Annotated in this window: 67 protein-coding genes and 6 tRNA genes; 59 read left to right on the forward strand and 14 right to left on the reverse strand. The window is 59.7% G+C overall.

Annotated features, from left to right (window positions below):
- The first annotated feature begins 155 nt into the window (after positions 1 to 155).
- The 10 genes from DWV20_RS05300 to DWV20_RS05345 all read left to right on the forward strand — a co-directional run bounded on the left by DWV20_RS05300 (position 156) and on the right by DWV20_RS05345 (position 11,566).
- Positions 156 to 232, forward strand: a tRNA-Ile gene (locus DWV20_RS05300).
- A gap of 67 nt (positions 233 to 299) precedes the next feature.
- A tRNA-Ala gene (locus DWV20_RS05305) sits at positions 300 to 375 on the forward strand.
- A 4-nt stretch (positions 376 to 379) separates the two neighbouring features.
- Positions 380 to 456: transfer RNA gene (locus tag DWV20_RS05310), tRNA-Ile, on the forward strand.
- A gap of 158 nt (positions 457 to 614) precedes the next feature.
- Positions 615 to 1,115 (forward strand): bifunctional nuclease family protein, encoded by a 501-nt coding sequence (locus DWV20_RS05315; RefSeq protein ID WP_118256541.1) that lies wholly within the window; start codon positions 615 to 617, stop codon positions 1,113 to 1,115.
- A gap of 30 nt (positions 1,116 to 1,145) precedes the next feature.
- Entirely contained in the window at positions 1,146 to 1,502 is a 357-nt protein-coding gene (locus DWV20_RS05320; RefSeq protein ID WP_118256542.1) for a hypothetical protein, read from the forward strand.
- Between the two features lie 30 nt (positions 1,503 to 1,532).
- The gene (locus DWV20_RS05325) at positions 1,533 to 1,982 is read left to right on the forward strand and encodes a hypothetical protein (RefSeq protein ID WP_089572580.1); all 450 of its coding nucleotides are present in this window, start codon (positions 1,533 to 1,535) and stop codon (positions 1,980 to 1,982) included.
- A 117-nt stretch (positions 1,983 to 2,099) separates the two neighbouring features.
- A complete protein-coding gene (gene typA, locus DWV20_RS05330) occupies positions 2,100 to 3,938 on the forward strand; it encodes a translational GTPase TypA (protein WP_117584035.1) in 1,839 nt (612 codons plus the stop codon).
- A gap of 425 nt (positions 3,939 to 4,363) precedes the next feature.
- Positions 4,364 to 8,098, forward strand: coding sequence for a Spy0128 family protein (locus DWV20_RS05335; protein ID WP_118256543.1), 3,735 nt, complete (start codon positions 4,364 to 4,366; stop codon positions 8,096 to 8,098).
- Positions 8,091 to 9,734, forward strand: a complete 1,644-nt coding sequence (locus DWV20_RS05340; RefSeq protein ID WP_158566320.1) for a SpaA isopeptide-forming pilin-related protein — start codon at positions 8,091 to 8,093, stop codon at positions 9,732 to 9,734. The genes DWV20_RS05335 and DWV20_RS05340 overlap by 8 nt, the downstream gene beginning before the upstream one ends.
- A 122-nt stretch (positions 9,735 to 9,856) precedes the next feature.
- Positions 9,857 to 11,566, forward strand: coding sequence for an isopeptide-forming domain-containing fimbrial protein (locus DWV20_RS05345; protein ID WP_118256545.1), 1,710 nt, complete (start codon positions 9,857 to 9,859; stop codon positions 11,564 to 11,566).
- 123 nt (positions 11,567 to 11,689) lie between these two features.
- Here the strand turns inward: DWV20_RS05345 and DWV20_RS05350 are convergent, their stop codons facing one another.
- Positions 11,690 to 12,835, reverse strand: coding sequence for a polymer-forming cytoskeletal protein (locus DWV20_RS05350; protein WP_118256546.1), 1,146 nt, complete (start codon positions 12,833 to 12,835; stop codon positions 11,690 to 11,692).
- 107 nt (positions 12,836 to 12,942) lie between these two features.
- Positions 12,943 to 13,632 (reverse strand): trimeric intracellular cation channel family protein, encoded by a 690-nt coding sequence (locus tag DWV20_RS05355; protein WP_233539781.1) that lies wholly within the window; start codon positions 13,630 to 13,632, stop codon positions 12,943 to 12,945.
- A gap of 304 nt (positions 13,633 to 13,936) precedes the next feature.
- On the opposite strand from DWV20_RS05355, the gene DWV20_RS05360 reads away from it, so the two are divergent.
- Positions 13,937 to 14,944 (forward strand): hypothetical protein, encoded by a 1,008-nt coding sequence (locus tag DWV20_RS05360; RefSeq protein ID WP_117786844.1) that lies wholly within the window; start codon positions 13,937 to 13,939, stop codon positions 14,942 to 14,944.
- Positions 14,945 to 15,107: 163 nt separating this feature from the next.
- Here the strand turns inward: DWV20_RS05360 and DWV20_RS05365 are convergent.
- Positions 15,108 to 15,198: transfer RNA gene (locus DWV20_RS05365), tRNA-Ser, on the reverse strand.
- 48 nt (positions 15,199 to 15,246) lie between these two features.
- Positions 15,247 to 15,337: transfer RNA gene (locus DWV20_RS05370), tRNA-Ser, on the reverse strand.
- A gap of 494 nt (positions 15,338 to 15,831) precedes the next feature.
- Here DWV20_RS05370 and rpsF point away from each other — a divergent pair.
- From rpsF to carB, 12 genes are all read left to right on the forward strand, one after another.
- Positions 15,832 to 16,125 carry a 30S ribosomal protein S6 gene (gene rpsF, locus DWV20_RS05375; protein ID WP_118256547.1) on the forward strand — a complete coding sequence of 98 codons (294 nt, stop codon included), beginning with the start codon at positions 15,832 to 15,834 and terminating at the stop codon, positions 16,123 to 16,125.
- Between the two features lie 48 nt (positions 16,126 to 16,173).
- A complete protein-coding gene (locus DWV20_RS05380) occupies positions 16,174 to 16,626 on the forward strand; it encodes a single-stranded DNA-binding protein (RefSeq protein WP_055310294.1) in 453 nt (150 codons plus the stop codon).
- A 72-nt stretch (positions 16,627 to 16,698) separates the two neighbouring features.
- On the forward strand, positions 16,699 to 16,965 hold the full coding sequence (gene rpsR, locus DWV20_RS05385; protein ID WP_006235829.1) for a 30S ribosomal protein S18: 267 nt from the start codon (positions 16,699 to 16,701) through the stop codon (positions 16,963 to 16,965).
- 15 nt (positions 16,966 to 16,980) lie between these two features.
- Positions 16,981 to 17,520, forward strand: a complete 540-nt coding sequence (gene rplI / locus DWV20_RS05390; RefSeq protein WP_055310293.1) for a 50S ribosomal protein L9 — start codon at positions 16,981 to 16,983, stop codon at positions 17,518 to 17,520.
- A gap of 218 nt (positions 17,521 to 17,738) precedes the next feature.
- A complete protein-coding gene (gene dnaB / locus DWV20_RS05395) occupies positions 17,739 to 19,136 on the forward strand; it encodes a replicative DNA helicase (RefSeq protein WP_118256572.1) in 1,398 nt (465 codons plus the stop codon).
- Between the two features lie 93 nt (positions 19,137 to 19,229).
- A complete protein-coding gene (locus tag DWV20_RS05400; RefSeq protein ID WP_055251352.1) occupies positions 19,230 to 20,516 on the forward strand; it encodes an adenylosuccinate synthase in 1,287 nt (428 codons plus the stop codon).
- 118 nt (positions 20,517 to 20,634) lie between these two features.
- Positions 20,635 to 21,939 (forward strand): phosphoribosylamine--glycine ligase, encoded by a 1,305-nt coding sequence (gene purD, locus DWV20_RS05405; RefSeq protein WP_118256548.1) that lies wholly within the window; start codon positions 20,635 to 20,637, stop codon positions 21,937 to 21,939.
- A gap of 21 nt (positions 21,940 to 21,960) precedes the next feature.
- Positions 21,961 to 22,656: an NUDIX domain-containing protein gene (locus DWV20_RS05410; RefSeq protein ID WP_199581794.1), complete on the forward strand. Its 696-nt coding sequence runs from the start codon at positions 21,961 to 21,963 to the stop codon at positions 22,654 to 22,656.
- A gap of 184 nt (positions 22,657 to 22,840) precedes the next feature.
- A complete protein-coding gene (locus DWV20_RS05415) occupies positions 22,841 to 24,613 on the forward strand; it encodes an ABC transporter ATP-binding protein (protein WP_118256549.1) in 1,773 nt (590 codons plus the stop codon).
- Between the two features lie 19 nt (positions 24,614 to 24,632).
- Positions 24,633 to 25,598, forward strand: a complete 966-nt coding sequence (locus DWV20_RS05420; protein ID WP_118256550.1) for a hypothetical protein — start codon at positions 24,633 to 24,635, stop codon at positions 25,596 to 25,598.
- A gap of 207 nt (positions 25,599 to 25,805) precedes the next feature.
- A complete protein-coding gene (carA, locus tag DWV20_RS05425; protein ID WP_118256551.1) occupies positions 25,806 to 27,251 on the forward strand; it encodes a glutamine-hydrolyzing carbamoyl-phosphate synthase small subunit in 1,446 nt (481 codons plus the stop codon).
- A gap of 1 nt (position 27,252) precedes the next feature.
- A complete protein-coding gene (gene carB, locus DWV20_RS05430) occupies positions 27,253 to 30,567 on the forward strand; it encodes a carbamoyl-phosphate synthase large subunit (protein ID WP_117776881.1) in 3,315 nt (1,104 codons plus the stop codon).
- 216 nt (positions 30,568 to 30,783) lie between these two features.
- Here the strand turns inward: carB and DWV20_RS05435 are convergent, their stop codons facing one another.
- A complete protein-coding gene (locus DWV20_RS05435) occupies positions 30,784 to 31,566 on the reverse strand; it encodes a GntR family transcriptional regulator (protein ID WP_158551165.1) in 783 nt (260 codons plus the stop codon).
- A 308-nt stretch (positions 31,567 to 31,874) separates the two neighbouring features.
- Between DWV20_RS05435 and DWV20_RS05440 the strand changes: the two genes are divergently transcribed.
- From DWV20_RS05440 to DWV20_RS05485, 10 genes are all read left to right on the forward strand, one after another.
- A complete protein-coding gene (locus DWV20_RS05440; protein WP_117769736.1) occupies positions 31,875 to 32,309 on the forward strand; it encodes a PTS sugar transporter subunit IIA in 435 nt (144 codons plus the stop codon).
- Between the two features lie 83 nt (positions 32,310 to 32,392).
- A complete protein-coding gene (locus tag DWV20_RS05445; RefSeq protein WP_117716198.1) occupies positions 32,393 to 32,881 on the forward strand; it encodes a PTS sugar transporter subunit IIB in 489 nt (162 codons plus the stop codon).
- A 71-nt stretch (positions 32,882 to 32,952) separates the two neighbouring features.
- The gene (locus tag DWV20_RS05450) at positions 32,953 to 33,810 is read left to right on the forward strand and encodes a PTS sugar transporter subunit IIC (protein ID WP_089572605.1); all 858 of its coding nucleotides are present in this window, start codon (positions 32,953 to 32,955) and stop codon (positions 33,808 to 33,810) included.
- Entirely contained in the window at positions 33,810 to 34,637 is an 828-nt protein-coding gene (locus DWV20_RS05455; RefSeq protein WP_117646152.1) for a PTS system mannose/fructose/sorbose family transporter subunit IID, read from the forward strand. Before DWV20_RS05450 ends, DWV20_RS05455 begins: the two co-directional genes overlap by 1 nt.
- A 196-nt stretch (positions 34,638 to 34,833) precedes the next feature.
- Complete coding sequence (locus DWV20_RS05460) at positions 34,834 to 35,160, forward strand: hypothetical protein (RefSeq protein WP_089572607.1); 327 nt, start codon at positions 34,834 to 34,836, stop codon at positions 35,158 to 35,160.
- Between the two features lie 104 nt (positions 35,161 to 35,264).
- The gene (locus DWV20_RS05465; RefSeq protein ID WP_158566322.1) at positions 35,265 to 35,705 is read left to right on the forward strand and encodes a MarR family winged helix-turn-helix transcriptional regulator; all 441 of its coding nucleotides are present in this window, start codon (positions 35,265 to 35,267) and stop codon (positions 35,703 to 35,705) included.
- 505 nt (positions 35,706 to 36,210) lie between these two features.
- Positions 36,211 to 42,624: a discoidin domain-containing protein gene (locus DWV20_RS05470; RefSeq protein WP_118256554.1), complete on the forward strand. Its 6,414-nt coding sequence runs from the start codon at positions 36,211 to 36,213 to the stop codon at positions 42,622 to 42,624.
- Between the two features lie 217 nt (positions 42,625 to 42,841).
- Positions 42,842 to 43,306 (forward strand): 5-(carboxyamino)imidazole ribonucleotide mutase, encoded by a 465-nt coding sequence (gene purE, locus DWV20_RS05475; protein ID WP_006235810.1) that lies wholly within the window; start codon positions 42,842 to 42,844, stop codon positions 43,304 to 43,306.
- Between the two features lie 35 nt (positions 43,307 to 43,341).
- Positions 43,342 to 44,340 (forward strand): class B sortase, encoded by a 999-nt coding sequence (locus DWV20_RS05480; RefSeq protein WP_117640749.1) that lies wholly within the window; start codon positions 43,342 to 43,344, stop codon positions 44,338 to 44,340.
- Between the two features lie 55 nt (positions 44,341 to 44,395).
- On the forward strand, positions 44,396 to 44,812 hold the full coding sequence (locus tag DWV20_RS05485; RefSeq protein ID WP_233508925.1) for a molybdenum cofactor biosynthesis protein MoaE: 417 nt from the start codon (positions 44,396 to 44,398) through the stop codon (positions 44,810 to 44,812).
- Positions 44,813 to 44,902: 90 nt separating this feature from the next.
- Here the strand turns inward: DWV20_RS05485 and DWV20_RS05490 are convergent, their stop codons facing one another.
- Positions 44,903 to 46,132 carry a putative ABC transporter permease gene (locus DWV20_RS05490; protein WP_118256555.1) on the reverse strand — a complete coding sequence of 410 codons (1,230 nt, stop codon included), beginning with the start codon at positions 46,130 to 46,132 and terminating at the stop codon, positions 44,903 to 44,905.
- 287 nt (positions 46,133 to 46,419) lie between these two features.
- Here DWV20_RS05490 and DWV20_RS05495 point away from each other — a divergent pair, with 287 nt between their 5' ends.
- From DWV20_RS05495 to DWV20_RS05555, 13 genes are all read left to right on the forward strand, one after another.
- Positions 46,420 to 48,090, forward strand: coding sequence for an amidophosphoribosyltransferase (locus DWV20_RS05495; protein WP_118256556.1), 1,671 nt, complete (start codon positions 46,420 to 46,422; stop codon positions 48,088 to 48,090).
- Positions 48,091 to 48,245: 155 nt separating this feature from the next.
- Entirely contained in the window at positions 48,246 to 49,349 is a 1,104-nt protein-coding gene (gene purM, locus DWV20_RS05500; protein WP_117790689.1) for a phosphoribosylformylglycinamidine cyclo-ligase, read from the forward strand.
- Positions 49,339 to 50,037 carry a phosphoribosylglycinamide formyltransferase gene (gene purN, locus DWV20_RS05505; RefSeq protein WP_117790690.1) on the forward strand — a complete coding sequence of 233 codons (699 nt, stop codon included), beginning with the start codon at positions 49,339 to 49,341 and terminating at the stop codon, positions 50,035 to 50,037. Before purM ends, purN begins: the two co-directional genes overlap by 11 nt.
- A 144-nt stretch (positions 50,038 to 50,181) precedes the next feature.
- The gene (locus DWV20_RS05510) at positions 50,182 to 50,526 is read left to right on the forward strand and encodes a type II toxin-antitoxin system RelB/DinJ family antitoxin (protein ID WP_118256557.1); all 345 of its coding nucleotides are present in this window, start codon (positions 50,182 to 50,184) and stop codon (positions 50,524 to 50,526) included.
- Positions 50,523 to 50,990, forward strand: coding sequence for a PIN domain-containing protein (locus DWV20_RS05515; RefSeq protein WP_199574312.1), 468 nt, complete (start codon positions 50,523 to 50,525; stop codon positions 50,988 to 50,990). Before DWV20_RS05510 ends, DWV20_RS05515 begins: the two co-directional genes overlap by 4 nt.
- A 65-nt stretch (positions 50,991 to 51,055) precedes the next feature.
- A complete protein-coding gene (locus DWV20_RS05520; RefSeq protein ID WP_118256558.1) occupies positions 51,056 to 51,520 on the forward strand; it encodes a PTS sugar transporter subunit IIA in 465 nt (154 codons plus the stop codon).
- Positions 51,521 to 51,608: 88 nt separating this feature from the next.
- Entirely contained in the window at positions 51,609 to 52,829 is a 1,221-nt protein-coding gene (locus DWV20_RS05525) for a peptidylprolyl isomerase (RefSeq protein WP_118256559.1), read from the forward strand.
- A gap of 54 nt (positions 52,830 to 52,883) precedes the next feature.
- Entirely contained in the window at positions 52,884 to 53,327 is a 444-nt protein-coding gene (locus tag DWV20_RS05530; RefSeq protein ID WP_006235801.1) for a GatB/YqeY domain-containing protein, read from the forward strand.
- 272 nt (positions 53,328 to 53,599) lie between these two features.
- The gene (locus DWV20_RS05535) at positions 53,600 to 54,331 is read left to right on the forward strand and encodes an amino acid ABC transporter ATP-binding protein (RefSeq protein ID WP_022094215.1); all 732 of its coding nucleotides are present in this window, start codon (positions 53,600 to 53,602) and stop codon (positions 54,329 to 54,331) included.
- Between the two features lie 8 nt (positions 54,332 to 54,339).
- Positions 54,340 to 55,215: a transporter substrate-binding domain-containing protein gene (locus DWV20_RS05540; protein WP_082435536.1), complete on the forward strand. Its 876-nt coding sequence runs from the start codon at positions 54,340 to 54,342 to the stop codon at positions 55,213 to 55,215.
- 25 nt (positions 55,216 to 55,240) lie between these two features.
- On the forward strand, positions 55,241 to 55,987 hold the full coding sequence (locus DWV20_RS05545) for an amino acid ABC transporter permease (protein WP_035136546.1): 747 nt from the start codon (positions 55,241 to 55,243) through the stop codon (positions 55,985 to 55,987).
- Between the two features lie 3 nt (positions 55,988 to 55,990).
- Entirely contained in the window at positions 55,991 to 56,629 is a 639-nt protein-coding gene (locus DWV20_RS05550) for an amino acid ABC transporter permease (protein ID WP_055285379.1), read from the forward strand.
- 167 nt (positions 56,630 to 56,796) lie between these two features.
- Positions 56,797 to 57,420, forward strand: coding sequence for an AAA family ATPase (locus tag DWV20_RS05555; RefSeq protein WP_118256560.1), 624 nt, complete (start codon positions 56,797 to 56,799; stop codon positions 57,418 to 57,420).
- 379 nt (positions 57,421 to 57,799) lie between these two features.
- Here the strand turns inward: DWV20_RS05555 and gltA are convergent, their stop codons facing one another.
- From gltA to glmU, 6 genes are all read right to left on the reverse strand, one after another.
- Positions 57,800 to 59,209 (reverse strand): NADPH-dependent glutamate synthase, encoded by a 1,410-nt coding sequence (gene gltA / locus DWV20_RS05560; protein WP_022094914.1) that lies wholly within the window; start codon positions 59,207 to 59,209, stop codon positions 57,800 to 57,802.
- Positions 59,200 to 60,039, reverse strand: a complete 840-nt coding sequence (locus DWV20_RS05565; RefSeq protein WP_006235793.1) for a sulfide/dihydroorotate dehydrogenase-like FAD/NAD-binding protein — start codon at positions 60,037 to 60,039, stop codon at positions 59,200 to 59,202. Before DWV20_RS05565 ends, gltA begins: the two co-directional genes overlap by 10 nt.
- Before the next feature lie 359 nt (positions 60,040 to 60,398).
- Positions 60,399 to 61,028, reverse strand: coding sequence for an aminoacyl-tRNA hydrolase (gene pth / locus DWV20_RS05570; RefSeq protein WP_199411478.1), 630 nt, complete (start codon positions 61,026 to 61,028; stop codon positions 60,399 to 60,401).
- Between the two features lie 351 nt (positions 61,029 to 61,379).
- The gene (locus DWV20_RS05575) at positions 61,380 to 62,507 is read right to left on the reverse strand and encodes a hypothetical protein (RefSeq protein WP_117759335.1); all 1,128 of its coding nucleotides are present in this window, start codon (positions 62,505 to 62,507) and stop codon (positions 61,380 to 61,382) included.
- Between the two features lie 454 nt (positions 62,508 to 62,961).
- Positions 62,962 to 63,948 carry a ribose-phosphate pyrophosphokinase gene (locus DWV20_RS05580; RefSeq protein WP_117800059.1) on the reverse strand — a complete coding sequence of 329 codons (987 nt, stop codon included), beginning with the start codon at positions 63,946 to 63,948 and terminating at the stop codon, positions 62,962 to 62,964.
- A gap of 191 nt (positions 63,949 to 64,139) precedes the next feature.
- The gene (gene glmU, locus DWV20_RS05585; RefSeq protein WP_118256561.1) at positions 64,140 to 65,552 is read right to left on the reverse strand and encodes a bifunctional UDP-N-acetylglucosamine diphosphorylase/glucosamine-1-phosphate N-acetyltransferase GlmU; all 1,413 of its coding nucleotides are present in this window, start codon (positions 65,550 to 65,552) and stop codon (positions 64,140 to 64,142) included.
- 204 nt (positions 65,553 to 65,756) lie between these two features.
- Here glmU and DWV20_RS05590 point away from each other — a divergent pair, with 204 nt between their 5' ends.
- Genes DWV20_RS05590 through DWV20_RS05600 form a run of 3 tightly spaced genes read left to right on the forward strand, consistent with a single transcriptional unit; the run spans position 65,757 to position 68,996 of the window.
- A complete protein-coding gene (locus tag DWV20_RS05590) occupies positions 65,757 to 66,635 on the forward strand; it encodes an energy-coupling factor transporter transmembrane component T (RefSeq protein WP_118256574.1) in 879 nt (292 codons plus the stop codon).
- On the forward strand, positions 66,635 to 68,278 hold the full coding sequence (locus DWV20_RS05595; protein WP_118256562.1) for an ABC transporter ATP-binding protein: 1,644 nt from the start codon (positions 66,635 to 66,637) through the stop codon (positions 68,276 to 68,278). Before DWV20_RS05590 ends, DWV20_RS05595 begins: the two co-directional genes overlap by 1 nt.
- Positions 68,279 to 68,282: 4 nt before the next feature.
- Entirely contained in the window at positions 68,283 to 68,996 is a 714-nt protein-coding gene (locus tag DWV20_RS05600; protein WP_118256563.1) for a DUF6580 family putative transport protein, read from the forward strand.
- Between the two features lie 522 nt (positions 68,997 to 69,518).
- On the opposite strand, the gene DWV20_RS05605 is transcribed toward DWV20_RS05600, so the two are convergent.
- Positions 69,519 to 70,337 carry an exodeoxyribonuclease III gene (locus DWV20_RS05605; RefSeq protein WP_118256564.1) on the reverse strand — a complete coding sequence of 273 codons (819 nt, stop codon included), beginning with the start codon at positions 70,335 to 70,337 and terminating at the stop codon, positions 69,519 to 69,521.
- Between the two features lie 135 nt (positions 70,338 to 70,472).
- Between DWV20_RS05605 and DWV20_RS05610 the strand changes: the two genes are divergently transcribed.
- From DWV20_RS05610 to DWV20_RS05620, 3 genes are all read left to right on the forward strand, one after another.
- Positions 70,473 to 71,225, forward strand: a complete 753-nt coding sequence (locus DWV20_RS05610) for an NAD-dependent protein deacylase (RefSeq protein ID WP_118256565.1) — start codon at positions 70,473 to 70,475, stop codon at positions 71,223 to 71,225.
- Positions 71,226 to 71,320: 95 nt separating this feature from the next.
- On the forward strand, positions 71,321 to 73,069 hold the full coding sequence (gene folP, locus DWV20_RS05615; RefSeq protein WP_118256566.1) for a dihydropteroate synthase: 1,749 nt from the start codon (positions 71,321 to 71,323) through the stop codon (positions 73,067 to 73,069).
- Entirely contained in the window at positions 73,070 to 73,771 is a 702-nt protein-coding gene (locus DWV20_RS05620) for a hypothetical protein (protein WP_117759348.1), read from the forward strand.
- 123 nt (positions 73,772 to 73,894) lie between these two features.
- Here the strand turns inward: DWV20_RS05620 and DWV20_RS05625 are convergent, their stop codons facing one another.
- The gene (locus DWV20_RS05625; protein WP_158566324.1) at positions 73,895 to 74,743 is read right to left on the reverse strand and encodes a type III pantothenate kinase; all 849 of its coding nucleotides are present in this window, start codon (positions 74,741 to 74,743) and stop codon (positions 73,895 to 73,897) included.
- 196 nt (positions 74,744 to 74,939) lie between these two features.
- On the opposite strand from DWV20_RS05625, the gene DWV20_RS05630 reads away from it, so the two are divergent.
- From DWV20_RS05630 to DWV20_RS05660, 7 genes are all read left to right on the forward strand, one after another.
- Positions 74,940 to 75,016: transfer RNA gene (locus DWV20_RS05630), tRNA-Met, on the forward strand.
- A 447-nt stretch (positions 75,017 to 75,463) separates the two neighbouring features.
- The gene (bilR, locus tag DWV20_RS05635; RefSeq protein WP_233539782.1) at positions 75,464 to 77,494 is read left to right on the forward strand and encodes a bilirubin reductase, long form; all 2,031 of its coding nucleotides are present in this window, start codon (positions 75,464 to 75,466) and stop codon (positions 77,492 to 77,494) included.
- A gap of 259 nt (positions 77,495 to 77,753) precedes the next feature.
- On the forward strand, positions 77,754 to 79,058 hold the full coding sequence (locus DWV20_RS05640) for an ATP-binding protein (protein WP_118256569.1): 1,305 nt from the start codon (positions 77,754 to 77,756) through the stop codon (positions 79,056 to 79,058).
- 284 nt (positions 79,059 to 79,342) lie between these two features.
- A complete protein-coding gene (locus DWV20_RS05645) occupies positions 79,343 to 80,392 on the forward strand; it encodes a hypothetical protein (protein ID WP_117637158.1) in 1,050 nt (349 codons plus the stop codon).
- On the forward strand, positions 80,393 to 81,232 hold the full coding sequence (locus DWV20_RS05650) for a hypothetical protein (protein WP_117803498.1): 840 nt from the start codon (positions 80,393 to 80,395) through the stop codon (positions 81,230 to 81,232).
- 14 nt (positions 81,233 to 81,246) lie between these two features.
- The gene (locus DWV20_RS05655; RefSeq protein WP_117803499.1) at positions 81,247 to 82,191 is read left to right on the forward strand and encodes a hypothetical protein; all 945 of its coding nucleotides are present in this window, start codon (positions 81,247 to 81,249) and stop codon (positions 82,189 to 82,191) included.
- Positions 82,192 to 82,231: 40 nt separating this feature from the next.
- Positions 82,232 to 92,965, forward strand: coding sequence for a hypothetical protein (locus tag DWV20_RS05660; protein WP_118256570.1), 10,734 nt, complete (start codon positions 82,232 to 82,234; stop codon positions 92,963 to 92,965).
- Positions 92,966 to 93,067: the final 102 nt, after the last annotated feature.

A 93,067-nucleotide genomic window follows, 5' to 3' on the forward strand; every position in this document is an offset into this window, starting at 1 on the left:
AAGAAGGCCACTTAATGTGGCCTTCGTCTTGCGCAGGACTGTCCGAGCAGCAAACCAAAACCATCTCGCCGGCCCAGCGACCATCCCTCCCAAAGATTTTCAAAAAAGTTGTTGACGCGCGCGTAACGACTCGTCTAATATATCCCTTGCGCGATGGACCTGTAGCTCAGTTGGTTAGAGCGTCCGGCTGATAACCGGGAGGTCACAAGTTCGAATCTTGTCAGGTCCACCACTTTCTTTCGCAATAAACACCCCAGCGAGAGCCGAGTCGCCGCTGGGGTGTTTATTACTGTCTCCGTGGGGGTTTAGCTCAGCTGGGAGAGCGCGGGCTTTGCAAGCCTGAGGTCAGGGGTTCGATCCCCCTAACCTCCACCATGATGGACCTGTAGCTCAGTTGGTTAGAGCGTCCGGCTGATAACCGGGAGGTCACAAGTTCGAATCTTGTCAGGTCCACCATCAAAACTGTGAAGAGCCCTGGGGCGTTGCCTCGGGGCTTTTTTCTTGTCTGTGATAAATCTCATTTTGGTTTTGTGTTCTGTGCGAAAGATTGGGTAGTATAGCTATTCGATGCGGCGCGCTGCCGCGTGTTAACCGCTACGTACCGGAGGTGTTCCATGGTTCGTGTCGACATAGAGACCATCGTCATGGCCGCCGGTCCCGTGCCATCGCTTATCGTGCTTCGTGAGCGCAGCAGCAAATCGGACTCGCCCGCGCCGCTGCGTTCCCTTTCCATTCAGACTGGTTCGTTTGAGGCTGCGGCAATCAGCCGTGGCATCGATAGCGGCCGAGCCGAGCGCCCGATTACCCATGACCTGCTGCTCGATGCCGTTGACGCCCTGGGCGCCAAGCTCGAGCGTATAGAGATCGTTCGCGCCGAGCCGCCGGTGTTCTACGCGACGATCGTCGTGCTGGCCGATGGCGAGGAGCGCAAGATCGATGCCCGCCCCAGCGATGCCATCGCCCTTGCCGTACGCAGCAATGCTCCCATGTTTGTGGAGGATGACATCATGAATCGCCTGGGCACTGTTTCTACCCACGCCGAGGAAGTCGACGACGAGCAGGAGTTCGAGAAGTTCGACGAGTTCGTCCATACGCTCTCCCCCGATGATTTCTAAATGTCTGGCACGCGAGCGGAGAGGTCGCTGATGGGCACCCGCGTATCGGCTGAAGCGGTCGCCATCGCGCGTGAAGCCCAGATGCGCTCCGAGGCGTCCGAGGCGGCTCGCATTGCCTATGTGACGCAGGCCCGCACGCTTCGCGAACGCCGCGGCTCGTTTATCAAGATGGTTGTCATCTCCGCCCTTGTCGCGGCAATCTGCTCGCGCCTTCGTGGTACAGTTGGTGCGCTTGGGTTTTCGATCTCTACGGGCCTCGTGATCTGGGGCGTGGTCGATGCGGTAATGCTGACCAGTCAGATCAAGGTGCTCGACAAGCGCGCGATGGATATGATGCGCGCCCGCGACGCTGCCGCCAAGATCGCTGCCGAGGCACAAGAACTGTAACGACGCCGGACTCGATGGGAAGGTCTAAAGATGGCACAGGATATGCAGGACGCCGGTAACGTCTCCGCCGAGCTCGACGCCATGGTGTGCGATCTGATTGGCGCCTTCTTGGACGACCTGGCCGCGGGCGAGAACCCGGGCGTGGTTGTGGCAATTGAGGACGCCGCTTCCAACCGCTATCTGGCCGCGCTCGACGAAGATGGCGAGGAGGCATGCCTGGAGGCTGCCACCAACTTTATCTCCGAGCACAAGATGGGTCTTAAGGACGAGGGCCTGGGCCGTATCGCCCGCTATGCCATCGGCTACACCGGCTGCGTCGAGATTGACGGCGGCTATCACGATGCTCTGCTCGTGAGCTTCTTCGAAACCACGCTCGAGAGCGGTTTTTCGGCATACGTGCTGTATGAGGGCATGGGTGCCGGCGATGGTTTTATGTGGAGCGACCCTGAACCTGCAGGTGAGGAAACCCCTCTTATCTAAAATCGCTAAAATAAACGAGTTTTCGGTAAAAGGCTCAATATTCCCGCTGAGCGTTGTATCGCTGGGCGGGCCGCATACGCGTGCCGTTTGTATATGGATAGAAGATAGGGGAACTACATGCGCGTAGACAATCTGAGGAACATCGCCATCATCGCTCACGTCGACCACGGCAAGACGACGATGGTCGACAAGCTCCTGCGTGCCACGGACGCCTTCCGTGCTAACCAGCAGGTCGAGGACCGCGTCCTGGACTCTAACGACCAGGAGCGCGAGCGCGGCATTACGATTCTCGCCAAGAACATCTCTATCGAGTACAAGGACGTTAAGATCAACGTCATCGACACCCCGGGCCACGCCGACTTCGGCGGGGAGGTCGAGCGCGTGCTGCGTATGGCCGACGGCGCCCTGCTGCTGGTCGACGCTTTTGAGGGTCCCATGCCCCAGACCCGCTTCGTGCTGCGTCACGCTATCGACACCGGCCTTAAGATCATGATCGTCATCAACAAGATCGATCGTCCGGGCGCTAACCCCGAGAAGGCCTACAACGACTGCCTCGACCTTATGGCCGACCTGGGCGCTACCGACGACCAGCTTGAGTTTGCCATGGAGCATGTCATCTACGCCAGCGGCGTCAACGGCTTTGCCCGTCATGATCCCGAGGACGGCAACATGGACATGTACCCGCTGCTCGACATGATCATCGACGACATGCCCGCACCCGAGGTTGACGAGACCGCTCCGCTGGCCATGCAGTGCGTGACCATCGATCACTCCAACTTCGTCGGCCGTATCGGCATCGGCCGCGTGTACTCCGGCACCATCCACCAGGGCGACCAGATCTTGGTCGTCAAGAACGACGGCTCCAGCGCCACCGCTACCGTCAAGCAACTCTTTACCTTCGACTACCTGGGCCGTACCGAGTGCCAGGAAGTCGGCGCCGGCGACATTGCCGCCGTTGTGGGCATCGACCGCACCGATATCGGCGATGTCTACACCGATCCCGAGAATCCCGTCGAGCTCGAGCCCATCGAGATCGACCCGCCGACCCTGTCCATCGTCTTTGAGGCTTCGACCTCCCCGCTCGTCGGCCGCGACGGCGATATCGTTGGCGCCCGTCAGCTCAAGGAGCGCCTGTTCAACGAGGCCGAGAACAACGTGACCATGAAGATCGAGGAGCTCGAGGACAAGAGCGGCGTCGAGGTCTCGGGCCGCGGCATTCTGCACCTGTCCGTTCTGATGGAGTCCATGCGCCGCGAGGGCTTTGAGTTCCAGGTCGGTCGTCCGCGCGTTCTGTTTAAGAAGGACGAGAACGGCAACAAGATGGAGCCTGTCGAGCAGGCCGTCGTCGAGTGCCCGGACGAGTACTCGGGCAAGGTCGTTGAGGTCTTCGGCACCTCCGGTGGCATCATGACGAGCATGGATACCTCGGGCATCGTGACGCACCTTGAGTTTAAGATCCCGACGCGTGGCATCATGGGCCTTAAGAACCGCATCATGAACGTCACCCACGGCGAGGGCGTGTTCTACCACACCTTCCTGGAGTATGGCCCCTACGCCGGCGAGATCGGCAACCGCCAGAACGGCGCCATGATCTCCATGACCACCGAGAAGGCCGTTGCCTACGCCCTGGGTACGCTGCAGGAGCGCGGTCAGCTGTTTGTTGAGCCGGGTACCGAGTGCTACGAGGGCATGATCGTGGGCGAGCGCAGCAAGGCCGGCGACATGGTCGTCAACATCGCCCGCACCAAGAACCTGGGTAACCAGCGTTCCTCGACCTCCGACATCTCCGTGCAGCTGGTGCCGCCTCGCACCTTCTCTCTGGAGGAGGCGCTGGAGTACATCGCCGACGACGAGCTGGTGGAGATTACTCCCAAGAACATCCGCCTGCGCAAGCGTCTGCTCAACGCCACCGACCGTAAGAAGGCAGCCGTCCGCGCCGGCCAGGTCAACAAATAAGCGCTGGGGCTTATAACTGCCAATAAGAAAGGGCGTCGACCGCAATGGTCGGCGCCCTTTTTGGTGCAATGGGATCAGGTTCGTTTGCACCACAGCTGGGGCGACTATCCCTCCGATCGGCCTTCCAGTCAAAGTTAAATTGTTTAAACATATACATAATTTCACTGAATATAGCCGGTATGATACAAAACTGTTAACAGGTAAATATCAACTGGTATTAAATTAAAAGACCTCTTTACCTGCGGTTTACATGACTGGTATCTATATTGTATTTTATGCATTGTGGCATAGACGAACCGTCTTAGAAGTTGCTCCCCAGTGGGTTCTTGCAATGCGCTAGGTAGGTTCTCGTTGATGTTGGGGTTTGTGTTCGGTCCGACGATTCGCCGTATTCCACAACGTGTTGTAGGAATTAGGGGACAACTATGGACGCACACCGCTCACGGTCGCTGGGTATGGCGGCCCTGATCTTCATTTTGATTAGCCTCACCGCCGCAGTTTTTCACGGTGCAGCCCCAGTGCGCGCCGAGGATGCGACGACGCCGGCGCCGATTGAGATCAACGGCGATACGGCAGCGGTTGAGGTCAAGCTGTATACCGATGAGAACCATAATAAGCCTTTGGGTGATACTGCCGTAACGTCTACTTCGAAGCTCTACGGAGCTTTCTCGGCACGGTTCATAAGTGATAAGGCGCCTACGCCTCGGAACTACATCGCTGTCTACGAGCTCCCCGATACCATAGTCATTGACAAAAACGCCGGTGGCGACCTCATGGAGGGTCCGGAGGCTACTGCCGAAAAGGCTGGTACGTGGGAGATCAAGGACAATAAGGTCATTTTTACGTTTGACAAGAGCTGGCTCGACAAAAACCCTGCGGAAATTTTTGTCGGAGCCAATTTTTCATTTGAGTTAGCAAATAAGAACGCTGGCTCGGACAGCAGTACACCTATCAAGTTCCCCGGTGCGGGATCAATCAATATTCCAACTACGGATGGCGCCGTCAAAGGGGAGAAATCAGGAGCCTTCTCCCAGGGCGCCGATGGCGTGGCCAAAGTTACGTGGACCGTCAAGCTTACCGTCGAATCGTATGCAACGAATGTCAAGTTGACCGATACGCTGGGCGCTAACTTCGACTTTGTGGATGGCAGCTTCACGCTCGATGGCAAGAAGCTCGGTCCGCAGCCGACGGTCGACGGTCAGACTGTGACCATCGACAATCTGGGCAACCTTTCCCAGGGGAAGCACACGATTACGTATGAGACGGTGCTGAAGAGCGGTGTTTCCGCGGGTAACGGCGAGTTTGTCGACGAGCAGGACGCATCCAAGAACACGGCAACGTGGGAGTGGGGCAGCTCGAGCGATCGCCAGAGCGGCTCCGTGACTGCTGCTCCCAGCAAGTTTCGCTATGACATGATCAAGAAGTCTGACGGTTCGGGCTCGCCCTCCGATATCTCGTGGACTGTCGCACTCAATCAAGGCGAACTCAAAGTTGATATGAGCGGCTATATGTTCACTGACCGTCTGGATGATAAGCAAACGTATACAGGGGGCTACACGGTTTACAAGGGCAGCTCCGGGTCGGAGGTTCTTGCGACCGGCGCGCTCGATCCGTCGCAGAGCTCGTTTTCTTACACGTTCCCGACCGACCTTGCCGACAAGCACGCCACCTATCGTATCGTCTATCACACCAAGATGAACGACACGAGCTCGTACGACACCGTGCGCAATAACGCGACTATCGAGCGCGAGGGTTCCGTTTCCGGCGCCAGCGAAGGCCAGTTCACGCCGCAGCTGGTCGGTACGCCGATCACTAAGAGGCTCGTGAGCTCCGATGAAGCCGCGACGACGGGTAGAGCGACGTGGGAGACGCGTGTCGCGCTTAAGGCCATTGTTAATGCGGTCAATCCTGGTTTGGTGACGGTGAAGGATACGTTTCAGTCGGCCTGGTCGCAGAATCTCGGTGTCGACGAAGGGGCCATTACCATCAAAATCGGCAAGACCGTGCTGGTGCGGGATGCCGACTGGAAACTGACGGCAAGCTGGCCGGTCGGCGGAACAAAGAGAAATTTCAATCTTGATATATATGTTAACGACAAAGTGAAAGCCGCCCTCGAGAACGAGGACTACGCCGTTATCACCTATGCCACCACATCAGATGCGCTGTCGGGCTGGTACTCAAACTTCGCGTCGGTCAGCGCGACGGGCCTGAATCTTCAGTGGCCGTACACCGACCTCGTCATGTACGTTGTCAACCAAGAAACGACGCCTGCGGTCGAGAAGCCGGAGGCGGAGTCGAAAGTGTCTTGGGACGAGGACTTCGACTGGGGTGCCGTCGACGGCTCGGACGAGAAGGGGGCCTGGGTCGTCGACTGGACGGTGTACGCGAATCGCCAGAAGGGTAATAAAGACGCAAATGGCGAATTCGAGTACTACGGTGCCGGAAAGCTTAACGGCGCGCCGCTGAACATAGTCGATACCCTCCCGGACGGCATGAGCTATGTTTCGGGCTTCGCAAAGTACACGCTCGTGCGGAATCCCTACGATCAGCATACGGGGCTTCATCGCGGAAGCGAGGCCGAGACGGTCGTTGATGATTGGCAGCTTGCCACCGACAACGTCAGCAGCGATGGCAACACTGTCGCCTTTTCTATTCCCACGACTGAACTTGGAAGTTATGCCGGCTACGCAAAGCTAACGTATCGAACGGCGGTCAAACGCGGCGAGCTCGATACCTCCAAGAATGAGGTGAAGTTCATCAACTCGGCAAGCGCAGTGTCGGGAAATAAGGAGTTCAAACCCGGTAGCGGTACCGTCACCATCAAGAACAACGTCATCAAAAAGACCGGTGAGCAGGTCAGTAGTAGCAATCGAATAAAGTACACCATTCTTGTTAACGAATCTGCTGTTGCCCTTAAGAGTGGCACTGACTTCCTTGAGCTCGTCGATACCATGGATGCCAAGTGCACGCTGGTGCCGTCGATGCTTAAGGTCTATGAGCGGGTGAATGGCGCCTGGTCACCGCTGACTGATAAGGACTATTCGTCGAAGATGGAGCAAGTCAATGATGAATCTGGCTCGCGTACGAAGTTGACTCTTGAGGTGCCCGACGAGAAATACCTCAAGGTCGAGTACGAGGTTATCCCGACCGGAAACCCCGGTGAAGAGGTGTCTCTTTCCAATACCGCCAAGCTTACGGGTGTGACGGAAGGCACAGCGATTGACGAGCGAATATGGACCATCCAGAACGCTTCCGCTAGTGCGGGTGGCAATGGTTACGGCATCACGATGACCAAGTACGACGCCCAGCAGGTCGGTGCTACGCTCAAAGGGGCGGAGTTCACGCTCTACAGCGTGAATATGGACCAGGTTGCAACGGCGGGTATCGAAAACGCAAGGACTGAGTTTGAAACCGCCACGACCGACGACAACGGTAGGATCTCGTTTGGCGAAGAAAAGAAGGCGATGGCCAATTGCGAGCTCTACCAGCTTGTGGAGTCGAGGGCACCCGATGGCTACGCTACGGCAAACCCCATTTGGATTATGCTCAAGGGCAATGCGGGTACGGAGGAATATCAGAACAAGCTTGAAAAGGCGAGGAGCGTTGTCAAAGACGCGGAGATTGTCGGCGATGCCAAGAAGGACGAGATCTGGGTCTACGACAATCGTTTGACGGGATCAGCGGTTATCCAGGCAAAGAAAAGACTTGAAGGCGGGACGTTCAAGAAAGGACAGTTCTCGTTTGCGCTTAAGGACGGCGACGGTAAGGTGCTCCAGACGGTGACCAATGATGCCGCGGGCAACGTCTCCTTCAACGTCGACTACAACAAGGCAGGAACCTATACCTACACCATTTCCGAGGTCGAGCCCAAGGGTGCCGTCGACCATGTTAAAGATCACATCACCTATGACACGACCCCGCGCAAAGTCACGGTTAAGGTAACTAATGGCGCGGACCAGCTCAACGCCGTAGTTACCTATAACGATAGCTCTCAGGACCCACCGACCTTTACCAACACGTATTCGACCACGCTTCCCGAGGCAGGCGGTGCTGGCCTGACTATGACATATCTGGCTGGCGCTTCGCTGCTGTGCTTTGCCGCGACATGGATGCATGCTCGTCGCCATCGCGATCAAGGTCGAGGTGGTAGCCGTGAGTAGGCTTAACCGCCGCTTGTTGGCTGCCGCGACGATAATCATGGTTGCTATTCTGTCTTTCGCGATTGCCCCTGGGATGGCTCATGCTGCCGATACCGGTGCCATTACGGTGGACGGTACGGTTGCGACGCGGTATGACGCGTACCAGCTCTTTTCGGCGACCGTTGTCGACGACGCCGATACTGACCAAAAAATTGCAACTGACGTAACGTGGGCGAATGATGCCGTTCGCCAGGCCGTTCTTCCGGTGCTTCATGATGCGGGGCTTGATGGCTCGGCATCGACGGCGCAAGCGGCTGCCGAATGGATGAATGCTGACGGGCATATGACGACCGCGCTGACGGCAAAGCTTGCCCGCGCGATTTGCAATGTCGGCGCAACTTCCGTGGGCCTTAACGCGAGCACGGCGGCCGAGCTGCCCTGCGGCTACTGGCTCATCGTCGCCGACGACGACGCCATCGCCCAGGGCGAGGCCGGCACCGCGCCGATCATGGCCCTGGTCGGCGGCAGCGCCGTCACCGTCAAGCCCAAGGCGGCGACCCCCAAGGTTGCCAAGAATGTGCTGGAGGACAGCACCGCCGCATGGCAGAAGGCCGCCGACGCCACCGTGGGTGACGACCTGTACTGGCGCCTCTCGGCCGCGGTCCCGGCGGGGCTCACGGCCTACGACACCTATGCGGTGCGGTTCGTCGACACCATGAGCGCGGGGCTCGACCCCTCCAAGGCGGCCGCGAGCGTGCGCGTGTACGTGGCGGCGGGCGCGGACGGCGGCTTTGATGCGGTCGCATGTGAGGGCGGCAACGCCAACTCGACGCCGGCTAAAGGGTGGACAGACATTACTTCACAGTGCAGGGTCTCGGTCGAGGGCAATGCCTTCACCGTGCGCACCGGCGACCTGGTCGCCGCGCTCGGCGGGGCCGACGCCTTCGCCACGGGCGCCCGCGTGGTTGCTGTCTACAATGCGCCGTTGGGGGCCAACTGCAATCGAGGTGCCACCAAGGGCAACCCCAACGAGGTCTACCTGCGCTACCCGCGCTCTCCCCTCGCCGGCCAGTCCGGCGACGCCGGATTCACCCGCACGCCGAGCGACGATGCGTGCGCCTACACCTGGGGACTCAGTCTGATCAAGCGCTCAAGCTCGGACGATAAACCGCTCGCGGGCGCCAAGCTGCGCATCATCGATGACCGCGGGCGCATTCTAACGACTGACGGCTCGTGGTCGACGGATGCCGCCGCGCACGTCACCACGGGCGCGGACGGCCACGTGGAATTGACCAGTGTGGACGCGGGTGTCTACACCGTCGAAGAGGTCGCGGCTCCCAAGGGATACGCCGCCTTTGAAGGCAAACGTACGGTGACGGTTACGGCCGAGGGCCTGGACGTTAAACAGGTGGCGGCCGGGAAGCCCAGGGTGACCGTATCGATCGAAAGCCCCCTACGGGTTGATACCGCCGATGCCGGGACGGGTTCGATTGAGCTGTCGGTGCTCAACACCCCAAGCAAAGAAGCAAGTCGAGGCTTTATGCCCTCGACGGGAGATAGAGCGTTGGTGCTGGTGGCGGCTTTGGCTGCCATCGGAGTGGCGGCTATTGTTGTCGCGCTCGTCATCAAACGGGGAGGAGGTCGCCGTGAAAAATAATTGTCCCCCCCCTTGCTCAATGGCGTACTGCCTCCGTAGCGAGTGACGCGCAGGTCTACCGACCTGATGATCATTGGTTTTGAAAAAGTTACTAGAGAACCCTCCAAGAAAGAGGACCAAACATGAAGATAACCAAGAGCATCGCCCACCTGGCAGTAACCGCCGGACTTACCGCAGTGTTGAGCTTCGGCGGCGTCATGGCCCCGGTGAGTATGGCGTTTGCAGCTGAGGGTGCTGCGACTGCGAATGGCTCGGTGACCATCACGAACGTTAAGGGCAACACTACCGAGTTCGAGGGCAATCAGATTTTCAAGGCCGATGTTGCTACGGTTGAAGGCAAGACGGTCGCGAGCAACATCACTTGGGCAAACGGTAGCGTGAAGACGGCTGTCGAGGAAGTTATCAGGGAAAAGGAGCCGAATTACAAGGGTAAGACTGCTCAGGATGCTGCAGACTGGATCACGAATGAGGTGACAGGTACCGATGAGACAACCCGTGTTGACTCTAATCACATTGCTTATAAGATTGCCGCTGCCGTAGACAATCTTACTGAAAAGACGACAACGACAAACGGCGCTGCCTCCGGTCTCGCGCACGGTTACTGGCTCTTTGTGACCAAAGCCGACACCATTAATGAGGGCGAGGCGGGTACGTCCCCCATCTTCACTGTCGTGGGAAGCACTCCCGTTAACGTCAGCGAGAAAACCGGCATCCCCACCGTCGAGAAAAAGATCGTGAGTGATGCCGACAACACAGAACACGATGCCGCTGACTCCCAGATCGGCCAGGACGTGACGTACAACCTCTACGGCACCGTCGCCGAGAACTTCGATAAGTACGATACGTATTTCTATCAGTTCTCCGACCAGATCTCCAAGGGCCTGACGCTGCAGTCGGGCGCTGAGGTCTATCTATACGATAGCGTGAGCGATGCAAAAGGCGATCTGACCCACAAGACCGGTCGGAAAATTACGAACAACTTTAAACAGAGTGCTGAAACTGTCGATAGTTCAACTGGTGCTAAGACGACAAAGTGGACCTGTGAAAACCTGAAGGACGTCAGCGGAATCACTAAACAATCCTGTGTCGTCGTCTCCTATAAGGCGCGGATTAACACGGACGCTATTGTTGCCGGCACTGAGGGTAACGACAACACCGTGATACTTAACTACTCCAACGATCCCATGAACAAGGATGGCAAGGGCCAGACTCCGCCTGACAAGGTCAAGGACTACACCTACGGCCTCAAGATCAACAAGGTCGACCTGGGCACCGAGGCGGCCCTCGACGGTGCCGAGTTCACCATCCAGGCCACCGGAGCGGACGACGGTGCATCCACGAATTTGTACGTCCAGCAGGATGGCTCCCTTGGCAAAACCCCCTGGAAATTCAAGACCGCCAATGGCGGCATCATCAAAGTCGTCGGTCTCGACGCCGGTGTCTATACCGTCACGGAAACTTCTGCTCCCGACGGTTATACCACGGTCGAGCCTTTCACCTTCGAGATCAAGCCGACCATGAAGGCCGATGATCCGGGTGCCGGTCTTACTCTGCTCGGAAGCACGCTTGATCCTAAGAACCAGAACGACAAGATTATCGCCGGCCTCACCGACGGAAATTCTGGCGACAACAAGCTGACGGCGAAGTCTGACTCGGAGAAGGACTCCGACGGCACCTTTAACATTACCGTCGGCAATACCAAACAGATTAACCTCCCGCTGACCGGTCTTAATGGCGTGACCTTTACTTGGATCGCTGGTGGCGCGGTACTGTGCATCGGTGTGGCGCATCTCATCCGTAGTCGTAGGCGCGACGACGGCTCTGAGGAGTAGTTGTTCGCCTCGACTATCAATACGAGACATGAAAAAGCGGGGCACCCGGTCGATGCGATCGGATGCCCCGCTACGTTTGTGTACCACCACAAAGGTGCCTGTCCCCTTTGTGGTGGTTGGCGGCTAGGCGGTGGGGGGTTCCGGCGTATTAGCCGGCTGTTGCGACTTGAGGTGGGCGTTGCGCCAGATGATCTGGATAACGTAGCCGAGCATAAAGACGAAGGCTGCGCCGCTGATGAAATCGCCTACGAGGGGGATTGCCGTAAGCGCGCCTGCGATCACGCCGCCGGCGGCTGCCATGGCGTAGCGGTTCTGGTTGTGTCCGACCATGCGGGCAATCGCGCACCCCGCAAAGGCGCTCGACACCAACGCGATGCCGATAACGCCGCACAAGAGGGTTCCGGCAAGCGGCAGGCCAGCGATTGAGATAATTAGCAGTAGGACGGCGGGGACGATAGCAATCGTGCCCAGAAGGCCGCTCACCCACAGGGGCGTGGGGCGCTGGTGGAGCATTCCGGCGGCGCTGGCGGTCGCGCGCGGAAAGACGAGCTCGAGCAGCAGAGCGACAAAGCAGGTCGAGAGCGCCGCGGCGACGATGCCGCCGATGACATCGTTAACAGTGGAAGTATCCTCGTTCTCGGTGCGGTCGATCTTGAGCGCGCCGACCTCGGCTCCCGCAGCGCGCTCGGGGTCCTCGGAGACGTGCGCGTTCACGGTGCCGGTGATGTGGGCGTTTTTGCCCAGGATGAGCTTGTCGGCCCAAACCTCAACATCGCCCTCGACGGTGCCATCGATGGTCACCGTATCGCCCGCAAGCGCTGCCGACTTGGTAGAGCCGCGCAGGGCAACCGTCTCGCCTATCGCATAGAAACAGTTGGCAGTGCTGTCGGAATTGAGCACGACATGCTGACCGGCTACCGTCACACTGCCATCAACCGTGGTCTTGGCAACGTCGATGGTGCGTGCCGCCAGACGGACGGCGCCGCCCACCGTGCAGTCGCGAATTGAGAGGGTATCGCCCGCGGCGATGATATCGCGGTCGATGGACGTATCGTCCAAGTTGAGGGCCTGACCTGCCCAGTACAGGTCACCTTCGACGCCGGACGAATTGGCGTCATTGTCGGTCGCAAGTACGTTGCCTGCGGTGTCCGTGCCGGCGAACGACGCCGTGGGAAGTGCAGTGAGCGCGAGCGCGATGAGCGCGAATGCCATAAGCAGGCAGCGACGCATCTTGTGTGACGGCGCCGCCGCGGTTTGATTGAAAGCCATAGTTGATCCTTTTGTTAGGTGTTCGGCATATACCTAACAGGGTACCCAACGCGAGGGCGCTCTAAAAGAACCTCTCGGTTGCATTTCGAAGGATGAGCCCGCGCCACCTACTTTTTGCGATGCAAGAAGCGCGCGATGTCTTCTTCGGTGGGGCTTTTGATGTCAAAGCGCAGTGAGAGCCAGCGCAGGCCCATGGTCACGACAACGCATACGACCAGCGCGGCGACATTGCTCACGATGCCGCTCATAACGAGACACACGTAGCTTGTCGATCCGGCGATGGCGGCGATGGCATAAAAGTTAGTACGTTGGAAAATGCCCGGAACCACGCCCATAAAGCCGTCGCGCAACATGCCGCCGCCCACCGCGGTGAAAAAGCCCATCATGACGCACACCGCCGGCGCAAAGCCGTAGACCAGCGCCTTGTCTGCTCCAGTGGCGGCGTAGATGCCGACCGAGATGATGTCGAGCAGGGGAATGAGTTTTTCGGGCTTGTCGACGATTGCCGGGAAGATGTAGATGATTGCCGCCGTGGCGATGGAGAGCGGCAGCGCCATCGGCTGGTTGAGGATGTAGACGTTGCCCACCTGCAGCGTCATATCGCGCAAAAGACCGCCGCCCAGTCCACAGACCACGGCGAGCGCGACGGCGCCCACCAGGTCGAGCTTGTGCTCGCGCGCGACCAACACACCCGAGATCGATGCAGCGACAACAGCGAACATCTCGAGCCAAAACGGAATGGCGACCATGGCATCCGAGGCATGTGAGGTAACGGTTACGGCGGCGATGACGGGCAAGATGGGGTCCTTTGGATCGTGGGTTTAGACAATGCCCGTACATAGTACATGGTTGGCGGGCGTGGCGACCCTATTGCTCGGTAAACGGTCGGGACCGGGTGGGGGCGTGGCGTTACTGGAATGCCAGGGATCCAAAACATGTACGTCACCCTCCAAAAACGACATTTTCCGACATCTTTGAAGGCTGACGTACATGTTTGGATTGAGCTCACAGCATGAGTGAGTTGATTTACTCACATCCGGTATATTTCCCCACTTCAACGGACATAAGAGTTGGATACCGGCTCAGAGCGAGAGGCCCTCAATGGATACCCCTGTTCTCATTTCGCATAAAACTGCATGGCTTGTCCATCATGCACCCCAGAATTTGGTTCAGTCTCTTGCGCGGCACGACTACCAGATAGGCGCACAAGGCATTTCCACCCAACAACGCGTTGTGCGCATACGACAGGCGCTTACCGACTGCGGCATTCCGTCCGATATGCTCAAGACTATCGATATCTCGGTTGTATTCGAGTTCGAGCGAATTCGCACCAAAGGCGTCATTTGCCACATGCTTGGACAAAATCTTCCCTACGAGCATATTAACGAGTTGACGCCCGGAGTCTTTATCACCGACGAAGCCTTCACCTTCGTGCTCGCTGCCGAGTGGATGGATAGGATCGAATATCTCGAATATGGCTATGAAGTTTGCGGCGATTATCGCATGAGGCTCAATCCCGCCGACCCTTATACCGAGCAACCAGCCACCACCTCCAAGGATGAAATAACCGAACTGCTCGATCGGCACCCCGGCAAACCCGGTGCCACACGTGCACGGCTCGCGCTCAGGCACATCTACGATCACTCGGCCTCGCCTATGGAGACCGCTTCGGCAATTGCCCTCTCGCTCCCAACAAGCGAAGGCGGCGTTGGCATTAGAGGTATCGAACTCAACAAACCGCTCGAGATCCCTCAACGTCTCTGGCATTGCGCCAAAGCTCGAACACTCAAAATCGATGCGCTCGTGACCTATAAGCGCAGGGAGCTCGGTATCGAATATAAGGGCGGTTTTCACGATGAGCTCGAGCGCAAGGGAGCAGATGCGGAGCGAGAGGCCGTTCTCTCCCAAATGGGATATCGAATCGTTACGCTCACTTCGGCTCAGTTCGGCAGCCAGCTCGCCTTTCACCGCGCCATGAACAACATTCGCGAAGCACTCGGCATGCCTCGCTGTACCGACACCGGGTACCAGAGAAAACAAAACGAACTACGCAAGGCACTTATCCGCAACTGGAAAAGCATGCGAGACGAAGAGGCACCTTCCGAATAGTGCCGCTCCCGTGAGCTCAATCCAAACGTGTACGTCAGCCTCCAGAGATGTCGAAAAATGTCGGTTTTGGAGGGTGACGTACATGTTTTTGAGGGAAAGGCGGGATCGAGACGTATCTCGATAACAAAAAAGCCCCCGTTGCCGGGAGCTTTCTCAACCAAAATGGCGGAGGAGGAGGGATTCGAACCCTCGTGACCTTATACAGGCCAAACGGTTTTCGAGACCGCCGCATTCAACCACTCTGCCACCCCTCCGCGTGGGGTAAAAACAAAGCAGGCTCGAAGGCCTGCTTTGGAATTAACTGGCGGAGAGTCAGGGATTTGAACCCTGGAGACGCTTTTGACGCCTACACGATTTCCAATCGTGCTCCTTCGGCCACTCGGACAACTCTCCGTTAAATGCGAAAATCAGTATACACGAGGAATCGCAAAGTGCAAACAGAAAAGTTGGCATTTTTTGAAACGCTTGGCTTCGTGACGGGATCTAGGAGGCCAAAAACGGGCTCTGACCAGCATGACTGCATGCGGCAAATTGTTCAAAATGGGTATTTATAAACGACGCCGCACCAATTTTAAAAATAATTGAACGGTGTTGTGAACCACTGGTATGCATTTCGCGACCACAGCCTTGCAATTGCTGACCTGCGGTTTGATTTGGTTTGTATCCGCAGCGCCGTATCTTGTCCACAGTTCCGTCAAGCATTTGGTCAGCATTTGGTTGGAAGACGCATGAAGTGCCGTGTGAGTATGGACATATGTGGAGGTCATGAGGTTGTAGCTGCATATTCTTGCAGCCTGGGAGGTTGAAAGATATTATTACCAAGTCTTTTCCTGCTTCAGGCGCACCTTCACGACCTGAAGCCACATTTGCCCAGAGGAGGTGACAATATGAAGGCTTATGAACTGCTGTTCTTTGATGACCCGTCGCACGACCCCGAGACTCGTCTCGCTGTTATGAAGCGTATCGATACCACGATCGCTGAGGGCGCTGGCAAGGTCGACTCCGTTGACGAGTGGGGCAAGCGCAAGCTCGCCTACGAGATCAACGACCTCACCGATGGTGACTACACCCTCATCAACTTCCACGCAGATCCTACCCAGATCGCCGAGCTTGATCGCGTCCTGCGCATCACCGACGCTGTGGTCCGCCACATGATCGTCCGTCGCGACGACCAGGAGTAAGACTGTCGTTTTGGACTGGGCTTGTGCCCCAAGAGGAAGTAGTGAGTTATGAGCATCAATCGAGTGAACATCACCGGTAACCTCACGCGTGATCCCGAGCTGCGCGCCACCGCCGGCGGAACCCAGGTTCTGTCCTTTGGCGTCGCCGTGAACGATCGTCGCCGCAACCCGCAGACTGGCGAGTGGGAGGACTATCCCAACTTTGTCGACTGCACTATGTTCGGCACGCGCGCCGAGGCCGTGAGCCGTTTCCTGGCAAAGGGAAACAAGGTCGCGATCGAGGGCAAGCTGCGCTACAGCTCTTGGGAGCGCGATGGTCAGCGCCGGAGCAAGCTTGAGGTCATCGTCGATGAGATCGAGTTTATGAGCTCCCGTGGTGGCCAGGGTGGCTACGATCAGGGCGGTTACGCCCCCGCAGCTCCCGCGCCCGCAGCACGTCCTGCCGCACCGGTGGCTACGCCGCCCGCGGTCGACGTCTACGATGAGGACATCCCGTTCTAAGGGCTGTTCACCTATTTTTGAGTGAGAGGCGGCTTCGGTTCGCCGAAGTTGCCAAACGAAAGGTATTTTGACATGGCTAATGATTTTTCTGCACGTCAGCCGCGTCGTAAGTACTGCCAGTTCTGCAAGGAGAACACTGAGTTCATCGACTATAAGGACACTCAGCTTCTCCGTAAGTACATGACCGACCGTGGCAAGATCAAGCCCCGTCGCGTCACTGGCGCTTGCACGCAGCATCAGCATGACATCGCCAACGCCATCAAGCGCGCCCGCGAGATGGCTCTCCTGCCGTACACCGTCCCCGTGGTTTCCTCTCGTGGCAACCGCGACCGCGGCTAAGAAGGGAGACGCATCATGAAGGTTATTCTTCTCGATGAGATCAAGGGCAAGGGCGGCGAGGGTGACGTCGTAGAGGTCGCTCAGGGTTACGCTGAGAACTTCCTGTTCCCCAAGAAGCTCGCTGTTGCCGCCACCAAGGGCAACCTCAAGCAGCTTGACGAGCGTCGCAACAACATCGCCAAGCGCGAGGCCGTCCGTCTGGCTACCGCCAACGAGACCAAGGCTGCCTTCGAGGGCAAGACGGTCACCGTTGACGTCAAGGTCGGCGACGAGGGCATCCTCTTTGGCTCCGTTACCGCCGCTATGATCGCTGACGCCATCAAGGCTCAGCTCGGTATGGACATCGACCGCAAGCGCGTCGAGCTCGGTAAGCCCATCAAGGTTGCCGGTGCCCACACCGTTGCCATCTCGCTGTACCGCGAGATCAAGGCCGAGGTTGTCGTTCTCGTCGGCGTTACCGCCGAGGAGCTCGCTGCCGAGGCTGAGGCTGAGGAGGCCGCTGAGGTCGCCGAGGCCGAGACCGCCGAGGTCGAGACTGAGGCTGCTGCCGAGTAGCATTTGCTGCAACGCAACAATCTTGTTCTAAGAAGGGCGCTCTGGGAAACCGGGGCGCCCTTTTGTTTTTTGCGCTGAGTGAGTGTCATGGTGAATGTTGCGTCGAAGTCCTATATACGGGACCGTTCATCCGTTTCGTTCGGTGATGATTGGCGGCGCGTGGCGCGTTTTGGGACCGTGGCTGATACTATGGATGCTCGCAAGCGATATGAATGAGGATGCTCATGGCATATGACGATAGGGAGACCGGGCTGACGGTTGAGGACCGCGGCTCCAAGTTGGGTCTTCCCCAAAACCAAGATGCAGAGGCCAATGTACTGGCCGCTATGCTGCTATCGCCCGAGGTGGTCGAAGAGGCCCAGGTCGAGCTGCAGCCCGATGACTTCTACCGGCCCATTCATAAGACCATCTATACCGCGATGGTCGATATGTACAACAGCCGCATTCCCATCGACTCCATCTCGCTGATCGATTACCTGCGAAGCGTCAACAAGCTTGATGCCGTGGGCGGCGAGGCCTACATTTTGGAGTTGATGGGTCAGACCCTGTCGCTCGTCAACTGGCAGCACCATGCCGCTATCGTTCGCCGCGATTCGATGCTGCGTGAGCTGATCGGCGCCACCAACGAGATCAACGCGCTGGCCTATAACGCTCCCACCGATACCAAAGAGGTCGTGGAGCTGGCCGAGAGCAAGTTGCTCAAGGTCACGGCGCGCGAGGTCAAGTCGAGCTACAAGACGCTGACCGAGTTTATGGTCGAGGCCTATAACGAGGCCGAGGAAGTGTGCCAGGCAGGCGGCCAGGCTGCGGGCGTGCCCACGGGCTTCCCGTCGCTCGACCGCATGCTCATGGGTTTTCGCGAGGGCCAGCTCATCATCATCGGCGCCCGCCCTGCTGTGGGTAAGACGTCGTTCGCCCTGAATCTGGCGCTCAACGCTGCCGCGGCCGGTTATACCGTCGGCTTCTTCTCGCTGGAGATGTCGGGCAAGGAAATTGCCCAGCGTCTGATTTGCGCCTACGCCATGATTTCGATCAGTGACTTCCGCATGGGCCGCATTAGCCCCGAGCAGTGGGCCAATATCAACGAGGCCACGCAGACCTTGTCCAAGCTCGATATTCTGATTGACGATACGCCCGGCACCACAGTGACCGAGATTCGCGCCAAGAGCCGCCGCATGCTCCACAACAAGGAGAAGGCCATCATCATCCTGGACTACCTGCAGCTGGTGAGTCCTCCGCCGGGACGCCGCTCCGAGAGCCGTACCGTCGAGGTCTCCGAGATGTCGCGTGGTCTGAAGATCATGGCCAAGGAACTCAAGATCCCGCTCATCGCGCTGTCGCAGCTCTCGCGTCAGGTCGAATCCCGTACCGGCAAGCGCCCGCAGCTTTCCGACCTTCGTGAATCGGGCTCCATCGAGCAGGACGCCGATATCGTTATGTTCTTGGACCGCTCCGCCGACGAGGCCGAAGCCTCGCGCGACGATCGACCCGACGAGGGCGTTACGCGTATCGTCGTGGCCAAGAACCGTTCGGGCCCGATCGGCGACGTCGACCTGATGTTCCTGCCGGCATCCACCAAGTTCTATGAGCTTGATGGGGCACATGCCGAGGAGTAGGACAGGCGCCCGTTGCACGGGTATACTGGGAATGTTTTGTGCTTCTGCGTGCCGGCGTGGCGCGTAGACAGTCCATGAATGTAAGGAGTAAACATGCCGTCAACCGTTTTGGTCGGTGCCCAGTGGGGCGATGAGGGCAAGGGTAAGATCTGCGACCTGGTCGCCGGCGACTTCGATGCCGTCGTGCGCTACTCGGGCGGCAACAACGCCGGCCACACCATCGTCGTCAACGGCAAGAAGTACGGCCTGCATCAGGTGCCCTCCGGCATCATGTATTCCGACCATGTGTCGGTGATCGGTAACGGCTGCGTCGTCAACCCCAAGGTTGTCCTTGAGGAGATCGACATGTTTGAGGCCGACGGCATCACCACCAAGAACCTCAAGATTAGCGGCAACGCGCATGTCATCATGCCGTACCACATCGACCTGGATGGCGCCTTTGAGCAGAAGCTCGGCAAGAAGAACATCGGTACCACCAAGCGCGGTATCGGTCCGTGCTATCAGGACAAGATGGCCCGCATTGGCCTGCGCATGCAGGATATGCTGGACGAGGCGCTGTTCCGCGACAAGCTGGAGACCGCTCTCGCCCGCGTGAACCCCGAGCTTGAGCTCATCTACAACCTGCCCACCTACACCGTGGACCAGATTTGCGACGAGTACCTGCCCATGGCCGAGCGCCTGCGTCCCTACATCACCGAGACGAGCCTGCTGCTCAACAACATGATCGATGAGGGCAAGGACCTGCTGTTTGAGGGCGCCCAGGCGACGTTGCTCGACATCGACCACGGCACCTATCCGTACGTGACGTCTTCCAACTGCACCGCCGGCGGCGCCATCACCGGCTCCGGCGTGGGCATGAAGAACGTCGACCGCGTGCTGGGCGTCATGAAGGCCTATATCACCCGCGTCGGTTCGGGCCCCATGCCCACCGAGCTTTCCTATGAGTCCGAGGCCGGTCACACGCTGACCGAGGAGGGCTATGAGTACGGTGTGACCACCGGTCGCCGTCGTCGCTGCGGCTGGTTCGACGGCCCCATCGCCAACTACGCCTCGCGCGTCAACGGCCTCACCGATATCGCCCTGACTAAGCTCGACGTGCTTTCGGCCTTCGACACCATCAAGGTGTGCGTGGCCTACGACGTCGATGGCGAGCGCTACACCAGCGTGCCCGAGCATCAGGTGCGCTTTGAGCATGCCAAGCCCATCTACGAGGAGCTCCCCGGCTGGAAGTGCGACATCACCGGTTGCCGCAGCTTTGATGAGCTGCCGCAGGAGGCTCAGGACTACGTGGCGTTTATCGAGGATCTGGCACACACCCGCGTGACGTTTATTGGCGTTGGCGCTGGTCGCGAGCAGATCATCAACCGATTCTGGAAGTAATCGGGACTATTTGGTTATTGCGATATACCCCTTTGCAGCCCAAGCGGGCGGCCGAGGGGTATATTTGCTTGCAAAGGGCTCGCGCGGAGCGGGCCATTCATCCATAGAGGAGGCACCCTTGAAGGCGGACACTCAAACCATCGACATCCTGTTGTTGGGCAGCGGCGGCCGTGAGCATGCTTTGGCAGCTAAGCTCGCAGCATCACCGCGCGCCGGCAAGCTCTACATCGCGCCGGGCAACGGCGGCACCGCGAGCTGCGGCGAGAACGTTGTTCTCGACGACTGCGATCCTGCGGCCGTGGCGGCGTTTGCGCAGAGCCACGGATGCGGACTCGTGGTAATTGGCCCCGAGGCTCCGCTCGTGGCGGGCGTGGCCGACGCCGTGCGCGCGGTGGGTATTCCCTGCTTTGGCCCGGGTGCCGAGGGCGCCCAGATGGAGGGCTCTAAGCTGTTCTCCAAGCAGCTCATGGAGCGCGCGGGCATTCCGACGGCAGCCTACGGCTCGTTTACCGACGAGGCTTCGGCTCTTGCTTATGTGCGTGAGCAGGGCGCTCCGCTGGTCGTCAAGGCCGACGGCCTTGCCGCGGGCAAGGGCGTTATCGTGGCGACCGAACTTGAGCAGGCCGAGGAGGCCGTGCGCGAGTGCTTTGGCGGCACCTTTGGCGATGCCGGCAACACCGTGGTTATCGAGGAGATGCTGACCGGCCCCGAGTGCTCGCTTTTGGCCTTTACCGACGGCAAGACCGTGCGCCCCATGGCCACCTCGCAGGACCACAAGCGCGCGCTCGAGGGCGACAAGGGCCCCAACACCGGCGGCATGGGTGTCTACAGCCCGGTGCCCATCGTGACCGACGAGGAGCACGCCACCATGGTGAAGGTCATGGAGCAGACCGTTGCCGAGCTTGCTGCCGAGGGCATCGACTACCGCGGCTGCCTGTACGGCGGCTTTATGCTCACGCCCGCCGGCCCCAAGGTGCTGGAGTTCAATGCCCGCTTTGGCGACCCCGAGACGCAGGTCGTGCTGCCGCGCCTTAAGAACGACCTGGTCGAGGTCATGCTCGCCTGCGCCAACTGCGAGCTCGATCAGATTGAGCTCGACTGGCGTGACGAGTGGGCCGTGGCCGTTGTCCTGACGAGCGCGGGCTATCCCGGCAGCTACGAGAAGGGCAAGGTCATCACTGGTATTGAGGATGCCGAGGCCATGGAGAACGTGACCGTGTACCACGCGGGCACTGCCGTGGTGGACGGCCAGCTCGTGACCAATGGTGGCCGCGTGCTTGCCGTGACCGCTCTGGGTGACACGTTCGAGAACGCTCGCAACCTTGCCTACGAGGCCTGCGAGAAGATTGATTTTGAAGGCAAGACCCTGCGCCACGACATCGGCCTGCGCGCGCTGCGCGGCCGCGACGCCTGGGATGCCTAAAATCCGAGAGGAATGAGACGGATGGACGAGAAGAACGAAGAGCTCGTGGATGCGCAGATCGTTGAAGAGGACAGCCGCATGTATGGGCACGCCGAGGGCGAGCCTGGTGGCGAGGTCGCTGACGAGCCGGCGCTGGTGTTGGGCGACGACGACCCGCACGATGTCGAGCTGCACGAGAAGATTCTTTCGGAGGAGTGCGCCTGGAAGGGCAAGATCCTCGACGTCCACCGTCTTGAGGTTGAGCTGCCCAACGGTCGCCGCAGCGCCCGCGATATCGTTCGCCATCCGGGTGCGGCGGCCGTTGTGGCGCTGACCGAGAGTGGCAAGATCGTACTGGTGCGTCAGTACCGCACCGCCATCGACCGCGTGACGGTCGAGATTCCCGCCGGCAAGCTCGATTCAGGTGAGGACCCGCTCGATTGCGCCAAGCGCGAACTGCATGAGGAGACGGGCTTTAGGGCCGGTCGTATTCGCTTTTTGACGTCGATTGTCACGTCATGCGGTTTTTGCGATGAGATCATCCACATCTACTTGGCTACCAAGCTCGAGTTTGATGCGCCCAACCCCGATGATGACGAATTCGTCAACGTTGACCTGGTACCACTGCACGAGCTGATCGACGCCGTGCTCGACGGCAAGATCGAAGACGCCAAGACCGTCGTGGGCGCCTTGGCCTGCGATAGCATCGCGCATCGCCTGGGTGGTTCTGAGCTGTAACGAGCGGGGATGATCCCGCAGGTTTGTATAAGTCAGCGAAAGTGCTCCATTTGAGACAAGGTGGCCTAAAAGAGGAGGGAAGCGTATGGATATACGCGACCGACGATTGAAGGCCAGATTGTCCAAATGGAGCACTTGCAGCGTCGAGACGAAACGCGGTTTGGTAAAACCGCGTAAGGTGATTATGTTTAAGAGGTTTCTTTCTTACTACAAGCCCCAGATGGGGCTTTTTGTTGCTGATACTGTTTGCGCTTTGGTGCTCGCCGCCATTGACCTGGCGTTTCCCATTATCTTGCGCAATCTGACCGGAGGGTTGTTTACCCAGGGCCAAGCTGCCATTATGCAGGCGCTCGGTATGATCGCGGTGGGTTTGGTGCTGATGTATATCATCCGTTGCGCCTGCCGCTACTTTGTGAGCTACTGGGGCCACGTGATGGGCGCGCGCATGGAGTCCAAGATGCGCGAGGACCTGTTTGACCAGTACGAGCGCTTTAGCTTTGCGTACTTCGACCGTAACAGCTCGGGCGACATGATGAGCCGCGTGGTCAACGACCTGTTCGATATCTGCGAGGCGGTGCATCACGTGCCCGAGTGGATCATCATCTGCGGCATCGAGATTATCGGCTCGTTTGTGATCCTCTTTACCATCGCCCCGGTGCTGGCGCTTGCCATGGCTGTGGTGACAGCAGCGTTTGCGGTCATCATGTTTTGGCAGAACATGCGCATGCGCGAGGTCTTTAGCGACAATCGCAAAAAAATCAGCGGCATCAATGCGCAGCTGCAGGATTCGCTGGCGGGCATGCGCGTGGTCAAGAGCTTTGCCAATGAGGAGACCGAGCGCTCTAAGTTCCGCGCCTCCAACAATCGCTACCTTTCGTCCAAGGAGAACATGTATCACGCCATGGGCGTCTATACTGCGACGTATGGCCTGCTCTCGGGCGTGCTGTACGTGATCGTGGTGCTGCTGGGTGGTTGGCTCGTTGCCCAGGGTCAGCTGCAGGCGGTCGATATGGCAACCTTCGCGCTCTACATTTCGCTGTTCTGCACGCCGCTCGAGACACTCGTCAATTCGGCCGAAATGTATCAGAAGGCCATCGCTGGCTTTAAGCGTATGGACGAGGTGCTCTCGACCGCGCCGGATATCCAGGACAAGCCGGGCGCCACGGATCTGCAGGTGACCGCCGGCGCCGTGGATTATCACGACGTGTGCTTTAACTACGAGGACGTTGAGCTGGGCGAGGGCGATGCCGAAGAGCGTCCCGTTATCGACCATATGAATCTGTCCATCAAGCCCGGGCAGACCATCGCTTTGGTTGGCCCTTCGGGCGGTGGCAAGTCCACGACCTGTTCGCTGCTGCCGCGCTTTTATGACGTGGCTGCCGGATCCATTAGCATCGACGGCCAGGACGTGCGCGATGTGACGCAGCAGAGCCTGCGCCGCGCCATCGGCCTGGTGCAGCAGGATGTCTATCTATTTGACGGTACGATTGGCGAGAACATCGCCTATGGCAAGCCGGGCGCTACGGCTGAAGAGATCGCCGAGGCCGCCCGTCGCGCCAACATCGATGCCTTTATCGAGTCGCTTCCACAGGGCTATGACACGGTCGTGGGCGAGCGCGGCAGCCGTCTTTCGGGCGGACAGAAGCAGCGTGTTGCCATCGCGCGAGTGTTTCTCAAGAACCCCAAGATCCTGATTTTGGACGAGGCGACGAGTGCTTTGGATAACGAGAGCGAGGAGGCGGTGCAGGAGTCGCTCGAAGAGCTGGCACGCGGCCGCACCACGATTATCATCGCCCACCGTCTTTCGACCATTAAGCATGCCGATGAGATTGCGACCGTTGAGCATGGTCGCGTTGTGGAGCGTGGCACGCACGAGGTGCTTCTCGCCCGTGGCGGCACTTATGCCCGTTACTATCGAATGCAGTTCGAAGGTGCGCGTGCGCACGAGCTCGACTGATTGATATGACAGGAAGTTTATGGCTGACAAGAACCCTTTGACTCCGGAAGAAGTGACGGAGTTATTCTCCGAAATCGATGCATCCGGTGTCTTGGATCCCACGCTTGCCAAAAAGCGAACCGAGCGCATGCGTGAGAAGGAGGCTGCGGCCAAGCGCGGTGACAAAGCGGCGCTAGCGCAGCTGCGCAGCGAGGACCGCGCGAGCCAGGCAAAACATATCGACCCGCTGTCCGAGGACGACCCTTCGGGCTCGCAGGTGAGCCATACCATTACGAAGACCGCCATGGCCGTGGTCATTGGCATCTTGGTGCTGATTGTGGGCATGCAGATTGGCTACGGCGTGATGCGACGCCTGAACACCGCCAACCTGTCCGAGAGCGTTTCGGTGGATACCGTTTCGACGGCGCTGAAGGGCGGCCTTGAGTGGGGCAACGGCTTTACGCAGTTTCCGCTCGATTTTTCTGTCGATGAGGCCGATGAGCGTACGGGCACGGTCGAGGTAACGGTGCTGGATACGTCGTCTGCCAATGAGCTCGAACTGCTGTCCAATGGTCAGATCCAGGCCGCGGCGCTTGCGACCAACGCGCTGCTCAACGATAAGATCGACCGCGTGGTGTATAACGTGCATGCCTATATCGACGAGGATAGCAACATTCAACACGATTCCTTCTTTGGCATGTTTCCCGCGCGGGGTCATCAGAGCGCCATTTTGACGTTTGTGTGGACCAAGAGCTCATCGACTGCCACGAACATCGACTGGAAGATGCATATCGTGAGCATGGACGACACCATTGCCGAGCGCATTCAAAAACAGGTGAACTCGGTTTCGTCGCTGATCGAGGACCCGGTGGTGAGCCAGACCAAGATTGACGAGGAAAAGGCCGAACGTGACCTGGAGCATCGTCTGCATAGCCGCGAGATTTTCCGCGGCGGCAAGCCCGACCGAACGCCGTCCGATCTGCTGGAACAGGACAAGAAAAAATAAGACGCCATCATCCCGTGTGAGCCACAAGCCCCGCGGGATGATTTTTCTGGGACGGGGATTAAATAATCATTATGCATAGAAAGTCATAATTATCATTTCGTAAACAATTTGATGAAATTAACGCCATGAGGCATGCTTGCGGTTACAATACCGCGAGGCCTAACTACACACCTTTAAGCCGGTCCTGTGAGACCGGGAAGGAGAATTATGGCGAACAACCATACCGCGGGCGCTGCCGCCCGCACCTTCGCGCCCAGCGAGCTTTGCCAGCGTATGCTGGCCAAAACCAGCAAGGGCACCTGCGGTCCCTGTATCCTGTATCTTGAGGATGGGACCATTTTTTATGGACGTGCATGCGGCGCCGAGGGCACCGCGACCGGCGAAGTCTGCTTCAACACCTCGCTTGAGGGCTACTTTGAGGTCATGACCGACCCGAGTTATGCCGGCCAAATTGTAACCATGACCTATCCGCAGATCGGCAATTACGGTATCGACGAGACCGATGTCCAGTCGGCCTTCCCCGGCGACGCCGTGCGCCCTGCGAGCGCTCCGGCTATGCGCGGCATGATCGTTCGCGACATGTGCGCCACGCCTTCTAACTGGCGCTCGGCCGTCAGCGTGCCGGAGTACCTGCGCGCTCACGGCATCGTCGCTATCGAGGGTGTCGACACCCGCGCTCTGGTGCGCCATCTGCGCGACAATGGTTCCAAGATGGGCATTATCTCGACAGAGATCTTCGACGTCGACGAGCTCGCCGAGCGTCTGGACGCAGCGCCCACGCTGGTGGGCGAGAACCTGGTCAAGACCGTGAGCTGTCCCGCGCCTCACGAGTTTGTGGCCGCCGACCTGCCTGCCACGCATGGCTTTGCGCTTGTGGCTGCCGCTTCTGCCCGTCACAAAGTGGTCGCCTACGACTGCGGTGTGAAGCGCGGTATTCTGGAGGGCCTGGTCCGTGCCGGCTGCGACCTCACCGTCGTGCCGTGGGATACGCCCGCGAGTGAGGTGCTCGACATGAATCCTGATGGCGTCTTTTTGTCCAACGGCCCCGGCGACCCCGATGCCGTGGTGGAGACCTACGAGCAGGTGCAGCAGCTGATCGGCAAGGTGCCGGTCTTTGGTATTTGCCTGGGTCACCAGATGATCAGCTTGGCCTGCGGCGCCCAAATGGAAAAGCTTAAGTTCGGTCACCGCGGTGGCAACCAGCCGGTCATGAACCTGGTAAGCCGTCGCGTGGAGATCACCGCGCAAAACCATGGCTTTGGCCTGCTGTTCCCCAGCTTGGGCAAGCTTGTCCCCGAGCTTTCCGGCGGCGAGACCGAGCATGCGGCCGATGGAGATCTGCGCGTCTGGGTGCGCCGCGGCATCGCGCCGGTCGTGATGAACGAGCGCTTTGGCCGCATTCGCCTGACGCATGTGAACCTTAACGACGGCACCGCCGAGGGTATCCAGCTGCTCGACGCCCCGTGCTTCTCGGTCCAGTACCACCCCGAGGCCTCGCCTGGCCCCACCGATGCCCACTATCTCTTTACCGCCTTTACGCGACTCATGGACGGCGAGGAGAACTACCTGGACATCGACACCGCGAAGGACCGCCTCGCCGGCTGGAATTTCGCCGACGATGGTTCCGCTGAAACCGAGACCGAGGAGAACTAACATGCCGAAACGTACTGACATCAAGCGTATCCTCGTTATTGGTTCGGGCCCTATCGTCATTGGCCAGGCCTGCGAGTTCGACTACTCCGGCGCCCAAGCCTGCAAGGTGCTCAAGGAGGATGGCTTTGAGGTCATCCTGGTCAACTCCAATCCGGCGACCATCATGACTGATCCGGGCTTGGCCGACCGCACCTATGTCGAGCCCATCACCGCCGAATTTATCGAGCGCGTGATCAAAAAGGAGCGCCCGGACGCGCTGCTGCCCACGCTGGGCGGCCAGACCGGTCTGAATGCCGCCGTCGAGCTGGCAAAGGACGGTACGCTCGACAAGTACGGTGTCGAGATGATCGGCTGCGACCTGGCCGCCATCGAGCGTGGCGAGGACCGTAAGCTCTTTAACGAGGCCATGGCCGAGATCGGCCTGGAGGTCGCGCGCTCGGGCTATGCCTACAGCGTGGCTGACGCCGAGGCCATCGCCGAGCGCGTGGGATATCCCTGCGTGCTGCGCCCGAGCTTTACCCTCGGCGGTGCCGGTGGCGGCATCGCGCACACCCACGAGGAGCTCGTCTCCATTGTGAGCCAGGGCCTTGAGCTCTCGCCCGCCCACGAGGTGCTGGTCGAGGAGTCCATCGAGGGTTGGAAAGAGTACGAGATGGAGGTCATGCGTGACCATGCCGGCAACGGCATCATCGTGTGCTCCATCGAGAACCTCGACCCCATGGGAGTGCATACCGGCGACTCCATCACCGTGGCCCCGGCGCAGACCCTGAGTGACCTTGAGTACCAGCGCATGCGTGTCGCCTCGCTTGCCATCTTGGAGAAGATCGGCGTCGAGACCGGCGGCTCTAACGTGCAGTTTGCCGTGAACCCCCAGACCGGCCGCCTGATCGTCATCGAGATGAACCCGCGCGTGAGCCGCTCGTCCGCATTGGCCTCCAAGGCCACGGGCTTCCCCATCGCCAAGGCTGCTGCTCGCCTGGCCGTTGGCTATACGCTCGACGAGATCGTCAATGACATCACCAAGGCCACGCCTGCCTGCTTTGAGCCCACGATCGACTACTGCGTGGTCAAGGTGCCGCGTTTTGCCTTCGAGAAGTTCAAGGGCACCGACCCCACACTCACCACGCGCATGAAGGCCGTGGGCGAGATCATGGCGATCGGCCGCACCTTTGAGGAGGCCTTCGGCAAGGCCATGCGCTCGCTGGAGGACGGTCACCAGGGCATCTGCGCCGGTGGCAAGGAGGGTGCCGACAAGCTGAGCGACGACGAGCTCGCTCAGGCCGTGGCAACCCCGACCGAGCACCGCATCTTCTTTGTGGTCGAGGCCCTGCGCCGTGGCTGGGACATCGCCCACATCCATGCCATCTGCGGTATCGATCCGTGGTACCTCAACCGTATCAACGACATGGTGCAGGTCCAGGAGAGCATCCGCGGCCTGCGTGTGGAGGATATCGACGCCGACGCGATGCGCCTGCTCAAGCAGTACGGCACGAGCGACGCCGAGATTGCCGCGCTGACCGGCTCGGACGAGCGCTTTGTGCGCGCCTATCGCAAGGGTCTGGGCGTGGTTCCCAGCATGAAGACGGTCGATACCTGCGCTGCGGAGTTTTCGAGCGCCACGGAGTACCACTACAAGACGTACGAGAACATCTACCGCACGAGCCCGGATGCCAAGAAGTGCGTGGCTCCCGACGAGACCACGCCGGCGGACAAGCCCAAGGCGATGATCCTGGGCGCCGGCCCCAACCGCATTGGCCAAGGTATCGAGTTCGATTACTGCTGCGTGCACGCGAGCTACGCACTGGCGGCTCGCGGCTTCGAGACCATCATGGTCAACTGCAACCCCGAGACCGTTTCGACTGACTACGACACCTCGGACCGCTTGTACTTTGAGCCGCTCACCTACGAGGACGTCATGGACGTTATCGATGTCGAGCGCCCCGACGGCGTCGTGGTGACGCTCGGCGGCCAGACTCCGCTTAAGCTGGCGCGCATGCTCGAGGAGAGCGGCGTGAACATTATGGGCACCAAGCCCGATGCCATCGACTTTGCCGAGGACCGCGAGCGCTTCGCCGCTCTGCTCGACAAGCTGGGCATCATGTACCCGCCGGCGGGCCAGGCCACCTCGTTTGAGGAGGCCGAGGCCGTGGCCGCGCACATCGGCTATCCGCTGCTGGTGCGCCCGAGCTATGTGCTGGGCGGCCGCGGCATGATGATCGCCTACGATGCCGAGCATCTGCGCGATTACATGGCCGAGGCTGCGCGCATTAGCCCCGACTACCCGGTGTACCTGGACCGCTTCCTGGAGGGTGCGATCGAGTCCGACGTCGACGCCCTGTGCGATGGCGAAGAGGTATACATCGGCGGCATCCTGGAGCATATCGAGGAAGCCGGTATTCACTCCGGCGACTCCGCGACCTGCATCCCGCCGTTCAGCTTTAGCGAGAGCCTGCAGGCGAAGCTCCGCGAGACCACGCGCCGCATCGCGATGGCGCTGGGAGTCCGCGGTCTGGTCAACGTGCAATATGCCATCAAGGGCGAGACCGTCTACGTGATCGAGGCCAACCCGCGCGCCAGCCGTACCGTGCCGTTTATCTCCAAGGCCACCGGCGTGCCGCTGGCCAAATGCGCGGCGCGCATCATGGCAGGCGATTCCATCGCGAGCTTGGGCCTGCCGAGCGACGAACGTCAGCTGGACTGGTTCTGCATGAAGGAAGCCGTCATGCCCTGGGGTCGTTTCCCGGGCGCCGACGTCATCCTGGGGCCCGAGATGAAGTCGACGGGCGAGGTCATGGGTATCGCTAAGAGCTATCCCGAGGCATACGCCAAGACGCAGCTGGCGATCGACTACAAGCTGCCCGACCCGAGCGCCGGCAAGGTATTCATCAGCGTGTGCGACCGCGACAAGCGCCACATCCTTTCGGTCGCGCGTATCCTGCGTTACCTGGGCTTTGACATCTGCTCCACCGAGGGTACGGCGCGCGTGCTGCGTGGAGGCAACGTGACGTGCGAGATCGTGGAGAAGATTAGCGGCCCGCACGACGGCGAGCGCCCCAACATCGGCGACCTCATCGCCGATGGCAAGATCGCGGTGATCATCAACACGCCGTACGGTCCGGGCTCGCGCGGCGACGGCTATCTGCTGCGCACCGAGGCGGTGCGACGCGGTGTGACCTGCGTGACCGCGATGTCTGCCGCCAACACGTACGTGAGTGCCATCGAGGCGGTGCGCGAGGACCAGCAGGGTCACGGCAGCGCCAACGACATGGGCATGGACGTCATCGCCCTGCAGGACCTGCCGCAGCACACGGTGTAGTGTGACCTGGTCGGCCGGGGCGGCAGCCGGACACTTCCTCTCGGAAACTGGGCTTCGCGAAGTTTTCCGAGAGAAAGGTCCGCCTCCCGCCCCGGCCTACGGTGACTCGGCTGCACCGTGTGCTGCCGAAGGGGCTTTGCGCGATGACTAGGGATGAAAAAGAAAGTGAGTGTGGGCTCCGCCGTTCGTTCGAACGGCGGAGCCCACGTTTTGGATTTATTGGGCTGTGGCGGTGAAGGTTGTTTTGTCGGCGGCGATGTGCACGTGCAGCTTTGCCTGACCGTCGCAGCTGATGAGCACGCCTACCTCGAACGGGGTTCCCGTCTTGTCGTAGGTCGAACGCACGATGCGCATCGCCGCCTTACCGGTGTTCTGTCCCAAAAGGCGCGCCTCATGCTTGTCGAGGTTGACCGTCTCGTAGACGGCATCGACGCTTGCGGGCAGGATGCCGGTCTTTTCCGCGATATAGGCGTAGAGCGAGCCATCCACGTCTTTGCGTGTGAGCTCGGGGCAAAGTGACACGGGGATATAGACGTAGTTGAGCTCCATGGGTTTGTCGTTGGCGAGACGCAGGCGGCGAATCTCCCAGACGGGTGTCCCCTCGGGCACTTTGAGCCCAGAGGCGATGCCGCGGACGGCCGGTATGCTTGAAAAGGCGAGAATCTGCGAGCTCGGAACCCGTCCCGCTTCGCGCATCCGCGCGCTGAAATTCAGGGCCAGGTCGATGCCGGGTGCTGAGGTTTGGGGTTTGATGAACGTTCCCTGCCCACGTTTGCGCACCACGCGCCCCTCGATGACGAGATCTTGGAAGCAACGGCGCACGGTCGCGCGCGATAACTCTAGCCGCTCACAGATTTCGAGCTCGCGTGGCAGCGGCGTCTTGGTGTCGAACGCCTGGCTGGCGATAAGCAGGGCGATTCGATGTTTAAGTTGGACATAGAGCGGCGTATCACCGCTGCGGTCGAAGGGTTCGGAGGCGAGAAACGAGATCATATCCATGGGGTACCTCCATATCGTGGGCGTACGTGACATGGTCTGACACTGCGGGGCAAACCGGAGATGCCAGGCCCGATTCTTGCTGGTATGTATGGTGCATAAGGAACATAAAACATTTATCAGACAATCTACCTGCTATTTTAAAAATAATTAGAAGAAAAAATAATTTAGGCACAAAAATAGTTGCTACCGTTAACCGATGAATAGTTGCCGTTCGCAACTATTTTCTTGTACCGAACATGCCCCGGCGCAACAATAATCTCAGCAAAAAGCAAAGCCGTGCGACACACGGCAGGTCGAGAGGAGACCGCATGCGGTATCTGGTAATGGTCAGTCACGGAACGCTCGCTCCCGGACTGCACAGTGTCCTCAAGATGCTCGGCAATGACGCCCCGAACATCTTGTCGACGAGTCTCGTGGACGGCATGGGCGCTGACGAATATGTCGAGAACGTCAAGGCGATGGTCGCTCCCGTTACCGCCGATGACGAGGTTGTCCTGCTCGGTGACATCCTGGGCGGATCGCCGCTCACCAATGCTATGAACACGATGGCCGAGAAGGGCTTGCTCGCCCACACCATTGCCTTCGGCGGTATGAATCTGCCCATGGCTATGACCGCCATGATGGGGCTTGCCACCATGGACCTGGATTCTCTCAAGCAGATGATGCTGCAGGAGGGCAAGAACGGTATGTCCGAGCTTGTGGTCCCGACCGATGACGCCGACGACGAGGACGACGACATCTAGGCCGCACCAAGGTTTCATCTAGCTGCAAACGTTAGGAAGAAGAGGCCGCGACCGCGGGCCTCATGAAGGAAAGGGGAGAACGTATGATTTCGTTCATCCGTATTGACGACCGTATGATCCATGGACAGACCGTTACCCGTTGGGCCCTCGAGTATCCCTGCGACGGTCTTATCGCCGTCAACGACGCCGCGGCGTCCAACCCCGTGCTCAAGGAGGCCTACAAGAGTGCCTCGGGCAAGAAGACGTTCGTGTGGACCAAGGAGCACTTCAAGGAGGTCTCCGAGAAGGTTCTCAAGTCCAACACCAAGTACTTCCTGATCACCAAGAACCCGCTCGACATGAAGGAACTTCTCGTCGATTTTGGCTTTAAGCCCGGCATGGACCGCATCATCGTCGGTCCCTGCAACGATCGTCCCGGCACCACCAAGCTCGGCAACAACCAGTCGATCACGCAGGAAGAGGCCCAGGCGCTCGAGGATCTCACCAACGCCGGCTACACGGTCGAGTTCGCCCTTATCAAGGAGAAGTCCATCGGTGAGTGGCCCAAGTTCCGCGGTCAGTTTGGCTTCTAGTTAGGCGCCAGCCGCATTTTGGTACCTACAGCCCTGGGGAAAGGGGCTGAGGAATAAAGAAAGGGGAAAGCATGGCAATCAATGCATTCCAAGCCGCGCTGTTCGGCCTGTTCGCCTGCCTGGCATCACTGCCTGGCATGGGCGGCACGACGATCGGCAACTACACTCTGGGTCGTCCTCTGGTCGCCGGCCTCATCGTCGGCATCATCATGGGCGATATGCAGACGGGCATCCTCGTCGGCGCTGCCATCCAGGTTGTCTACATCGCTCTCGTGACCCCCGGCGGAACCGTCTCCGCCGACGTCCGCGCCGTGTCCTATATCGGCATCCCGCTGGCGATCCTCGCCATCAAGAACTCGGGCATCGATCCCGCCTCCGCTGAGGCTGCCGGCATGGCCGCATCCCTCGGTGCCGCCGTCGGCACGCTCGGCACTGTGCTCTTCTATGGCACCGCCACCATCAACCTGGTGTGGCAGGGCATGGGGTGGAAGTGGCTCGAGAAGGGCGATCTCCACAAGCTCTACCTGGTCAACAACGTTCTGCCTTGGATTGGTCACATCGTCTGCTCGTTCCTCCCGACGTTCATCATCACCATGGGCGGCACCGCCATGGTCGACCTCATGAAGACCTACATGCCCATGGACGGCATCGCGATGAAGACGCTGTTCACCGTCGGCTCGCTGCTGCCTACCGTCGGTATCGCCATCCTGCTCAAGCAGGTCATCTCCAAGCCGACGGACTTCCTCACGTTCTTCTTCGGCTTCACCCTGTCCGCTGTCATGGGGTGCAACCTGATTGCCGCTGCCGGCATCGGCTGCTTCTTCGCCCTGATCAACTATGAGATCGCTTCGCTCAAGATCGACCTCGCAAACGCTCCCAAGGCAGCTATCGCCTCGGGCTCCGATGATGAGGAAGAGGAGGACATCTAATGGCAGAGAAGAAGAAACTCTCTAAGAAAACGCTTGCCAAGTCGTTCCGCAACTGGTCCTACGGCAACCTGACTTGCTTCTCGCAGGAGCACATGCAGACCTTCGGTTACCTGTGCGCCATGCTTCCGATCGTCGAGGAGCTCTACGACACGCCCGAGGAGCAGAAGCAGGCCCTCCAGACCTACTCCGCGTTCTTCAACACCGAGCCGCAGATCGGCACCATGATTGTCGGCGTCACCGCCGGCCTCGAGGAGGCTCGCGCAAACGGCGAGGCCATCGATGACGACGCCATCAACGGCATCCGCGCCGGCCTCATGGGCCCGCTCGCCGGCCTTGGCGACTCGCTGATCGTCGGTACCCTGATCCCGATCCTGCTCGGTATCGCCCTAGGTCTCTCGACCGGCGGCTCTCCGCTCGGTGCCATCTTCTATATTGTCGTGTGGAACCTGCTCATGTTCCTTGGCATGCGCTTTGCCTACAACCAGGGCTATGAGCTCGGCGGCAAGGCGGTCGAGGCCCTCGTTGGCCCCAAGGCAAAGGCTCTTCGCGATTCCATCGTGATGGTCGGTACCATGGTCATCGGTGCCGTGGGCGCAACTTGGGTCTCCATCACCTGCAGCCCCAACCTGGTGCTGCCCGGTGGCGGTAAGTTCCAGGACACGCTCGATGGCATCTATCCGCACCTGCTGCCGATGATCTTCATCATCTTCTGCTGGTACATGATGACCAAGAAGAAGGTCAACCCCATCGTTATGATGCTGATCCTCGTTGTGATCGCATTTGTGGGCGTTCTCATTGGCTTCTTCGACCCGGCACTGAGCTACTAGTCATCATCCCCTGGCCCCCTGTAAGGCCGTGCGGCCTCAACCGCACGGCCTTCTGATTTTGCGCCGCCCTTCGAGGGCAATATGGCCAGCGACTTCCATCGCCTACACGACACCCGCTATATTGCTCTTGAAAGATGACGTATTCGACAAACGATGCACTTGCACATGATGCACGCTTTGCACGAGGAGGACCCATATGCACGAGAAACACGGACACGACCTTTCGCGCGACGACTTGATCCGCGAGGCAAAGATGCAGACCGATGCTATTCAGCGGCTCAACGTTTGGCTGCGCCTGGGCTATTCGCTCGTGGCGATTGGCTTTTTGATGGGGATGTGGGGTATGCAGGGAGGCCCCGGCTGGGGTGTCCCCGTGGGCATCGTGTGCCTAGTGGTGGGCACTCCGCTTTCGATCGTGCTTAAGGTTGGCACGACCAACGCCAAAAAGAATGTCGAGCGCATGCTCGAGGCCGCGGGTATCGACGTTGAGGAGCTTATGCGACGCAAGAAGGACGAGCAATAGACTTCCGCGTTGGGGTATCATAAATAATTGTTGCGAATGTTAACTAATGTACGGCAAATGACGGTTTTATGGCCCTTCTAGAGTTGCAAAGGACAATATCCCCAGTGGATTACGATGACGTCGCTCGAAAACTGATCGTGTACTCACGTTCCCTTGCCAAGGGATCCTTGAGTGCTGCCGGCGGCGCCAGTGTGGGCGAGGCACCGGTTTTACAGTATCTATCGGGTATTGACGGTGACGTCATTCCCTCCGAGATTGCCAAGAAGCTGAAATTCTCCCGTGCGCGCATGTCGCATATCTTGGATTCACTCGAGAGCAAGGGTTACGTTCAGCGCGGGACCGATCCAAACGATCGTCGGCGTGTGCTGGTGAGCATCACCGAGGAAGGCCGTGATTTCGCGGCGAAAAAAAATGCCGAGAGTGTGGCATCGCTCTCGAAACAACTCTCAGCGCTCGGCGAGCACGATGCCCAGGAGCTCGTGCGCATTCTGAATAAAGCCTATAGCCTTACCTATGATGCCGACGACTACCTGGACAATCTATAAGGATAAAGGCAGACATTTAGGTGCATCTTGAAATGCACCCGGGACAGTTGCGCCCATTGACTACCGTCAGCATCTCATTCCAAACCAAATCAGCCAACGTACGCCATGGCAACCCCCGGTAGGTCGCAGGGTGGCGGCTGAGCCTTTCCCTCGGGAAACTTCGCGAAGCCCAGTTCCCGAGGGAAAGGTATGGTCTGTGTAATACCAGATAAACAGTACATTTTTGCTAGATTGGTATTTGACTGAAGAACCAATTGGTATGGCTTATTAAGCCTACCTTGCCGTTGACGCTCATTTTACTGCCGTTGGTGGACTTCCGAACTTGGTTGCGCAAGTGCTCCCATATATTGATATGACCTAGTAGGTGGCTATCTGGTTACTACCAGTTGGCCCCTTGGTAACGGGTGGCCCCATTGTGCGGAATGTACCGAACATCCCCGTTTGATACGTTTTCCCATGCTGCCGGGGGGGGGCGTCCTCGGCATGTCGGAAGAAAGGAGCCCAGGTGCGCAGGAATTCCATTTTTACGAAACGGTGGGTGAAGGGAAGCGCGGTCCTCGTTGCCACTGCAGCGACGCTCGTGTTTGCCAATCCCCAGCAGGCGATTGCCACGCCACTCAAGGGCGTCGACTCAGCGACCGTGTCCCAGTCTGCCTCGAATGTCGTCGACATCGATTTCGCTGACGGCATCAAGGGCCGTATTACGTTCCTCGAGGACGGTATTTTCCGTTATAACGTCGACCCCAAGGGTGAGTTTTCCGATTACGCCACACCGCGCAGTAAGTCCCACACGGCTAAAATCCAGGCTCAGCCCGATACCTCGGACACCTACAGCAAGCCGAGCGCGACGGTTGCCGACAAGGGCGACACTATCGAGATCACCGGCGGAAAGGCGACCGTGATCCTGGACAAGGCGACTGGCAAGATGAGTATCAAGTCAGGCGACCGTGTCGTGGTTTCCGAGTCCGCGTCCCTCGACCTTGATAAGAAGGGTACCGTCCAGACGCTCGCCAAGGAGAAGTCCGAGAACTTCTTTGGCGGCGGCACCCAGAACGGACGCTTCCTGCACACCAACCAGACCATCGCCATCTCCAACACGAACAACTGGACTGATGGCGGCGTTGCCTCGCCCAACCCGTTTTATTGGACGAGTGACGGCTACGGCGTACTCCGAAACACGTTTGCAGAGGGTTCCTACGACTTCGGTTCCACGGACTCATCGACGGTCACGACTTTGCACAGCGAGAATGAGTTTGATGCCTACTACTTCGTGGCGACCAACGAGGGCGCTTCGAACGTGGCAACCGAGATGCTGCAGGACTACTACAAGGTGACCGGTAACCCGGTACTGCTGCCCGAGTACGGGTTCTACCTTGGTCATCTTAATGCCTATAACCGTGATGGCTGGTCAACGACCTCGGGTCAAAAGAAGTGGGAGACCAAGGGCAGCAAGTCCTCGAGCGAGAAGGGCGACGTTAAGTACGAGTCTGGCATGTCGACGGGCTACAAGCTCGACGGCACACTTGCGGCCGAGACGCTCAACGGTGAGGGCCCTTCGGTTGATACCGAGAACATGAAAGCGACCGATTTCGACCGCCAGTTCTCTGCTCGGCAGGTTATCGATGACTACGAGGACAACGACATGCCGCTCGGTTGGTTCCTGCCGAACGACGGCTACGGCGCCGGCTATGGCCAGAACGGTTACTACAAGACCGGCGGCGTCAACTCCGACGGAACGAGCTCGGCCGACCGTCTTAACGCTGTGCGTGCCAATGTCGACAACCTTAAGAAGTTCACCGAGTATGCCAACTCCAAGGGTGTGAGCACGGGCTTGTGGACCCAGTCCAACCTTGAGCCCGACAGCAACTCCGAGACCCCGTGGCACCTGCTTCGCGACTTCGACGCCGAGGTCAAGACGGGAGGCATCTCTACCCTTAAGACCGACGTTGCCTGGGTTGGATCTGGCTACTCCTTTGGTCTTAATGGCATCAAGACAGCTTATGACACGGTGACGACCGGCGCTAACAAGCGCCCCAACATCATCACGCTCGATGGTTGGGCCGGCACGCAGCGCTTTGGTGGCATTTGGACCGGCGACCAGTATGGCGGTAACTGGGAGTACATTCGCTTCCATATCCCCACGTATATCGGTCAGAGTCTTTCGGGCAACCCCAACATCGGCTCCGACATGGATGGCATCTTTGGCGGCGACCCCATCATCTCTGCGCGTGACTACCAGTGGAAGACGTTCACGCCCTCTATGCTTGACATGGACGGTTGGGGCACCTACCGTAAATCGCCCATGACGCACGGCGATCCCTACACAGGCATCTCGCGCTTCTACCTCAAGCTCAAGGCGCAGCTCATGCCCTATATCTACACGAGCGCGGCCTCGGCGGCCAACATCGACACGGGTAACGGCGATGCCGGCCTGCCCATGATCCGCGCCATGCTGCTTTCCGACAACTCCGAGTACGCCGCAAGCACTTCGACGCAGTACCAGTATATGTTCGGTGAGAACTTCCTAGTGGCACCGGTGTATCAGGATACCCAGGCAGACGAGAACGGCAACGACATTCGCAATGGGATTTACCTCCCCAACTACGGCACCGACGAGAATCCCACCATCTGGATCGATTACTTCTCGGGTAAGCAGTATCGCGGCGGCCAGGTTCTCAACAACTACGAGGCTCCGCTTTGGAAGCTGCCGCTGTTTGTGAAGGCCAACGCTATCGTGCCGATGTACGCCGAGAACAACAACCCCGAGGCAGTGAGCGACACCAACACCAAGGGTACCGACCGCAGTCAGCGTATCGTCGAGTTCTTCGCCACCGAGGGCGACGGCACCTTTACGCAGTACGAGGACGACGGCTCCTCCATCGAAAACAACACGACTGAGGACGATTCCTACGGCACGATCGACAATATCTCCTACGGTGAGCATGTGAGCACCGTCTACAGCTCCAAGGCCGCAGGCGGCACCGCGACCTTTACCGCCGAGGCCTCGAAGGGCGGCTACAACGGCTACGACTCCAACCGCACCACGACCTTCGTGGCCAATGTGTCCGCCAAGCCCACGAGCGTTGTCGCCAAGAACGGCGGATCCGCACTCAACGTGGTTGAGGTCGACTCGCAGGAGACCTTTGACGCCGCGACCCCCGAGGCCGGCCAGGCGGTCTACTTCTACAGCGAGACCCCCAACCTCAACCACTACGGCAGCGATGCGGACGGCACCGAGGCCGAGCAGGGCGAGAGCTTTAACAACACCAAGATCACCACGAACCCCAAGGTCTACGTCAAGTTCGCGAAGACCGATGTTGCTGCAGCGGCGCAGACGCTTGAGCTGGGCGGTTTCGTGAATGCCGACGCCACGCTCACAGCCGATCGCCTCAACGAGAACCTCTCCGCACCCACGAACCTTGCTGCCCCCGAGGACGTCACGACCCCAACGAGCATAAAGCTCACCTGGGGAAAGGTCGATGGTGCTACCTCCTACGACCTTAAGGTCGACGGCACTGTGTTTGCCGTGGGTGATGCGGCCGAGTTCACGCACACCGACCTCGCCTACAATAGCAAGCACACCTACCAGATTCGTTCGCGCAACGCCGAGGGTTACTCCGCCTGGAGCGATGTGCTCGAGGCGAACTCCGCACTCGATCCGTGGCGGAACGTCCCCGACGCCGAGGAAATCACCTGGGAGGGCTCACTTTACGGCAGCCATAAGGCCGAGCTTGCCTTCGACCATGAGTTCCAGTCGGGCGACGGCGGTTTCCACTCCGGTGGCAACGATCTGGGCAAGGCGCTTACCGTTGACTATGGACGCGCTTACAAGCTCGATAAGCTCGAGTACTATCCGCGCGATGACGCCGGCAACGGCACTGTGACCAAGATGCGTGTTGAGACGAGTCTCGATGGCGTCCACTGGACGAGCCAGGAGGTCGATTGGGCACGTTCCGCTGATTGTAAGACGGTAGCGTTTGACGGCACCGTGGCCGCCCGTTACGTGCGCATGACACCGCTCGCCTCGGTCGGCAATTTCTTCTCCGCGTCCGAGATTGCCATCTACAAGACCGACGGCACGGATGGCTTCGCCGTGGGCTCCAACCTCAACAAGGCCACGATCTCCGACGGAGACTACTCCAACATGAAGAACTATCTGGGCCTCGAGAACCGCGAGCCCGATACCCCGACGTTCGGTTCGCAGATCCGCGACCACTTCGCCGACCTCAACGATAACGGCGTTTACGACGTCTACGATTACTCGTTCACCATGGCGGGTCTTGACGGCGGCACTAAACAAAAGGGCAAGGTCGCAGGTTCGCTCGCGGTGATTCCGAGCAAGACCGAGGTCGAGGCCGGTGATGAGATCACCGTTGATGTCTATGCGGCCGACGCCAAGAACGTCAACGCCCTGGGCGCTCTCGTCAACTTCAAGAGCGACCAGTTCGAGTTTGTGTCCGAGAGCATCGCGCAGGACGGCTCGACTGCCGGCATGGAGAACCTGTCTCGCGAGAAGGTCCAGTTCGCGGACAGAACGCAGACTATCAATCTCGCCTTTGCCAACCGCGGCGATGGCAAGCTCTACAACGGTACCGGCGCGGTGGCGAGTTTCAAGCTCAAGGCCAAGACCGCCGGCAAGGTCGAACTGCCCTCGACATCTTGGCTCATCGGTCCGGCATGCGACGCACTTGAGTTTGCGAGCGACGGCACGGTGACGATGCCGGATGTTCCTCAGCCAACGGTCGCCGAGTACGGTCAGGATGCCTTCAACATCACGATGACCAACGATGAGCTCACGACCGACGACGGGACCAACGTCGAGAAACTTATCCAGCAGAAGAGCTATAACGCGCTGTTCGATAATAACGAGGGCGACAACGGCTTTGAGTTCCTATGGAACTGGAGCGGCAACTGGGACAGCGAGGGTAAGCTTCCGAGTTACGTGAAGCTTCCCACCACGATGACATTCGCATTTAAGACGCCTTCGAAACTCGATAGTGTCGAGGTCGTTAACCGCAACGGTGGCAACGGAACCGTGCAGAAGATCAAGGCTGTCGTGACGTTCGAGGATGGCTCGACCCAAGAGTTCGCGGGCGGGGAGTACGATTCCTTCCGGGCTCGCTACGCTTTTGGCCTCTCTGCCGAGAACAAGGGCAAGAAGGCGACCAAGGTCGAGGTCACGCCGCTTGAGGCATCGGGTGACCAGATGCTCACACTGCGTGAGGTCAACTTCAACTACACGCAGGGTGTCGAGGCCATCGAGGGTGTCGAGCTAGGCAAGAACCAGACCGAGTTCTTTGAAGGCGACGTTACGCTCGTCGACGCCAAGGCCACGCCTGAGAGCGCCGGCTACCCCTATGTGACGGTCGAGAGCTCCGACCCCTCTGTGGTAAGCGTCTCCGCTGTTCAGGCTGGCGATAGCGTGAGCTACTACCTGCGTGCCAACAAGGCCGGCAAGGCAAAGATCACGGTGGCGTCGGTACTCGACCCCTCCAAGACCGCATCCTATGAGGTCGAAGTCAAGGCTGGTGTCGATACCTCTGCGCTCGTGGCAGCGCTTTCCGAGGCCGCGGGCTACAGCGAATCCGTCTACACTAAGGATTCCTATGCAGCTCTCACCGCTGCGGTCGAGGCGGCTCAGAAGCTCCTCGACGGCGGCCAAGGCAGCTATAGCAAGAAGGATGTCGCAGACGCCACAGCCAAGATCGAGAAGGCAATCGACGGCCTCAAGATGCGCCCTGTCGATGAGAAGATTCTTATCAACACGCCCGAGAACCGCAAGAACGTCAAGGTGGCCGGCTTCTCGAGTGAGGCCGACTACGAGGGCAGCAACGCCGTCAACGCTCTCGACGGCGACGAGCGGACGCTTTGGCACAGCGACTGGGCCCATGGGACCGGTATGCCCCAGTATCTGAGTGTCGACCTGGGCCGCGACTACGATCTCACCGACGTTACATTCCTGCCGCGCCAGGACGGCGGCACTAACGGCGATATCTTCGAGGCCGAGATACTGGTCTCCGACACTGCCGACGGTTATGAGATGGGCACCGCCGCGTCGATGGGTACGTTCGCCTTCGACAATGACGGCCGCGTGCTCACCGACCGTGGCGACTGGAAACAGATGAGCTTTGGCGCCGCGCGCGGTCGCTACGTGACCGTCAAGGTGATTCACGCCGGCGGTGGCAACGTTGATGCCTACTGCAGCATGGCGGAGCTCAAGTTCTACGGTACGGCCGTCCCCGATCCGGTGGCGAAGGATGATCTCGCTACCGCGATCGAAAAGGTTGATGCCGAGGTTGCTGCCGGCGACCTCAAGGCCGGTGACTACACCGAGGCCTCCTGGACGGCGCTCGAGAACGCCCTGGCGAGCGCCCGCGCCATCTTGAGCGACGAGAAAGCCACGCAGGACGAGGTCGACCAGGCGCTCAGGGCGCTCGAGAGCGCCCGCGGCGCGCTCGAGAAGACCCCGGTGGCCCCGGTCGAGAAACCGACTAAGAAGCAGCTCAAGGCCCTGGTCAAGCAGGCGAAGGAGACTGACACTAGGGGCAAGACGGCCGAGTCTGTCAAGGCCCTGACGGATGCCATTACCTACGCCGAGGACGTCTTGGGTGCTGAGAATGCTTCCGACACCCAGCTCCAGGCGGCCTATGACCAGCTCAAGCTGGCTATTGAGAGCCTCAAGGATGCCGATTCCGGCAATCAGGGCGGCTCGGGCAACCAGGGTTCCGGCAATGGCTCGAACGGCGGCAACCAGGCGGGCAAGCCCGCAGGCGACAAGGCCCAGGGCAGCAAGAAGAACGGTTCGGCGATTCCCAATACCGGAGACCAGACGGCGGCGACCGTCGCGACCGTCGGTGGTCTTGGCGCCATCATCGCCGCGATCGGCGCTTTCTTCCATCGTCGCAGCAAGGCTAAGTAGCCCCAGCAACAGCTAAGCAAGCGTGCCCGCCGTCCCACCCAAGGACGGTGGGCACGCTTTTTGAATGTAGGCGGAAAGCTCCGACCCTTCGGCCTTAATCTCGCAAAGCGTTCCGTCTCCCGCCGAACACATCAGCATCGGCGGCTATACTTGAATTATTTGCAGTTAAGGGTCGCGGATTCGCCGCGTCACCGCTCTCAACAGGAGGTCTTTGTTTATGGCAGATCAAAAGCCGGTTGTCGGGATCATCATGGGTTCCAAGTCCGATCTGGGCGTTATGGAAGGCTGCACCGCCGAGCTCGAGGCACTGGGTGTGCCCTATGAGCTCGTGATCGCGAGCGCGCACCGCACGCCGGCGAAGGTCCACGAGTGGGCTTCGACTGCCGCCGATCGCGGTATCAAAGTGATTATCGCCGCCGCCGGCAAGGCCGCTCACCTGGGTGGTGTCGTGGCTGCCTTTACGCCGCTGCCGGTTATCGGCGTGCCTATGAAGACGAGTGACCTGGGCGGTATGGATTCGCTGCTGTCGATGGTGCAGATGCCTTCGGGCGTGCCCGTGGCCTGCGTTGCCATCAACGGTGCCAAGAACGCCGCCATCTATGCCACGCAGATTCTGGGTGCTTGCGACCCCGAGTACCGCAAGGTTATCGAGAAAATGAAGCAGGAGATGGCCGACGCCTAGGCGTTCCGCCGTTTCACCGCAGTATAAGGAGAGCCATGTCCGATTATCAGGGAAAACGATTCAAGGCTTCTCAGATTCCCGATCCGTCGAAGCCGGGTGCTGCCCATGCGGCACAGCAGGGTCGGACATCCTCTCCTCAGCAGCCGCGCGCGCCGCGTTCCGTAACGCCGACGTCCCATCGCCGTCAGGATACGCCTGCTGCTTATCGCCCTTCGTCATACAGTACGGCCAAGAAGTCACCTCGCTCTTCGGCGCATACCGCGCCATCGAGCTATACCGAGCCGCTGCGCAAAAAGCGCCGCTCCGTCATTCCCATTCTGCTCATCATCATTGGCATTGGCCTGATCGTTGCTGCGGCCGCCATCTTTATTAATGCCCAGATTGGCTACAAGCAGGCGAGCGAGTCGTATCAAAAAATCGAAAAGCAATATGTGAGCGACAAGGACGCCAGCGGCGTGCCGATTATCGACTTCAACGCGCTCGCCCAGACAAATCCCGAGGTTGTGGGTTGGATTTACGCGCCCGGCACCAACATCAACTACCCCGTGGTGCAGACCAACAACAACTCCAAGTACCTCAACACGCTGTTCGACGGTACGGCCAATGCCTCGGGAGCCATCTTCTTGGATAGCGACGACACCGCGCCGGGCATGGTGGATCAGCAGACCACGATTTACGGCCATCACATGAACGACGGTTCGATGTTCAACGTGATTTCGCGTACGACCGATCAGGCGACGTTCGACAGCATGGAATACGTGTACTACATCACGTGCGATGCGACGTATAAGTTGCGCCCGCTGGCGACCAAGGTGGTCGAGGACACGTATGCCAAGGCGCGCACGCCCAACTTTGAGGGCGATGACGGACTGAAGAATTACCTGTCCGAGATGCTCGACGGTGCCTCTGCCGTGGCGAGCGATGCCACCGACCGTGCCGCTTCGGCAACCAAGGTCGTAACGCTTGTGACCTGTCGCTCGCTGTCGCTGAGCAACACACGCGCCGTCATGGTGCTCACGCCGGTCGAGGAATAAAGTGTCCGGGAGCCCCGTCCCAAAAAGACTGCCCTGGAAATCAAAAGGAGAAATGATGTTTGAGAATGGCAAATCGATGCCTTCGGTTGATGCTTGGCTGCGCGAAGCCAAGGCCGATGTTTCGGCGGCTGATTGTGGGATGTACCTGACACACAACGGCGTGGTGCGCGCGACGCCCAAGGCCGAGGTGCGTGGGGTCGAGACCGATGGTGTGGCGCCTGGACATAAGGTGGGCGGCATGGCGTTTGGCTTCGATGCCGAAAAGGTGCAGGCCGCTATCGAGGCAACGCACGCGATGCCGGGTATCGGTTACGTGCGCGTGTGGTTGGCGAGTGGCGAGCTCGCCGTGGGCGACGACATCATGCTCGTGCTCATTGGCGGGGACATTCGCCCGCATGTGGTCGATGCGCTGCAGGCGCTCGTCGGTACCATCAAAAATGAGTGTGTGAGCGAGGTCGAGCGCGAGGCGTAGAGGCTTGCGTCGATAGAAGGCTCGTTTATAAAAATGCCCGCCGGTACGTGTGATACCGGCGGGCATTTTGTGTTTTGGGCGCGGTGGGCGCTACACGCGCGTCGCATCCTTGGGACTCATGGTCATGCTCTGGAAGCGGTTCTCCATGTAGTCGTTATCGAAATACTTGCCGTAGAACTGCGCGACGGGAATATCCGGCTCCGTGCCGTTGACGCGCTGGTACCAGTAGTCGAGCGACTGCAGCGTCATGACGCCGTCGACCAGCATAATGACGGTAAAGATGACGGTAGCCGAGTAGCGACTCTTCCACGGAATCATGTTGATGAGCTTGAGCAGCCTCGGCAACAGCAGCTTGATCCAGATAAGGCCACCCAGGCCCCACAGGCAGGCAAAGCCCGTGCAGGTGCGTCCGCCCGTAAGGACGGCGAGTGGGTCGGGCATGCCGAACAGCTTCATGTGCGAGTAGCTCCACGAGACCACGCCAAATGAGGTCTGCATAAACCAGCCCACGAACACCTCAAAGCTCGCGCCGAGCACAGCGCTTACCAGGAAAATGATGATGGGGTTCTTTTTATAGAAGCGGTTGAGCACCATGGTCATGAGTACGGCGCCAAAGCCATAGATGGGGCTGAAGGGACCAAACAGCATGCCGGCGCGGTTCTGGTAGACGCCCGGGTCGTCGACTGTCATATGCCAGATGTCCTCGGCGATCAGGCCGAGCACGCAGCAGACGAAGAATACCCAGAACAGGTTGAAGTAGTTGAGCTTGATGTAGCCCTCGCCGGTTTCATCGCGGCCGAGCATGCCCTCCGCCGCGGCGTCACGGTCGAGCATCTCCTGCAGGCGGCGCTGCAGTTCGCGCTCCTGGCGCAGCGTGGGGTCGACGGTTGCCGAAAGTGCAACGAGGATGCCGAGCTGGATCGCGGGACGCAGCAGGAAGGGCCCGATGCCCTGGAGCATCACGTCGACCAAAAGCTCGACGACGGTGAATGCAATAAGGATGTAGGACAGGCGGGCGGCGTTGCGGCGCTGGTTTTTGATAAGGTCCAGGCCAAAGATGATCAGGATGACGGCACTTGCCGCAGAGAGCATGATGCCGGCGACGATGAGTCCAACCGAGACCAGCATGTTGTCGCCGAGCTTTTCGGTGGCGTTGCCGTTAACAAGTGCCGTGATGACCTGCCACATAAAGGCAGCGACCGACGGGAGCGTGCCCACGCCGGAAAGGATGCACAGGACGGCGTACACCTTAATGATGAGGGGAATCTTCTTGACCTCTGTGGCGCTGGGGACGCTGGGGTCGAGTTCGTTTCGATCCATACAGAACCTTTCTCGCTTTGTTGTAGGTTATAAGGATACGCCGCCGACCTGCCAAAAGACAGGACGAACGTCCCAATTGCAACTTTGTAATCCCCAACGGTGGACGCGGCGGCCATCTGGGGGGCGCGGGCGCTTGCACTGGACAGACCGATAAAATGTTTGGCAACAAAACTGATTATTAGCTCGGTGGGCTTTTAAAAAGCGCTGTTCATGCGCGGGAGTGCTTGTCTTGCCGTGCGTATAATAGGGCAGGTAACGCCAAAAATACGAGGCTCTGAGGGGATACCATGTCTCAAGAAACCATCCGCGCGGCCGAGCGTGCCGCGGGACAGGTGAACACCATGTCGACGTATGATCCGGACTCCGACCAGCTGCATGAGGAATGTGGCATTTTCGGCGTATGGGCGCCCGATCGCGACGTGGCTCGACTGACGTACTTTGGCCTGCGTGCGCTGCAGCACCGTGGCCAGGAATCGGCTGGAATCGCCGTGGGTGACGGCGGCACGGTTATGGTCCGCAAAGATCTGGGCCTGCTCGACCGCGTGTTCTCCAACGCCGACCTGTCGACGCTCTCCGGCCAGCTGGCCGTGGGTCATGTGCGCTACGGCACTGCCGGCGCCAAGAGCTGGGAAGCCTCTCAGCCGCACCTCTCTACCATCAATAGCGTCATTATCGCGCTCGCGCACAACGGCACCCTCGTCAACACCGACGAGCTGCGCCGTCAGCTGATCGAGCTGGGCGTGCCGTTCCTCTCCAATTCGGATTCCGAGGTCGCGACCAAGCTTATCGGCTACTTTACCCAGCGTACGGGCCACCTGCGCGAGGGTATTCGCAAGACCATGGAGCTCGTGCGCGGCGGCTACGCCATGACGCTCATCAACGAGCAGGCGCTCTACGCATTCCGCGATCCACACGGCATTCGCCCGCTCGTGCTGGGCAAGCTGGTGGACGAGGGTCTGGACCAGGCCGATGCCGCAGCCGTTTCGCAGCTGCCGTCGCAGGACGGCGCCGCGACGGTTGACGTTGCCACCCATGTCACCCGCGCCGGCGGCTGGGTCGTCGCCTCCGAGACTTGTGCGCTCGACATTGTGGGTGCCGAGTACGTCCGCGACGTCCGTCCCGGCGAGATTTTGCGCATCAGCGCCGAGGGCCTTGTGTCCGAGCAGGGCGTGCCTGCCGCCGAGGAGCCTGCTAACTGCATCTTTGAGCAGGTCTACTTCGCTCGCCCCGATTCCATCATGAACGGCAAGAGCGTCTACGCTTGCCGTTATGACATGGGTCGTCAGCTGGCACATGAGGAGCCCGTCGAGGCCGACCTGGTCATCGGCGTGCCCGACTCCGGCCTGCCGCCCGCGGAGGGCTATTCGCACGAGAGCGGTATTCCCTTTGGTGAGGGCCTTATCAAGAACCGCTACGTGGGCCGTACGTTTATCGAGCCTACGCAGGAGCTGCGTGCCATGGGCGTGCGTATGAAACTCAACCCGCTGCGCGACAACATCGAGGGCAAGCGCCTGGTCGTCATCGATGACTCCATTGTGCGCGGCACCACCATGGTGCAGCTCGTCAAGATGCTGCGCAACGCCGGCGCCAAGGAGATTCACATTCGCATCAACTCGCCCGAGGTCATCTGGCCGTGCTTCTACGGTATCGATACCGACGTGCAGTCGCAGCTCATCAGTGCCAACAAGACGGTCGATGAGATCTGCGAGTACATTGGCGCCGATTCGCTGGCCTTCCTTTCGGTCGAGGGCCTGCTGAAGGTCATGCCCAAGGGCGGCTACTGCGACGCGTGCTTTACCGGCCGCTATCCCGTGGCGATTCCCGAGAGCTTTGGCCGCGATAAGTTCATGGAGGGCTTTAAGCCCCGCAACCTGGACAAGCCGCTGTACTTTGACGACGACGCCGTGGTCGAGAAATATGTCGACCGCAGCTGGGAAGAGGAGCACGGCGAGGCCTAAAACCTGCCATGTAGGGACAGGTTTATTTTGGTAGGTTTTACCTGCTGTTTTGTTGATATGACGGCGCGTGCTGTTATGGCGCGCGCCGAAATGGCGCAACTATGAGCACCGTTTGGCGCCTGCTCGTCAGACGGTAGTGGGAGAGGAAGGCTCAGATGAGCGACAGCAAGCATGTGACGTACGAGGACGCCGGCGTCGATACCGCCGAGGGCGGCCGCGCCGTCGACGCTATTAAGCAGATGGTCAAGGACACCAACCGCCCCGAGGTCATCGGCGGCATCGGTGGCTTTGGCGGCCTGTTCTCGGCCGCCGCGCTTAAGGATATGGAAGACCCGATCCTGATTAGCGGCACCGACGGCGTAGGCACCAAGCTCGTGCTCGCCCAGATCATGGACCGTCACGAGACGGTGGGCCAGGACTTGGTCGCCATGTGCGTCAATGACATTTTGGCTTCGGGCGCCGAGCCGCTGTTCTTCCTGGACTACGTTGCCATCGGTCACATCGAGGCCGAGCACATGGCAAAGATCATCAAGGGCGTGGCCGATGGCTGCAAGCTCGCGGGCTGCGCGCTCGTGGGCGGCGAGATGGCCGAGCACCCCGGCGTCATGGCTCCCGCCGACTACGACCTCGCCGGCTTTACCGTGGGCGTCGTCGACCGTCCCAAGATGCTCGACCCCGCGAACGTTCGCCCCGGCGATGTGATCCTGGGTCTGCCTTCCACCGGCGTGCACTCCAACGGCTACTCGCTCGTGCGCAAGGTCATCGGCGTCGACGGCATCAAACCGGGCACGCCCGAGGCCGCCGCTAAGGCCGAGGAGCTGAGCCGTCCGCTCGAGGAGCTCGGCGGTGCTTCGCTGGCCGACGCTCTGCTGGCTCCCACGCGCATCTATGTGAAGCCGATTCTGGAGCTGCTGCGTGGCGACGTCAACGTGCACGCCATTGCTCACATCACCGGTGGCGGCATTACCGAGAACCTCAACCGCGCGCTCGCCGACGATGTCGATGCCGTGGTCACCCGCAACGGTGCCGAGATGGGCTGGGATATTCCGCCCGTCATCACCTACGTGTCGCGTCAGGCCGAGCTCGCGCCCAACGAGGCATGCAAGACCTTCAACATGGGCGTCGGCCTGTGCCTGATCGTTGCCCCCGAGGACGAGGCTACCGTGACCGAGGCCCTGGTCGCGCTGGGCGAGAAGCCGTTCCGCGTGGGCGAGTGCGTCGAGGGTTCCGGTAAGGTCGTGTACTCCGATGAGCGCTAGCGAGCAGATGGCTGCTGCCGAGGGCCTGGGCTTTGTGCCCTACACCCGTCCGACCGGCACCGATACGGCCGAGCCGCTCAAGATCGGCGTGCTCATCAGCGGCTCTGGCACCAACCTGCAGGCGCTGATTGACCTGATCGCTGCCAGCAAGCTCAATGCTTCGATTGAGCTGGTGGTGTCGAGCCGTCCTTCGGCCAAGGGGTTGCAGCGTGCCGAGCGTGCGGGTATCCAGACGCTGACGCTGTCCAAGGATGTCTATGCCGACCCCATCGCCGCCGACGAGATCATCGCGCACGAGCTGCTCGAGCGCGGCTGCGAGTATGTGGTCATGGCCGGCTACATGCGCATGGTGCACACGCCGCTGCTGGCGGCGTTTCCCAACCGCGTGGTGAACCTGCATCCGGCGCTGCTGCCGAGCTTTACCGGCGCGCATGCGATCGACGATGCCTTTGCGCGCGGCGTCAAGGTGACCGGCGTGACCGTGCACTTTGCCAACGAGGTCTACGACAACGGCCCCATCATCGCCCAGCGCGCGCTGGCTGTCGAGGAGGGCTGGGATGTCGACACGCTCGAGGAACACATCCACGCGATTGAGCACGTACTGTATCCCGAGGTCGTGCAGATGCTCGCCGACGGCCGCGTCCACGTGCTGGAGAGCGGCAAAGTGGCAATTGATGCGGCACGCTAGTCGCGTGTAAGAGAGTTCGCTGAGCGCTCTTTGGGACGCAAGCGATCGAAAAAAGTTGATAGGGCTCCGTCCGTATGCGGGCGGGGCTCTTTTTGTGTGGCCTCTCAAGTTTGCTATACTGCTAGCAAGCAGAGAGGAGTCGCCATGGCAACAGCAACAGTGCAGCTCAACACGCGAATCGACCCTATGCTCAAGGCTGGCGGCGATGCGGTCCTGACTCGCAATGGGCTGGGGTCGAGTGACGCTATTCGTGCGCTTTGGACCTACCTTGTCGAGCATCAGACGTTGCCAGGATTTATGGTGGAGGATAGGTGCGAGGCACCCCGTGCGGAGAGTCTGGCCGAGCAGGGATGCGGGCTGGCTTTTTTCTCATTGGGGTTGAGCGCGGCGGATTTTGCGCCAGCTGAATCATCGGCAGACAACTGGGGTGCCGTACGCGACGACATGTACGATGCGATGATCGCTGGCATAGAGGCGAATTGCCGATGATTGCGGCAAAACGACTCTTGGTAGACACAAACGTTTGGCTCGATTATTACCTGCAAGAGGGAGCGTTCGACGAGGCGAAAAGATTGATTGAGTTGGCCGAGGCGGGAAAGATTGACCTTCTGTACGCGCCAACGACGGCAAAGGACCTGTTCTACATTGTGCCGCGGCGTCTAGCTCAGCGGAATGTGAATGGGGTTAACGCTCCGTTCGGTCCGGCTGCATGGGCCTGTATCGAGCATATGATGCAGGTGGCAACGGCTTCTCCGCTTTCGTTGGCGGAATGCGAGATGGCGCGTATGCTTGGCAAGCGTATGCCGGACCTTGAGGACAATCTCATCATTGCATCGGGCGATACGGCGGATGTCGACTACGTAATCACGAGCGACCGACGCATGTTGGAGGCGATGCCCGAGGTATGCTTGACGCCCGCGCGCGCACTCGAGCTCATCGGGATCCTCGGCTAACCTTGCATACTCCGTTTCGCTATCATATTGAGCATTGTGGCCCTCATGCAACTTTGGAGGACGATATGGCGGATAACGAAGCGCTGTTTACGCCTGAGCTGGTGTTTTTTGATTGGGAGTGTGCGACGCCTGATGAGGTGTTTGCGCGACTCGAAGGCGAACTTGCTCCACGCGGCTACATTGGCACCGGTTGGCTCGACGCCGTCCGCACGCGCGAGGATGCCTATCCCACAGGGCTTGCCATGCCGGCGGCCAACATTGCCATCCCGCATACCGATCCGGGGTTTGTGGCTAAGCCCTACATCGCGGTGGTGAAGCCGGCCACGCCCGTGACATTCAATGCTATGGCGGGCATGGGTGCCCCTGTGCCGGCGCAGATCGTCATCAACTTGGGCATTGCCGAGCCGGGCGGCCAGGTCGAGGCTCTGCAAGCGCTTATGAATATCTTTATGGACGCGGACACCGCGGCCGATGTGCTCGGCCAGACCACGCCCCAAGGCATGGTCGAAGCCATCCGCCGCCACTTTTAAATCCGGCCCCTGGGGACGTTCCTTTTGTCGCGGGGGCCGCGTTGTGACACAATGGCGTTTGTTCGATTCGTTATGCGAAAGGCCAACTATGGCAAATAAGAAAAAGAACTCCGAGGCCGCGCCGACGCCCGAGCAGCAGACTCGCGCTGCCTCCAGCTCTCGTAAGAAGCAGCGCAAGACGTACGTGTCTAAGACCGTCAAGATTGTTCTGGTGGTTATCGGCGTGCTGGCAATGTTGCTTTCCGTCTCGGCCATGGCGTGCTCCGGTCTTATGTCGCAGACCGAGGACACCTCGGGCTACAAGCTCACCGGCGGCGTTGCCGCCACCATCAACGGCACCAACCTCACCGAGGATACCGTGACCAAGCAGATCATGAGCATGCGCACGTCCTATGGTTATACCAAGGACAAGGATTGGGCGCAGTACCTGGTCAACAACGACCTTACGCCCAAGAAGTACCGCAAGCAACTCATCGACTCCTACACGCAGCAGATTCTGCTTCAACAGGCACAGAAGGAGAACGGCGTGACGGTGTCGGACGAGGAGGTCGAGAAGGCTTGGAAGGACGCGTGCAAGAGCGCGGGCGGCGCCAAGACCTTTAAGAAGACGCTTAAGACCTACGGCTACACCGAGGACACCTACAAGGATTCGCTCAAGGAGAGTCTGGCGCAGCAGAAGCTCAAGGATGCCGTGGCACCCACCAGCAAGCCCAAGGACAGCGAGATTGTCGATTACATCAATGAGAACCTGTCCAACTACAATGACGCCCGTCGTTCGTCGAATATCCTGATCAAGGTCGATTCTGATGCTTCCGACGAGGACAAGGCCGCCGCCAAGGCCAAGGCGCAGGAGTGCCTGGACAAGATTAACTCCGGCGAGCTGAGCTTTGAGGACGCCGTAAAGCAGTACTCCGACGATACCGGCTCCAAGGATAAGAAGGGCGATGTGGGCTGGGACAAGCTCACCACCTTCGTCGACAGCTATCAGGCGGCGCTCGAAGGCCTTAACAAGGGCGACGTGAGCGACGTCGTCGAGTCGACGTATGGTTACCACATCATCAAGTGCACCGACTACTTCCATGTCGATAGCCAGGTCGATGACATTAAACAGGTGCCCAAGGACATCAAGAAGTACGTCTCCAACGTGGTGAAGACGCAGGCGGCAAGCGCCGCGTACAGCGATTGGCTGGAGCAGTACAAAAAAGATGCCGACATCACCGTCAACCCCATGCCCAAGGACGTGCCCTATAACGTGAGCCTGAAGGGCGTCACCAAGAGTTCGACCGACGATTCGTCGATGACTAAGTAATCATGGGGCGGCGCTCGTGCGAGTGCCGCCCGCACTATTGAGGAGGATTTGCAGATGACCAACGAAGAACTGCAGAAGGAAATGATCGCGGCCATGAAGGCTAAGGACAAGGTTCGCCTGTCCATCATTCGCCAGGTCAAGGCCGAGGTGAAGAATATCGAGGTTAACGAGCGCCGCGATGTGACCGAGGAAGACGTCAACAGCATGATCAAGCGTCTGATTAAGCAGACGAGCGAGACGCTGGAAATGTCCATCAAGGCCGGCACCGACCAAGAGCGTACCGACAACCTGACCGAGCAGGTCAAGATTCTGGAGAGCCTTCTGCCCGCGCAGGTTTCGGGCGAGGAGCTCGAGGCCCTGATCGAGCAGGTCATCGCCGAGCTGGGCGCCACGTCCAAGAAGCAGATGGGCCAGGTCATGGGCGCTCTGGGTAAGGCCACTGGCGGCAACTTCGATAAGCCGGCAGCAGCAAAGATCGTTGGAGCCAAACTCGCGTAGGGACCGAGCGGCATATAGTTGATGTTGAGGGGGCGTGACCATTGCGGTCGCGCCCCTTTTTTGATGGCAGCTGAAGGGCACTCATTGGGGACAGACTTAAATGAGTGCCCACTTCCCGGGTACTCATTTAAGTCTGTCCCCAATGAGTGCCCGAGTGCCCAATGAGTGGGTGGAAGATTGCGGGTTCTTTACGGGAATGTAGTGTGGGCTGCGGAAACGTGGTTCTTTCCGTACAATAGTTCAACTCGTGTAAACGCAGGGAAGGGACATTCATGGCAGACATGATCGAGATCAAGCATCTCAACAAGTACTTTGGCGACCTGCATGTGCTCAAAGATATCAATCTCACCGTCAAGCGCGGCGAGAAGCTCGTAATGATCGGGCCTTCCGGTTCGGGTAAGTCGACGCTCATCCGTTGCGTCGATTATCTGGAGGAGCCCACTTCGGGCGAGGTCGTCATCGACGGTACGCCGCTCACAAAAAAGAATCACCTGGAGATGGCTCGCAAGTATAGTTCCATGGTGTTTCAGCAGTTCAACCTGTATCCCAACATGACGGTGCTGGGCAACCTGACGCTCGCGCCCATCAAGCTGCAAAAGAAGAGCAAGGAGGAGGCGACCGAGATCGCCATCGCCGCGCTCAAGCGCGTCGGTATGGCGCATAAGGCCGGCGAGTATCCGCAGAACCTCTCGGGCGGTCAGCAGCAGCGCATCGCCATCGCCCGTGCCCTGTGCACCAAGCAGCCCATCATCCTGTTTGACGAGCCGACCTCGGCGCTCGACCCCGAGATGGTCCAGGAGGTTCTGGACGTTATGATTGAGCTCGCGCAGGAGGACATCACCATGATCTGCGTGACGCATGAGATGGGCTTTGCGCGCCAGGTGGCCGACCGCGTCATCTTTATGGAGGACGGCCGCATTCTGGAGGAGGGCACGCCCGAGCACTTCTTCGATAACCCCGAGAACCCGCGCTGCCGCGAGTTCCTGTCCAAGATTCTGCACTAGGCGCGGTGATGGACATGACGGATATGACGAGGGCGGCCGTGTCGCGCCGTCACTTTTTGCAGCTGGCGGGCGCCGGCATGCTTGCGCTGACGGGGACCGCGCTTACCGGTTGCGGCAACTCCACCAGCGGCGAGGGCTCCGACAAGGGGTCCAAGCTTGCGGCCATTAAGTCGCGTGGACATCTGAATGCCGGCGTCAAGAAGGACGTTCCCGGCTATGGCTATTACGACACCGCCAAGGGCCGCTTTGAGGGCATGGAAGTCGATTTGTGCTACCAGATCGCCGCTGCCGTCTTTGGCGTGAGCTACAAGGAGGCCCGCGCCCAGGAGCTTGTCGAGTTTACCGACGTAACGCCCAAGACGCGCGGCCCGCTGATCGATAACGGCCAACTCGACGTGGTCGCGGCGACCTACACCATCACCGACGAGCGCAAGAAGAGCTGGGATTTCTCGACGCCGTACCGCACCGACTACGTGGGACTCATGGTCAAGAAGCGTTCGGGCTTTACCTCGATTGAGGACTTGGACGGCAAGGTCATTGGCGTGAGCCAGGGTGCCACCACGCAGGGGCTGATCGAGCAGATGATCAAGGACAACGGCTTTAGCTGCAAGCCCGAGTTTAGGGCCTTTAGCGGCTACCCCATCATCAAGAGTTCGCTCGACGCCGGCAATATCGACGTCTTTGCCATGGACCGCTCTACGCTGGCAGGCTACATGAACGAGACCGTCGAGCTGCTGCAGCCCGAGGTCAAGTTTGGCGAGCAGGGCTACGGCGTGGCGACCAAGAAGGGCTGCGACCTTTCGGCCGTGGTCGATCAGGTGATTTGCGATCGTCTGGCCGACGGCTGGCTCGACCAAGAGGTCAAGACCTGGGGTCTTGTATAGGCGCATCGTCCAAGGAAGGAATCAAATGCTCGAAGGATTATTTGACGCCGACCGTTGGTCGACGACATTTCAAAACATGGGGCCCTTCTGGGAGGGCTTTGGCGTGACGCTACAGGTGGTCGTTGCCGGTCTGCTGCTGTCGCTGGTGCTGGGCACGCTGCTGGGTGTGTTCTCGACCACCCGTTCGCGCGTGCTGCGCGCCATAAGCCGCGTGTACGTGGAGTTTTACCAGAACACCCCGTTGCCCGTGCAGGTGCTCTTTATGTACATGGCTGGTCCGCAGTTTTTGCAGGCCATAACCGGTGCCGACCAGCCGGTGCGCATCGCGCCGTTCGTGCTGGGCTTCTTGGGCGTGGGCCTGTATCACGCGGCCTACATCTCGGAGGTTATCCGCACCGGTATCGAGGCGGTTCCGCGCGGTCAGATGGAGGCGGCGCAGAGCCAGGGCTTCACCCGTGCGCAGGCGTACTGGTACATCGTGCTGCCCCAGACATTCAAGATCATTCTGCCGCCGCTGTGTAACCAGGCGCTCAACCTGGTCAAGAACACGTCGGTGCTGGCGCTTGTGGCCGGCGGCGACCTTATGTACCGTTCCGACAACTTTGTGAGTCTGTACGGTTACCTGCAGGGATACATCGTCTGCTGCCTTATGTACTTCATCATCTGCTTTCCGCTCGCCATGCTGGTGCAGTGGCTCGAGCGCCGCTCCAAGGAGCGTCCGCGCGGCGTGAGCCTGGCCGAGCTGGGGCTCGACAACGTAGAGGAGGCCTAGCGCATGGAAATCTTCAACGCGACCAACCTGCTCTACATTTGGGGCGGCTTTGTTAAGACCATAGAGATCTCGGCGCTGTCGATCTTTTTCTCGCTCATCTTTGGCACGGTCCTGGCGCTCGTTAAAAGCTATGCGCCCCGCCCATTCCGTATTTTGGTGAGCGCCTATATCGAGCTGTTCCGTTGCACGCCGAACCTGCTGTGGATCCTGTTCATCTACTTTACGGTGCAGGGTTTGGACATTGTGATTTCGACCATCGCCTTTACGCTGTTTACCAGCGCTGTTATGGCCGAGATTGTGCGCGGCGGCCTCAACTCGATTCCGCGCGGCCAGTTTGAGGCGGCGCAGAGCCAGGGCTTCGGCTTCTTTGCCACCATGCGCTACATCATTCTGCCGCAGACGTTTAAGACGATCATTCCGGCGTTGTTTAGCCAGTGCACGACCGTCATTAAGGACAGCTCGTATCTTTCGGGCATTAACGTGGCCGAGCTCATGTACACGGCAAACGTCGTGATGGCCCATGCGATCGATCTGTCGCAGGTGCTTATGCTCTACGGCCTGGTGTTTGCGATGTACTTTGTGCTCAACTTTGGTATTTCGCTGCTGGTTCGAGCTTACCAACGCCGCATCGTAGCCGCATAGCCTGGCTTTCCCTGGCACCCAACCTTGGCCTTCAAACCGTCGCTCGCGTACCAAAGTACGCGTCGCTCCTCTTTCAGGCCAATCTTGGGCACCAGGAAAACCCAGGTACGGTATCGTGGGAATAAGAGATAAACAGCCCTTTTCTCATTTGTTAGAAAGGAATCGCGATGAGCGATCTGGAGAACAAGAAGAATCCTGTGGTCATTACCATCGCGCGCGATTTTGGTGCCGAGGGCCACGAGATTGGCCGAATGCTTGCCAACGAGCTGGGGATTCCGCTGTACGACAACGAACTGCTGGTGCGTGCGTCGCTGCGTGCGGGCGAGTCGCTCGACAAGATGGCCGCCTACGACGAGCGCCTGGCCGTGGAGAACATGGCGTTTTTGCCCGACCGCTACGACGCCCGTTCGTACTCGGACAAGCTGTTCCAAAAGATGAGCCAGGTGATTTTGGACCTGGGTGAGACCGAGAGCTGCATTATCGAAGGCCGCCTGTCCGATTACCTGCTTCGCAACAACCCCAACCACATTGCCGTGTTGGTGACAGCGCCCTTTGAGGACCGCGTCGAGATTGTGCGCAAGAAGCGTGGCCTTAACAAAAAGAAGGGTGCCAAGCTGGTCAAGCAGCAGCAGAAGGCGCGTGAGGCGTTCTATAAGCGCTACAGCGCCGGAAAGTGGAAGATGACGAGCGGTAAGGATATCGTCGTCAATCGCGCCAAGCTGGGCCGCGAGGGCTGCAAAGACGTTATCGCCGCTGCCTACCGCTACAAAGTAGCGCAGCTCGAAGACTAACCGACCAAAACCACCACAAAGGGGACAGGCACCTTTGTGGGGGTTTTGTTTTAGGCCGAGGGAAAGGCCTTGGCGGCAGTGCCTATCCTCGGCTTTTGCATAGTCTCGATCTGTAACACCAAGCCAGCGAAAATGGCTCTAACTGTTACAGATTGAGATGCGGCGTGGGCGGCCGGCACAATATCTCGATCTGTAACAACTGCAGGGCTCAACGGACTCCAACTGTTACAGATTGAGACAAAACGATCAGGCAAGTCCAAAACCACCACTAAGGTGCCTGTCCCCTTTGCGGTGGTCGGGCGGCCGGCATAGAAAAAAGTCCCCGCCGGGCGTGTGCTCGACGGGGACTTTGCCGTTTAATGGCTAGCGCTGAGGGTGATTACTCGCCCAGCAGGCTCTTGGTGATCGAAGCGGCGGCCTTCTTGCCGGCGCCCATCGCCAGAATGACCGTAGCGGCACCGGTGACGATGTCGCCGCCGGCCCAGATGCGGGGATCGGTGGTCTGGCCGGTCTCCTCGTCGGCAACGATGTAGCCCCACTTGTTGAGCTCCATCTTGCCGCCGATCTTCTTTGCGAAGGGGTTGGCGTTGGTGCCGATAGCCGAGATCGCGACGTCGCAGGGGATCTCCTCGATGGCGCCCTCGATGGGCACCGGGCGACGACGGCCGGACTCGTCGGGCTCGCCGAGTTCCATCTTCTGGACCTTGACGGCGCACACGGAGCCGTCCTCGCCAGCGACAAACTCGAGCGGGGAGACGAGCGGCAGAACCTCGACGCCCTCGGCCTTGGCGTGGTGCAGCTCGGCGCGACGGCAGGGCATCTCGTCCTCGGTACGACGGTAGGCGATGATGGCGTGCTCGGCGCCCAGGCGCTTGGCGGTACGGACGGCGTCCATAGCCACGTTGCCGCCACCAAAGACAACGACGTTCTTGCCGTGCTTGGTGGGGGTGTCGTACTCGGGGAACTTGTTAGCCTTCATCAGGTTCACGCGGGTGAGGTACTCGTTGGCGAAGAAGACGTTGGGCAGGTTCTCGCCGGGGACGTTGAGGAACTTGGGCAGGCCGGCGCCGGTCGCCACGTAGATGGCGTCGAAGCCCTGCTCGAACAGCTCCTCGGCCGTGGCCATGTTGCCCACGACGGAGTTGTACTCAAACTTGACGCCCATGTCCTCCAGGCCGTCGATCTCGCGCTTGACGACTGCCTTGGGCAGACGGAACTCGGGGATGCCGTAGACCAGCACGCCGCCGCCGGTAAAGAAGGCCTCAAAGACGGTGACGTCAAAGCCGTTGCGGGCGAGCTCGCCGGCGCAGGTGATGCCGGACGGGCCGGAGCCGACGACGGCGACCTTCTTGCCGTTCTTGGGAGCCATCTTGGGCGTGGAAGCGAGCTCGGGGCGGTCGCCCAGGAAGCGCTCGAGCTGGCCGATGGCCACGGGCTCGGACTTCTTGCCACGGATGCACTTACCCTCGCACTGGTTCTCCTGCGGGCAGACGCGGCCGCAGATGGCGGGAAGCATGGAGTCCTCGCGGATGGTATCGAGAGCGCCGCCGAAGTCCTTCGCGCGGATCTGCTCGATAAAGCGGGGGATGTTGATGTTGACGGGGCAGCCCTCAACACAGAACGGCTTCTTGCAGTTGAGGCAGCGCTCGGCCTCGGCCAGCGCCATCTCCTCGGTGAAGCCCTTGTCGACGGGGCGGAAGTCGCAGGCGCGCTCGGCGGCCGGCTCCTCGTTATCGGGGGTGCGGGGCGACTTCATATCGGCAACGAAACGACCGTTAACTAGTGGCATGCGCAGCTCTTTTCCTCATAGGCCTTGAGGGACTCGCCCTCTTCGGAACGGTAAGCGGCCTGGCGGGCACGAAGGTCATCCCAGTCGACCAGGGTGGCATCGAAGTCGGGGCCGTCGACGCAAGCGAACTTGGTCACGCCGCCCACCTCGACGCGGCAGCAGCCGCACATGCCGGTGCCGTCAACCATGATGGGGTTGAGCGACGCGGTGATGGGGGTGTCGTACTTCTGGGCGGTGAGGGTCGAGAACTTCATCATCGGAACGGGGCCGACGCAGAAGACCTGGCTCACGGCCTTGTCCTGCAGCAGGCGCTCCAGCGGAGCGGTGACAACGCCCTGCTCGCCGTAGGAGCCGTCGTCGGTGGTGATGTGGATGTGGTCCTCGTCGAGGAGCTCGCGGAACTGGTCCTCCATGAGCAGGAGGTCCTTGGTGCGGGCGCCCATGATGGCGTGCACCTCGTGACCGGTCTCGACCAGGTGCTTGGCGACCGGGAAGGCAATTGCCAGGCCGACGCCGCCGCCAATGACGGCGCAGGGGCCCTCGGCCATCTCGGTGGGAACGCCCAGCGGGCCCACGACGTCGCGCAGCGACTCGCCGGCCTCGTAGGTGGACAGCATCTCGGTGGTCTTGCCGATCACCATGAAGATGAACTCGACCCAGCCCTCGTCACCGTTCCAGCCGGCCAGGGTAAACGGGACGCGCTCGCCCGTCTCGTTGGCGCGAACCATGAGGAACTGTCCAGCGTGCGCATGTTTGGCGATTGCAGGCGCCTCGATGCGGAACTTGAACACCTTCTCAGAGAACTGCGTCTTCTCCAGGATCTTATACATAGAACCCCTCTCTTGTTAGGGCCGCCGAACCGTGCCTCCACGGAAATGGACGGCAGCCCGAATAAAACCGTACGCGCACAGGCGTTGTGCAGACATACGGTGCAAATTATACCCTCATGGACATGTCGCTTGCGTGTATCTTCGGCAGGTGGGAAAAGTGACCTGCCAAAAAGGGACAGGTTTATTTTGGTCGGTTTTATCAGGCAAAACGGCAAAGGGGGCCGGCCTCAGGTTGTGATGAGGCCGGCCCCCTTTGGGGCGCTGCATATGTATGGCGGCGCAGGACTTATTGCGATGCGGCCGCGGCGGCGTTTTCGCATATAAAACCTGCCAAAATTAACATCCCTAAATGGTAGGTTTTAGTGCTTGCCGTTGGCGGAAGCGGCACCGTTTACGTGATCGCGGGCGTAGATTACGCCGTGGACGATGGCCAAACCGGCGGCATCTGCGGCGCGGGTGCAGGTGTCCTGGAAGCCCTCGGCCTCGCGGGCGCGCAGCTGCTTAAGCACATAGTCTGCGACGGCCATCTTGCCGGGAGGGTTGCCGATGCCGGTGCGGATGCGGCTGAAGTCGCGGCTGCCCATCTTGTCGATGATGGAACGCAGGCCGTTGTGGCCAGCATGGCCGCCGCCCACCTTAACACGCACGTCGCCGGCGGGAATATCGAGCTCGTCGTGGATTACGAGCAGCTCCTCGGCCTTGATCTTGTACTCGCGGCAGAGCTTGGAGATGGGGCCGCCCGAGGTGTTCATGAATGACTGCGGCTTGACCAGCACAATCTGGCGTTTGCCGCCCTCTTCCTCGGCATCGTTGATATTGATGAGCGCGACCTCGGCACCGGCCTGATTTTTCCAATACGTGACACCGGCCTGACGGGCCAGCTCGTCGATTGCCTTAAAGCCGGCGTTGTGGCGGGTCTCGGCATATTCCTCGCCCGGGTTGCCAAGCCCGGCAACCATGCGAATCTTAAGCGGCTGTGCAGCTGCCATGTTCATCCTTTCGTTGATTTGTCGCCTGCTATGGTGAGCGACCCTGTTGCCGCTGTCAAATGGAGGGCAATTGAGGTGAGTTGAGGGCGTTTGAGCGGTTGCAGGAAACCGGGGTGGACAGTTAGTTCAGATTTGTATAAAGCAAGAGGCTCTCGGCTGCCAAAATCGGAGACATGGAGCCGTTTCGGTGCTTTGGGGCGCACGTTTTGCGCTATTTCGAAGCCATTCGAGCCTTTAAATGAGGTGATTGGCCCCGAGATGGCAGCAAAGCGCCTTGAAATAAGCCGTCTGTTTATACAAATCTGAACTAACTGTCCAGCCTTGCTCGGCGATGTTGTCGAGATACGCTTTCTAGACCGGCGCGAGGCCGATTCCGGCCCGAAGGGCGTTGAGCCATGCGGCTTGACGTTTGCGATAACCCTTGATGCGATAGCGGAACCGAACCCCAGCGAGTCGATGCATCATTTGTGCGAAGGCTTCGAGCGCAACAAGGTCTTTCATTTGGTCGCGATTGATAACCAGGACGTGGATGCCCATTGCCTTGAGTCCATTATTTCGATTGCCATCGTGGATGCGAGCATTTTGAAGCTCATGCCCAATTCCGTTGTATTCGTTGTCGACTCCGGCTGCCGGGCAATATAGGTCGCAGATGGCATAGGGGATGCCTGAGGACATGTTGACCGCAAGAGTGTCGAAGTCGATTCGATGGTTGAGTAGCAGGCCTCCCATGGGCAGGCTGCAGCATCCGAATCCGCCAAAGCGCATGGGCGCGCCCAGGACGGCGAACATTAAGGACTCCGCTGGGGATGCGGATCCTGCTCGGGCGAGTCTGACGGCCGTGCGAAACGAGGCGTAGGAGCTACTTTTGGCAAACTGTGCGACTGCCTCGAGCTCATTTATGGTTGTGGCAGGCTCGCATTTGTAGTGCGCCTGTTCGTAGCGGGTTTCGTCTTGCTTTCCGGGTGCCGGCTGGCCGCCATGACAATCAAGATCGTCCATCGCTTCGGAGCTACCGGCCTTGGGCCACGTGTCGTCGTGGGCGATGGGGTTGGTTATCTCGGGCGGAAGGGAGTAGGACCCCAGCAGCTCCATGAGAAGCATCAGGACTTTGGCTACAGGCTCATTCCTAGAGCACAACATGGCTGTCATGGCGGGAGACGTTGCGTAGATGTCAGCTTCGATGTGCATGATTGCTTCCGCGGGAAGCGGGGCGGTGACGCTGTGCTGGAGAAGACGTCCGTCGGGCCGTCTGTTGTTGCCGCCGGCAACAAGGAGATCTAGGCGCTCGGAGTCGTCTTCGCTCCAGGCGTCAAGCATCGCAAGAGCTACAAAGTCTATGGCGTCCTTGTTGGGAACACAACTTGCAAGGGCTTGTGCCTGTTGCCTGTCATCGATGATGCCCCACGGAAGCGCAGAGTACGCCCGTCGAGCGCGGCGAATTGCGCGGAGGGCGGAGAAATGTGAGATCACAGTGGTCATAGCTATAAAGTACTAAGCCGTCGGCGAAATGATGCAGCCGTGGCGTTCTTTTCGCTCAAAGGGGCGTCGTGCGCCGCAGACGGTAGCAGATCGTGCGAGGGGCCTTGAAAAAGCGGGGCTCAGGGCGCTTGTTTGACCTTGGAGGCATGGATCGAGATAGGTGTTGGACAGTTAGTTCAGATTTGTATAAGGCGATTGAAGCGTTCCGCCATTGTCGAAGGGTTCGGTGGGCAAAATAGAGTGAATGGCATAGTGAAGACGTCCATAAGAGGAGAGATTGGCCGAGATTATGCCGGCAGGTGAACCTTTGGCGCATCAAGTGGTCCATGTGGGCGCCCAAGAAAATACAAATTTGAACTAATTGTCCAGGGAAGGTTGGCGAGGGATAGAAAAAGGGTCGGAAGCGAGCTTCCGACCCTTTAAAAGCATCAAAGATGATGCGATGCGTGGCAGGCTACAGCGCGAAGTCGCCGCCGACGAGCGTGGAGACGGGCTCCTCGTGGTAAACGGCGGAGATGGCCTGAGCGAACTCCTCGGCGACCGAGATGGTCTTAATCTTGCCGCCGACCTCGACGGGAATGGCATCGGTGACGACGCACTCGACGATGGGGGCGTCGTTCAGACGCTCGATGGCCGGACCGGAGAAGATGCCGTGGGTGGCGCACACGTAGATGTCGCCGGCGCCCATAGCCTTGAGCTCCTTGACGTTGGCGCACAGGGTGCCAGCGGTGTCGATCATGTCGTCGTTGATGATGCAGGTCTTGCCCTTGATGTCACCGATGATGCCCATGACCTCGGCGGCGTTGTGGCGCGGACGGCCCTTGTGGGCGATGGCCAGGTCGCAGCCGAGCATGTCGGACAGCTTCTTGGCGGCCTTGGCACGACCCACGTCGGGGGAGACGACAACCAGGTTGTCGGTGTCGAAGTGCATGTCGTTGTAGTACTGGCCAAACAGCGGCAGCGCAGACAGGTGGTTAACCGGGATATCAAAGAAGCCCTGGATCTGACCCTGGTGCAGGTCGAGGGTGATGATGCGGTCGACGCCGGCGCGCTCGAGCAGGTTGGCGACGAGGCGGGCGGTGATGGGCTCGCGCGGGCCGGCCTTGCGGTCCTGGCGGGCATAGCCGTAGTGGGTGATAACGGCGGTGATGGAGCGGGCGGATGCACGCTTGGCAGCGTCGGTGGCGATGAGCAGCTCCATGAGCATGTCGTTGACGTTGCCGCCGGCCACGGACTGAATCAGGAAGACGTCGGCGCCGCGGACAGTCTCGTCGTAGCGGGCGTAAATCTCACCATTGGCGAACTGCTTTAGCGTAAGGCCCGAAAGCTCGACCCCAAGGTACTCAGCGATCTTCTGAGCGAGGGGACGGTTGGAGGAACCGGAATACACGCGGATGGACTTGCGCATATTCTCCGACTTCTCGGGATCATTAATCGGCATTACCCTTCTCCTTTATATCGAATGCCATATAGATGCCTTGTTGCATTGTAACCGCGCGGCGGGGTTTATCGGGTCCTGATAACGTCTTTACCGTCAACGGACACGAACCGACCACTCATCCGGTCGCGCAGGTCACGATAGAAAAAAGGAGCCGTCCCCATGGAACAGCTCCTTTTGTGCTTGATAAAACGTTATACCTCGTCGTCCTCGTGCAGACGGCGGCGATAATCGGCGGCCCAGCCCTCAATATTTACCTGGCGGGCGCGGCCCAGACCGAGTGCGTCGGCCGGGACCGGCTCGGTGATGACGGAGCCGGCGGCCACGAGTGCACCGTCGCCAATCTGGGCGGGCGCGACCATCATGGTGTCGGAACCGATGAAGGCATCCTTGCCGATGACGGTCTTGTGCTTGTGGACGCCGTCGTAGTTGCAGGTGATGGAGCCCGCGCCCACGTTGACGCCGGAGCCCATGGTGGTATCGCCGATGTAGGACAGGTGCGGCACCTTGGAGCCCTCGCCGATCGTAGACTTCTTGATCTCCACGTGCGTGCCGGCTTTGGAGCCGTCGAGCATGTGGGTGCCCGGGCGCAGGTAGGCGCGCGGGCCGCAGTCGACGCCGTTCTCGATGACGGCCTCGATGGCGATGGTCTCATCGATGGTGCAGCCGCTGCCGACGGTGGTGTCGGTGAGGCGGCTGTTGGGGCCGAGCTGGCACTCCTCGCCCACGGTGACGCGGCCGATCAGGTGCGTCTGCGGCCACACGATGGTGTCGCGGCCGATGACGGCGTCGGGGCCGATCCAAGCCTGCGTGGGGTCGATGAAGGTAACGCCCTCGGCCATCCAGTGCTCGTTGATGCGGTCGCGCGCGATGGCGGTGAGCTGTGCGAGCTGGATGCGGCTGTTGACGCCCAGACCGTCGCGGTAATCATCGCAGTGGAAGATGGAGACCGCCTGGCCGTGGCCCTTGAGAATTTCGAGCATATCGGGCAGGTAGTACTCGGACTGCGCGTTGTCGTTGCCGATCTCGTCAATGTGGGCGGCGAGCTGTGCACCGTCGAAGGCGTAGCAGCCGGCGTTGCACTCGAGCAGCTCGGCGGCTTGCTCGGGCGTGCAGTCCTTCTGCTCGATAATGCGCTCGATTTGGCTGTCGGCACCCAGCTTGATGCGGCCGTAGCCGAAGGGGTCGGGCGGGGTCATGGTCATGACGGTACAGGCGAGCTCGCCGGTAGCGACGGTCTGCGCAAACTTGGCCACAGTGTCGGCGGTGATGAGCGGCAGGTCGCCGTTGAGCACGACGACCGGGCCTTGCGCGATGCCGCAGGCCTCGAGCGCGACCTTTACGGCGTGGCCGGTGCCCAGGCGCTCGGTCTGCTCGACGCACTCGACCTTGGTGGCGCTGGTGGCGTAGGCGCCGTCGATAAGGGCGCGCATCTCGTCGGCGTGGCTGCCGATGACGACCACGACGCGGCTGCAGCCGGCCTTGATGGTGGCGTCGACGATCCACTGGACCATGGGCTTACCCAGGATCTTGTGCGAAACCTTGCAGTGGTTCGACTTCATGCGGGTGCCCTCGCCGGCAGCGAGGATAATTGCGGTTGCGTCCATGTGATCTCCTGTTACGTTATAGAGACGTGTGTTTGGAAACGATACACGGCGCAATATGATACCGCAGGCATATGATGAGCGCGTAACGATTGACGCATTGCCGCCGATGTCGGTGCCGTTGACGCGGTGTTTGCGCTGGTTGTGTATGGTGGCGGCGCTGCGGCGTTGACGTTTGAGCGAGGGGATGGGGTGCCCGTGGATATCATGCGAGAGGAATCGGGCAACGAGCCCGTCGCGGCATTCTCGATGTCGCATCCGGCTGTGCCGGCACTCTATATAGTGCTGACGCTGGGGCTCACTATGTTCTCGATGCAGCCGGTACTGATTGCGCTGTCACTTGCGGGCGGGCTGGCGTATGGATTTGCGACGCGTGGGGCTGCCCGCACGTTGGGGGCGCTTCGCTGGCAGCTGCCGGTGATTTTGATTATCGCGCTGGTCAATCCTCTGTTTAGCGCCTCGGGCTCGACGGAGCTGTTCCGTATTGGCATGCGCGCGGTGTATCTGGAGAGCATGGTATACGGCCTGTGCATGGGCGGGCTGTTTGTGGCGAGCGTGCTGTGGTTTGGGGCCGCGGCGTCGATGCTCGAATACGACAAGGTGCTCGCGCTGCTGGGTAATGCCGCACCGGTGATTGCGCTCATGATCTCGATGTGCATGAGGCTTATCCCGCAGTTTTTGCGCCGCGGTCGTACGGTGCTGGCGGTGCAGGATGCGATTGATGTGCCGGGCCGCGCGCCGGCCGACCCCGTACGCTCGCGCCTGCGGGCGTCGAGCGTGTTGATGGGCTGGGGCATGGAAGATTCGCTGGAGCGCGCGGACGCCATGCGCTCCCGTGGGTGGGGCGCCGCGACGCGTCGAACGACGTATGCGCGGTATCGACTGGGGCGCAGCGATGTTGCCGCGCTGGTTGGGCTTGCGCTGTTTGGCGTGGTCACGGTGGCAGTGGCGTGGACCGCGACGATGCAGTATTCGTTTTATCCGCAGCTCTCGGTGCCGGCGCCGTGGCCGGGCTATGTCGTGTACGCTGCCTGGATGGTGCTGCCTTGCGCGTTGCACGCGATTGATGAGAAGAGGTTTGGCTGATGGCTCGGTTGGATAGGGGCCCGGTGTCGGGCGCGGCGTGCGGCCCGGATATTCCGGCGATTGAGGTACGGGGCCTGAGCTTTACCTACCCCGGGGCTGAGGCGCTGGTGCTCGACGGGCTCGACTGGTCTGTTCCCCAAGGTGCGTTTGCACTGCTCGTTGGCGGTACCGGGTCGGGCAAGTCGACGCTGCTCTCGCTGCTCAAACCCGAGATCGCGCCGACGGGCGAATGCGCCGGCGAGCTGTGCGTGCTGGGTGAGAGCGTTGCCGATATGGACGTTCGGGCGTCCGCAGAGCGCATGGGCTATGTGTTTCAGGATCCCGAGAACCAGATTGTGTGCGAGACCGTGTGGCACGAGATGGCGTTTGGCCTGGAAAACTTAGGCATGTCGCGCGACGAGATGCGCCGCCGTGTTGCCGAGACCAGCTATTTCTTTGGTCTGGAGGACTGGCTTCATCGCGATACCGATACGCTTTCGGGTGGCCGCAAACAGCTGCTGTCGCTTGCCGCCGTCCTGGCGCTGCGTCCGCGTGTGCTGCTACTCGACGAGCCCACGTCTCAGCTCGATCCCGTTGCCGAGAAGAATTTTCTGCACGCGCTGTTTCGCGTGAACCGTGAGCTGGGCTGCACGGTTGTTGTGGCTACGCATCAACCGCGGCCGATGCTCGAGTATGCGACGTGTGCGTACCGGATTGAGGGCGGTCGCGTGCGCGAGGTGGCGGATATGGCTTCTTTGGGACGCCGAGAATCGCTGTTTTCCGATGACATGTTGGGGTGGGGTGCCATCCGATGTGCAAAAAACGGAGTATTCAGCAGGCGTGAGGACAATTTGGGCTCTCTGGAGCCGCTCGGGGACGTATCGAGCGCGAAAAAAAGTTCGGAACTGGACAAATCGTCCGAATTTGTGGCGCAAACGTCGCTCGAGAACGGCTCGGAAGCCTTCTCGCGCACGGATGGAAGCAGAATACTCCAAAAAATGCACGCTGGGTCGGCTACCACCCTGTCGGAAGGCTGGTTTCGCTACGATCGCGCGTGCGGTTGGGTGCTGCGCGGGCTCGATGCGTCGTTTTCGGCTGGCGCGGTGCATGCAGTCGTGGGCGGAAACGGCTGCGGCAAGTCGACGATGCTTTCGGTGCTGGCCAAGACTGCCAAGCTGCAGCGTGGTCGTATGGTGCGCGGGGCGGCCTCGGCTGCGCTGCTGCCGCAGAACCCCAAGGCCCTGCTGGTTGCCGAGACGGTGCGCGACGAGCTGATGGAATGGGCCTCGACCTGCGGATATGACGAGAACTTGGCGCGGGAGCGTGCGGCGCAACTGGGATTGGACGGCCTGGAGACGCGCCACCCATACGATCTTTCGGGCGGACAGCGCCAGCTGCTTGCGTTGGCAAAGCTGCTGCTGATCGGCCCCGAGCTGCTGTTGCTTGATGAGCCCACCAAGGGCCTTGACCTGGCAAGTCGCTGCATTATCGCCCGCGCCCTGCGTGACCATGCGAAGGCTGGTGGCACCGTCATTATGGCCACGCACGATCTGGATTTTGCCGAGCAGGTTGCCGATGACATTGCCATGATGTTTGGCGGCGAGATCGCCTGCATGGAGCCGCCGACCGACTTCTTTGCCGACAACGTGTTCTACAGGGCGTGATAGGATGACGGATCATCGCGCCTCGCGCCTACTCACGAAAATGGAGATTCCGCTGCTCCTGGCGGTGCCGGCAGTGATGACTGCGGCGTTGCTGGCGGGCATTGAGCAGGCGGCGCTTGCCATGCTGGTTGTAGTGGCGCTCGTGCTCGCACTGTTCTTTGCGGGCTATGAGTCATCACGTCCAGGCCTGCGCCAGATCATGCCCACGCTGGTGCTGGCGGCGCTGGCCGCGGCGGGGCGCATTCTGTTTGGACCCATTCCCGATTTTAAGCCCGTGAGCGCTATCGCCATTATCGCGGGTGCGACACTTGGCCGTCGCAATGGTTTTATGGTCGGCGCGTTGGCAGCGCTGACCAGTAATTTCTTTTTTGGACAGGGCATGTGGACGCCGTGGCAGATGTATGCCTGGGGTCTGGTGGGCTATATCGGTGGCGCGCTGGCGCATGCGGGCGCGTTTGATCGCGCCGATGAGACCGTGCGAATGCCGGCGCTGTTGGCGTATGGCTTTGCCTCGGGCCTGCTCTATGGCGTTGTGATCAACGCCTACGACATCATCGGTTTTGTGCAGCCGCTCACGTGGGCGGGCGCCGTAGCGCGTCTTGCCACGGCGGTGCCGTTCGATATCACACACGGCCTCGCGACCTGCGTGTTCTTGGCCGCCCTGTACAGGCCCTGGTGTCGTCGCATCAACCGAGTCGTCGTGAAATACGGGCTGTAGAGCTGGTTGCGCCGGGGCGGGAATCAATACTGATGAAGTACCATTTCAAAACTATGTCGGTTTACGGGGCTAGATTGGCACAGACCGACCATACCGGCATTTTTCGAAAATAGACGAGTCGTCTACCTGCGGTTTTATTTTGCTTCAGTTACGTGTGGTTGGGGGTTCGCGATTCGGCCCCGTAAACCGGCATAGTTTTGAAATGGCCGGCATATATTGCTGTCGTCACTGATCTCAGAGGGCCGAAAGGATCCGTTTCCCCGTCCCTAAGCGGTCGCTGGGGATGTCCGCCACGAAACTGGCCCATCTACTACGTTTGGCCCGACACCCCCAAACACAACCGCGTTTTATGAAAAACCGCAGGCTTTCTACCTGCGGTTTTCTTTTTTCGTTGTTCGCTGTGGTTGAGGGTGGTGGCTTAAACGTAGTAGATGGGCCAGTTTCGTGGCAAGCGAGCTGCGTGGATGATCTCGCGAAGTGAAAATGATTCGTTTTCCTCCGTCCCCAGGGGATCAGCTGGGGCTAGAGCTCTAGCGTGAGGGTGACGGGGCAGTGGTCGCTGCCAAAGATGTCGCCGCGGATGCCCGTGTCGCGCACGTTGCCGGCGATTGCGTCGCTTACCAGGAAGTAGTCGATGCGCCAACCGGCGTTGTTCTTGCGGGCATTAAAGCGGTAGCTCCACCAGCTGTAGACGCCCTCGACGTCGGGGTTTGCCGCGCGCCAGGTATCGGTAAAGCCGGCGTTGAGCAGCTCGGTAAACTTGCCGCGCTCCTCGTCCGAAAAGCCGGCGTTGCCGCGGTTGGACTTGGGGTTCTTAAGGTCGATCTCCTCGTGCGCCACGTTAAAGTCGCCGCAGGTCACGACGGGTTTGCCGGTCTCGCGCTCGAGCGCGTTCAAAAAGCCGCGGTAAGCATCGTCCCAGGCCATGCGCACGTCGATGCGGGCGAGTTCATTTTGGGCGTTGGGTGTATAGACGTCGACAAACCAGAACTTGTCGAACTCCAGCGCGCAGACGCGGCCCTCGGTTGCGGCTTGGGCGACGAGTACGGCCGCCTCGCCCTCGCCGGCGTGGGGTAACAGCGCGTCGGCATGCAGCACGCACAGCGGTTCCTGGCGGCTAAAGACCGCAGTGCCCGAATAGCCTTTACGCTCGGCGTAGCTCCAAGTTTGGTGATAGCCGGTCAGGTCAATATCGACCTGGCCTTCTTGCAACTTGGTCTCTTGCAGCGCCAGGATATCGACGTCGAGTTCTTGCGCGATCTGGATAAAGCTCGGGTCCTTTTTGAGCACGGCGCGCAGGCCGTTGACGTTCCACGAGGCGAAAGTGTAAGTCTGAGGCATGGTGTCCTTTCGACGGGGTTGGCAGGCTTAAGATTAGCGCAACAGGGGCGGGGTGGGCTCCGCGCATGCTGACTTAAAGGTCGCATGCTGGGACATCGCCCGACGCCGCCCGATCAACAAGGACGGAGGACTCATATGACGCAGGCAATATCGAATCCCAAGCAGGCCTCCGCCGCGCTGGCGGAGCTTTTTGATACCCACAAGCGCGTGGTCTTCTTTGGCGGCGCGGGTGTTTCCACGGCGAGCGGCATCCCCGATTTCCGCAGCGTGGACGGCCTGTATCACCAGCAGTTTGCCTATCCGCCCGAGACCATGCTGTCGCATAGCTTTTACGAGGCGCATCCGGCCGAGTTCTTCGACTTTTACCGCACCAAGATGATCGCGCTTAACGCTAAGCCCAACCGCTGCCACACCAAGCTGGCCGAGCTGGAGCGCGTCGGCAAGCTTGATGCCGTGGTGACGCAAAACATCGACGGCTTGCATCAGATGGCGGGCTCGCAGCGCGTGTTCGAGCTGCACGGATCGGTCCATCGCAACATTTGCCAGTCGTGCGGCGCGGTCTATAGCGCCGAGTGGATTTGCTCGCGCGAGCATGAGGACGCCGCGGGCGTGCCCGTGTGCCCTGCGTGCGGTGGTTGCATCAAGCCCGATGTGGTGCTCTACGAAGAGCCGCTCGACGAGTATGTGTTGACCGGTGCCGTTGCCGCCATCGCTGCGGCCGATGCCCTCATCGTGGGCGGAACATCGCTCGTGGTGTACCCGGCGGCGGGTCTCACACGCTACTTTGCTGGCGATACGCTGGCCATTTGCAATTTGGCGCCTACCGATCAGGATGCAAATGCCGACCTGCTGATTTCTTGCGACATCGCGGCCGCGTTTGCGTTCTAGCCCGTGTGCGCGGATACAATAGAAAGACTAAGTGCAAAGCGACCCCGCCGCCAGCTCCCCAAGCTCGGCGGCGTGGGCATTTTAGGAGGATGTTCATGGCGAACGACAGCAAGACATGGCGGTGCGGAAAGTATGAGCTCAGCTTTGACCGTCCGCGCATCATGGGCGTCCTCAACGTGACGCCCGATTCGTTTAGCGATGGCGGGGAGCACTTCGACCCGGATGCCGCCATCGAGTATGGCCTGGCGATGCTCGACGCCGGCGCCGACATCATCGACGTAGGCGGCGAGTCCACGCGCCCTGGCTTTACCCCGGTCAACCCCGACGAGGAGGCTCGCCGCGTGCTGCCCGTGGTGCGCGCGCTGGCCAAAGAGGGCGCCATCGTCTCGATCGACACGCGCCACGTGGCGGTTGCCAAGGCGGCCGTGCGCTGCGGTGCTTCGATTGTCAACGATGTGACGGGCTTCACCGACCCCAAGATGGTCGAGTTCGTTAAGACGAGCACCTGCGGCGTCATCGTAATGCACGCCGGCGAGGTCGCCGCGCCCGCTCGTACGCACGCGACGGTGCAGCTCGATACTTCGGCCGCGGCGTTTGTTGCCGAGAAGGCGCGCGAGGCGGCCGCCGAGGCTGCGCGCGAGGCTGAGAAGCCCGCTCGTCGCCGTCGCGGTAAGTTGCTGGGCGAGCCTAAGCCGGAGACCAAGCTTCCGGGCGGCGTGGTGCAGCCCTCGTTGCCGTTTGGCGAACCGGAGCCCGCGACCGAGCCTGCAGCCGAGCTGGGGCAGGAGACGCCGGCCGCCGAGCAGGCTGCTGCCGCCGAGACCGTCGCGCCCGCGCCCGAGGCCGCGCCCGCAGCCACCGAGGCCGCATCGGAGCCCAACGACCACCTGGCGGCCATGATGCGCCGCAGCGCCCGCCGCGAGGAAGCCTACGTGCCCACCTCGCAGCTCCGCCGCTTCACCCTGCCCGATTCGGCGCCCATCATGCGCCGCGTCATGGGCTTTCTGTCCGACCAGGCCCGCGCGCTCATCCACGCCGGCGTGTCGCGCGACCGCATCTGCATCGATCCCGGTCCGGGCTTTGGCAAGACGGCCAACGAGGACATCGTCATCCAGCGCGAGACTGCCAAGATGGCGTCACTGGGCTATCCGCTCATGTGCGCCGTATCGCGCAAGCGCTTTGTGGGCGCCGTCTCGGGCGTGACCGAGGCCGCCGAGCGCGATGCCGCTACGTTTGGCGTGTGCCTGGGCGCCATCCAGGCCGGTGCCAACATCGTGCGCGTGCACGACGCCGCGGGCTTTGCGCAGTTCCTGAACGGCTACTGGGCGGTTGCCAAGCCGCAGCCGCGCCGCGCGTTTGTGGCCGTGGGCTCCAACCTGGGGCATCGCTGTGACAACATCCGCGCCGCACGCGACATGATCGCCGAGATTCCACTCACCTGCGTGTCCAACTCCTCCAAGATCTACGAGAGCGAGCCGGCCTACGAGACGCGCCAGGACGCGTTTGCCAACGCCGTCATCGAGATTAAGACCGAGCTGGCGCCGTTGGTGCTGCTCGACGAGCTCATGAAGATCGAGGCCGAGCTGGGTCGCGACCGCTCCAAAAAGGCCAAGGCCAACGGTCCGCGCACCATCGACTTGGACCTGCTGTGGATGGACGGCGAGACCCACGGCGGCAAAAAGCTGCGCCTGCCGCATCCGCTGATCGGCGAGCGTGACTTTGTGCTGGTGCCGCTCGAGGACCTGATGCACGACCCGGCGCGGTTCTTCCGCTATAACGGTGTCGAGGTCAAGGAACCCGAGGATCGCGTGGGCCATATCGTGGGCGAATTGGGGCGTATGTAGATGATCGAGATGAATGCTGTTGTCGCCGGTACCGAGCTCGACGCGGCGCGTGACGCGGGCCGCGAGGGCGTGTCCGCGGGCTGGTGCGCGTGGAGCGTGGGCGATGCTTCGCTGACGTTTTCGCTGGTTGTGCGCCCCGATGTGAACATGCATGCCTTCCACGGCCTGCCGTTTGTGGCCGCGATGGGCATGATGGACGCGCTCGTGGGCACGGCTTCGACGCCGGGGTTGGGCCTTGCCGGTAAAGTGGGTATCCAGTGGCCGAGCGATATCGTGTGCGGTGCGCCTGCGTTTGAGGCGTCGCTCGCGCGTGTTGCCGTGAACGGCGGTGCCGGTGCTGCGGGCATGTTTGCCGCGGTGACGGTTGATATTGAGCGTGCGGCGCTGGGTGAGCTTGGCGTGGATATGGCAGATGAGGCGCTGATCGAGGCATTGGCCGCCGCTGTGCTGACCCGCGTTGACGCCTGGGCGGTTGCCGCCAACACGCCGCAGGGCGCTGCCGGCCCGCTGGCTCCGGTGCTGGGCGAGTACTTTGACATGGTGCCACTGCTGGGTCGTCAGGTCGCGGCGGTGTCGCCCAACGGCTTGCCGCTCGCAGTCGGTGTGTTTGCGGGCCTGGACATCTGGGGCCGCGCGACCATCAAGACCGATGCCGGCGAGCAGGAGTTTCCGCCCGAGGCCGTACGGATTCGCGGACTGTAACGCGAGGCGCCCGCGCTCAAAGATAACGATGACAACGAAGCCCTCTTCGGCCTGTGCCGGGGAGGGTTTCGCCTATCTGGTGAATGGGTTGCCAGCGCCCTATTCCTCAAAATTGAAAATTTTTCAGTTTTGAGGAATAGGCTTGGCGAACGTTTGCGGGGCTGTGACATCGGGCGTGCTCGACTTATGTCCCTGTTTTACCCCCAGCTTCTGCATGCGGCGGTAGATTTCGCAGATGCCCTTGATGGTGAGTTGGCCGTCTACCACGTCGAAGGCATCGGTCGAATCGGCGACGATGCTGGCGAGGCCGCCCGTGGCGATAACGGTGGCGTCCTCGCGGCCCAGCTCGCGCTTCATGCGCGCGACCAGGCCCTCGGCCATGGCGGCAGCGCCCACCACGGCGCCGACCTTGATGCACTCTTCGGTGTCGCGACCGATGGCGTGCTCGGGCGCCTCGAGCGGCACGCTGGCGAGCTTGGCGGCACGGGCGGCAAGCGCGTCCATGGAGATGCGGATGCCCGGCGCAATCGCCCCGCCAATGTAATAACCGTCCTCATCGATGACGTCGATATTGGTCGCGGTGCCAAAGTCCACCACGATCGCCGGCGCGCCGTAGAAAGTCTCGGCCGCAACGGCGTTGGCGACGCGGTCGGCGCCCACGGCCTGGGGGCGCGCCGCGCGCAGCTTGGTCACGGCGGCCGTCTGCGGCCCGATGACGATGGCGTCTGCGGCAATGCGGTCGGCCACGGCGTGCCACTCGCGCGAGAGCTGCGGCACCACGCCCGCAAAGGCGATCGCGTCAACCGCATCGAGCGAGAGGCCGTACATCTTAAAGAAACCCATCAGGCGCACGTGGATCTCGTCGGCGGTATAGGAGCGATCGGTGGGCATACGCCACGACTGCACCAGCTCGTCTCCGTCAAACAGGCCCATGGCCGTCTGCGTATTTCCCATATCGATAGCGAGCAGCATGTCTACTCCCGGTGTTGGCATAAAAGGACGCGCACCATTGTATACGTGCCGTCGACGGCGCTCGGCTGCGATTCGTTTACGGTGATAGGGGCTGAGGGGTTTAAATATGAAGGAATTATGCTCTACGAGATTTTCCTTGCCGTTTACCGAACTCCCGCGTAATATTCTTTCTTGCGCACATGAGGCGCCCAGACATTGCGGGGTGGAGCAGTCTGGTAGCTCGCCGGGCTCATAACCCGGAGGTCGTAGGTTCAAATCCTGCCCCCGCGACCAAGAACTTGCAGCTCGTCGGCCTACCCGGCGAGCTTTTTTGTTATTCCGGGACCGTGTTTTCGGTCCAATTCTCGGCCTCTCAAACAAAATCTCGATCTGTAACATCTAGACCCGATTTGAGCGGCTAGGTGTTACAGATTGAGATGTTTCGGCAGGACGGTCTTCGTTTGTCTAAATCTGTAACACGAGGGACGGTTTTTACTGAGTAACTGTTACAGATCTAGATCTTTCGGCAGGCTAGATTGGTTCGTCTCAATCTGTAACAGTTGCTCGGCAAAATAGGGCCTAACTGTTACAGATTGAGACAAACCGACGGGCCGCCCCGCCCCATCCACCTGCCGTTACCTGCTGTCTGCCGATTTCCATTGCGCCACTGTGCTCCCATGCCATATCCTCTAGACAACTACGCGGCACCATCGCCGCCGCGCCTACAAGAGAGGAATGTCCATGACCGCACCTGCATCCAAGCTGCTCCAGCCCATTACGGTTGGCCCCCTTGAGCTCAAGAACCGCATTATGTTCCCGCCGCTGACCACCGGCTACGAGGAGCGCGACGGTTCCATCGGCGAGCGCAGCCTGGCTTTTTACGAGCGCCTGGCCCGTGGCGGCGTGAGCTACATCGTCATCGGTGACGTCGCTCCCGTTATGACCGCAAGCCCCACGCCCAAGTTAGCGACCGACGCCCAGATCCCCACGTTTAAGGCGCTGGCCGACGCCGTTCACAAGCACGGCGCCAAGGTCGCGCTGCAGCTGTTCCACCCCGAGTACGACGTGCCCGGCGTCGGCCGCATGGTCATGGGTTCCATGGCCGCTGCCAAGGCCGCGCAGGAGGCCAAGGCCGCCGGCGACGAGGAGGCCTTCGCCGCCAAGATGGCCGAGTCCAACGAGATCCGCAAGCAGGCATATGCCAAGCTGCACCACGACATGCAGCACTTTGTGAACGAGGCGAGCGTAGAGCAGCTCACCCAGATCAAGGAGGCCATCGCCGCCTCGGCCGCCCGCGCGCAGCAGGCCGGCATCGACGCCATCGAGGTCCACGGCGACCGTCTGGTGGGTTCGCTGTGCTCGGCCATCCTCAACCAGCGCACCGACGAGTACGGTGGCTCGTTCGAGAACCGCGTCCGCTACGCGCTGGAGGTCGTCGCCGCCATTAAGGAAGCCGCGCCGCAGCTGATGGTGGAGTACAAGCTCCCCGTGATCATGGAGAACCCCGACGGCACGCCGCGCGGCAAGGGCGGCCTGCAGCCCGACGAGGCCTGCGAGTTTGCCAAGCTGCTCGAGGGCGCGGGCATCGATATGATCCAGGTCGCACAGGCCAACCACACCGGCAACATGGGTGACACCATTCCGCCCATGGGTGCCATGCCCTACAACTGGACGCTGCCGGTGGCCGAGCGCGTTAAGGCCCTGGTCTCCGTGCCGGTGGCAACCGTCGGTCGCGTGGTCTCGGTCGAGGCCGGCGAGAAGATTCTGGAAGACGGCGCGGCTGACATCATCGCCTATGGCCGCTCACTCATGTGCGACCCCGACATTGCGCTGAAGGCCGCCACGGGTGAGCCCATCCGCGAGTGCCTCAACTGCAACAAGGGCTGCGTCGACGCGATTCAAAACCGCAAGTACATTTCGTGCGTGCTTAATGCCGAGAACGGCGACGAGGCGACCGTCGCCATCAAGCCGGGCGAGGGCGACAAGAAGATCGCCGTGGTGGGCGGCGGTATTGCCGGCCTGGAGGCCGCGCGCGTGGCGGCCAAGCGCGGCTACGACGTGACTGTCTACGAGGCGAGCGATCATCTGGGCGGCCAGATTGTGCTGGCGGCCGCGCCTCCGCGCAAGGACGAGATTATGCGCTCGGTCGAGTACTACGAGAAGATCCTGCCCGGCCTGGGCGTGAAGGCTGAGCTCAACCACGCCGCTACGGCCGAGGAACTCAACGCCGCCGACGCCGCGATTGTGGCCGTGGGTGCACACGACGTGGTCATCCCCGTTCCGGGTGCCGACTCGGAGAAGGTCGTCTCGAGCTGGGACGTGCTGGCCGGCAAGGTGGAGCTTACGGGCCGCGTCGCCGTTATCGGCGGCGGCCTGGTGGGCACCGAGACTGCCGAGTACCTGCTGCAGCACGGCTGCGAGGTGGCGATTGTCGAGATGCTCGACAAGATTGCCGCGGGCGAGTCCGAGACCATTCTGCCGCTGATCATGAGCGACTTCGCAGAGCACAACGTGGAGCAGCACGTTAAGACCCGCCTGACCGCCATTACCGACGAGGGCGTGGAGGCCATTCGCACCACCGAGGACGGCGCCGAGGAGCCGGTGAAGATCGCCTGCGATTACGTGGTGATGGCCGTAGGCTCCAAGGCCAACGCGTTTGACCTGGACGGCGTGACGGTGCCCGTGACCTGCGTGGGCGACTGCTCGGGCGAGCGCACCGCCGACATTGCGAGCGCCATTCGCACGGCATATCACGCGGCCAACGAGCTCTAGGCAAGAAAGCTATCGCGTATTGAGTGGGCGGGGGGTGCCGTTATCGGTGCTCCCCGCCTTTTTGCCAATGAGGGCGCTCACTGACCAGCTGGTTCAGAAAATCCGAATCTTGAGCACCAGAAAATCCGAATACTTAGAACATGAAAATCCGAATTATATGAACACGAAAATCCGAATCGCAACCACCCGAAAATCCGAATTTGCTACAGTGGAATAGAAGAATCAGAAAGCAGGACCTGGAAATCTGCGGGGGTGGCTCATGGCAGGCGAGAGGCTACATCGGGACGGATACATCCCACGTATCGTGGATGCGCAAATCGAGCGCTACCTTCGTGTCTTTGGCGCGGTCGAGATTGCGGGCATCAAGTGGTGCGGCAAGACGTGGGCCGCGCTTGAGCACGGGGCGTCCGCCTCGTATGTCGACGAGAATCTCGACCTCGCACGTGCCGACCCGGCGATGATGTTGCTGGGAGACCGTCCGCATATTATCGATGAGTGGCAGCGCGTTCCCCAAATTTGGGACTACGTTAGACACGAGGTTGACCGCACCCGGGGCACGCGCGGCGCCTATATCCTCACGGGTTCCGCCACGCCTGCGTTTGGCTCAAAGGCGGAGGCGCCCGCGCATAGTGGAGCCGGACGCATCGGTCGCGTCCGCATGCACCCCATGACGCTTGCCGAGACAGGTGAGTCCAACGGCAAGGTGAGCCTGGCGGGCTTGTTTGAGCATCGTTTTGAGCCCTGCCGGTGCAATGGCGATACACCGGGGCTTGTCGAAGCCGCCTGCCGCGGCGGATGGCCCGAGGCGATCGATATGGTTTCGGCTGACGCCCAGCTCATCGCCCGCGAATATCTCAACACCGCGTTTTCGAGCAGCTTCCCGGCGGTCGGTCTCGACCCCGATATTGCTCGTCGAGTCTCCGCATCGATCGCGCGCAATCTGGGACAGGCGACCACGTATAAAACGATTCTTATGAATATGTTCGGTGCCGAGGAGGAACCCGCAGCGTTTGCCGACGAGACCAAGGTGCGTAGGTACCTGGATGCCCTCAAAGGCATGTTCATTCTCGAGGAGGTCCCCGGTTGGGTTCCCGCCGCGCGCGACAAACGACGCTTTACCGTCAAGCCCAAGCGCTATCTGGCAGATCCGAGCCTTGCTTGCGCCTTGCTAGGTATGTCCTTGCAGGCGTTGCTTGCCGACTGGCAGACATTTGGTCTGGTGTTTGAGAATTTGGTCATACGCGACCTTTCGGTCTACGCGCGGTCGCTCGACCTGCTGGATAGCACGCCTGTGCGCTATTATCGCGACGATTCGGGCCTTGAGTGCGATGCTATCGTGCAGCTAGCCGACGGACGGTGGGCCGCCTTTGAGATTAAGGTGAGTGAAGATAAGGCGAGCGCCGGCGTCGAGAGCCTCAAGCGCGTTCGCAAGAAGGTCTGTGGAAACCCTCGTTCACGCACGCGCGAACCGGAGTTTATGGCCGTGATTGTGGGGGTGGGTGAGTACGCTCGCGAGGTCGAGGACGGTATCTACGTGATACCCGTGCGCGCGTTGGGGTGTTAAGGGGCGGCACGCCGTGTGCCCGCTGCCCGGTGCTGCGGATTGGTGCAAGTGGTCAGGTTTGTTTGCACCATGTCCTTGGCATATGGAAGAAGCTGCTGTTCGTAATCTTTAAGACATCATTAAGGCTTGCGTTGTGGAGCAAGCCGCAGGTCAATGCTATTCTTTTACCTTATCGTACGGTGTTGTATTCTGCCTGAATTCTCTACCTGCGAACAACGGATAAACGCGACCGAGCGGAAAGGATGGCACGCCCGCTAGCAGGGCAAACGCAAACGATGAGTGGCATGGACCGACATAGCGAGCTCCAGCAGCACAAGACGGCGGCCGAGTACCGCCAAGCTGCCGACGAGCATGTGCGGACCCTCAAGGATTTCTGGAAGGATTTCCTGGTGAGCGGTCTGTTTGTGCTGGCCGCCATCGTTGCCATCTTTGCATGCCTGGCCTGGTTTGCCGCGAATAACCGAGTGAGTGCCACGGGGAGTACGATCGGGGCGAAGGGCCCACGGTTTGTGCTCTCGGGAACGCAGGGCGGCACGGCAGGTAAGTACGACGCCCAGGACAACTACGCGTCGGACAGTACAAGCCTTGCCGTGAACAATCTTTTCAACCTCAATAACATGAGTGCCGATGGCAGTCTTTCTCCGGGGTCGGCGGGCCAGCTTCAGCTCAACGTCAAGCCGCTCTGCAACGACCTGCACGATATTACGGTGGAGATGACCTGGGAGATTTCTGTCCAGACGAGCGTTGCGGGCACGGACGGCACTGCTACGGACGCATCGAAAAATGAAGAGATCATCAACTCGCTTAAAAATCTGGTGCGCGGCCATATCTTGGTTTTCCAGGGCAAAGACACCTCTGGCTTTTACTCCAATCCGCTGGTTCCCACGACAACCACGGTGACCCAGGACGGAGCGAGCGTCACCGTCATCACACAGAGCTTTACCATTCCGGCGAAGAGCTTTCGTGCTGAGGGCTCAAACAATACGACCGAAACCGTCACCAAAACCCTCTACTGGATTTGGCCGGAGCAGTTCAAGAGCTATGTTCGCACGGGCAACGCCGGCTACGGTGGCAACCTTTTCGCTAACACAGGCGACGAGGGGGGATACACGACCCTCGTCGGCGACATCAACAATAACCACGCGTGCTATTTCCGCGCCGATAGCACGAGCGTGCCAGGTCAGGCGCCTAGCGCGGTTCCGCCTGTCGGAGCCGGCATGTCCTCTGCGGATGTGGAAACCTGCGCCAATTATTACAACAACGCCGACGAGATTATCGGCAAGAACGTCAAGTACATTCGCGTGCGCTTTACCGCCAAGGAGGCGGATAAATAAATGGACGAGCAGCTTAATGCCCGCGAGCAGGGCGATATCAAACACAACGAAGGAGCGGCAAACCCCGGCGGCAACGGGTTCGGCTCGCACGGCGAAGCGCGTCCGGCTGGCCGCATCGAGCGTATCAAGGCTTGGGTGAGCGGCCACCGTCGCGAATCCCTTGCCATCATGGGCTTGCTTACCGTGCTTCTCGTGTTGCTGGGATTGACGCTCGGATGGTTCGTCGATGCCAATCGCGGCTCCACCGTCGGCAAGATCAAGGAGCCGGCAGAGCTCAAAGTGCTGGGCCCCAACGCTACGGCAACAGAGCAGATCGACCTGAGCTACAACCCCGAATACGGCGATACCAAGACTGGCAACACGGTGACGCTCAAGCGCGCGTTTTGCGTGCAAACGGGCGGTGACGGTTTTGAGCTGCAACTCGCGAATACGACCAACATTACAGGTCTCACTATTGAGCTGTACAGAGCCGAGAACACGTCTGCGCTCCAGACGCCCGACGTGAGCGGTACCGCAGACGGCAAATCTTATAGCTGGAAAGCAACCGGAGAGAACCTGCTTACGAGCTTCGAATATATCAACAAGGAGAACGACGGTCTGGCAGCCGTGCCGGGCGAGGGCGCAAGCGACCCTACGTTCAAGGACTATCAAAACGTCCAGCGCAACGCGCGCCCGCTCTACCGATACAAGAAATTCGGCAAGAGCGAACTCAACGCTAAGACGCTCGACGGCTCGACTGACAATGACACGCTCAACTTTATCATCAAGCTTTCGTGGGACGAGAGCGCCAAAGAGACCGATGTGATCTACCTGATCGCGCGCAACACGAGCGGTAAGTAGGAGAGGGGGCGCACATGGAGAAGCGAGAGAAGCAGCAGGATGCCGAGCGCGAGCAGCTGGCAAAAAGCAAGAGCCTAGCCAAGAATAAGCTGGTTGTGGCAGCAATCGCACTTGCTTGCGCCGTGGCGCTCGTGACGGGTGGTTACTTTACCTATTCCGCCTACACCGCCAACGGATTTCTAAAGTCCGTCGCCGCAACGGGCACCGCGCAGAGCCTGTTTGCGAGCGACCTGCTCACGGGCTATATGAGTGCGCCTGGCAACGACGAGCTCGACCGCGCCCAGCGCTCCGTTACGGTATATCCCAACAACAAGCAGTGCAGCTTCACCTTTAGCATCTATAACTATTTGCTGAGCAACAGCAACTTCTGCAACGATAAAAACGTGACGTATACCTTGACGGTCGAGGGGTATGGGCTCGATGGTGCCACGTGGAGCTATGCGCCCCAACCCGCCGGAAACGTCAAGCTTCCGGAGAATCAGCCTACCAAGAACGATTACACCGTGACCTTTCCTGAGGACAAGTTGGGACATGCCTACTTTGTGATTAAGGCCATGGTTGTTTCGAAGGAGAGCCCCGGCACCGAGCTCACCTGTCTGGCGGCGAAAGTCGTGCCGTCAAAGAAGGCCGAGGTCAAAACCGCTGCGGTTGAGGGCGCGCTGGTTGATGAGGCTGGCAAGTTTGCTGATTACGCTGCGTACAACTACCGTGTGACGGTTACGGGCGCACCGGCAAACGTCACGCTCACGTGGGGGGAGAACGTGGAGATCGATCCGTTCTTCGAGACCAACCATGGCGCGACGGTGGATGCTGCAGCTCGCAAGGCTACGTTCACCATGGAGCCGGGTTCGATGGTCGTCAACTTTTACCGAGCGGACGGCAAAACGCCCGGTGGCTGGGGTGACCTGGGCATTAGCGTGAGCGGAACTACCCTGACGGGCACGACGGAGACTCAATAACTCTGGAAGCGGAGTTTTTAGGATAAGAGGTACGGAATCGATGAGAACGGCAAAGCGCATACTCGCAGAGTTCATGACGGTGGTCATGGTGCTCCAAGCATGCTCGCCCACGGTGGTTGCTGTGGCGGCAGGCTGGCAGAACATCTCGAACGAGATTGCTGCCGCATCTGCGAAGGCGTTGGATACTGCCGAGGGCGGCGAGACCAACGGCGATGTCACGATCGGGTCTGGGTCGAGTGATACCGGTGCCGACAGCGACAGTGCTGGGGATGACGCGGCGAAGGATGACGCTGCAGCAGGCGATACCACCGATAGCGCCATGGGTTCCGATTCCACGGGCGACCAGACGGAAGGCGACGATGCCGCTGACGATGCCGCCGCTGACGACGCCGAGCAAGATGCCGATGATGCGACTTCGGAGGACGCTGAGGCCCAGGCGGGTGCGACGATCACGGATTTGAAAAAGCTTGTCGAGCTGCTCAAGGCTAATGGTGCGGAAAACATCGTGCTCAAAGAAGATAACAGTGGAATCAAAAGCCTCAATGTCAAGTCGTCGGAGGCGTTCGCCGCCCTGTCTAACGCCGACGCTTCGCTTTACTATGATGCGCAGATCAAGGTTATCATCACGGGCGATGCGAAGCTCACCGAGTCGGCTAATAACGGCATGTCTTTCCAGGGCTTTGGCAGCGATGAGCATCCGTTTGAAGGCAGGATCTATAGGTCGCTGAATGGCGCTGATAGTCCCGTCGAGCTCACGACTGATCGGACGGTTTTTAATAGCCTCAAGCTGACCGACCAAAACAATATGGTCAAGATGAAGTGGGTGGGCGCGACTAGCTATAGCGCGCCGATGGTCGCTTCGAAGGTCAGCGGTGCGGAAAACAGCGAAGAGAGTAAGACGCTTAACGCGTCGGTTGACATCGCGGGTCCCGTTGATAAGAAGGATGATACGACTTCCGTCTTGACGGCACCCCTCCTGGGTGAGACGACGGGCTATCTTGCTGCGAAAGTTACCTATAGCTTCACCGGTTCCCACAAGATTCTCAAGGTGAATGCGACGGGCAACATTGGCTTGATTGGTAACACGGTCGAAAGCGGGGCCTTGACGGTTGAGTCCGTCACGTTCCCCAACGATCTGGCCTCAGGCGGAACCGTCGAAACGAGCTCTGACAACGCTGGGCTGCTCGTAGGCGAAGTCAAGGACGGTGCGACCCTGAGCGTCGGCACCCTGACCAATGTTCCCGCCGCCACCGTCCAGTCCACGAGCGGCTTTGCCGGTGGCGTTGTAGGCCTCGTTGGCTCGAGTGCAGGTGCCATGGTCAACGTCACGGAGGCTCTCGACCTACACGCGCTCACCGTCAAGGGCACCACCGCCAGCGGCGGTTTTATCGGCAAGGCAGCCAACCTCACGCTTACCGTGGGTACGGATAACAGCGGAAAAGACGCCTCGGGCAATGCCATCACCATCAAGCCTGCACGCGCGGTTGGGTCATCATCGGCCGGCACGTATGCAGGTGGCCTTATCGGCGACGCCTCGTTTGCCGGCAAGTTCACCATCAATGGCGACATCTTCGACTTTGGCGAGGGCGTGGATCTCAGCGTATCCAACACGAGCGTCGCTCCTTCTGCCGGCGGACTGTTCGGCGAGCTCGACATCTCGAACGGCGATGTGACCGTCAGCGGCGGATCGTATACAAGTACGTTGCAAAACGGAACGGACAACAACAATAGCGTGCGCGGCAACTACGGCGGCTTGGTGGGCAAGCTGTGGGGCAGGAAGGATGGCGAGGCACTGCGTGCGTTCACGGTGCAGGATGGCGCCGCGGTGTCGTTTGGCGTGGGCTCCAACGGCAAGCTCACCTATGCGGGCGGCCTGGTAGGCTACCTTGGCGAAGGCAACGGGAGTCCCAACGAGTCTGCCGTGGTCATTGATGACGCAACGGTGACATGTGCAACATCGGGCTACGCCAGCAATAGTGGCAAGTATGGCGGTGCCGTGGGCGTCGTGGACACAAAAAACGTTCTAGAAGTGCGCGGCCTAAAGGTCGAAACCGCCGGCAACGCCACCATCGGCGGCTCGAACGGCGGCTTTGCCGGAGTCGTCGGATCGTCGTGGCGCGGCATCGTTAAGTTCAGCGGTGTCACCGATCTGTCGGACGCCAGATTCGCGGAAAACGACCACACCGCGCAGCTAGTCTATGAGAACTTCAACTCACTCATTTTTGCCGCGGGTAGCGGAAGCGACGGCGGTGCCACCGCAGGCGATATCACAAAATGGCAATACAAGCGCCCCACCACTCAGGTCAAGATTGATGACATCTACAGCTATGGTCAGGTCATTCGCCTGGGCAGTGGGCTGAGCAATGATCTCATCACCATCAACGATTCGCACCAGTGTATCTTTAAATCGAACCTCGTAAAAACTGGTGGCGCCTTTGTGCTGGCAGGCGTCGACGATTTCGCAAAGCTGGCGATCACCTGGCAAACGAGCGGGTACTTCTCCGCCGTGGAGGACGTTGCGGATGACAATTTCGCTCAGATTCCTTCGACGAACATCACGCTCTCCGCAGACATCAACCTTTCCGGCACAGGTCTTACCGGCCTTACCAAAGACCGACAGCCCAAAGAGCAAGCCGGCGTTAACGAGAACAACCACAGCTTTACCGCCACGCTCAACGGCAACGGTCACACCATAAGTCTGGCGGTGGGCGAGCCTTACGGCATGCGCGGCAATAGCGAGGTCAGTGCCACCAGTGATGGCAACGGCAAAATCTATCGCCACGGCCGCCTGGGCTTGTTCGCAGCAATCAACGGCGCAACTGTCTCCGACGTCACAATCGCCGGCTCTATGAAGTTCGATAACGGCGCGGCCATTGATGCCGGATCGCTTGCGGGCACCATTGCGGGCGGTCTGACGCTGTCTGGCGCAACGTGCAAAACGAATATCGCGTGCGATGATACGTTCGCTAACGATGTGAACATTAACGATGTGAACATTGGTGGTATTGCGGGCAGCGTGTCGACAGCTTCCACGGTTACGTTTGGGGGCAGCAGCAAGGCTCAAGCGACCATCGCTGCAACTAAAACGCTTAACGGCAATATTCGCATTGGCGGCGCCATCGGCTATGTGGGCGATTATGCCTCGACATTCAATGTTACGGGTCTCGAAGCCGGCGGCAAAATCGAAACCGGCAATTGCGCCAGCGGCAAGATTGCCCAAGTTGGTGGCCTTATCGGCTGCATCGCACAGGGTAAACAAGAAAACGTGACAAACAAGACCAATGTGGCGACCGTCAACATCGCAGGGTTGGTGTTCGATTCGTTCGCCATGAGCGTCGGCAAAAACGGCGATAAGCTCAATGGCGCGGGCGGTCTCTTGGGTTATAGCTGGGGCAACGCGGTCGTAACTATCGGAGATAACAGCGTTAACAAGGATGTAAACTCCTATGCTCTGAGAACAACCAAGGCCTCAATAACTGCGGAGAATTCCAAGGAGCTCGGCGGTCTTGTATACGCCGCTAGTGGCCACTGGGTCATCAACGACTATGCCATCGACCTTTCGGGTGCAACCATTAACGCGAGCAACGCCGAGATGTTGGGCTTGCTCGTCGGCCGTGGCAGCAGGGTAGCCGACGGAATATACGGTTCCGAGCCGTATGCGGGATTATATCTAGAAGATAAGGCTTATTGGGGTACTGCCTATAGGGTCGAAGGCATTCATGTTGCGGAAGCTAAGTCCATAAAGAAGTTTGATGAATGGGTTGGCGACGGCAGGAAGCCAGGCAGCAAGCTAATCGATGCCGAATGGAACACTGTCGTTTCACTTCACACCAAAGACGACGTTAATAATGGCAAGCTCGACATGAGCGGAAATCCGGGAAGCGATAACAGCTATCACAATCGAACGGATTTCGGCAACTCACGCAAAACCAACGCTTGGACGAGGTATTACTACAATCTTGACAAGGCGTATACGGTAGTAGGCAGCAACTCAAAAAATAGTAGTGCGAGCAGCTGGATGGACCGCCCGGAGTACTTGTTGCTTTGGTGTGCATGCCTGTATGCCCCGCCTGCAATTCAGGGCTATATCATTCCGGGAAATCGTGAGATTTTCAAAGGAAACAATATTGGTACGAACGGTTCCGAGGGCGTGGCTATCAACCTAGAGGGATACAGCTTCTACCCCACCAACCCCACCAGTAATTCCACGGTAACGGTAAAAAACGCAACCATTACGTTCCATTATTCCGATATTAAAGCTGAGCAAGAAGGCAATAAAAAGAATAACGAAGCCACGCAGCACGAGAATATGCACTGCGCTCTCATCCGAACTCACACGGGCGATCTTAAGGTTGAGAATGTCACGCTTGCTGGTACCGTGGGCTCTGTTGTGAGCGATTGGGGAAGCTCGTCTGGCGCGCTTGTGTGTCGCTATATCTACGGACCCGTCAAAAAAACCAATGTGGCACAAATCACGATAAACGGTTTAGTGCTCGATGGTCTTGCGGTCGATGGTGTGACGAACGCCACCCAATACGCTCCACTGCTAATCAACCAGATGCAGACCCTTGTAAACCTTGATGCGAAGAATATCTCGGTAACCGATTCGTACAATAACGGTACGAAAAAAAAGATTGCAGCTACAAGCTTGTTTGGCGAGCTCGGCGTGGGAGATAAGGCCAATCAGGTCATAGCGAAGTTTGAGAAAATAAGCTTGCCCAGCCAAACGGACAATTCGATTTTTACCCACGCGAGCCTGCTGGAGAGCTTTGGCTACGCGACCGGCGGCACGGGCTCGGCGGACTATACCTTTACAGCAGATGCCGCTCAAAATGACAAGGTGACCTACGGATCCGAAATTGATAGGAAAGGCACGGAGTACTCCGGCAAGCAGCTTTGGTATTACGATGAAGCGACGTATGGCACCCCTAACGGCTTGGTGAAGGCTGGGGATAAGACGGCGAATGTCGATGCCCCGGTGTTCGGTGACTATCTTCCTTATGTTTATAAGGGGAAGGCCACCGAGAGCAATGTCCAGTACCACGAAATAAAAGTCAACCAGCGTATTCCAAAGCTGATAACGGGATGTGGTACATATGGCGATCCGTATACCGTTAAGGACGCGACGGAGATGAACGCCATCGCCAACTACATCAACAATAGCGTGGCATTGGATGGCTGGGAAGTCACCATTGCCGCTGACCAGAGTGCGCTTTGCACTCGCCGCAGCGACCAATCGACCAACAATGAGGTTACGTACGTCTATAAGCAGGCAAACGGTACTGATAAAAAATGGGAGAGGAAGATCGGCGATAAGACCGATCCCGAGCAGACGCTGAGCGACGAAACCGTGCGCCGCTATATACAGAGTGCGTATTACAGCATAGAGCCTGACAAAGATAGTAAGATTACCGTCGATGCGACATCGTTTGGCGGGTTTGGCAACAAGGCCAATCCGTTCCGCGGTGTTATCGTTGGCGATCTGGGCGCCTCGACTGCAACAATTGAGATTGAAAACAACAAGGGCGAGCTTCGCGGCCTGGTTCCCTATAGCTATGGCAGCGTGGTACGCAACCTCAACATCAATTATGTGAACGAGTCGGCGGCGATTACTTATTCTGCCAAGGACGCCGACGGTGCCCCAACGGCGTTCTTTGGTGGCGTTATCGGCTGCATCCTTGGTGGCGATAACATTATCGATGGCGTGGTCGTAAATGGGGCGACGGCCGATAACCCCACAACTGGCTTTACGGTTACTGGTGGCGGAACTAAGTCACATCTTGTTCCCGTCGGCGGTTACGTTGGTGCCATTGCGGGCGGCGGTGTGATCTTCCGCAATATGTCAGGGACGTCTTGGCGCGCTGGAACCAGCGACAAGTCTCAGGGGCTTGGAACGGGCAACTTCCGGCAGTACGACAATCCCTACGTTGGCCGTGTGATTGATGGCTATGCCTTTAGCGAGGGCTGCAAAGTCGAAAACGGTAACGCTAGCTACAAGATCAACGAGCTCACAAACAAGGGAACCGCCTGCGTCACTACCACGGGCACCGACAACAAGTATATCGGCACTGATGCCGAGGCACCCGTGACCACGGTGGAAAACGCCCAGGGCCTTTTGGTGCTCTCGGCCATCATTAGCTCGGGTGCGGGTGCTGGAGCGGCACATACCGACTACGCTAATTATGGCGTGTTCCGCGGCTCCAAGGCGTACTGGGGCAGCGATAAGCAGGACCCGGCGATAAACGGCTACCTGTTTGGCAACAAGGAATATGGTAAGGTGCGAAATGCCAGCTACGACTGCGTGGGCAAGCCTGCGAGCGCTGCCGGCGATTTCGAAACCGCCAAAAACGATGACCAGAAGGCCCCGGGCAAACAGGGGTGGCACGGCCCGCTCGACCATGATGACGATGTAAATTCGCCCTACCTGGTGGCGTCCTACGCTGCCGACTACCAAACGGGCTACGTGTGCGCGTCGAAATCTATCGGCATGAGCCTGGAGTTCAAGGAAAATGCCACCTACGATATGACCGGCTACGGCACGGGATACGTGGGCCTTAGCGGCCGTTACTATTCCAATGCTTGCAGCTCGAACGAGGCGTCCACCGATCGCGACCGCATCACGCCGCACGTGGCAACGATCGACGGCAACGGGGCCACCATCACGGTAGGCGCCAAAGATGCCACTTACGGCGTCGTCGAATATGCCGATGACGACTATAAGGTCTCGGGCGTGGGCGGCCTATTCAGCACCGTGATGTTCACCTCAACCAATGTGGGGCAGAGCGTCACCGCGAATGACGGCGCTCAGGTCAAAGACCTTACCTTTAGTAACTGCAACGTATCGCTCACGTACAAAGACGCCAACGGTAGCATTGCCTCGGGACCGGCATCGAACGACCTCATCGGCACCGGCCTATTGGCGGGCGCAACGGCCAACTACGACGGCAACACGCGTGGCGTCTACCGCAACGTACAGATGAAGAACTGCACCGTGTTGGGCGCAAAGAGCGTAGGAGGGCTTCTTGGCAGCTCGGGCCGTACCAGCCGAAGGACGGATAACGACGTGACCTATATGGTCAATTTCGGCTCCGGCACGCAGGCGCCCGCGAATCTCTATGACTGCTCATACACTGGCCTTAGCGTCACGGGCGAGAAGTACGTTGGCGGCTATGTGGGTGCGATCGCCTCGCCGTGCAGCGTGTGGACAACCGCGGCCACGGGGGTATACGAGAAGACTATTGGCAAAAACTCGACCATAACCGCCACGGGAACAACACCCTACGTGGGCGGCGTGTTCGGTTATACCTCCAGTAACGTATCGGTGAACACCAAAATTGGCATCACGGAAGCCGTCGCATCGAGCACGGCAGTCATCTCTGGGGTAAATGTACTCGCCACCGGGTCGAACACCGATAAGTACATGGGCGCCGGCGGTGTGGTCGGAAGCGCCTATAGAGGCGTTATTTCTATAAGCAACGTGCGCATTGATGCCGGAGGCGATGCCAAGAGCGCCATCATCGGCGATGCCACCGGAACGAACAATAGCATCCGTAATGCGGGCGGCTTGATTGGCGAGGTCACGAGCAGTGGCAGCCCCAACACGTACTGGTTTGAGGACTGTAGCGTCGAGAATATCAACATTGCCGGCACCGACCAATGCTCGGGCGGACTTATCGGCTACTACTTCAGCAATGTGAACATAGCCTGCAACAATATCGCGATTGAGTGCGCCACGATCAAGGGCAGGTGGAGCGGCGGTCTACTTGGCGCGATTAACAGCGGTGCCGACGTCATCAACGTCACCAACACAAAGGTATCTAACACAACGTTTGGCGGAACCTCCAACGGCGGCATTGCGGGCGACGGACGCGGCCAGTTCCATCTGGTAAACGTGCTCATGGACAGCAATACCTACAAATTGGGCTCTAAGCAGGGCGTGCTCTTAGGCGAGGTTGACACAAACGGCTATAGCCTCTCCGCAGCGGGCGTGAACGTAAAGCTCGGCAACGGCAAGACCACGCGTGATCTGCCGCCGATGGTTTACACGACCAATACGGCCGCCGTAAACAGGAAGACCTACATCGCGTTCGGCGACTATAAGGACACGCTGCGCGCGCCCGACGAGGGCACCACGCTCTACGGTGCGGACGATACCGCTACCACGGCGGCAAGCCCGTACGTGACCACGAGCCCCGTAAGCACGCTGGCGGTGCGTGCCTCCGACAACGACACCACCGATCGCTACCTGTTTGGCGACGGCGCCACCATCGACACCGCGGCGACCGTCCAGAGCGAGGCAGGCACCGGTGTTGCCGATCGCTACACCTACACGAATATCGGCGGCATTAATGACAACGGCGCCTATCAAAATAAGTCGAGCTACGATGCCTCATCCGTGGCCAGTAAGTTCAATTCGAATAATGATACAAGCAGCAACCAAGCCACAACGGATTTCTCCGTTTTGGTGATCTCTGGCAACGACAACACGACGGTCAAGAGCTATCTAAACATCGTCACGAACGGCGGCTTCTCCGATGCCTGCAGATTGAATAACGAGAATGGCACCAATCCGCACGTGACGGCCAAAGCAGAGGTTTTCCAACTCAAGGACGGTGTGTTCGTTAAGGACGATGACGCGTCGAACAATCCCACGCTTCGCGTGGTGAACAACGGCAAGAACAACATGTCGTTTAGCCCAAGCTCCGATTGGGATAACGGCATGGGTCGCTTTACGCTCCTGACCGTCACCTTTACCGAGGCGGGTCAGAGCTACAACGTTCAGGTGCCGATCATCGTTAAGCGCAAGCTCGAGATCGATTTCACTGCAACGTATGATTACGGCACTAAGTTTAAAGAAAGCGACTACGCTAACCTTGGAAAAGATGCACACGTGCTTACGAGCTTTGGCGAGCCGATGACGGGTCTGCTTACCTGGACATACAATTCTGCCAATGGGAAGGAAGTCGACTTTGGCTGGGACAGCTATATGGCTGCTGGCGGCTCGATGAAGGGGCTCGGTAAGAGCATCCTCTTCAATGGTGCCGACGGAAGGTTGCCCCAGGGCAGCCAGCTTGCGCTCATCGATGCGAACGTTGACGGCCGGGCCGGTGGCAGAGAGTATCACTATACGGTGGGCGAAGGCGGAGCAACGAGCGTTTCCCTGAGCGGAAACGACGGCTTTAAGGATTCTGCGGGCAATCCATATCAGGAGCGATGGCTGAGCGAGATTTTGGATGTGTCGGCCACACAGGATGGCGCCGGCACATGGACCGTGTGTGATAACGAGGCAGAGGCGACCGCTAAAGCGAAACTCGATGGCAAGTGGACGCTGTTTAAGGTTGCGGGTGCTGACGTTCCCAGCAACAGTCGCTATACGCTAGAGGTGCCTAAGGATAACGGCAAGGAGCAGCGTGCGTCGGAGAGCGTCTACCTAGTTGTCAACGTGCCCAAGTCGGGCGACGGCGTGACGCAAGCTAATATCAACGGTTTTACGGCTTCGTCTATTGACTCGAATTCTTCGGGTGCCCGCATATCTTGGAATCTGCATCATGTTTTACGCACCGATGGCAGCGACGATATTCAAAACAGTACGGCATCGACATACAGTATCTTGTCCAATTATGAGCAGAATGTAGTCGACAAAAAAGATGGGGCGTGCATTCCGGTTTCGAAGTCGGAGGACGGTGCCGCCTACGTTCTTTCTCTCGATGTCATGGATACGGTTACGTTTAGCCCGAGCCAATACTATACAGAGAGCGACCATCTGTTCTATCAGCTCGATACATCGCTGTGTCGCTATGGCGCCAACAACAACCTAATGGGAGTAAGCAGTTTCCCGAGCGGAACTTCGGCGATTGCGAAGTTCTATGTTGCCATCGGCAATCAGAACTACAGGTGGAATGGCAGCGATTGGGAGCCGTATGACGCTTCGACGCCTGCGTTTACACAGATTGTGACGGATACGGGTGATGACTCACTGAGGCTCACGCTCGACCATGACCTTGCCGGAATCCGCAAGCGTGCAGCGGGCGGATCCTTTACCGTGCGTACGGTAGTGGAAGAGATTCGCCTTACGCCGGACGGCTGCAACAAGGTTATCTCCCTGTCCAAGCAGTCTGGCGAGGACGCCTGTACCAAGATGTCCTATACCGCCAAGCTTTCGACGCGCGATTCTGGTCTTGCCACCTCGAGCCTGGCGATGACGAAGCGCGGCAACGTTGGATACTATCGCATGGACACGGGTGATACGACCATTACGCTATCGGCGCCTGAGAAGTCGCAGCTTGGCATTAACGTGGACGACCTGCGTCCGATCGCGAATGGCACGATTGGTCTGGGTGCCACGTATGAACTGGGTGGACTCAGCAACGCCGCCGAGGCAATTGCGAACGCAGACTCTGTTGTGTACACGCTCGCGCTTCAGCGCCGCGGAACCGACGGCACGTATGAGAGCGTAACGGATGATATCTCCAACTACGTAACAGTGACGGAGAGTAAGCTTGCCGCGGTCGCTCCCTCCGGTAGCACGATCACCTTCACTGACTCGAAGGAGAACGGCAAGTTCCGAACACAGAACGGCGACACCACGTTTAACCTGCCCTTTACCGTTAAGGTCAACACGCAGGCTGAACAGCGTGATCAGTTCTACGCGAACTATCGTCTGGTGATGACGGCGAGCCTAGTCACGGGCAGCACGGCGAGTGCAACGCCTCAATCGCCCGACTATGTGACCTACACGCTCACGAGGGTGAACCTCAACGGCATCGATCACTAGTTCCGAAGCCAACTAGCTTCGCAAAGGGGGCGGCAACCACCCGGTTGCCGCCCCCTTTCTAGTTCAAGACTTTAGTCTGCTGGCCGCGCAGCGGCCAGCTTT

Origin of the sequence: Collinsella sp. AF02-46-1, assembly GCF_003465825.1 — a bacterium.
In the GTDB taxonomy this organism is placed as follows: Bacteria; Actinomycetota; Coriobacteriia; order Coriobacteriales; family Coriobacteriaceae; genus Collinsella.

Bases quoted from the DNA above. Each gene is read 5' to 3' on its own strand.
- DWV20_RS05315 (WP_118256541.1), top strand. From the start codon at position 615: ATGGTTCGTGTCGACATAGAGACCATCGTCATGGCCGCCGGTCCCGTG.
- DWV20_RS05320 (WP_118256542.1), top strand. From the start codon at position 1,146: ATGGGCACCCGCGTATCGGCTGAAGCGGTCGCCATCGCGCGTGAAGCC.
- DWV20_RS05325 (WP_089572580.1), top strand. From the start codon at position 1,533: ATGGCACAGGATATGCAGGACGCCGGTAACGTCTCCGCCGAGCTCGAC.
- typA (WP_117584035.1), top strand. From the start codon at position 2,100: ATGCGCGTAGACAATCTGAGGAACATCGCCATCATCGCTCACGTCGAC.
- DWV20_RS05335 (WP_118256543.1), top strand. From the start codon at position 4,364: ATGGACGCACACCGCTCACGGTCGCTGGGTATGGCGGCCCTGATCTTC.
- DWV20_RS05345 (WP_118256545.1), top strand. From the start codon at position 9,857: ATGAAGATAACCAAGAGCATCGCCCACCTGGCAGTAACCGCCGGACTT.
- DWV20_RS05350 (WP_118256546.1), bottom strand. From the start codon at position 12,835: ATGGCTTTCAATCAAACCGCGGCGGCGCCGTCACACAAGATGCGTCGC.
- DWV20_RS05360 (WP_117786844.1), top strand. From the start codon at position 13,937: ATGGATACCCCTGTTCTCATTTCGCATAAAACTGCATGGCTTGTCCAT.
- rpsF (WP_118256547.1), top strand. From the start codon at position 15,832: ATGAAGGCTTATGAACTGCTGTTCTTTGATGACCCGTCGCACGACCCC.
- DWV20_RS05380 (WP_055310294.1), top strand. From the start codon at position 16,174: ATGAGCATCAATCGAGTGAACATCACCGGTAACCTCACGCGTGATCCC.
- rpsR (WP_006235829.1), top strand. From the start codon at position 16,699: ATGGCTAATGATTTTTCTGCACGTCAGCCGCGTCGTAAGTACTGCCAG.
- rplI (WP_055310293.1), top strand. From the start codon at position 16,981: ATGAAGGTTATTCTTCTCGATGAGATCAAGGGCAAGGGCGGCGAGGGT.
- dnaB (WP_118256572.1), top strand. From the start codon at position 17,739: ATGCTCATGGCATATGACGATAGGGAGACCGGGCTGACGGTTGAGGAC.
- DWV20_RS05400 (WP_055251352.1), top strand. From the start codon at position 19,230: ATGCCGTCAACCGTTTTGGTCGGTGCCCAGTGGGGCGATGAGGGCAAG.
- DWV20_RS05410 (WP_199581794.1), top strand. From the start codon at position 21,961: ATGGACGAGAAGAACGAAGAGCTCGTGGATGCGCAGATCGTTGAAGAG.
- DWV20_RS05415 (WP_118256549.1), top strand. From the start codon at position 22,841: ATGTTTAAGAGGTTTCTTTCTTACTACAAGCCCCAGATGGGGCTTTTT.
- DWV20_RS05420 (WP_118256550.1), top strand. From the start codon at position 24,633: ATGGCTGACAAGAACCCTTTGACTCCGGAAGAAGTGACGGAGTTATTC.
- carA (WP_118256551.1), top strand. From the start codon at position 25,806: ATGGCGAACAACCATACCGCGGGCGCTGCCGCCCGCACCTTCGCGCCC.
- carB (WP_117776881.1), top strand. From the start codon at position 27,253: ATGCCGAAACGTACTGACATCAAGCGTATCCTCGTTATTGGTTCGGGC.
- DWV20_RS05435 (WP_158551165.1), bottom strand. From the start codon at position 31,566: ATGGATATGATCTCGTTTCTCGCCTCCGAACCCTTCGACCGCAGCGGT.
- DWV20_RS05440 (WP_117769736.1), top strand. From the start codon at position 31,875: ATGCGGTATCTGGTAATGGTCAGTCACGGAACGCTCGCTCCCGGACTG.
- DWV20_RS05445 (WP_117716198.1), top strand. From the start codon at position 32,393: ATGATTTCGTTCATCCGTATTGACGACCGTATGATCCATGGACAGACC.
- DWV20_RS05450 (WP_089572605.1), top strand. From the start codon at position 32,953: ATGGCAATCAATGCATTCCAAGCCGCGCTGTTCGGCCTGTTCGCCTGC.
- DWV20_RS05455 (WP_117646152.1), top strand. From the start codon at position 33,810: ATGGCAGAGAAGAAGAAACTCTCTAAGAAAACGCTTGCCAAGTCGTTC.
- DWV20_RS05460 (WP_089572607.1), top strand. From the start codon at position 34,834: ATGCACGAGAAACACGGACACGACCTTTCGCGCGACGACTTGATCCGC.
- purE (WP_006235810.1), top strand. From the start codon at position 42,842: ATGGCAGATCAAAAGCCGGTTGTCGGGATCATCATGGGTTCCAAGTCC.
- DWV20_RS05480 (WP_117640749.1), top strand. From the start codon at position 43,342: ATGTCCGATTATCAGGGAAAACGATTCAAGGCTTCTCAGATTCCCGAT.
- DWV20_RS05485 (WP_233508925.1), top strand. From the start codon at position 44,396: ATGTTTGAGAATGGCAAATCGATGCCTTCGGTTGATGCTTGGCTGCGC.
- DWV20_RS05490 (WP_118256555.1), bottom strand. From the start codon at position 46,132: ATGGATCGAAACGAACTCGACCCCAGCGTCCCCAGCGCCACAGAGGTC.
- DWV20_RS05495 (WP_118256556.1), top strand. From the start codon at position 46,420: ATGTCTCAAGAAACCATCCGCGCGGCCGAGCGTGCCGCGGGACAGGTG.
- purM (WP_117790689.1), top strand. From the start codon at position 48,246: ATGAGCGACAGCAAGCATGTGACGTACGAGGACGCCGGCGTCGATACC.
- purN (WP_117790690.1), top strand. From the start codon at position 49,339: ATGAGCGCTAGCGAGCAGATGGCTGCTGCCGAGGGCCTGGGCTTTGTG.
- DWV20_RS05510 (WP_118256557.1), top strand. From the start codon at position 50,182: ATGGCAACAGCAACAGTGCAGCTCAACACGCGAATCGACCCTATGCTC.
- DWV20_RS05515 (WP_199574312.1), top strand. From the start codon at position 50,523: ATGATTGCGGCAAAACGACTCTTGGTAGACACAAACGTTTGGCTCGAT.
- DWV20_RS05520 (WP_118256558.1), top strand. From the start codon at position 51,056: ATGGCGGATAACGAAGCGCTGTTTACGCCTGAGCTGGTGTTTTTTGAT.
- DWV20_RS05525 (WP_118256559.1), top strand. From the start codon at position 51,609: ATGGCAAATAAGAAAAAGAACTCCGAGGCCGCGCCGACGCCCGAGCAG.
- DWV20_RS05530 (WP_006235801.1), top strand. From the start codon at position 52,884: ATGACCAACGAAGAACTGCAGAAGGAAATGATCGCGGCCATGAAGGCT.
- DWV20_RS05535 (WP_022094215.1), top strand. From the start codon at position 53,600: ATGGCAGACATGATCGAGATCAAGCATCTCAACAAGTACTTTGGCGAC.
- DWV20_RS05540 (WP_082435536.1), top strand. From the start codon at position 54,340: ATGGACATGACGGATATGACGAGGGCGGCCGTGTCGCGCCGTCACTTT.
- DWV20_RS05545 (WP_035136546.1), top strand. From the start codon at position 55,241: ATGCTCGAAGGATTATTTGACGCCGACCGTTGGTCGACGACATTTCAA.
- DWV20_RS05550 (WP_055285379.1), top strand. From the start codon at position 55,991: ATGGAAATCTTCAACGCGACCAACCTGCTCTACATTTGGGGCGGCTTT.
- DWV20_RS05555 (WP_118256560.1), top strand. From the start codon at position 56,797: ATGAGCGATCTGGAGAACAAGAAGAATCCTGTGGTCATTACCATCGCG.
- gltA (WP_022094914.1), bottom strand. From the start codon at position 59,209: ATGCCACTAGTTAACGGTCGTTTCGTTGCCGATATGAAGTCGCCCCGC.
- DWV20_RS05565 (WP_006235793.1), bottom strand. From the start codon at position 60,039: ATGTATAAGATCCTGGAGAAGACGCAGTTCTCTGAGAAGGTGTTCAAG.
- pth (WP_199411478.1), bottom strand. From the start codon at position 61,028: ATGGCAGCTGCACAGCCGCTTAAGATTCGCATGGTTGCCGGGCTTGGC.
- DWV20_RS05575 (WP_117759335.1), bottom strand. From the start codon at position 62,507: ATGACCACTGTGATCTCACATTTCTCCGCCCTCCGCGCAATTCGCCGC.
- DWV20_RS05580 (WP_117800059.1), bottom strand. From the start codon at position 63,948: ATGCCGATTAATGATCCCGAGAAGTCGGAGAATATGCGCAAGTCCATC.
- glmU (WP_118256561.1), bottom strand. From the start codon at position 65,552: ATGGACGCAACCGCAATTATCCTCGCTGCCGGCGAGGGCACCCGCATG.
- DWV20_RS05590 (WP_118256574.1), top strand. From the start codon at position 65,757: ATGCGAGAGGAATCGGGCAACGAGCCCGTCGCGGCATTCTCGATGTCG.
- DWV20_RS05595 (WP_118256562.1), top strand. From the start codon at position 66,635: ATGGCTCGGTTGGATAGGGGCCCGGTGTCGGGCGCGGCGTGCGGCCCG.
- DWV20_RS05600 (WP_118256563.1), top strand. From the start codon at position 68,283: ATGACGGATCATCGCGCCTCGCGCCTACTCACGAAAATGGAGATTCCG.
- DWV20_RS05605 (WP_118256564.1), bottom strand. From the start codon at position 70,337: ATGCCTCAGACTTACACTTTCGCCTCGTGGAACGTCAACGGCCTGCGC.
- DWV20_RS05610 (WP_118256565.1), top strand. From the start codon at position 70,473: ATGACGCAGGCAATATCGAATCCCAAGCAGGCCTCCGCCGCGCTGGCG.
- folP (WP_118256566.1), top strand. From the start codon at position 71,321: ATGGCGAACGACAGCAAGACATGGCGGTGCGGAAAGTATGAGCTCAGC.
- DWV20_RS05620 (WP_117759348.1), top strand. From the start codon at position 73,070: ATGATCGAGATGAATGCTGTTGTCGCCGGTACCGAGCTCGACGCGGCG.
- DWV20_RS05625 (WP_158566324.1), bottom strand. From the start codon at position 74,743: ATGCTGCTCGCTATCGATATGGGAAATACGCAGACGGCCATGGGCCTG.
- bilR (WP_233539782.1), top strand. From the start codon at position 75,464: ATGACCGCACCTGCATCCAAGCTGCTCCAGCCCATTACGGTTGGCCCC.
- DWV20_RS05640 (WP_118256569.1), top strand. From the start codon at position 77,754: ATGGCAGGCGAGAGGCTACATCGGGACGGATACATCCCACGTATCGTG.
- DWV20_RS05645 (WP_117637158.1), top strand. From the start codon at position 79,343: ATGGACCGACATAGCGAGCTCCAGCAGCACAAGACGGCGGCCGAGTAC.
- DWV20_RS05650 (WP_117803498.1), top strand. From the start codon at position 80,393: ATGGACGAGCAGCTTAATGCCCGCGAGCAGGGCGATATCAAACACAAC.
- DWV20_RS05655 (WP_117803499.1), top strand. From the start codon at position 81,247: ATGGAGAAGCGAGAGAAGCAGCAGGATGCCGAGCGCGAGCAGCTGGCA.
- DWV20_RS05660 (WP_118256570.1), top strand. From the start codon at position 82,232: ATGAGAACGGCAAAGCGCATACTCGCAGAGTTCATGACGGTGGTCATG.